Below are 115,343 nucleotides of genomic sequence, written 5' to 3'. Positions count from 1 at the left end.
TACAGAGATGGAGATAAGGCTGATTATCGTACCAACCCGTATCCGGTGATAATAGAAGAACAGGAAGTAACCGGTGAATCGACCCTGCAAATAGCACAGGCACCGGGAGGAGGCACGGGAATTATACTCACTGTTCTCTCCTCATCCGGAGCAACCTCCGATATACAAAAATAAATGCCGGCACCAGGAACAGGACAGCCGCAATCCATGCCGTCGGATCACCGAAGCAGACCGCGAGATAGCCGAAAGCGGGCACTGCATAAAGACTGACCAACACACGTGCTATCATTTCGGAAACTCCGGAAAGCATAGCAAGATTGGTATATCCCGCTCCCTGAATGGTATATCGCAGAATACAAAGCAGTCCCAAGACTGGGAAGAAGGACACGGAAATATGCAGGAACAACTCCGTGTCCTTCAATATTTCCAGTTCAGACGCTTCCACAAAAAGCAAGGCAAACGTACGTGCCCCCAGCATCAATATGCAGAACGTAAATGCCCAATAAATAATCATCATTAATGCACTTGCCTTCACTCCCATCCAGATGCGTTCGGGCTTGCCCGCACCATAATTCTGTCCGGTATAGGTAGCCATAGCAATGCCCAGACTTTCAAGCGGACACATAAAGAACATCTTGATGCGCATGGCAGCGGTAAAAGCGGCTACACAAGCAGTTCCCAATGCATTGTTGGCACTTTGCAACATAATGCTTCCGATAGCGGTAATCGAAAATTGTAATCCCATAGGTACACCGATATACATCAGTGTCCGTGCCAAGGCACCATTGAACTTCCGTTCATCCGGTGTTCCCCGCAATATATCAAAACGGCGCATCATGTATCCATAGCACAACACAGCCGATACACCTTGTGAAAAGACCGTAGCGATGGCGGCTCCCGCCACTCCCCAATCCAATACCAGGATACAGAACAAGTCGAGCAGGATATTAAGTATAGTAGAAAACAACAGAAACCAGAAAGGCGTCTTGCTATCGCCCAAAGCACGAATGATGCTGGACAGCAAATTATAAAAGAAAGTACAGGGAACTCCGATAAACGTTATCAATAAATAATAGTAGGCATCCTGGAATATGATATCCGGTGTACGCATCATCAGCAGAATATCCCCACACAGAATACTCGTAACTACCGCAATCATCACCGACATCACCGCTGCCAGTTGCAAACTGACCGATACATAACGACGCATCGTACTGTAATCCCGCGCTCCGAACTTCTGTGCCACAGGAATGCCGAAACCTCCACAACACCCATTGCAGAAACCAAGAATAAGGAAAACGACCGAAGTACTTGCTCCAACCGAGGCCAGTGCGTTAATACCCAAGAATTTACCCACGATTGCCGCGTCTACCAGAGAGTATGTCTGTTGTAGCAGGTTTCCCATCAACAGAGGCATAGTGAAATTGAATATCAACGGCAATGCGCGTCCTGCCGTCATTTCTCTTGATGTTGCCATAAATTAATCCTCTGAAAATTGCACGCAAAGGTAGGAAAAGATAAGATTACAGGAATTGACAAACGTCAAAAATATGCTTCGCCATGAAAAGAATTAAACTACAGTCCGTCTGTATCTTTTAAGACTGAACTGTGTGCCAGATAATCAGGAGTTTCAGCATAGATATACATCACACTTCCTCCTTTGATGGCATCAATGATAGGACGGGAAAGTTTTTGCGGAACAGCCGGACAGCCAAAGCTTCTTCCCAGACGTCCCCCTCTACTGACTACCGAAGGATCGGCATAAGCCGCCCCATGCATAACAATAGCACGCTCACGGGCCCGGTCGTTGATTCCTTTTTCTAAACCATTCAAAATAAGCGAATATCCATTCTTTCCCTGATAAGTAGATTCTGTAAGATAGAATCCCAGTGAACTTTTGTAGGAACCATATTCATTAGAAAAGGAAGTGGCATAATTATCACCGCTATTTTTTCCATGGGAAACGACCGATGAGAAAAGTACTTTACGTTCCCTCATGTCAAATACAAAAAGACGTTTTGCGGTAGAAGGACGGGAAAAGTCTATCAATGTCAGCACCTCCCGTTTGCGATTGTCTATTTTATAATAACCTGCCACAGCCTGCCGGAAAGCTTTCCAGTTGACAACTCCTTCCAACTGCATGGAACGGTATAAACTCGCATAAGCCTCAACATCAGATACAGCAGCCCTTTCAGCAGAATCAGGAGTGTTATCTGACGACTTGCCGCCCAGAAACAAGGTACAAGGAAGAAATAAGAATAAAATGAATACAATAAATCGCAACATAAAACTTTAGCCAAAGAAATAACGGCGGCTAAATTACAGTTTTTTCTCCAGACACCTATCACACAGATAGTTAAAAATGAGAATCCACTATTCAATCACCACAACCAAAGAGCGTTCGGTAGGCGCCCAATCGAAAACAAACTTGGAATGTGAAGTGGCATTGCGCACACACATATGCGAACGTGGAGTAGTCCCTAACGACCAGCTATACTCAATCATACTTGTACGCGGTGCATTCACCGGCACTCCGTGAATATAAGCTCCGTTCGTAAAACGACTGGCATAGGGGGCATAGCCTCCTGTCTCCGCCGAACCATCTTTCAGGAACACCATACGCTTTTTTTTCTGTTGAAGCAGATACATCCCCAGTGGAGTTTCCTGGGCATAGGGTGGAGCATGCATTCCGGTAGTGGCGGGATTCATACTGCGTATCTTCCACTCACCTTCCGAGACATGTTCCAAGGTAGTAATATTCTGATCCAGGCGATCGACAAAAATCACATGATTAAAGACGGTGCTGTCCGGCAATTGTTTCAGATAACTGCGTGGTGCCAGCCATTCTTCTTCAAAAGTGGCGGGTAATATCCGGTAAAAACTTCCTTCCTCACCTTTCAGATAAGCGATAGTACCGTCTCTACCATAACGTTCGGGCACCAGCGTATCAGTGGGCAGATATAACGGTACCGATTGATAACGCTCCACACCCAGTGTATCAGATACACGGCGATACACATTCCGCACGAACTTACGTACCAGGGGAGCTTCTTTATTCAGATTCTTATAATTCTGTAACACGACCCACCTTGCAGTAGTATCGCGCTGCATATTCTCGATATAAGCCAGACAGTTCCGGATGACATCCCATTTGAAAGAGCGTACCGTATCCTTATATGGATAGGTATCTTCCAGGGTATGCTGGTCATAAAGCAATTCTTTGGTAAGGGAAATATCGGCAGCGTTCAACTGTTTCTCCTTAGGATGAGGAAATTCCAGCACAGCCGTATCTTTAGGTTCAGCCTCCTGCACAACTATCGGCACAGGTGGTTCCTGCCGATTACGACATCCGGCAAAAATCAAACCAATAACCACACAGGCAAAAAGAACGGAATGTTTCATAAAATGAAATTAATCTATAATCTATATAACGACTATCCGACTGTTATTGTTGACTCTTCATACTACTTTCCATAAATAGAATCAAATATCCCCAACAAGAATTCACTGAAAGGAATAGTACTTCCATTGACACTCACAGCTATCGATATATCTTCCTGTTCATTATATACGCCAATGGAACGAACTCCAAAAGTGTCCCCGGTATGTCCATAGTATTTATGATCATGATAAGGCATATACATCATTCCCCTTCCATGTCGGTCATCTCCATAAGGTTTCATGATTTGCAGGTGTTCTTTTGAAATCAGTTTTCCGGTAAATAATGCATGCAAGAAAAGATTGATATTTTCCAGTGGCGAAAGAATATCCCCTACTCCCATGACATTCAGAAAATAAAAGTCCGGTACTTCCACCCATTCTCCGGCAGCATTCTTCTCATAAGGAAGGGCTTCATCGCTATCACTGATTATTCCGGAAGCAGAAACAAGCAATCCTAAAGGACGGATAATTTCCTCATCCAGAATTTTACAATAAGCCTTTTTATGAATCTTTCTGAGAATGTTAGCCAACAGATAGTAACTACTATTGGAATATTTGAAATCCGTTCCCGGTTCATACAAGATACCTTGACGAATAATCTCTTCCATAATGTCAGAGTTCGGAACATATGAAAGCATCCAGCTATATGTACCGTTCTTCATAACATAGTTTCCCAGTCCAGCCGTATGTTCCAGCAACTGGTAAATCGTAATATCCCCGGCACGTGGTATTTCCGGAAAATAATCAGATAATTTATCTTCCAGTTTCAATCGTCCCTTTTCAATCTCCTGATAGATAAGAACTGCCGTAAACATCTTGGTGATCGATCCCACCCGGTAAAGCGGATATTCGGTCTCCTGTTTATTCCGGAGAAGATCTTTCCCCAGCCTACGGGTATAAATATTTTTTCCATCTTTCATTATAGCAAGGGAACCTATACATTGCCCATTCTGCTCTATTTTAGAAAGATAATCGGACAGTCGCAGAGTATCTATATTTGATTGGGCTTTCAGGTAAGCCAAAGTCAGACTAAAGAAAAGTAACAGCAGGTATCGTTTCATCTTATTTAAGTAATACGGATTTCTGCAAAGATAGGAATTTAATGAAAGTTTCCGAAAGATATTGACGGTATAATTTTGATTCTTCACTTATGAATAAAGCCTTCTTTACTAAGAGACCTATGTTAAGAAAGGCTTTATTTATCAATACATTACAAGGTCTCAACTCCTTGCATACAAAAAGTTAACTTCCTGTTGACAAGAAGTTGAGACCTTGTCGACAGGAAGTTAATGCCTTGTAAGCGGAATATTTATCCCCTTATCAAATCATCGAAACCGATAGCTTTCTCAGATTACTCCAACACTTTCTTTTTCAGATTAAATGTTGACAATACTTTTTTGCCGGAATAGAGTGTCACTATCAAATCATATTCCTTTCCTTCCTCAAACACATCTTTAGCAGAAAGCAATATATCTGTTTTTTCATAAGGCTTCAATGCCGGAACCATACCGGAAGCTACTTTTATTGTTTTTCCTTCCCTTTTATACCCTATTTCCAACATCGCTTTCTTCGAGCCGACCTGACCGAAATTCTGTACTTCCACTGTACATTCCAGTCCCTTCCCGGATTTGGTAAAGACTGGGGCACGAGCTGAAAGGATCGGTTCTATATAATCAATGTATGGCAAACGCGCATACCCATAAAGCATTCTTCCATCTTTGTATTTTCCAATTAATTTCGGAGCAAACTCATCTTTAGTGATGCCATTTCCTTTGCCATTGAAAGCTACAATCAAATCCTTGCCCTCATTTTCTGTGGTCAAAACCTGGCAGCCTCTGCCATAATTCACTTCTTCAGAAGCACCGAAACGCAAGGAATTTACATCTATATCCGTCTGGGGATTGAAACCTTCTTCCGCCTGTATCTTCACACGAATTTTTTTTGTACCCGAGGTGATAGGTTTCTCGTCCAGTATGGTAAGCAACAATCCCGGATTCAAGGGAATACTGATATTCTTTGAACTATGGTGATCAAAAGGTTTATCCTCATTTTTAAGCGTATCGATTACCGCGAAATTAGCCTGAACAGCACGTCCGTATTTATCCTGATACACTTTAAGGCGTTCATATTTGAACCAGTCTTCCACCTGTCCGTCTGCATGTACAGCAACTCCCGGCATATAAGCTTCACCCGGATCGACCACCCAGCTCACTCCATCCTTCGAACGAAGATAGAAAGCAATACGTCCCAGCCAATCATTAACAATCAGGTGATACTGAATATGATCGCGCCAGATTACGGGATCTTCAAACCGACCGTCTACATCCGGATAAACCCGTTTGTCGGTCAGTTGATTGTATTCCGATAGTCCATCTCTGCTGACCCAGATACCACCACCACGACAAACCATCACATAAGAGCTGTCTTCACGCTGGGCAAATGAAAGATTAGACAGGCCTTCGATAATACGGCGGTCGCGTGCATTGAAATCAAACTTTCCATATTCCCATTTTCCATTCAGATCATCGGATACATAACGTCCATCAATTACATAGACAACATACCGGCCATCTTTAGCACGGAATATTTCAGGATTATGCCCTTTACCTATGATACGAACAGGCTTGAAAGGCCCTGTCAGATTATCGCTTACGGTATGAAGTACGTATGAGTTAGGCCATTCCATGTGTCCTTTAGGTGAACATTCCAGCCAGCCGCAGGCAAATAGATGATATTTACCGTCCTCGCCTTTTCGGATATTTCCACCCCAATAGGACCAGATACCGTCTTCAATGCCATTATCTACATAACGTGGAAGCACACAGTCAGCACCCCATGTATCGGATGAAAGTACATTTCCCTTCATCGGCAGGAAGCGATCCATAAAGCGGGCGCCTTTCACTAATTGTTTCCATTCCGCAGGACGTTCCCGTTCCGTTATTTGTGAAAAAGAGGAATGACTGATCAAGAGCATGACTCCCAGTAGAGCAAATTTAAAGAGGCTTCTTTCCATAAATATAATATTAGAATTGGTTTTAAACAGATTTACGTGGCCAAAAGTAGGAGAATTGCATGTAAAAGGAAAAGGAAAGAAAGCAAAAAGGAACGTAAACCTTTACGTAAACAGAGATTACAAAGTTTCAATTCTACACCGATTTGAATTAAACACGTATTCATTGTGCAACTCAAGGCTGAAAGCCTTTTATCTTATAACCCAAGGCAATATCCCAGGCAGGTTCATGTCTCTGTCTCTACACCGAAAAACAGAACGTCCCGCCTGCTTTTCATAAAATGAAAATCGGGCGAGACGAAAATGAATAGTATCTTGTGCTATTTATAACTCTTCTATGTCTTTGAGGGGTAAACCCGTCACCTGGTGGATGACCTCGGAAGAGATATTCAAGGATTTCATTGTTCGGGCGTTCTCTATTTTCTCTTCCTGTCTCCCTTCCTGTCTACCCTCTTGTCTACCCTCCTGTCTGCCTTCCTGTCTTCCTTCCTCCGCCGCCGTACTCAGCACATCATTCTGAATCATCACAGCATTGATATGCTCGTCATACGCCAGTTGTTCCGACCTGTCCATATTATAATAAATCAGTTTGCGGCGTGCCTCTTCCAGTCCGGGAGCTTTCGTATCGGGGCGGATGATACCGGTCTTCAGATACTCTATCCACTCCTCAAGCGGGGTGACGGCCACCTTGTTGAACTCATTCACACGAATCAGGAAGTATTCGGGGAAGATTTCGGCAGGTAGCTTACGCACAATAGCGTCCTTCTCTTTGGTGGTAACTTCCAGAAAATCGCCCGTATGCACGCCCACAAAGGAGTTCTGACCGTGATACAGGTAATCATTCCCCTTGCCAATGTCGAAATAGAGAATACTGATGGAGTACACTTTCTTCACTTGAGAGTAAAGTTCTCCCAATTCGATATGCTCCGTGATGGCCTTGGCAACGCCGAAGAGGATGCGCTCCAGATAGTATATCTCGCGCGTGTTCTGCACCTCAACGATGATGATTTCATCCTTGCTATTGCGCGCCTTGATGTCCACCCGGTTGAACTTCTCGCTTTCACGTTGCTGGTTGCCCTCGCTTTCCAGTATCTCGACAATGCGGATAGGCTCACCCAGCAATACAGTGAGGAAGCCTTCGAGCACGCCGAAGTTAGCCTTGTTGCGTAGCAAACGCTTCACCGCCCAATCAAAACGTATATATTTGTCTTTCTGTTCCATGACTTCTGTTTTTTCTGCTTACGCACAAAGGTAAGCATTATTTCTGTTTCCAATGTGTCGGGAAGCGATTATTTGTTTGATTCATTTCTGATCATCTGTAGTGTACTGAATAAGTTGACACTTCAAAAATCGAAAATAAAGATGAAATATTCGAAAAAGAAGTACAACTATTACAGTGATGATGAACGAATGTCTTATATTCGTGAGTATTTATCAAGTCCCGAGAGCAAATCTCAGTTTTGTAAGCGTAACGGCTTTTGTGCCAAGCTTCTTACTTATTGGCTTAACAAGTATCAAATGGAAGACAAAGCTATGGGTATATCACCTAAACCGGTAAATAGCGATGCTATTGATTCTAGTATTTCTGAGCTCCAGAAAGAACTATCGCTATTGCGTGCTGAGAACCGTAAACTTCATCGGGCTCTTGCTGATGAGAGTTTACGTCATGAGGCGTGCGAAGAACTCATCAATCTTGCTGAATCCACGTATCATATCAAGGTACGAAAAAACTCCGATGCCAAGTAATCGACACCTTGTCACAGAGGCACTCAACCCGACGCAAACATGGTTGTATAAAGTTCCTCTGTGATTACTTCGGCATAACCCGACAAGGTTATTACAAGCATGTGAACCGGCATTTGGAGGTTGATATCCTTACCACAAGCATCGTGTTGTACTGCAAGGAACTGTTGGAGCTCATGCCCAAAGCTGGTATGCGCGAGTTATACGCCTGCTGCGTGAGTAAGTTTGGACCAAAGATGGTTATCGGTCGTGATCGTTGTTATGACATTTTTCGCTCCAATGGTTTGTGTCAACGTACAAGTCGCAAGCGTCCTAAAACAACGAATTCGAACCATAATTACTATATCTACCCCGATCTGTTGAATGTTGCACCCAAATTTGTCGCTACGCGATTGGGCGCTATGGTAGTGGCGGATATAACCTACGTAAACACCGGTCAGGGCTGGGCTTACCTCTCGTTGCTTACCGATGCGGCAAGTCGTGCCATCGTTGGATATGCGCTTTACAAAACTCTTGAGACGGAGGGGCCCTTGAAAGCTTTGGAGATGGCAATATCATTCTATGAGAAGTATCACATAGACATGAGCACTCTTATTCATCATTCCGACCGGGGTGTCCAATATTGCTCAAATAAATATGTAGAGAGGCTTAAAGAGCATCAAATCAACATCAGTATGACGCAGTGTGGTGATCCTTTGCATAATGCATTGGCTGAAAGAATGAACAACACCATTAAAAACGGTTGGCTATTCGACTGTGATGATGAGAGCTTCGAGCAAGTAAGCAAGCGCATTGAAGATGCTGTATATGTATATAATCATGTGCGGCCTCATCAAGGGATAAACATGAGGACACCTATGGAAGTGCTCAGAGAAACGGTAGGATTTACAGCATAATACCCGCTCGTCGGGACGGGTGGTCCCGCCCCTTGCCGCTAGGGCGATCCCCGACCGAAGAGTTCTTGTTTGTTGGCAACATTACATTTTCCTGAAGAAGGCTTGCGTAAATAAAGGAAGATGCATAAATTTGCAAGCACCAACAAAAGACAACTAAAATAGGAATAAGAAAAACAAAAGTAAACCTCTTTAGATATTAAAGTATATTGAGTAAACTAATCCAGTTATAACAAACGAAGTTGTCAACTAAAACCAATACACATCAATCCTTACGAGAAAGCTTCCGTTTCACTTCATAGGAACATTTGTTTCCTTATTGTGGGACATTTGTTTCTTAGGTAAGACACTTTTATTTCTTGCTTGAGAAACTTCTGTTCCACAAACAAGGCACTTTTGTTTCAAAAGGAAGAAACTAAATGAAACTAACAGAGGCACGACAAAGCATCAGTATCTCCCTTTCCTCTTGCCAACAGGTTTATTGTATTCGTCAATAAGCCAAAACATTCCAAAGATCACGAATTCTCCGTTCCGGATCCCACTTACCGTCAAACGTCCATTGGGCAGTAATACCATAAAATGTCGGTGCACTCTCCGCCTGTTGCAGATTATTGCCTAACCAACCGCTATGGCCTCCCTGACGACGACAACCATAGTAATAAACACGCTGTCCCCATGGACAAGGATCAAGCACTTTGTCCGAATAAGCATAACCAATATTGCAATCTAGAATCTGTTCCGACATCTGACAATTGATAATAAAGAACTGCGAGTCATGATGCCAACGTCCGAGAATAGTGGGCGATTGAGCATCAAAAGACGAATTAGTGATAACCAGTTTCTTACTCTTATCACCCCGACCGTCATGCCAGATCAGTGCACGGCCATCGCCATAGAACCGGCAACGAGTAGCATAACACCACCCGCGCGGACAAAGAAAATCCACTCCGGGACAACGCAGATAAAGATCGGCATGATAATACATTCCATTGCCTTTCGGCGCCCAAAGTGAAAGTGCATCATTACCATCAGCCCATACATTGCAATTAATAACAATGGTACGTGTAGCACGTCCAAAGATAGACATCTGGTGGGTGGTAGTGTTCTCCACAGTAGTTCCATTGTTATATACTGTCAGACCGCTAATGACACAATCATCAGCCCCCTCTTGCAGCACAATCACACCATTGCCTACAGGTTTTCCATGATATTGAGTGATGGTCCTTGTCTTAGCAGTCTCGGCTAAAACAATCACTGTACTGTCACGGCTCTCACCTACCAATACAATGTTCGGACGGTCTATGATGACCTTTTGATTATAGTTACCTTTTAATATAAGAATCTTGAAAGGACTTGCCGGTGTCTCAGGTGCTTTCTCAATGGCATCCTGAATACTTTGTCCCGGCTTCACCACCACATCGAAAGCTGTGCGATCCATCACCGGACGACGATACATTTCGATAATTCCCTTCTCATTAGCTCCTTGGGAATTCAGACTAACATTTACTTTGTGCTTCGGATCATATTTGGCAGCCCAGGTATCATACAGATTGAAAAGCTCGGCCGGGCGACTGTTATACCAGCTGTAACCATTGCGACGTTCCACTCCGATTTCCTCCAATCGACGTCGTGGCAAACCATCACGGTCGCAAACATAAGGTTCGCAATACTTCAAATCATAATAACGCGCCCATATCGGCCCGGCCTGCGGATCTTCTACAAGACGGGTATCCCGTACACCATGCTCTCCTGCCGACCGTTCACACCGCAAACCGGTGAGTTTATACGTATCAAACCATTTCATAGCTCCGTGGACAGCCCGCTTAATACGTGCATCGGGTTTAGGCAACGTCATAAGCAAACGCACGATGGCAGCACTCTCTGACGAGCAATACGAGGGCAACTCGTAGGCACGTGCCGAAGCCGGTTTCAAGGTTTCCCGGTCGTGTTGCTGACACCATACCGTAAGCTGTCCATCAGTTACGATCTGTGTTGCCAGAATACATTCAATTCCCTTATCAAAAGCTTTCGACAGCCGTTGACGCATTGCCTTGTCGGTGAGGTCACCGTCATAAGGAAATTCAGCAGTCATAATGTCATGCAGTATTTCCAGTGTATTCACTATCGCATCATCATTAAAAGTAATATGTACCTGATATCCGCGCATTTCCGGCCAGAATTGAGGCCATCCGCCATTTTCATACTGACCGCTCAGAAGATACTCCACCGCCAGACGGAAGGCGTCACGGTAGCGCACATCCTTTGTTTGCCTGTATAAACGAGCCAGATAAATCATCTGCATGGTGGTCGCGTCGTTATCAATTGTCGAATCGTTACGGCGTGACTTCTCCCTTAAGACTTGCGCTAATTCCTCATTACTCATCTTTTGAGTCATATCGATATTCTTCGGCCAACCACCGGTACAACGCTGAAACACCAGCACCTGATTGCCTATGCGACGCGCTTCTTCAGTCTTGAAAAATTCATTGTTTGTTTCGCGTAAAACATTGCGTCTCGGCATTTGCTGTGCCATTGCCGAAGAGAATGCCATCAGACAACCTATCAGAATAACGGCGGCATGCGCCTTTCTGAAAATAAAAATCTGTTTCATGATCCCTGTTTTTATTTTGTTAGATAATTCTTTGCAAAAGAAGGCATTTCATAAAACATCAAATTATAATATTCAGCTTTTCCTTTATAAATTCTGAACATAGGTATTCTTTTTATAATTTCAGGTTTAATCATTGCAATAAATCATCAGTTTATTGGTATCTGATATCTTTTCCCGATATTTGTATGGCAGAAAAATACAGATACTATGTTAAAGCCGATCATCACCATACTACTCTATTTATTCACCCCTATGTTGTTCGGACAAAGTCTGATCAATATGAAGCACTATTCAGTGCAAGACGGATTGTCTCAAAAAAGCGTCCATAATTTTATCCAGGATGATAATGGCTATATATGGATGTCTACCTGGAACGGATTGGAACGTTTTGACGGATACTCATTCTATAATTATAAAACCTACCCGGAAAGTCCTATCCGCATAAGCAATCATCGCTTTACCAAAATCAAAAAGAGTTCATTGAATAACATCTGGTGCCTGACTTATGATAAACGCTGTTACTTATTCAATACCCGGACATACGAATACCAGGATCCTTTCCTTTTCAACAAAAGTCTCACCAATTCAGTTAACAAATTGTATGCACTGGGAAAAGGGATTACCTGGGCCGTCGGTATGCAGAATGAACTGTATCGCATAGATGAAAATAAGTTTCCGACGACAGAGTCCGTCGAGTTATATTCCGGAAGAAATGAAAGAGATACCATCTATGGCATTACCCAAGATAAGGATGGAGATGAATGGATTCTGACTAACAAAGGCGCTCTTATTGTAGGTCAGAAAAGCATATCCAATCTAATGCCTTTCGAATTTATGGTGGAAGTTCCCGATGGAATTTACCTGGCCACTTCCAAGGGCTTCTTCACCCGGTATGATACTCAAAACCAGGATGTATTGCCATGTGTTCCCGAACAACCGATATCAGAGATCACAGGATTAAAAAGTTTAGCGGATAATAAAATTGTAATTCTACAGAATAGGAGCATTATACTTTACGATCCGGCAAATGAAAAATTCACAGTCCATGAAATGCCCATAGAAATAGATTCAGACGTATTTGAAGACAAAAAAGGAAATCTATGGATACTGGGTGCCAACGATGGAGTAATCCTATTAGATAAGGAGAATGAAACCACCACTTTATTGAATTATCCCAGATACTCGGAAGTCCCTTTCTATAAACCTTGTACTTTTGTGCATGAAGACGAATATGGTTGTATCTGGCTCAAACCCGCAGGAGGTGAGTTATGCTTTTACAATCCGGTAAACCGTTGCTTAGAGCAGGCATCTACTTATGAAATGGGAATGCGGAAGCCTGTTTCATTCCAGGCCTTCAGTTATATTATCGACCGTCATCAAAATCTGTGGTATACCAAAGGAGATGGTTTTGGATACCTATCATTCCACCGGAAGAAATTCGAATATAGATTCGACAGCCATAAAGAGGCACGTGCTTTGATGGAAGATCATCAGAAGCGCTTGTGGGTGGGATGGAAACGCAATCACAAAAAGCAATCGAGCAACGTATGTCTCTACGATCCGTCGGGACAATGGATTGGAAATCTTTCAAGGGAAGGCAAAATAGTACCTGATTCTACCGTTACCTTCAATATAGATGTATATTGCATCTACGAAGATAAAGAACATAACATCTGGTTGGGAACCAAAGACAACGGGCTTTATCTATTGCGTCACGAAAGAGACAACAGTTACCGGATTACCCATCATCTATCGGATAAAAACAATCCGTATAGTATATCCTCCAATTCCATCTATTCCATTTTACAAGACTCAACAGGACGTATATGGATAGGAACTTTTGGAGGAGGCCTCAACCTGGTAGAACATTTACCGGAAAGTACCGGTCCGCGTTTCATTCATTCCGGAAATGTTCTCAATAACTACCCGATTCATGTATGTGAGAAAGTACGTTGCCTGTACGAGGCGGATAATGGAGTTATCCTGATTGGAACCACAGGAGGGCTACTCTCTTGCTCCTCTGATTTTGCAAGACCGGAAGCCATTCGCTTTTACCATAACGTTTGTGAGGAACGCTATTCCAGTTTGAGCAACAATGACGTACTGAATATTACCCAAACCCATAATGGCAAATTATTGGTCATAACACTGAGCGGAGGAATTAATCTGTTGGATGACAGTAGCAGACTATCCGAAAAGCTGGCTTTCAAACATTATAACGCGACGAATGGGCAAGTACCCGATTTATCCCTTTCAGCAATCGAAGACTCCGAAGGCAATCTATGGATTGCTTCAGAAAATAAATTATCAAAATTGGATGCCGATATGAATCTGTTGGAAGAGTACAACGATCAGATACAAATGGCTGAGACAAAGCCCGTTTTATGTTCTTCCGGGAAGTTAATATTCGGTTCGGAATTCGGAGCATTATGTGTTACTCCCAAAGACTTGTATAAGAGTGATTTTGTACCTCCCATCGTATTCTCGCATTTGGATATTTATCTAAATAACACATCCCGCCGGCAAGAAGTGTTCAATAGTACAGAAATACAATCCTTAAAGGCAGACGAACGGAACTTCACCATTACATTCGCCGCTCTGGATTACGTAAACTCTCCGGCCATAAAATATGCATACCGCATTCAGGGATTGAATGACCAGTGGATTGAATTGGGAAACAGCCATTCAGCCAGTCTGGCAAAGATACCGGCAGGCGATTATCTGTTTCAGGTAAAATCAACTAACGGAGATGGGGTATGGGTAGATAACGTTACTTCTTTACCTATACATATCGAACCGACCTTTTTCGAAACAATCTGGGCGATATTGCTCTATATTGTCATAGGTATTGCTGCATTGCTCATCGTAATATATATCGTAATCCGCATCACTAATTTGCAGCGCAGAGTAGATTTCGAGCAACAGCTTTCCAATCTGAAGCTACGTTTTTTCACTGATATTTCTCATGAGCTTCGCACTCCACTTACACTGATAGCCAGTCCTATAGATGAAGTCATCAGTAATGAGAAACTATCTGACGAAGGCCTGGAGAATATGCAGGTTGCCAAAAGAAATACAGACAGAATGCTACGGCTAATCAATCAGATACTGGATTTTCGTAAGATACAGAATGATAAGATGAAAGTGATGGTAGAACAGTTGGATGTGATTCCTTTGATAATGAAAATCTATGAGAATTTCACTTCCATGGCTCACAAACGACATATAGAATTCCAGTTGCACTGCAACTTCAACTCTTTTGTGATGTACACAGATGTGGATAAACTGGAGAAGATTCTCTTTAATCTGTTATCCAATGCATTCAAATATACATCCAATGAGAAAAGGATAATCTTATCCGTATCCGCTGAAAAGGATCATCTGTACTTACAAGTAAAAGATGAAGGACGTGGTATTAATGCCCAAAAGATCAATCAACTGTTTACTCGTTTTGAAACTTTAGACGAGGCTGATCCGAACCTCTCGACAGGCATCGGTCTGTCTCTGGTAAAAGAATTGCTGAACTTGCTGCATGGCACCATAAAAGTAGATAGTAAATTAGGCGAAGGCAGTACCTTTTCGGTCAGGTTGCCAGGAAGCTATGAGACTTTCAGTGCAGACAACAATGTAGAATTCATCCTGAATGACAGTGAGAATTCTGAATTGCAGAGAGAGAATGAAGGGAAGCTCATAGAAGATGAAAATAAAGAAACCCGGATTCTGATTATTGAAGATAATGAAGAACTACGCCATTTTATATGCAATGTGCTAAGCAAAGATTATGTGGTTTTTGAAGCGGAAAATGGAAAGCAAGGATTAGATAAAGCCCTGGCTGAAATGCCGGATATCGTCATCAGTGATATTATGATGCCCGAAATGGATGGAATAGAGTTCCTGAAAAGAGTAAAAGCAAACAGCGATATCTGTCATATACCCGTTATTCTATTATCAGCCAAGTCTTCATTAAGCGATCAGATTCAGGGATTGGAGTATGGTGCGGACGAATATATTACCAAACCTTTCAGTTCCACCTATCTGAAAGCAAAAGTAGACTCCCTGCTCAAACAGCGGCAAATGTTATATGATTATTACACCTCTAAAATAAAAAGAGAAAAAATAACGAATATAACAGACCAGATAGAATCTGCCACTCCTCAGGTAACTCATTTTGATGATGACTTTATCCGGAATATACTTCAGAGTGTAGAAGAAAACATTCATAATCCGGACTTCAAGATAGACGACCTGGCTGAAGCTATGGGAATGAGCCGTACAGTATTCTATCGGAAAATGAAATCCCTGATGGGAGTTTCACCTGTAGACTTCATGAAAAGTATGCGCATAAAACGGGCTGTTCAGTTATTGGAACAAGATCAATATACAGTTTCCGAAGTGGGATATATGAGTGGATTTGCAACTCCCCAGTATTTCAGCAAAGTGTTTAAAGAGACCATGAATTGTACCCCCAAAGAATATAAGCTGAAAAAACATGCTGATGAACTGAAATTGTAACGAATCGCACAGATATTATAAAACGGAGTTGGGAGGATGGCCTATATTTGCACTCTATATAATTTCCCAAAGAACTACTAAATTAGGAGATAACAATGATGAAACCCTTGTTTGTTATGCTGGCTGTACTGCCTTTTCTGTCGGCCTGCAACCAACCTGAATCGCCAAACGCCGAACTGTTTCCGGCTGCCGGTGCAAAAAATGTAAATCCGGATACCCATCTGGTACTGACTTTCACGGACACCCCCATAGTAGGTGACTCCGGAATGATACGCATTTATGATGCGATGTCACACCAGATAGTGGACAGCCTGGATCTGAGTATTCCTCCCGGACCTACCGAAAGCCGCACGTATGGACCGGAATGTGATTACACCAAGATACCTTACGACTATACACGCACCCACATGCCTACCAACAGGGATACCCGCCCCGGCACCCCTTCAGGTACGGCAGAGCCTACCCCACCCGATTACCAGCTGAACATCATCGGTGGATTTACAGATGCGTTTCATTTCCATCCCATCATCGTGCGCGATTCGACGGCAACCATCTATCTGCACAACAATATGCTCGACTATAACCATAGTTATTATGTCACCATAGACGAAGGTGTTCTGACTTTACCCGACCACAGTTTCCACGGTATCAGTAAAGAGCATAACTGGAGTTTCAAAACAAAAGACTCCGCTCCCGCTTCTACAGACACACTGATTGTAGATGCAACCGGACAAGGTGATTTCAACACCGTACAGGGAGCACTCGACTTTATTCCCGATTTCAGTCAGAAACAAACCGTAATTCTGATACAAACCGGTGACTACGAAGAACTGGTATATGCCCGGAACAAAACAAATGTAAAGATTAAAGGTGCAGGAATGGACCGGACCCGGGTACACTATGCTAACAACGAAGTTTTCAATCCTCATCCCCTGACAGTGAAAACCAACGAATGGCCGGGCACATTCCCGTCCAGAAGAGCCGCTTTCATGCTGGATAATTGCAGTGACATCCAGCTGGAACATCTGACCATAGCTACCGACCTGCATGGACAAGCTGAAGGTTTGCTGCTGAACGGTGAACGTATTGCCCTTTACAGCGTGCACATCATCGGTTCCGGAGATGCATTGCAAGCAAACGGAACAATCTATATGGAGTCATGTGAACTGGACGGAGGTGGTGACACCATCCTGGGACGTGGCAGTCTGTTTGCCTACCGCAGTAACTTCCGCAACGACGGAGGCCCATTCTCCTGGGTAAGAAACACAACGGGAAATCATGGTAATATCTTTGTAGAATGTACTTTTGCCGCCCCCGACGGGAAAAAGGCCGACTACGGACGCACCAAAAGCAATCACGGAACCGCTTACCCGGACGCAGAATTTGTGGTAATCAACTGTAAGGTGAAAAACATTATCCCACAAGGATGGAGTGCTATTGGTGAAAAAAGTTCCCGGATGTATGAGTTCAACACTTGCGATATGGAAACAGGCAAACCGGTGGATGTATCACAACGCCATGCTTATTCACGCCAACTGGATGCGCAAAAAGACGCAGCACTCATTGCGGATTACATGAATCCGGCGTTTGTATTGAAAGGATGGAAACCTTTCAGTTATTTTAAATAATCCTCCATAAAAAAACATCAATCAGAAACTAATATATAAAGTATGAATCAGAAGTTTCTACTACTAATAACAGGTGCCGTACTGAATATCTTCATCGGCTCTTCTCAGGAAAGAGTAAACCTCGACTTGTCCTCCCAACCATGGAACATCACCTTAGACCATGCAGCTGCCTGGCAGAATGATGAGTTATATCTTCCGCCGGTAGATATCAAAGCATTGCCTGTAAACACTCCGACAGGGGGCTGGCAATTACTGAAACATCCCGATAAAACAGGTATCAATCTGCCTGCCACAGTAGAAGAGCACCTGTGGGGATGGAACGGACAGACATTCGGAGTGACAGGAAACTATACGGGAGTTTCCTGGTTTGAAACTGAAGTAGATATTCCTGCCGAATGGAAAGACAGGCGGATTGCAATGAATATCGGCTCCGTGAGGTTCCGTGCTGAAATATTTGTCAACCATCAACTGGCAGGATATGATTTAGTGAACAGTACTCCTTTCTCCATCGACATCACTCCTTTTATAGAACCGGGCAAGAAGAATGTAATCACTTTCCGGATTACAGATCCTAACGGGAACTTCAATTGGAAAGACTCGCAGGTTTATACCTGGGGAGTATATCGCACCAATCCCTCACACGGCTTCGGTGGTATTACGGGAAAAGTGGAACTGGAAGCTACCGGAAAGCTTTATGTGAAAGATGTATTCATCAAAAACCAACCGGAACCGCATACCATTGAAGTAGAAGTCAGAGCAGCCAATGAAACCGGAGCTTCTGTCACAAACAAGGAACTATGTCTGGAAATCAAGGAACATCCCAACGGACAGACCGTATACCGCAAGAATATCCGCCTGGAATCACTGAAAGAAGGTGAGAACCTGCAAACTTATCAAATCAAAGTACCCAATGCGCACTTATGGAGTGTGGACTCGCCCCGTCTCTATGACCTGAAAATTTCTCTGAACGACGATGCCGTAACTGAGCGTTTCGGTTTCCGTTGGTTCGAAATAAAAGATATAAAAGGAGACCGGCAATTCTTCCTGAACGGCAAACGGATCGTATTACGGACAGCTATCTCGTGGGGATTCTGGCCTTATAATGGCATCACTCCTTCCGATGAACTGGCCAAACGACAAATTACGATTGCCAAAGAACTGGGATTGAACATGCTGAACTTTCACCGGAATATCGGGCAAACCAACATTCTGGACTATGCTGATGAATTGGGATTGCTCTATTTTGAAGAACCCGGAGGTAATCAGTACCCCATCAAAAACTTCAATGACAACGACAAGCAGAGTAATTTCTATTTTGCCTACCGCAACGAGAAACTGGCACGCATGGTGAAGCGGGACCGTAACCATCCGTCACTTATCATCTACAATCTGCATAATGAACGTGGCGCTTATCCCCAGACTCAAGATTATGACCAGATGCGCATGGCACATGCTTTGGACCCTACCCGCATCCTGACTTATAATTCAAGCAACGGAGAAAATCCGGCAGAGGAACACAACACGCGTTTCAAACTGCATCTGATGCCTTATGACACTACCTTCTACGACTATGGATGGTATGACCGGCATCACGCAGGCGGTCCCGGATGTTATCATGACAACTTATATCTGGGTAAAGATAACTATCACCGTTTCTCCGATCATAAGAAAGAAATTGTATACTGGGGTGAAGACGGGGCAATCGGTACTCCTCCACGCCTGCAACTCATCCGCGAAGATATCCTGAAAAGCGGCAAGATGAATAGTTGGGAAGCGGACGATTATCTGCAATGGTATGACGCCTACGACCGTTTTCTGAAAGAGAAAGGGTTCGACAAAGCTTTCCCCACGGTGGATGACCTGACGCGTTCTATGGGAAATGTTTCTTTCTATTATCAGGGAAGGATCATAGAGAATATCCGGATCAGTAATACAGTAGATGCGTATGCCGTAAATGGTTGGGAAAGTATGAAACTTGAGAATCATTCGGGCATCGTCGACAATTATCGTTTCCCGAAAGGAGATCCGGAAGTCATGGCCCGCTACAATGCTCCTCTTTATCTGGCTGTCAAAATGAACCGCAAGGTAGTGAGTACAGGAGATACAACGTTGGTAGACACTTACATTGTGAACGAAAAGAATCTGAAAGGTTCTTATATACTGAATCTGGTAGCCAAAGATGAAAGTGGAAACGTAGTGGCCAGTCATAAGGAACGGGTGACAGTGAAAGGTGGAAATGACTACGGTCAATGCCTGCAAAGCGGTTGGGCATTTATACCGAAGAGTAAAGGTTATACCCGCATAGAGGCTTCCTTACTGAAAGGTAAAACAGAATTGGTAAAGGGAGATGATCTGTTGTTTGCGGTTGAACTGAATACGAAAGGCATCACAACACAGGGCAGTGTAGCCGATACGACGGGAGCTCTGGTAAACTTCTTACGCGGTGTCGGCATGGAGGTTCCGGTTTACAAAGGTGGTACCCCTGAAGGAAATTATCTGCTGGTCGGCGCTTATGAACCTACGCAATGGGGCAGTGGCATGAGCGACATCATGGAATGGGTATATAAAGGACATACTCTGATTATTGTAGACAATCCGGAACGTTGGGCAGAATTCCTGGCAGATAAAGAGGTACTGGACTATCGTGGTTCGAAGATTCTGGGTAAATCATGGTATGGAGGTAATTTCTTCAACCGGGAGCATTCTATCTTTATGAACCTGCCGGCAAATAGTGCTTTCAACTGGGAATATCAATGCTTTGCCACGTACAACCGGCGTCGTATCGGTTTGCGGTGTTTCAATGGTGAGACACTTGTAGGCTGTGTTTCCGACCATAAGAAAGAGGTATATTCAGCCTTACAGGTGATACCGGCAGGAAGTGGAAAAGTAATTATCACTACACTAGATATCCCTGCCTGTATCAAAGGAATCAAGGAGTATACCGCACCTGTCGATTTGGATGGTATGAATGAATCTATGAATACATTCAACACGAAAAGTGAAAACCGGGCTAATGTGGTAGGCCAACAGTTGCTGCTGAATCTATTGAAGGAAGTTTATAGATAAGAAAGGAAAGAATAAAACTGCATGATTTTACGGGTAAGCCCGAATGAACCATGTTCAGAAGACAAGAAGCTGAATAAAAAGAAAGAAAGCTCTGAAATAATCAGAACTTTCTTTCTTTTGGTGGAGCTGGAGGGAATCGAACCCTCGTCCAAACGAGGAAATCATAAGCTTTCTACATGCTTATCTTTGCCTAATTTTTCGAGCAACGGCAGAACCAAAGCCATCAACCATTGCCTTATCCTTTAAAGTTTCATTCTTGCCTCAAGGCCGACAAGAACTATCCCCGATGTAACTGCACCACTGGATCGGAATGCTTCGGAGCAACAGCTTCCGAGTGATGTCTCGTCCCAGCACCTAGTACCGGGATTAAGCTAATCTACTGTGATTCGATTAAGCAGCAAGAGCGTATTGTCTTTCGCCAGATAAAATTTTGAGGACTGAGATTAAAGTGCAAATCAACGACGCACTGCATGCTTACTTACTATTTCTACCCGCTGTCAAATCCAGTCAACCCCAGAATAAATACGGTTTTTAGAAATCGTGGGGCAAAGATAAGAATTCTTTTGTTACTGTACAAAAGAATAGTGTGATTGCTTAGTCCGGAATTAATAAACCTTATCTTTTTATAAGACCAAAAACTGTCTTACATCACTACACGTACAATAAAAGCCAGTACTCCGGACGATTTTGCCTTTCTCTTTCCCACATAACCCGTACCTTTGGCAACAGAAGATAATATGCACAAAAATATAAATATCATGAAGAAACTAATTGCAATGACACTACTGCTCGGAGGCAGTACTCTGCTCTGCGCACAAAAGACCGTGAAGATACCCGCTGTGTACAAACCCGTCAAAAGCGAAATGTACAAGAAAGGCTGGATTGATTTCAACAAAAACGGAGTGAAGGATATATACGAAGATCCGAATGCCTCGCTGGATGCACGTATCGAAGATTTGCTCAGCCAGATGACATTGGAAGAAAAGACATGCCAGATGGTAACCCTCTACGGTTACAAACGTGTACTAAAGGACGACCTCCCCACCCCCGAATGGAAACAAATGCTTTGGAAAGACGGCATCGGTGCCATCGACGAACACCTGAACGGTTTCCAACAATGGGGACTTCCCCCATCGGATAATCCCTATGTATGGCCGGCATCCCGCCATGCCTGGGCACTGAATGAAGTACAACGCTTCTTCATAGAAGAAACGCGTCTCGGCATCCCCGTAGATTTTACGAACGAAGGTATCCGAGGAGTAGAAAGTTATCGTGCCACCAATTTCCCCACACAACTGGGATTGGGACATACCTGGAACCGCGAACTGATACGCCAGGTAGGATTAATCACCGGACGGGAAGCCCGTATGCTGGGATATACCAACGTGTATGCTCCCATCCTCGATGTCGGTCGTGACCAGCGTTGGGGACGCTATGAGGAGGTATATGGGGAATCTCCTTACCTCGTTGCCGAACTGGGTATTGAAATGGTACGCGGCATGCAACATAACCATCAGGTAGCAGCAACCGGAAAACATTTCGTTGCTTACAGTAACAACAAGGGCGCCCGCGAAGGTATGGCACGTGTAGACCCGCAAATGTCACCACGCGAAGTGGAAATGATACATGTCTACCCCTTCAAACGGGTGATAAAGGAAGCGGGACTATTGGGAGTGATGAGTTCGTACAATGATTACGATGGTGTCCCCATACAAGGCAGTTATTATTGGCTGACTACACGCCTGCGTGGCGAGATGGGATTCCGGGGGTATGTGGTTTCGGACAGTGATGCCGTTGAATATCTTTATACCAAACACAGCACCGCCAAAGATATGAAAGAAGCCGTGCGTCAAAGTGTAGAAGCCGGTCTGAATGTACGTTGCACCTTCCGGTCACCGGATTCATATGTATTGCCTTTACGCGAATTGGTAAAAGAGGGCGGACTAAGCGAAGAAGTGATTAACGACCGTGTACGTGACATTCTGCGTGTAAAATTCCTTGTAGGGCTGTTCGATGCTCCCTATCAGACTGACCTTGCAGGCGCCGATAAAGAAGTAGAGAAAGCTGAAAATGAATCTCTTGCATTGCAAGCCTCACACGAAAGCCTCGTCTTATTGAAGAATGAAAACAACGTGTTGCCATTGGATATCAATAACGTGAAGAAGATAGCAGTTTGCGGCCCCAATGCGGACGAAGAGGGATACGCACTGACACACTACGGTCCTTTGGCAGTAGAAGTAACCACAGTGCTGGAAGGCATTCGCCAAAAAACTGAAGGCAAAGCAGAAGTGCTCTATACCAAAGGCTGTGACCTCGTAGACACCAACTGGCCGGAAAGCGAACTTATCGACTATCCGATGACAGATAGCGAACAAGCTGAAATCGATAAAGCAGTAGAAAATGCACGTCAGGCAGATGTAGCCGTAGTCGTATTAGGAGGCGGACAGCGTACCTGCGGTGAAAACAAATCGCGCAGCAGTCTCGAACTTCCAGGACGACAACTGAAATTACTCCAAGCCGTACAAGCAACCGGAAAGCCCGTCGTACTGGTGCTGATTAACGGTCGCCCGCTATCCATCAATTGGGCAGACAAGTTCGTTCCCGCTATTTTAGAAACATGGTATCCGGGTTCCAAAGGTGGAACAGCAGTAGCCGATGTGCTCTTTGGAGATTATAACCCGGGCGGAAAACTGACAGTCACTTTCCCGAAAAGTGTCGGACAAATTCCTTTCAACTTCCCCTGCAAACCTTCTTCACAGATTGACGGTGGAAAGAATCCGGGGCTGGATGGAAACATGTCACGTGTCAACGGTGCACTCTATTCATTCGGATACGGTCTGAGTTACACCACCTTTGAGTATTCCGACATCAAAATCAGTCCGAAAGTGATTACGCCGAATCAAAAGGCAACTGTACGCTGCAAAGTAACAAATACCGGAAAACGTGCAGGCGATGAAGTGGTTCAGCTGTATGTTCGCGACATCCTGAGCAGCGTTACCACTTACGAAAAGAATCTGGCAGGCTTTGAGCGTATCCACCTGCAACCGGGAGAAACGAAAGAGATAGTTTTCACCCTCGACCGCAAACAGCTGGAATTACTGGATAAGCACATGGAATGGGTGGTGGAACCGGGAGACTTCAGCATTATGGTAGGTGCTTCTTCCGAAGATATCCGCCTGAGTGGAAAATTGACAGTAGAAGATCCAAACGCCCCCATGCAAGCACAGGCAAAAACGGATGCTCCCGTAACTGCCAGCACCAATCCGGAAAGTGTAATGAACGTGCTCGATAAAAAAATGAATACTGTTTGGGAAGGAAATAAAGGAGATTATATTACCTTTGCCTTGGAGAACGGCTCCAAGGTAGATGGTGTTTCCATTGCATTCAGCAGAGGCAACGGTCTGCCGGCGGAGTTTGAAATCCAGCTTTCCAGTGGCGGCGGACAATTCCTGACTGTTTATTCGGGTATAGTCAGCGAATACGGAAAGTTGATTTCATATACGTTCAAAGGAACTACTGCCAGCGACTTGCGCATTGTACTGAATGACGATCGTGTAGGAGTGGCGGAAGTGGATTTTAATGAAGAATGAGGAATGAAGAATTTTGCTAAGTTATTTGAATATGCCGCAAGGTTATTCTTCATTCTTCATTCCTCATTCTTCATTCTTCATCAAATAAAAATTATAGTATCATGAGAAAACTTCTTTTCTGTATGCTTGGATTAGCAATGACAGCCTGCGCACCCCGCAAAGCGGGAAACGTAAACAACGGAAGTGACGAACTCGCCATGCTGGTAGGTACGTACACCGATGGAAACAGCAAAGGTATTTACACCTTCCGCTTCAACCAGGAAACGGGACTTGCCACCTCACTCAGTTCCATCGAAGTGCTCAACCCATCTTATCTCATTCCTTCGGAAAATGGAAAGTTTGTTTATGCCGTCAGCGAAATGAACGACGCAACAGCAGCTCTCAATGCTTTCTCCTTCGATAAAGAAACAGGGAAACTCAGTTTGTTGAACCGCCAGCCCACTATGGGAGCCGATCCCTGCTACGTTGCCACCAATGGAAAAGAAGTACTCACAGCCAACTATAGCGGAGGTAGCATGTCTATCTTCCCGCTGAAAAAGAACGGTTCATTAGAGCCTGTCGATACGCTTTTTGAAGGCAGTACCGGCGGACCGGACACTGAAAGACAGGCAACACCCCACGTACATTGCACTGTCTTCTCTCCGGATGGAAAATATATCTTTGCCACTGACTTCAGTGCCGACCGCATCCTGCGCTTTGTCATACATCCGAAGAGCATTATCCCCCACCCTTCTGCCGAAGCCATTGACGTAGATCCTAACTCTGGTCCACGTCATCTCACCTTCAGCCCGAACGGCAAGTACGCGTATCTTATCAGCGAATTATCCGGTAATATCACCGCTTTCAGCTACATGGATGGCAAACTGGAAAAGATACAGACCATTGCAGCCGACACACTCCGTGCACGTGGCAGTGCCGATATACATCTCAGTCCCGACGGGAAATACCTGTATGCCAGCAATCGCCTGAAAGGTGACGGTCTTGCTATCTTCGAAGTAAATCCGGAAACCGGTATGTTGGCAAAGGTAGGCTATCAGTTGACGGGGATTCATCCGCGTAACTTTATTATCACCCCGAACGGGAAATATCTGTTGGCCGCCTGCCGCGACAGTCATGTCATTCAGGTATTCCAACGAGATCCCGTAACAGGTCTGTTATCAGATACGCATCAAGACATCAGTATTGATAAACCTGTTTGCATCCAATTCGTAAAATAACCGGGTAAAAGCTTGACTTCCGGTTTTTAATTTCGTATATTTGTCATCGTAATCCTGATTTAGATTCGGGAGCACAGATAGTAACAGGGAAAAGCATTTGCTTCTCCCTGTTTTTTTATATCCGATACCTCTTCGGGCGAAAACTATGCTTCTTTGAGGCAAATTGCATCATCTATTGAAGCAAAACATATCATCTAATGAGATAAAACATATCATCTAATGAGGTAGAACATATCATCTAATAAGATAAAACATACCATCTAATGAAGCAAAAAGCACCGATACCTCCCTCAAGTGGTCGATTCTGTTAATATTTCGTAATTCTACTCTTGACAAAAATAACTTCATTAACTTTGTCCCTTAACCGAAATCGTTTAAATAACGCGACTTATGAAGAAAAAGAATATAGTATTACTCTCAGCCCTGTTGTTCTCCGTTTCTGCCATAGCGCAAACAGAAGTGACGGCAGGTGTCATGCGTGGCAAGGATTACGGCGTAACTTACGTACTTCCAAAAACGGAAATCGAACTTACCGTACAAGCCACCAAACATACCTACACTCCCGGAGAATTCTCCAAGTATGCCGAACGCTATCTGCGGCTGAACAACGTCTCTTCCGAACCGGAAACTTATTGGACACTGGACAAGATGCAGACAGAAGTAATCGGTGTACCCGATAAAGAAAACGTATATTTCGTGAAGATGAAAGACAAAACCGTAGCCCCACTTATCGAGTTGAGTAAGGATGGTATTGTCTACTCCATCAACATGCCGCTGGGCAGCGGACAACGTAAAACAACTCCGAACATTCAACCCAAAGTTACAGGTAACACTCCGAACGTCAATCCGCGGGACTTCCTCACAGAAGAAATCCTGATGTCAAACTCAACGGCTAAAATGGCGGAACTGGTAGCCAAAGAAATCTACAGTATCCGTGAAAGTAAGAATGCTCTGTTGCGTGGTGAAGCAGACAATATGCCCAAAGACGGGGCACAGTTGAAGCTCATGCTGGACAACCTGACTTTACAGGAACGTGCCATGACGGAAATGTTTGCAGGTAAAGTGACCACAGAAGAGAAGATATACACCATTCGCATCGTCCCCAAAGAGATGAAGCATGAAGTTGCCTTCCGCTTCTCTAAGAAACTGGGCATCGTAGCCAACAATGACTTGGCAGGTGAACCGGTCTACATTACAATAGCCGATCTTAAAAGCATTAATATCCCCGAAGCCGATCCCAAGAAACAAGTGGATGGCATTGCCTACAATGTACCGGGCAGAGCACGTGTAACATTAGACTATCACAATGAGGAACTGTATAATGCAGAAATTCCTGTTACGCAATTCGGTGTAGTAGAATACCTCGCCCCTGTCCTGTTCAACAAGAATTCTGTGATAAAAGTATTATTCGATACCAGCACGGGAGCTTTGGTTAAAGTAGACAGAGGAGAGTAATTTTATAAATCCATCTTTCCGTAGTTGCATCACATAGATTGTGACCCGCGAAGCGTAATTCTCATCAGGATGGAAGTGATCGGCAAGCAGTGAGACAATCTCCCGCACCGTACGCCGTCCGTCTATCAGACGCCACACGGCACTGCCGTGTTCTTCAAGGCGGACATGAATATCAGGAGACATACTCTTCGGCAGTAAAAGTCTGCGCATCCATTCATACTTGAACCGGGGATAGGAGATTACAGCGTAATCTCCTTCCCATTCGGTCTGGATGTGGCCGCAACGAACCGGAATAGCATCCAGCAGACTGACTTTTCCTTCAGGTGTTTCCATATCCATGAGTTGTTTTTACTTATCCTTGAATATTAGGTTCCTCCAGTTGATAGCCATACTTCTTATCTGCTCTCTTCAACATAAAGGCTACCACAAGAGATAAACAGGCAATGCCGGTAAAGATGCACATCGGTATCGTATAATCGTACAGATTTGTTCCATCTGCCTTCTTGCCTACGATACAATAGACATCAAGTACTTTACCAATCAGCGTAGGAATCCCCCACAAACCAATATTCTGGATGAAGAAGATCAATGCATAAGCTGTACCCAACTGGCTCACCGGGAATATCTTGGCAACTGCAGGCCACATAGCAGACGGCACCAAAGAGAAAGCAATACCCAGAATAATCATCAAACCAATAGCTACCAACCAATAGTTAATGGCAGGAATAGCATAAATAAAGTGCACACCTATCAGCATGGCAGCTCCCAATATCATAATAGAAGCCGACTTACCACGCTTATCTATAAATCCGCCGAATATAGGAGTCAGGATCAGTGCTCCCAACGCCGGTAGTCCGGCAAAAGTTCCTGCTACGTTTTCATTGATACCATATTTGATAATCATCAGTTCGGAAGCAAACTTCTGGAAAGGGAATACACAAGAGTAGAACAATACGCACAGCAAAGCTATCAACCAAAAGCCCGGATTAACGAGGATATTCTTCACATCCTTAAAGGAGAATTTCTCTTCCTCCCCCTCGGTACCTGCCGCTATGGCTGCCGCTTCCATCTGTTTGTCCAGCTTCTTATCCATCACTGAGAAGATAAAGAAAGCAACCAAACCGCCCAACAGCAAAATCAAACCTACCAATACCGGAGTCGTAATGCCGAAAGCACGCGCCAAAGGAATGGCCACTGCATAACCTGCTTGCGAACCTATACGTGCCAATGCTACCTGCACGCCCATAGCCGTAGCCAACTCTTTACCTCTAAACCATTTGGCTATAATTTTAGAGACTGTGATACCTGCAACTTCCGCACCTACACCGAAAATAGAATAACCGGCAAACGCGACAAATACCCCGGCTTTATAACCGAAAATCTCATTAAGACCGAAGATCTGCGCATCCGGACCGGCAAGTCCTGTCATGGCATAATACTCAAGTGCCGTACCTCCCACCATCAGGATGGTTGACAATTTACCGGTAAAACGGATTCCAAAACGGTCGAGAATTAATCCTCCCCAGATCAACATCAGGAAGAATACATTCAGAAAACTGTATCCACCCGTGAAGAATCCAAAATCACTACTTGTCCAGGCAAGCTCCGACTCCAACATCGTTTTCAGCGGTGCTACCACGTCGTTTACATAGTAAGCTGCCATCATCGTAAAGGCAACAATCACCAATGCTCCCCAGCGGGTAGCCTTAGAGTCATTCATTTTAAGTTTTAATTGTTCTGTCATTGTACTATATTAGATTAATTATTAATCAGATTGCATAATCCCGACAAAGGTAATTAAATCTGGCATAAAAAGAAAAGAGGCTGACACCTTTTCGGCGTCAACCTCTCTCTTATTTCTTTTGCGGTTCATCCGCGCATAGCTTTAGTTAGCTGAATCTTCAGCGGCCGGAGCAGTAGTTGCGGGAGCTGCGGGAGCTTCTGTCTGCGGAGCAGCTGTACCAGTAGGCATGTTGTACGGATTGGTTTTCTCTTCTTTCTGTGCCTGTTCCAGAATCACATCACCGCCTTTACCGGAAGAAGAGGGAACAACATAGGCAGTAGCAATACTCATTACGACCATAAATCCTGCCAGGAACCATGTTCCTTTTTCCAAAAAGTCAGTAGTCTTACGTACGCCCATAATCTGATTGGAAGAAGAAAAGCCGGATGCTAAACCGCCTCCTTTGGAATTTTGAATCAATACAATGAAGCACATCAACAAGGATGCAACCACCATTAAGATAACTAAGAATAAGTACATTTTGTTATTTTGATTTAGCGTTAATAATCAATTTCTCCAAAAATCTGATTTGGTCTGCAAAGTAAGCATTTTTTTTTGGATAATTCAAACTTAATTTTTTAATAATTTCAAGAGCCTTGTCATATCGGCGCTGTTTGATATAGATTTTAGCCAAAGTTTCGGTAAAACAGCTATCATCCTGCTCTGTTCCCTCTACTGCCGACCGGAGAGTTTCATCGGCAACAACCGCCGTTTCCTCTTCTACCTCATCCGTTTCTTCTTCAATCAACGGTAATAAAAGCGGGTTGTCTTCTTTGGGTAACTTCAGGCTGATACCTTCCTCCGTTTCACTTTGACGAATGAAACCATCTATCAGATCCTGCCCACGCAATTTCGGTACTTCTGTCGGGATAGTTGACGAGGTATCTGTTTCGTTCGTTTCTTCATCATCCCGTATCAGGTAAGCGGTATAATCCATTGCATAATCCAATTCCGTTATCTGTGAATGTTCTTCCGGAACAGTGGCAAGGAAAGCGTCTATTAACGAAAGGGTACGGTCAATACTCGGCTCTTTTTCCAACTCCTTTCCCACAGCATGTGCGGAAGTATGAGGATGGAGTGCATAGCGGTCACCTTCAATCAGATAAAACAATACACGACGGTCTGATACATACAATACCGCTTTACGCAATTCTGCACCGAAGTTGATATCGTGCAGCACATAGAGATTCTTGAGATAGAGCAATCGCAGGGACTGAAAATAAGGATAACGGGCTACTAGCGTACGAAGTTCGTACAAGGTATCCCGGTTCAACGCCTCGGGATGCTGTATCCATTGTTGCAAATGTACAGGCGTCATTCCTTTTATTACCAGTTAGCTACGGTTGCGTTAAAGATTTGTTCTGTTATGTCTTTCACCATCAGGCTTATCAATTCATCTTGCACTTCAGTCAGCAGCTTAGAAGAATCATAAGTTTGGAAAGCCGAGAATTGCTGATCTGTGAAATCATCCTTATGATCCGTATTATTCACAAAAGTAACTTTCACAGTCAAAGTAACTTTTACCTTTGAAGAATATCCACTGGCATCCACCGCTTCGTTATATTGATTATAACCGGTAATCTCACCATCAATTTCAAGATCGGCGTTACTATTGACCAGTGACAAACGTGTCTGACGCATGAACAAGTCTTTCAGGCTCTGGTTAAATTCAGTAGCCAACGGGGCATATACATACTCTGCACGATTTTGAAAATCCGCTATCGAAATAGTTTTTACTTTAGAGTAGTCAATCGAACTGATCGGGGCAAGTCCTATCTTAATGCTACACGAATTTACTACCAGTAAGATACTCAACAACAAAGCTGTCGAGGCTATTTTTTTAATCCAATCCATATTCTTTAATCTTTCTGTATAAGGTACGCTCGGAAATATTCAGATCCTTTGCCGCACTCTTGCGTTTACCATGATGTTTTTCCAAGGCTTTCCGTATCATTTCTTTCTCCACCTCATCCAGCGAGAGAGACTCTTCTACATACTCCTCCGTGTCCTGTATATCTTCATCAATGTTGTGGGACGGCTTTATGGAAGGATGAATAATGGTAGGCACGCTCGGAGAAACAGGAGTCACTACGGCAGGCGGTTGGGCATAATAAGTAGCAGGCACAGCCGGAGCGGCAGTTTTTCCACGTTCGGTCATAATCTCATGTACCAGTTTTTTCAGCTCCGTCACATCCTGACGCATATCGAAAAGAACCTGATATAAGATTTCCCGTTCACTCTCAAAGCTCTTGGTTTCTTTGACGCCGAACAAAGCGGGCAGCCGCTGCATCGTATTCTGTTCCGGCAAATATCCTTTCAATATAGAAGCATTGATTTCACGATTGGTTTCAATGATGGAAATCTGTTCCGTTATATTCTTCAATTGCCGCACATTGCCGGGCCACGAGTAGGAAATCAATAGCTGCTTGGCATCTTCCGTCAACTGGATGGCAGGCATACGATATTTCTCGGCGAAATCCGAAGCAAACTTACGGAATAATAGAAATGCATCCTCTCCACGCTCACGCAAAGGGGGGATCTGGATAGGCACAGTGTTCAGACGGTAATACAAGTCTTCACGGAAACGTCCTTCGGAAATAGCCTGCGTCAAGTTTACATTGGTAGCTGCCACAATGCGTACATTGGTCTTCTGCACTTTGGATGAACCGACTTTTATGAACTCTCCGCTTTCCAGCACACGGAGCAGGCGTGCTTGCGTAGGTAAAGGCAACTCTCCCACTTCATCCAGGAAAATCGTTCCACCATCCGCCTCACCAAAATATCCTTTCCGCTCACCGATGGCACCGGTGAAAGCCCCTTTCTCATGACCGAACAATTCCGAGTCAATAGTTCCTTCGGGAATGGCACCACAGTTCACCGCAATATACTGACCATGCTTACGCCGACTGTACTGGTGAATGATCTGGGGAAAACTTTCCTTACCCACACCACTTTCTCCGGTTATCAGTACAGACAGATCGGTAGGCGCCACCTGTATAGCAACGTCTATCGCACGCATCAATGCTTCATTGTTGCCAATGATGCCGAATCGTAACTTTACTTGTTGTATTTCCGCTTTCGTCATTCTACAAATCTTCTTCCACACTATCGAGTTTCAGCTTATCGCTGTCATCACGCTTTTCGTAATATTGTTTTCGTAAGGGGTTGGCATGTGCTGCTTTATCACGCAGGCGATTACGGAACACGTCGATAGCCACATAAATAGCCTGACGGAAAGAGTCTTCACTCGCCAAACCTTTTCCTGCAATATCGTATGCAGTGCCATGAGCCGGTGAAGTACGTATCACAGGCAATCCGGCAGTATAATTCACACCTTCGTCCATCGCCAGTGCTTTGAACGGTGCCAGCCCCTGATCGTGGTACATGGCAAGCACACCGTCAAAATGAGTGAAATTGCCTGAGCCCATAAATCCGTCAGCCGGATACGGTCCATAGCACAAGATGCCTTTGGCAGACATCTCTTTCAATGCCGGAATGATAATTTCTTCTTCTTCTTTTCCCAGCAGACCTTCATCTCCCGCATGCGGATTCAGAGAAAGTACGGCAATGCGCGGTGCATCGATAGCGAAGTCCTGCTTCAACGACTGGTTGAAGATAGCCAGTTTCTCCTCTATCAGTTCCTTCGTTACAGTCGAAGCAATCTGGCTGACAGGAATATGGCCGGTAACCAATGCCACCCGGAAATCATCTTTCATCAGAATCATCAATGACTTAGCACCATTGCCCAGTCTCTCTTCTATATATTCCGTATGACCGGGAAATGCAAAAGTTTCCGACTGAATGGTATGCTTGTTGATGGGAGCTGTGACAATCACGTCAATCAATCCCTCTTTATATTCCTTGATAGCTCTTTCCAATGCACCGAGTGCAGCCTTTCCGGCTTCAGGATCTGCCTTTGAGAATTCTACTTTCACTTCATCATCCGTACAGTTCACTACACTCAAACGGTTGTAAGCCGCTTCCGCAGCAGAGTTCACGATACTGAAGTTTGTCGGCAAATCAAGTGACTTGCGATGATAAGCTGCCACCTTAGGGGAGCCATAAATAACAGGTGTACACAGTTCCAGCATAACGGGGTCAGAGAATGCTTTCAGAATAACTTCATAACCCACACCGTTTATGTCTCCTTGTGTAATGCCGACTTTTATTTTATTATCTTCCATTTTTCAATATATATATCATTTTAGATAAGAATGTGCCAGAAGTTCCAACAATAAATCTTCATCCGCAGATTGCGCGGATAACGCAGATTGGGATTAAAACAAATCTGTACAATCCGCGTAATCTGCGGATGAAAGTTATCTCTTTAATTCGTATACATTCTCAATATTATTTTCCTTGATCAGTAGCCTTACTCTGCTCTTTCGTCACGCCCAAAGGAATCTCAGCTCCTGTCTGTTTATCACCCGGCACTCTCAAAGTGTAAAGAGAGGCTTCCATCTGGCGTATCAGATTACGTTTCAACTTATCAGGTGAATAGATAAAGGCTTCCACAACAATAATACGTTGGTTCACCGAATCCAAGCGCATGTGCGAAACAAATGGACCACCCATAAAATCCCCTTTCATACGCCACAGGCCACGAGCTTCCAGCGCATACTCTCCTTGTACATTAAGAGGACGAACATCGGTCATTAAGGAGTCAGTTGCCATATACATGCCTTCCTTCGCTCCCGGGATGTTAGCCTTCATGACAGAGTCACGCATCTGCACAAAATATTCCTTGGTAAATGTATTCTTATCTTTGTACGGGAAAGAGTAAATGACAAAGTTCTGGTCGCCGGTAGCCGCATTCGTACCAGCCCAGAAGAAATTCTCTCCCTGCTTGGTAGAAGAAAGTTCAGCAGGCACCCAAATATCACAATCAAACATACTCTTTACTTTTGTCGTCACATAATCATTATGCTTCTTTTCCAAGAACGTAATCTGTCGGTTCATTTCCGCACGGGTAAAGAAATCAATAATAGTCTGTTTGTTTTCCGTCACAAACTGCTCGAAAGAAGCTTCATCAGGAGCCTGTATAGTCAGGATAGTTTGCGGAGCCGCATACACATCCTTCGCATATTTAAACTTAGGCTGGGTATAAATATCCTGTACATCAGCGATAATAATGTTACGAATCAACTTTAACGTAGCATCATAGTTGGCAGGAGAAGTGTACATCATACGGAAAGAACGTTCGGACTGGGGAAGCCCCGGTACATCCGTATCAAGTACATCATAAAGCGCCCTACCAGCAGGACGTTCCCACATAGCGGGATCAACCACTACCAGGATTTCATACGCACGACCACTTGAAGTCGCACCAAACACGCCTTTCTTACCGCCACTACATGCGGAAAGGGCAATTGCTACAATAGTCAGACTTAAATAAAACAGCTGCTTTCTCATATACTTACCAGTTAATGTTTTTACAAAACTACGAAGAATACGTATATCATCCGAGCCAAAGTTAATAATTTATATTAATTCTTGTTTATTCTCTTCCTGTTTGGCAGTGGAAAGCATGCCGCAAGCGGCAAATATATCTTCACCGCGGGAAGCACGTATCGTAGTAAACAAACCGTGGGAAGTCAGGTAATCACGGAGTTTAGTCATTGTTTCCATATCCGCTCCCTCCAGGTTTACACCGGGAATGGCATGAAAGCGAATGAGGTTGATACGGCAGTCCAGTCCACGCAAGAGTTTCAACAATTCCTTAGCATAGAGCAACGAATCATTCACACCCTTAAAAACAATATATTCAAAAGATAGTCTACGCTGTTTACTAAAATCATAGTTTTTTAACAAGTCTACCATTTCAGTGATAGAGAAAGATTTCTCAGCAGGCATCAGTTCGCGACGTTGCAAGGCAACCGGAGAATGTAAACTGACAGCCAGATGACATTCCGACTCTTCTATAAAGCGCTGAAATCCTTTGCGTAAACCAACGGTAGAGAGTGTGATCCGCTTGGGGCTCCATCCATATCCATAAGAAGCAGTCATAATTTCCAAAGCTTTCAGCACCTCGTCCAGATTATCCAGAGGCTCGCCCATGCCCATCATCACCACGTTGGTCAATTTTTCCCGCTCGGGAAGAGAATTTATCTGATTGATTATCTGATTGGCAGTCAGGTTGGCACTGAAGCCTTGCTTACCCGTCATACAGAATTTACAGTTCATCTTACATCCCACCTGAGAAGATACACAAAGTGTGGCACGATCTTCATCGGGAATATAAACCGCCTCTACAAAGTTCTTATCACCTGCCCGATACAAGTATTTCACCGTACCGTCTGCGGAACGCATAGCTTCCACAGGTGCCTCCGCTCCTACTTCGTAGACATCTTTCAGGAGATCCCGATGTTTCAGCGACAAGTTGGTCATATCGTCTATAGAGTTCACTTTCTTGTCATACATCCATGAAGCAATCTGTTTGGCGGAAAACCCGGGCATTCCCAGTCTTTTCACCGCCTCCTGCAATTCAGTGAGTGTCAGTCCTAAAAGAGTTTGTTTCGGCATAATTATCTATCAATCTTTCCAGTTTATCTTTGCAAAGGTAGGAATAAAGTTGCACAAAGGCAATTGCAGGCGCAGAAAAGAGACACAGGGATAAAGAAAAAGCCGCCTGATATTCTATCAGACGGCTTTTCATATCTCAATGATCGTTATTTCTTAGAAGAACAGATAACGGCTATCTTTCACATCAGCTTTCAGATACAAGTCGTTGAGGAACTGACTTGCCATACGGGCATGCATATTCTGCAACGCAGTTTCTTCTGTTTCCTGATTGAAAGTTTCGTTCAGTTTTTCTTTTGCATACGGTTGAAGAACAAATACACCGCCATTACCCTTTATCGGAGCACTCAGTTGGTTCAGTTCAGCAATCGATGCATAAGCGCCTACCAACGGTTCGCTGGCACGCAATACCGGAACATAAGCAGGAGCTGCAAAAGTTACATGTTTTACTGAATCGCTTACTGCTTCAGGCATAGCTTTAAATTGATCGAATGAAGTAGCGCCGGCAGCCTTCATGTCAGCCATAATCTTCTCAGCCTTCTTGTCACGAAGCAGTTCAAGTCTCAGTTGGTCTTTCACCAAAGCCAGCGGACGGTAACCAGCCGGAACAATAGCAGAAACACCCACTACTAACATACGGTCACTTTCGCCACACTCATACAAACCAGATACTTCACCGGTTTTTGCAGAGAATGCCCATCTCAAAGCTTCTTTAGTACCTCTGATACCACCGATACCATGTTCAGAACTATACAAATCGTTTCTATCCAAAAGCTTATAACCAGCATCTTCAGCATTAGCTACCATTTTCTCCAGTGTCGGGTTAGAAGCGATAAACTGGCTGAATTCATTGTATGCCTTGCTGTAAGTTTCTTTGCTAAACTCTACCGGACGTTTAATAACAGCTACTTTATATTTATCTTTAACAGCCTTCTTATCCATCACCTGTACAATGATATTTGCCTGTGCCAGGTTCAGGTTGGCCATTTCGTTCTTGCCAAGAGTAGTGATTGTATTCACATACTTCAGGTTGTCACCATCCAACTGTGCACCTTCGTAGTTAGCAGAAGAAATCCAGGTAGCCTCACCGGTCTGACCATACTTCTTAGCAATTTCAGCAAAGTCTGCACCACCTTTGATGGCAGTATAGATGCTATCAGCCAAAGTTTTTGTCTTCGCAGCATCTTCAGCAGCCACCTGTATCTGACGATACTGAATAGAGTCTGCCATTGAAGCAGTAGCCAATTTCTTGAACGAGTTGATCGTATTGTCAGTCGCATTGTAGTAAGGACCATATACACCACCTACTGAAACAGAGTCCAAACGAGCAGCTACATCAGTGGGCAACGCCTTAGAAGTATAATACAAATCAATGTAAGGAACTTCAGAACCGGCAGCACGAACAAGCGTAGAATAATCGCCCGGAGTACCAGCAAGTTGTTCAGTATATTCTATCACTTCCTGTTGGATGGCATCTCTATCCTCAGGGCTTGCAGTTACCTGTACATCAATAAACTTGATGTTACGAGTTTCCACATATTGCTTGAACTGTTCTTTCTTCTTGTCATAAACAGCTTTCAGATCTGCATCTGTGATAGTCACTGTAGAATCTACGATTGAAGAATAAGGAATGGCAGCCAACAACAGATCAGACTGATCCACTCTCGCATCGAAAGCCACCTGTGCTTCTACCGGATTGGAGAAAAGAGACTTGGAAACCAAAGCCTGATATTTCTCAGCCAGACGAGTCTGAACCAATTGTTTTTCAAGGAAAGACCAGAACTTATACATAGACTGATAATATTCTGCATACTGTGCCGGCATCTGCGCTGTGTTCATCTTAGAGTAATCTACGAGGAACTTCTTCAACATATCTTTGTCGAAAGCACCAGTTTGCGGATTACGGAACGGGGTCTGCTGCAACATCGGGTGTACACCTGCATCAATGATTGACTGGAGTTCTGCTTTAGAAACTGACAAACCAAGTTTTTTTGCTTCGTTTTCAATCAACTTATTGTTAACGTAGTTTCTCCAAACTTCATCTTTAATCTGATTGTTTTCTTCATCTGTGAGTGCACTTGTTCCTCTGGAAAATTTCACAACTTCAGTATATTCTTCTACCAAGCTCTGATAATCCTGAGCGGAAAGTGACTCTCCGTTAACCTCTCCTACATCATGTGACTGGTGTGGCTGCAATACCTTCCACGCGTCTCCCGCAATGAAAGCGAACAGCGCCAAACCAATAACAATCACCAATAAGGGTCCTTTAGACCGAATGTTTTGTAATGTTGCCATTTTAGTTAATATGATTTATTTGTTTATTATATTTTCTCCAAACTTCATTTTAGCGCACGAAGATACAAAAAATGCTAATACGCATCTATTTATTCTTTAAAAAATTACGCCATTCTGTTATTATTCCACCACTTTAAGACGTACCAACTCTATTTTAGTGGCTGTAACCTTAATAATTTTGAACTGGAATTTATCAATCGCCACTACTTCATGCAATTTCGGGAAACTCTGATAACGGTTCAGGATCAATCCACCCACCGTCATATAATCATCTTCTTCCGGCAGATCCAGATCAAATGTCTCATTAACTTTTTCTATTTCCAAACGACCGGAAAGCACATATTCGTCTTCGCTAATCTGTTTGCATACATACGAAGTATTATCATGTTCATCCTCAATATCACCGAATATTTCTTCTACCAAGTCCTCCAGTGAAACGATGCCGGACGTACCGCCAAACTCATCCACCACTACAGCAATCGTTTTCTTTTGCTGCATGAAGAGTTTCATCAGTTTATGCGCTGCCATGGTTTCGGGCACAATGGGTACTTCTTTTACATTATTCCGCCAGTCGGCAGGGTTGCGGAACATTTCGGACGAATGGATATACCCTACCACATTATCTATATTGCCGTCATACACTATAATCTTGGAGATGCCAGACTCAACAAAAAGACTTTTCAAATCTTCCAGAGTGGCAGTCAGGTCAACGGCTACAATTTCCGTACGGGGTACGATGCAATCGCGTATTTTAATACTGGAGAAGTCGAGCGCATTCTGAAATATCTTCACCTCGGCATCCAGTTCTTCTTCATCTTCGGCATTATCGATACTGGACTGAACAAAATAATCCAGATCTACTTTTCCAAAAGCCTTGTCCGAAGCTTCTTTATTGATCTTCATCCCGAACAGACGCAAAAAAAGATAAGATAATCCGGAAGCCAGCTGAGACACCGGATACAAAACGATATAACAAATCAGTAGCGGAAAAGCGCATACTTTTAATACAAGATTGGGGTTAATCTTGAATAAGGTTTTAGGAAGGAATTCACCTGTTACCAGGATAATAAGCGTAGAAATGACTGTCTGCAACAACACTTCCACAAAATCATTGGAGATCAAATCGCCCAGGAGATGGACCTTGATAACTTGCGCCATGAGGATACCATAAATAACCAGCGCAATATTATTACCTACCAGCATGGTAGATATGAAGTTATTGGAATTACGGAAGAAATAAGAAAGAATGCGTGACGTCAATCCCTCCTTACGTTCCATTTCAAAACGTAGTTTGTCTACGGAAACAAAAGCAATCTCCATACCCGAAAAGAAAGCGGAGAAAGCCATAGTAATCAATAAATAAATATAGGTATCCATAATTTACGGTTTGATACTATCTTTCGGCATACTGTCTGTTTGCACGCTGTCTGCAGGAGCTGTGGCATCATCATCTACATAAAAGATGCCCTCCGGTTTTCTTATTGTATAAACGGTCATTTGTTCGTTAGAGTCGAAACCACGACCAGTAATGATCCTGTCCGGTTGTTCAATACGGATAAACTGGTCAGAATAGATCGTATGTTTATTCTGATCCCAATACAATAGGTCTGTATCAAACTTCTCACCTTTAAGATTTTGAATATGCACATTACTCATCAGTTTCCACAACTTTTGCTTTTCATAATAATATGCCGTATCCGACTTTATACTTGCATCTACATTGAATACAGAATCAAACTTTTCCAGATAGACACCTTTTTCAAAAGCCCAGTAAGGCGGATTCTTCCGGTCAAAGACCAGCCACTCCTCCGTATTGATTCGATAGCGGGTGACGCCGGAATCAGAGATTAAAGTCATCACTCCTTTCGTATCCATCACAGGCAATGAATCACGCTCGGTTATGGCAGCTCCCATATCCTTATGCCGTCCGGAACAGGCGGAAAATAAAAGAAGCATAACCACTGCCCCAAAGGCAATGGTTATGCTCAAACTTCTACAAAATAGAACGTTACTTCGTTGTGGTAACATATTTATATTTATTATCGAACCGTTGTGCTTTCACCGATCCAACCACCTACTGTAACACGGTCACCGGCTTTGATACCCAACATAAAGAGATCTTCAGCCTTCGGTGTATAACGTGCATACGTTGAAATCAATTCGTTTGCTTTATCCGCTACAGTGGGATCCACAGCTTTAGCACGTTGCAATTTATCAATAACAACAAAATATGTACACTTGTTCATGGCGGGCTCATCATTCCAATTCGGGCTGGAGGCATAAAGTTGTGCAAGCAAGATATAAGCATCACCATAGTTTTCTTTGAAACTGATAGCTTTTTGCAAATAACCTCTGGCTTGTGAAAGTTTCTTCACATTGAATAATGTGGCAGCAACAGCATAAGCAATCTGAGCTTTCTTTTCATTATCACTCTCCAAATTCAGTGCTTCATCAAAGTATTTGATTGCCGTGTCAAAGTCACCTTTCTTATATGCCATATATCCACATCCGGTAGCGGCATCAGCAGTCGGGTCAATCTTATACATATAATAAGAAGCTTGGAAGTATGCTTCGCTTTCCGTACACTTCATCATTTTCAAGATAGAGATAGCTTTCTTCAGGTAAGTAGAGTCAGATTGGTTTGCTTCAACTTTAGGACCATAAATTTCCTGCAAAGATTCACAATCAGCGGTACCACTATTAATGAACATTGCTACAAGATTATCCTTTACTTGTTGCAAAGCGGCTTTCTTTTTCGCGTCATCTTCTGCGGCGATAGCAGCATCGGCGTATTCGGAATCAGTCAGATAATCCTGAATAAATTGCTCTTTATGACTAGGATCACCTTTCAATTTATTCAAAGACATATCCAGGAAATAATGGAGGATAGGACCTTTAGAGCCACCCTTTTCAGCTTCCAGAGATTCTTTCAACCAAGCATAAGCTTGATTTACATCTATATTGGGAGCATAAGCAATGTAATTGATGGCTTTATTACCCAAAACCTCAGCCACAGAAGGAGTACCTTTCAGATGCATAAAATCCGGAGTATATTTCATTCTCAAGTCAAAAACCTCCATCAACTCATCAAAATACTTTTTGTAATCAGCAGAATTACGGTCCTTTATATCATTCAAGAAGGATGATAATATTTTAATACCATCCGTGTATGTATAATACCGCAACGTAGGGCAATCCTTCAGAACTTCTTTCCACGGCAAATAAGCATCTTTAAAATTATTAGCTCTTACCGCTTCATGAGAAATACTACTGTTCTTGTTACAATCTTCCTGTGCCAGGACACTGGTTACTCCACCCGAAAGGAGCAAGACAGCTACAAGCGTTTTAATCTTCATTGTATTTAAATTTTAGTTGTTATATTGTCTATTCTTCACTATTCAACTTTACGCTTCCAGAACCAACGTTCATTGAATGTCACGCCAATGCAAAGACGCAATGTATTCTCGTTCAAGAATTTGCTTTCCGTGCCTTGCGTTCTCACATACTGTGCCGAGACACTCAATACGGAACGGCTACGTGGAAGAGGCAAACCGAAACCGGCAGTTACTCCATACTCATTTGCGGCACGTACGCCATCTATTTTATAATAAGGTTTAGAATAATAAGCTCCCAAACGATATTTGATGTGTGAAAGATAACTTCTACCCATCATGTTAGGAATATATTCCGCACCTAAAGCAACTTTCACTTTATTACAGAACGCATCCGGGTCATTCATGAATGTCACGCTGTTCCATTTCTGGAACATCACATCCGCACCCACTGTCAGACGGTCATCGTACACATACGTCACACCTGCGCCCAGCGTCATAGGAATACCCATTGTCAGTATAGTGTCCTTCTGCGTTGTAGTATATCCAGTTGTGCTATTTCCCAGCTGAGTTTGTACATACGCATCATTTCCCAAGTTATGTCCCGGTGAGAAAACGACTCCTAAAGTAGCCGCATGTTTCTTACCGAATTGCTGTGTATACTGCGCTCCAAAGTCTAGTTTATAACTCGTAACCTCCATCCCGGTAAGCGTCGTCAACGGCATGATGTTTGAGTTAGATGTAAATGACTGTTGCCGCGTATGTGTTATATCTCCCCAAAGATACGAAATATTCGCACCAACGGAAAGATTTTTAATAATTTTAAAACCTGCGCCTATATAAAGTTGATGCAACCCTCCTTCACCGGAATAAGTTGTACTGGCTGAGGAAGTCGGAATTTCAGTATTTTCCTGATAGTTACCCATTTTATATCCCACATTGGAATAAGGTAACAATCCTATACTCATAGCGCCTTTTTTTGACAGACGGAACTGCATCGTAATGTAGTCAAAACTTGAGTTCTTGGCATTCATCTTCACTACTCCATCACTGAAGTTGGTGTTTTGCATAGAAATACCTCCGTCGAACATGAAAGTTAACGAATCGACCGCCGTATAAGATGCCGGATTCGCGAAATTGGTCTGATATTTGTCACGTAAACCATAAGCAATGCCACCCATTGCCTTACTGTTACCTGACCCATGGTCTGCCAGTTGTCCGTATCCGTATCGTGTATAGGGAGAATTTGTATTATTTTGAGCGACCGTCGCTCCAGATAATATCGTGAGCAAAAGCACCAAAAGTGTTTGTCTAAATCTTGTCATTATTATAGTTTAAAATTCGATTTAATCCTTTCAACACTAAAAATCTGTCTGCAAAGATGATACTTTTTAAGTTTGTATCAAAAGAAAAATCATCCCCGCCCGTTAAAAAAACCAAAAGTTCAGGATATTTATGTTTCATAGCCACTATGTAACCAGAAATCTCATATTCCATACCTTTCAAAACTCCCGCACGGATGGCAGTTTCAGTATCTTTTCCCATCGGGAGTTCACGCCCTTCGCGTTGCACCAGCGGCAAGCGTCCGGTAAACTGGTGAAGCGCCCGAAAACGCATCTGCATACCCGGGGAAATATTTCCACCATGATAGCGTCCTTCGGCATCCACAAATTCGTACGTAATGCACGTGCCGGCATCTATCACCAGTATGTCTTTTCCGGGAAATTGCTCATTGGCAGCCACCACGGCAGCCATACGATCATACCCCAGCGTCCGGGGCGTTTCATATAGATTCACTACCGGGAGTGGAGTCGTTTCATTCAGCCAAAGCACAGGTATGGGAAGTAATGCCAATTGTGCCAGCACCTGCTCGCTCAAATCGATGACAGTAGCGACAATTGCTTTTTCGAAGTGATATTTACTATAGATGTCCGACAGATGCTCCAAATTCCGATTAGAGTCATACGCCACTTCCAATAGTGAAACACCATCAAAGACAGCTACTTTTGCCACCGTATTTCCTATATCAATAACCAGGTTCACTGAATGAAGATTAATTTTCCGGGCACAAAGATACTACTTTAATTGAATTTGAAAGCTGTAGTCGACATTTTCCTTACTACATCAGCGTAGTTTATCGCAAACTTATTTTTCTTTTTCCTCACTAATACTCGTCATTAGCATACAAGAAGTCGAATGTAGCCTGCTTATAGTCAAATATTTCTTCCGGTTTAAAAAATCTTTTCAATTCCACTTCAGCCGCTTCGGGTGAGTCGGATGCATGAACGATATTTTCCTGGAAGCTCATACTGTAATCTCCGCGGATGGTTCCGGGAGCCGCCTTCCTGCCATTGGTAGGGCCAGTCAAAACTCTCACCGCTTCAATGGCATCTACCCCTTCAAAACAACACACGATAACCGGACAGGCCATCATCGAATCCTTCACGCGCTGAAAGAAGGGCTTCGCACTTAAATGGCCGTAATGCTCACTGAGCACTTCATCCGTCAGCTGAACCATTTTCATTCCGGCCAGACGCAAGCCTTTACGTTCGAATCTGTTCGTAATCTCACCTACCAAGCCTCTTTGGAGGGTACATGGTTTCAAAATAACCAGTGTTTTTTCCATCATAATAGTCGGTTCTTTTTAAAGTTATATATAAAGGTATCCTTTTCAATAATTCTTCCAAAAATACTATTTTTCTTGGGAATAGCATTCTATTGAAGTCTTTTTTATGTAAAATTATTGGATGATGAACACAAATGTGAGCATATAAACGAACAGGGACAAACAATCAAAAGAATATATTTTAAGCTCCGTCAATAAATAATCCCTGCCTCTACTGATATTTTACAGTAAGAGACAGGGATTATAAATTTAGTAAGGGTTAGGAAAGCCTAATATTCAGTGACAGCCGGATGACATATCCGACTGGACGAACGGTGGAAGACTTTTACTCGAAACGCTTCGGCACATTCATAAGCTGCTTCTTTGCATCCCAGAAATTGGGCTTACTCTCTTTGTCAAACCAATTAGCACCATTTTCTAACCATTCTGTCCTGTACTCTTTGATAGAAGAAAGATCAAAATCTTCATTTCCAAATTCAACCCCACAACATGGACATATCTCATATGTAGGAGATTGTCCATCATTCCCCCAAGGCTTATATATATAGCCCACATATTCTACAATAATGTTCCTCTTTCATTATTATCTATTTTATTGATTAAACCAATATTCCAGACCTCTTGTAGGTTTGAATAGTGTTTTAGGGATACCATCCGCATTCATCACACCAAAAGTATTAGTGAAGGGATTATATCTTAAAATACCCCCATTAGCCCTTACTTTAGTAAATGTTCCTTTAGGTGGGTTATGTAAGAAATCTTTCGCTCCTTCAACATATTGTTTTGCATTTTTAAATTGCGAAAAATCTTTTGAATGTTTTATCCAATGATTATAGGCGTTCTTTACTCCACTTAAACTTTTTGTTGTACTCCAAATTTTCTTAGAATTCTTCCACAACGAAGCCCACTTGAACGCGCTAAATCCAGGTAAAGGAGGCTCTCCGGTAATCAAGTACTCATTGTCTTCAACAGGACGATAGGAAGATTGGCTCAGCTTTATCTGTTTCCCATAAATCACCACTTCCCCATTCTCAACCCTGCCATAAGAAGTGTAGAGCGTAGAAGTCTGATCGTTGCAGGTCAAAGCTTTTTCACCATACTTGTCATAAGCCGCAAGGAAGTCCTTGTCCGACATCTGATACCAGCCCTGAAAGTTATAGCCGCCTATCCCTTTATTATCGTTGTAGTACTTCCAAAGATCATAGATGACATTCGGATCACTCGTACTCCAATAATCTTCTCCCGTAAGGTCGACACCATTCATCGGATCACCACCACAGTAAGTATAAGGATACGTACTAAGATAACTCCCCGCCTGAGGATCAATGCTGACAAACAGACCTGTCCGAGAATCATAAAGACGGGCATTCATGTGGATAAGCCCCATTTCATCTATATGCTCGTGACCCGTATATCCGCGGGTAGTGATACTGCTGGCTGAAGCAAGCTCCGCATTATTCAGAACAACTCCCGTCAACGGGTCACGACGATTGCCCCAGGCATCATACGAAAACTTCTGAACAATACCTTCACCTGTATAAAGACACATCAAAGAACCCAGACGATCAGTCGTCACCCCATAGCAAGTCTTCTTGCCGCCCACTGTACGAACCAGAGCAACCAAACGTCCATCGGCAAAGATATAATCTAAATCCATAACCGCACCATTTCCGGTGTTAATATTTCGCTCAAAATCATCAAAATAATAACGTCTACCTGCCGCAAACGGAAGGGTGGAAGAAGAAACTGTTAGCACACTGTAATCTCGCTGATTATTGGCATCATACTCGTAAGTACGGGTATAACCACCTTGAACAATGGTACAAGGAGGATTATTCTTATAATAACTCAACTATTGGTCAACGGGAGCATATTCTACCATCAGGTCTATTTTCGCTAAAGGAGAGCCAGGTGCATTATGTGGAAGTCAAGCATCCACCTGCATCATAATCAAAAGTCTCGGTCAGTCTGTTACCACCAAACCTTTCAATGCGCTGTGTTAGCAAGCCACCCTGATTATACTGATAACCAAAATCTATCAGAGAATTAGATATGGATTTATACCTTCCCATTTGGTCATAAGTATAAGTAATTTGTCCACCTCCACAATTCATATCATCGGAAAGCAAGCCCTGATCGTTGTAACTCATCGCTTCCCACAACCGGGTGTTAGTGGCGTTATCGGTGATGGATATCAAATTATAAGAAGCATCGTAAGCAAGCTTCTGCACAAGCCCCGACGGGCTGGTATAGGTGAACAAACGTCCCTTGTCGTCATAGGCATAACCTTTAGTGAGAGTCCGATCCTTGATGGTCTTCACCTCTTTCTGCAATAAGCCGGCAGCAGTGTAAGTATAAACAGATCCATGTCCGGTGGTGCCGCTACTTGCCAGTTGTCCCTTTCATTTCTTTGGCAAGCTCCGGTCCCTTCATATATCTCCATAGAACAGCCGGGTACCATCTTTTTGACGCACTTCAAAGTATTGGCATAAATCTCCCAATGCACTGTAATGATTTTCTATACGGGAGAAATCATCCACTTCTTTCAGATACAGAGAAGTTTTGGGATCCTTAATCAGACGCAGGCCATCCAATTCAAAAAAATACTCATTGGGAATTAAAGGCAACACGGCACTGTTTGAACCATCATAAAAGTTCCGTTTCCCACACCTTGTGATCGAAGAGATACATGACAATTTCATGCCATACCCCAGGATGCCCTCACCTGTCAGACTGTTATAAACTATATTCAGCTCAGGAGTCATCCCCGCCTGTCCTTGAAGCAACGACAGAGGGATAGTAAAAGCAGAAGAGCCGTTGGAATTCACATTGAAAGTATAGGGTATGTTTCCCACCGGCCGACTTTCATCAAGCGCATAATTACCGGGAGTGGCATACACGAGATTTCCGATACTGCCGGAATTCACAGCAGAGCGTTCTGCGCCCCAAGCAGGGGTAAACGGACCGCTTTGCGTTTGTGTGCGTGATACACGATTTCCCGCACCATCATACGTATAATTTATATTTTGTGATGCCGCAGCAGCAGACATCAAAAATAAAGCGATAAAGAAAGATATCAATTTGTTTTTCATCATTTCTTGGTTTTAATGAATATTCTAAGAAAAAAAAGAGGCTCACCCTGTCCGAAATATCCAATAAGACAAACAGAGGAGCCTCGGGCTATAAGATGCATTTTACGGTGTCATCGCATTAACTCCCAGCACTCCGGCTATTGTTGTCAGTACTGCCATAGCCACCTTCAAGACCATACTCCAAACGGATTTCTTGATTGCCATTATAAAAACACCTCCTTTCCGGTAATTTGAAAAATGATAGTTGAAAATTGAAAAATCAGAGTTCACGGCTCACTTCAAAGCACGGACACTCCTTCATCCACTCCGCAGGTTCCACCACGCCGTCGCCATTCCTATCCGGGCTAAGGTCACGATGCCCGCAGACGCGCACATCGCCCTGGAAGCGGCGCAGCAACTGATGTACCAGCAGGCGCAGGACACTACGCTGTTCCGGCGTACGGGTATCCTTCGGCCTGCCTTCAGCGTCCAGTCCGCCTTCATAGCAGATGCCGACGCTGTGAGCATTCATCCCCTTGACATGCGCCCCCACAAGGGCGAGGGGACGGGTATTCACCACCGTACCGTCACAGCGGATGTAGTAGTGGTAACCGATATCCCGGAAACCACGACGGAGGTGCTCTGCACGAAGGGCTTCCACCGAAAAAGGACGATCTTCACGGGTGGCGCTACAATGCACCACGATATAGTTTATCTTTCTCACGATAAATTGCTGTTTAAATAATAAATGATAAATAGCCGCGCAGCCTTTAATTTTTAATTCTTAATTTTTAATTTCCGAAACCTCAGGCTTCAGCTTCTATCCCAACGGATTCTCATCCAGACCGCCGCCACCGGGCTTGTCGCCGCCTCCGGCATTGCCGCCCGAGCCGCTGCCCTCGTAAGCGTCATCTTTCAGGCAAATGCTGTTGGTGACACGGCTACCGTCTTCACTACGAAAAGCAAGATAAACGGCCAGCGCCTTGTCCTCCCAGTCATCGGGCAACGTCAACTGCACAGTGCCGTCGGCACGGGTGGCAGCTTCCAGATCGTAGTAGGCCTCGCCGCGTTCCTTGTTGTAAACCAGCGGCATCGCCTGGTCAGTAGAGAGAGCATCTCCCATTTTGCTGTTATCCTTCCACGTCAGGGTCAGCTTGCCATCGGCCAAGGCAGCCGAAGCATTGAAGACGGGCATCAAGGTGCCACGGGCCACCAGTACACGCTCATAATCGACAGCGAGCTGAGGAGCCAAACCGGTGATGGCATGGCGCAGGATGTAGGACATCGCCGCGTTGAAAGCCGTGCGCCCCTTGGCATAAGTATGATAACCTACGCGAACATAAGGAATAATGGCACGCAAGAAAGTCATGCTCATGGCAAACTTGCCGCGTTGCGTCTGTTGTTTCGGAGTGCGGGGGTTACTGACACTGATGGCCAGCGCACGCATATAACTCACATCTTTCCAGGTACTACCCACTACGGTACCCACTTTTCCACTGAATCCACCGAGGATTCCTCTTTTAATTTCTCCCATTATCGTATATTTTAGGGATCAGGACCGGTCAATGCGACCAAGTCTCAGGGGCTGAAGAAGACAGGCAGCAGCAAACAGGCACGATGCCTCTGCAGCAGCACGGCGATGCAGGAGCCTTTACCGTTCAGCCACAAGCAAAGGTAAGCTGTAAAGAAAGGAGATTTTAAAAGCGTGTGATTTTTGCGTCGTTTTGCACAGTTTTGCACAGTTGGTTGCCAAATTGCCACGTTGCCACATTGCCGCGAACTTTAGTCCATGGCAATGCGGTCCGCCATTTCAAGCCGCCACTCCTGGCAACGATGGCGCAACAAGCGGTCGGTGTGCGACAGTACGAGGGGCAAAGGACTGCCGTCCACACACGCCGGATTGGCCCGGACCAGCTGGAAGGCTTGCACCAGCACCCCATCCGCCTCGGAGGGTAACAATGGCTGAAAGCTGCCATCGGCACAAAGTCGGTTAAGCCTGACCTCCAATGGATAAGGATAAAAAGCGCGAGAGGAATCGGATGCCGGACGGAAATCGCGGCAGAAAAGAAGAAAAGTGTCATCAGTGCAGCCCAGAACGGTTCCTGCAGGAGGCATACAGCCGGGAGCATCGGGAGCATAGTGACGGAGCATAGCCCTCGACGTGCGCCGCACTTGCGCCAGCACCACCGGCACAGCATCCGAATACGGAACCATCCAGCGTACCAGAGACAGCAGAGGCTCCGTCGGAAGATCCCGGTGGCAATAAACTACCAAACGCTGGGGAGGGCTATCACGGTGGTCGGTCAGAAACTGTTCGTAAGCCCTCCTGAAGCGCGAAGAAAAGAACAGTGAGAACTTCTCCTCAGCCTTGCAAAGGTCGAAGCAACAACCCCGTGAAGGATCGTTGTAGAAAGTAACCGCACTGAAAGGCTCGAAACCTTGCGAGGGACGTGAACAAGAGAATCCGGCAATGAGGTCGGTGTCCTGCGAAGCAAAACAGCGGGGCATCCACGGCATGCCACCCATCTGCACCAGCAAGCGGGAAGCCACAGAAGGCAGGTATCTGCCGAAGTCCCCCGAACTGACGGCATGCAACGGAATGGCTCCCACATAAAGAGAGCCCAGGGAAAGCACCAGCCTGCGCAGGCGAACCGACAGTTGCCGCCCCATCAGTGCAGTGGCCGCCTCTCCCGAGGGAACCACCAGGCAATAGAGCCTGAAAGCGGCAGGAACATCCGTGACAGGCTGCGTGTAGAGTGCCTGTGTCAGTTGGTCTGCGGCACGCTCATCCGCATCATAAGCTATCCAGCGGTCCATGTTGCCCACAGGCATCACGGCTATAAGAGAAGCCAGTGGGAAAAAAAAGCTGAAGAGGCGACGGGCAGCATCCAGTTGCCCCCTTGGATAAAGCATGGTGAGGGCAAGAGAACGGCACCGCCCGGGCAGACAGGCACCGTAACGGCAAAAGCTGGCGCGAGGATCGGTTTCTACAGTCGACCTGCCAAACTGCAACTGGCTATGTTCCGCCCCGATACACCGCAAACGGTGGGCAGGCACATCGGCCGGATGGAGTGACAAGTGAAGGGGACAGCCGGAAACCGTCCCACCCGAAGGGAAACAACGTGCCAGCAGCCCTTCCACCTCCCGCCACAAAACTTCATAAGGACCGGACGGGGCAGACGTGTGCCGTTCCACACAGCCGGCACCATCCAGGCGGGCAGACAAAGCAGGGGTAAGCACCGCATAAGCAGAGTCCAGGCGGGCTATCTGCACCGGGCTGAGCGCCTCATAGGGCATCACCCATCCGCCTGTAGCTACTAAAGCGGGAGAAGCGCCCACAAGTCCCATTTCGGACATAGGAAAACCGATATATATTTGTTTCGCAGGCAGCACTTCCACCGCAATCCTACAATCGGAAGAGGCAGAAGGAGAAGGGGCGGACACCGGGGGAAGCGGACGGAAAGAGAGACGCCTGTAACGAACCACGCTTCTTTCCGTTTGCTCCGGAGCATCTCTCAGCCACACTTCAAGTACTCCGGGACAGGGCGTACGATAGAGCATCGGGACTAAACTCTCCGATTCTGTGGCAAGCTCTCCCGTAAGGGATGCCAGCCATCGGCAAAGGTCGGACGGCGTAGCGTCGGAATGACCGGAATCAAGCGTAGCTTGTAATAGTAGTTCCTTCATAGTATTATTTGCCTGAAAAGCCCCAATATTAACAGACAAAGGTAAGAACAATATTTTTATAAACGCCCGCCTTCACTCATCGAAGAGCGAAGGCGGACGAAACAAAAATATCAGCCTAAGTTACTGTAGCCCTTTATTCATTAAGCAAGTGATTTACGCTTTCGGGTGATAAAGAGAACTTTCGGGCTATTTCATCAACCGAAAGTCCGGCTTGACTGAGCATACGGACAGCTTCGCGAATAATTTCATCCTTCTTTACAAGTTCCTCATTCTTCTTCCCAAGCTCCTCGTTCTTCTTCCCAAGCTCCTCGTTCTTCTTCCCAAGCTCCTCGTTCTTCTTCCCAAGCTCCTCGTTCTTCTTCCCAAGCTCCTCATCCTTCTTTACGATCTCCTCTTCCTTCCTCATGATAATCGTATCTCTCTTTTCAATCTCCGAAAGTATCTCATCTTCCACATCCATGGCTCGTCTGATTTCCGGCGCCACGCCCGCTTTCAGCAACCTGTTCATAAGTAGTTGTTCATCCTTTCCGGTGAATTTATTCTCGTCGATTTCCAGTAAATGGTCATCAGCATGGTAGATGTAATCCTGGTCGAAGAGATTGAGCAGACGCTCCAGGTGATTTCTGGTACGACCTTTCAGATACGGAATCTGAACGATGATGCTGTCGTGCGTCAGGCTTTCGATGAACTTGTCCCTATGCTCTATCACGCAGTCGTCATAGTTCAGGTACCGGCGGCGGACGTAGACCACAGGTTCGTGCAGTTCGCCCAGTTTATGCCCCAGAATGTAGATTGAAATGATAGGCAGACCGTAGGTACCGTTGTCTTCTTCGCGCATGTTCTCCTTGTTGAGGTATTGCGTGCCCAGGTACTGGCGGAAGCGCAGGGTTTCGGTGGCGAGCCACGTCTTCTGGAGTTCAATCATTACAAGATGCTCTTCTCCATTTGCCTCACGGATACGGGCGGTGAAGTCCATCCGGAACATGGAGATGCGCGTCTGCTGCATGGCGGAGTATTCCTGGCGCCGCATTTGCAGTTCCACGATTTCTTTTTTCAGCAGGGCGGAGAGAAGGATTTTCGCCACACGGTCGTCCTCCATCAGGTATTTGAAGACGGAGTCGTAAATGGGATTCGCTATCAGTGTCATAATAATCTTTTTTTATTGTTTCTTGCTCTAAATCATTGCAAAGATAACATATCGGCTTTATAATCAGTAATATTTCGGGGGAATTATTCATTGTATCTTCATAGTATCTCCGCAACGCCTCCACAGTATCTCCGTACCAACTCCGTAGCAAGTCCGTAGCTGCTCCGTGCCTATAGACTACGGAGATACTACGGACCTGGTACGGAGCGGACACGGACCGGACGCGATTCAGCCCGAATCACTTTCCCGTTTTTCCATACGCATCATGGTCCAACTTCTGCAAACGCCCCTGATTGCACAGTTCAATGACGTAGCGGTCGGCCGTACGGACAGGGATTCCCTCGGCACGCGCCACATCCTGATAACCCGCCCGATTGAAAACCTCCGGCAATCCCTCAAATAACTGAAGCAACCGATGTTCGCGTTGATCGCCTCCGGCCACGGTGGCCCGACTGGGCGTAGACTTGATGTCGGCCTGCAATCCTTTATATGCCAGTCCCGTATGATGCAGCAACACCTCCATCATCAGAAGCGTGGTGCGAAAATCATCATCACGGCAACAAAGGGTGGCCGGCAGCGGAACGTCTCCCTCATAGTCCATCAGTCGCAGTGAAGAGAACACCATGCAGATGCGGTAGGCCGTCAGCCCCAGGCGACGTACAGAAGCCAGCATGTCGGAACCAAAGCACTGGAGTCCCTGTTGTTGCATAGAGTTGAAAAAACGGTTGAACTCCCCCTGTTGGGCGGCGGTGAGCGTGAAGCGCAGGGGTACCGTTTTCTTCAGACGTGAATAGAATTGAAAGAAACGGCCTCCCAACCGAAGAAAACAACCGTCCAGCGTATCCTCCCCGTTGCAGGCAAACACATCATTCCATACCGGACGCAAGGGCAGATTGTAGAAGAGGAAACGAGAAAAAAGCCCGTTCTCGGCATCAGGAATGAGCGCCCCTATCTGGCGGGGCGTTCCGCTGAGTAGCACCGAAAGGCGGGGCATGGAGATTTCTACATATTCACGGTCTTTCCGACGATTGTAAGCAATAGTCTCGTGATGGAAGGCTTTACGCAGACCGTCACTGTAGTTACCGTGTTCGCTGCGGAAAGTGGTGGTCAGCGTGTCGCCTTCAGTTTCGAACATCAAGGCCTGTCCTTCGTTGTCGTTCAATGTCTGGAAGAGGGCTGTAGCACTACTGTTGGCAGGAATAAAAAGCATCCTGACGGGCGGTTGGCGCGGTTCGTCACCTCCTTCCTTCCGTTTGTTCTTTTCGTAGAGGGACTTTTCACGGTGATATTCCTCCCACTCGCGAACGTTCTGCCGGCGCAGGTCGGCATGCACCACGTCCACCAGATGACGGCACAGCGTCAGCCGCCCCTTACCCGCCGAAGCCTGCGCCCCGACAAACAAGTAAAGGTTCGGATAGACTTGTCGCTGCCCATAGATGCCCGACACTTGCGTCAGGCAAGAGGAAAGCACCGTAAGGGCACCCAGCAACAGCATGTCCGTGTCTTCGGCCGAGATGCCGTAAGAGCAGACATCAGAGAGCAGGCGGGGCATGGAGGCGTAGATTTCGTCGGGGAAAGTGGGGAAATCATCGCCCGGAGGCGTCTGATCCGCTCCGACAGCGGGGGATATTGCCACGTCCTTCACATTTGGCGGTTTGGCAATATGGCAATCTGGCAACGGACGAGTATTGATATCCACTCCCGCCAGCTTTGCCCGGTGGAAGAGGGTGTTCAGCGTGATGCCATGTCCACGCGAGTGCAGGCAAGCCGTGTACTGCTTGTCGGTTTCAGCGGACCGGTATCCACTATAGAAACGGCTCAGACGATGATAGAAAGCACGCCCCTCCTCGCCCAGCCCTTGAGCCAGCGCAAACCCCAGGTCGCGCCAGTCACCATAGGCCGAAGTTATATCAAGATTTGCAGTTTCAATGCGTGAAATGACGATTTCCACCTCGTCACGGGAAGTAAGAGTGGTATCACGACGCCACTCACCCAGGTTAAATTTCTGTTTTGACATGAGAAGATTTATGATTTATAATTTATGATTCATGATTTAGCGGGGAGAAGAGGAGTTAAAATATCAGCACATCCGGATCCCAAGGCAGATAGCAGGCACGTGCAATGTCGCGCCCTGAAGGGTCGGGTCCCACCCCATAATTGCGCGACACGTAGTAGGACAAGACCTCGAACCAGTCGGCATGTGTGCCCTGCTCCAGGTCGATGGGAACCACCCACTTCAGACCGTCACCACCCGGACTCCGGAAAAGCAAGGCCGTATCTACCGAAACATCATGCGCCAAAGCATAGCGCAACCCATAGACACCTTGCAAATGCCCGCCGCCCTGCCACTGACTGATATGGTCGAAGTCAAGGCAGAGCAGCCCGCTATGCGCCAACAGGGCGTCTTCGCGCCGACGGCTGAACTCTCCGCTGAAGGTGGCATAATCGAAGCTTCTCGACTTGAAGCGTTGCACATCGCGCTGCGTGACCCGTTCTTCCTGTATCAGGCGGCGCAGCTCTTCGGTAGCGGCACGATAATAGTCGCCCCGGATGACATTGTAGATTTGCTCCATCTCCACCGTCTTATGGGGTACGACATTACTGACGGGAGCCAGAAAAAAGCTGAAGCGTTTCATCTGTCACCCCCTTCCCTGTCATCGGTGGCAGGACGCTCGTCCTCCTTGCCCCATGCACTGAGCTTGTACATCACATAGTTGTTTCGCAACAGGTCATCAATCTCCTGAATGCGATAGAAGTATTTCTTACCCAAAACGGTGTATCCCAGGGTCCCGTTGTCACGCAAGTTTTGCAGGGTACGCTGACTGATGTGCAACGCGTCCATCACCTCTTGTCCGTCCACCCAGCCCCGGGCAATCTCGGGACGGGCTTTCACTCCGGCACGCTCCAGCAAACGCGCCAAGCTGAGCAGATGATCGCGCACCTGCTCCAGTTGCTCTGAAAATAATAGATTCTGTATCATATCTTTTTTTCCTTTGGTTCGGAGGCAAAGGAAAAAGAGTTTGAAATGACGTGAGCTTGACGAAAAATATCGTCAGAGTTGAATCAGTTACGAGGTACAGGTTACAAGCTACAAGTGCCTTTCGGAATATAGCGCAGCTACTTGCAACTCGTAGCCTGTAGCTCGTAACTAATGCGTTTTGAATGAACTCCTCCCCCGTGTTACTTTACGGTAAAAAAAATCGTTGACGAACTGATTTCGTCAACGACTCGTCAGGAAATGAGGCGAAGATTCTCTTTACTGACAAATGCTTCATAGGCTTCTATATACCTCTTATAGTTACTCACCAGATTTTCGGGCTGTGCATCCACATCCAGCATCGAGGCAAGGAAAATCGCATAGTCCTTCTTATCGCCACCCCTGTGCTTCTGATAATGAAAGAAAAGACCGTAAAGCACCTCTACATACCCTTTCAGGATTTTCACCCTGTTCTTGTGAGCCAGTGGAATCTGGCCGCTCTGCAAAAAAAACAGAAAATCATCTTCCAGCCACTGAACATGTTCGGAACTCATCAGATAGCCCCCTCTGGTGCCGGGTACTTTGGGCAGAAATGCCAGGAGTGTATGTACTTCGCCCATATCGGGCAGCTGGACTGCCAACGGACGCGAAAGCGGAATTGAAAGTTTCTCACCGGACGAAATAGATATGAACGAACGCGAATAGTTCTGTTCGTAAAGCTCCTGCCTGCTCTGCAGGTAGCTGCGCAGCATGCGGGGAAGACTTGCCTCGCACGCAACAAGTGGACTCAGGAATCCCAGACAAGGCTCATTCAGCTTTCTGATAGCCCACTCCGAAGCACCCCGGCCTTCGTTGTAATGCAAATGACCGGCATACTGATCGTTGCACAGGTCGTTCAGGCGAGTCCTCATCCACTGCTCGTCAACAAGCTGACTGTAAGGAATCCTATCATCGGACCGGCGACTGCTGCAAAGAAGGAAAAGGAAATTCTCAAGCGCCACAACACCCTGCCACAGACAGGCTTCGGTATGCGAATACAACTTGATCCCGGCAAGCAGTGCCACCAAATCACCATAAAGTCGCATGGCATCTGCCTCACACCTTTCTGTGAGATCCATACTGACCAAACGCTTCACCCGATTTCCGGCTTGCAGAATATCATACTTCAGCACCTCACACTCATGGACAGGATGAAAGTAACGGGCATCGTTGAACAGATACCGATAACCCATATAATCAGCACTCTGCAACAAATGCCCGAAATTTATAGTCAGTTCCAGATATAGTGAAGCCAATGCCCCCTTCAACTGTCCGCACAACTCAGCCGAAAGCCCTCTGCGAGAGGCTTCGTCCACCAACACCCCGGTGTCGTACACCTCTTCAAGCACTTCGCACAGCAACAGGCGTGCATCAATGTCGGAACGCAACCGGATGATTTTCTCTTTCAGCAACAATTTCAACCACCGGGCCTCGGCACGAAGAAGGGCACTGTAAAAAAGATAGCGGACAGTAGGTTGCTCCTCGCAATAAAGTACATTCAGGGTATATTCCATCTCTTCCACCCTCAAGCGGCAAAGGGCGGCAGTAGCATTAAAGTCTGGAAAATGGGATACCGACGGAAGAAAATCAAAAGAAGGACAAGGCAGGTCAACCTGCCAATCGGATAATATTTCCCTCAATCGCCCCGTCAACTCGCCCGACTCCCCCGGCAAATCTTCCAACTTCCACGTTGCTTGCTGAAGCCGTGCAGAAATGTAATGCTGCCCCTCCAAACAGGAAGGGGACAATGCACCACTGAAGATGGCGATGGTCAAAGGAGTAAACATAAGATACGATTTTGAGGCTCTTCATTTTAGTTTAACAGGTTAATAATCAATAGTTCTGCCTTTCTCCAAATACTCATCAATATAGGAATGACCCCAATCATTCTTATAGGTTGCATGAGAAAAGAGTGTTACAAATGTAGTAAACTGTTAATAAATATGTAATTTCCTTACATTAATCATTTTTAAATGCCCCTATTTTGTAGGATTTTCAGTGTGGACGGTTGATTTTTACTATTATTACCTCACCCCCTTGCACTGAAATCCGGTATTTTACGTAACTTTGCAGCATGAAAAGAAACTTACTCATTCTCATATATTTCCTCCTCTGCTTCCTCTGCCCGTCCACGGCCTCTGCCCAGCCGCAAACGTCGCAAGAAGCTACCCCCGACTCCATCCGCATCAGCCTGCTGACCTGCGCCTCGGGTGGGGAAATCTATTCCCTGTTCGGCCACACCGCCATCCGTTACGAAAACTTTACCCGGGGCATTGATGTCGTCTTCAACTACGGTATGTTCAATTTCAACGCCCCCAACTTCATCTTCCGCTTCGCCCTGGGAGAGACGGACTATCAACTGGGCATAACCAATTACGAGCACTTCGCTTCCGAGTATAACTACCTGGGACGGGACGTCTGGCAACAGACCCTGAACCTCACCCAAGCAGAAAAAGAATACCTCTTCAACCTGCTGCAGGAAAACTACCGGCCCGAAAACCGCGTATATCGCTATAACTTCTTCTACGACAACTGCGCCACCCGTCCGCGCGACCAGATAGAGGCCGCCATCGAAGGCACCTTGAAGTATGCTGACAATATGACCGATACCGACACGGGAGTCACTTTCCGCGATTTGCTGCATAAATATAGTGAAGGTCATCCGTGGTCACGCTTCGGCATGGATTTGTGCATGGGCAGCAAAGCCGACCAACCCATCAACCGAAGACTGATGATGTTCGTCCCCTTCTATGTGCGGGATTTCTTCCGCACAGCCCGGATTGTAGACAACGAAGGCCAGGCACGTCCGCTGGTGTCCTCCGAAGAGAAAATAGTGGTAACCGGACTGACTGATGCCGACCACCGCTCCGGAGGAATCACCCCGATGCAATCGGCCCTGCTGCTGTTTGTGCTGGTGGCAGCCGCTACCATCTACGGTATCCGCCGCGGAAAAACGCTCTGGGGACTCGACCTAATCCTGTTCTTCTGTGCCGGAATAGCCGGGTGCATCCTCGCCTTCCTCGCCCTGTTTTCACAACACCCCGCAGTAAGCCCCAATTACCTGCTGTTCGTATTCCATCCCCTGCACTTTTTTTGCCTCCCGTGGATGATAAATAAGGTGAGAAAACGGCAGAAAAGCTGGTACATGAAGACGAATTGCGTTGTTTTAACACTTTTTATACTGCTTTGGGCGATAATACCGCAAAGAATTGACTTAGCTGTATTACCTTTGGCACTCTGTTTGCTAGTACGTTCAGCAAGCAATCTTATTTTGACATTGAAAAAGAGATAAATGAAAAAGGGACTGATTACTTCCATACTCGCACTTACTTTCACCGGTCTGCAAGCACAACCGCTGCCTGCCACACCTAAATTAGTGGTTACGCTGACGATTGACCAACTACGCACCGACTATATGGAAGCATTCTCAACCCTCTACGGAGAGAAAGGTTTCAAAAGACTGATGCGCGAAGGGAAAGTGTTCTACCAGACCGAATTCCCTTTCAACGGAACAGACCGCGCTTCTGCCATCGCTGCCATCTACAGCGGCACGACGCCTTCGATGAACGGCATCATATCCCAATACTGGATGGATGCAAGCACCCTGCGCCCCATGAATTGCGTGGACGATGGCGCATTTATGGGCAACTTCACCGATGAAAATTCTTCTCCCTCCCAATTACTAACCTCTACCATTGCCGACGAACTGAAAGTAGCTACCCGCAACAAAGGCCTGGTGTATGCCATCGCCCCCTCGCGCGATGCGGCCATACTGGCTGCCGGACATACCGGAAACGGCGCTTTCTGGCTGAACGAGAACACAGGTAAATGGTGCAGCACTACATATTACAGCGAGTTCCCGTGGTGGGTAAGCCAGTACAACGAACGGAAATCACCCGACTTCCGCATCCGCGACATGGTATGGGAACCGGCATACCCCATTAACAAATATACATTCCTTCCCGAATGGCGGGACCAGCCCTTCAAATATAAGTTCGACAGCGAACGACGCAATAAATTCCGCCGACTGCTCACCAGCCCGTTCATCAACGACGAAGTGAACTTGCTGACAGAAGAACTTCTGGAAAAGAGCACCATCGCCAAAGATGAGATACCCGACCTGCTGGCACTGACCTATTACGCAGGAAACTACAACCATAAGAGTACGCAGGAATGTGCCATGGAAATGCAGGATACGTATGTACGCCTCGACCGCAGCATTGCCGCACTGCTCGACCTTATCGACCGCAAAGTAGGTCTGCACAACGTTGTCTTCTGCATCACCTCTACGGGCTATGCCGATCCGGAAGCTCCCGATCTCGGCCTGTACCGCATCCCCGGCGGGGAATTCTACCTGAATCGCTGCGCCACCCTGCTGAACATGTATCTCATGGCCACGTATGGTGAAGGACAGTACGTAGAGACTTATCACAACCAGCAAATTTACCTCAACCATAAATTAATAGAGAACAAGCAGCTGAATCTGGCGGAAATTCAAGACAAGTCCGCTGACTTCCTGATACAATTCAGCGGAGTGAACGAAGCGTATTCAGCCCACCGCCTGCTGCTGGGTCCCTGGTCGCCCCAGATAGAACTTGCCCGGAACAGCTTTCATCGCAAACGTTCGGGCGACTTACTGATAGACGTATTGCCCGGCTGGACTATCGTGGAAGAAAATGCCACCGATAACCGCGTGGTACGTCATGCCAATATTCCTGCCCCGCTCATCTTCCTGGGCGGTGGAGTGAAGCCCGAAACAATCCGGGTTCCCGTCAATATTACCCGCGTTGCCCCCACCCTGTCAAGTGTGATGCGCATCCGCGCTCCGAATGCTTGCACAGAGACTCCACTGAATTTCTGAGGTTTATTCACCACAGAGCACACAGAGTTTCACAGAGTTTTTATACCTCTAATGACCAATAGACTTCCTTCATTAATTGAAGAAAGAAAACTCAGTGAAACTCTATGCCCTCTGTGGTGAAAGTCCGCATCAAATAAACAGCGCAAAAATGTGTAATCTGTATAAAAATCAGTAACTTTGCGCACTCAATCAACTTAGTAAATAATAATAAAAATAGATATAAAATGGGATTTAATGAATTTTTAAGCTCGATTTTCGGCAACAAATCCACACGCGACATGAAAGAAATTCAGCCGTGGGTGGACAAAATCAAAGCCGCTTACCCGGAAGTTGCCAAACTTGATAACGACGCCTTACGCGCCAAGACAGAAGAACTGAAAGAATATATCCGCAATTCTGCCGCCGACCAACGCGCCAAGGTGGAAGAACTCAAAGCTGGTATCGAAGAAATCGAACTGGAAAACCGTGAAGAAGTTTTCGCGCAGATAGATAAGATAGAAAAGGACATACTGGAAACTTACGAAAAAGCTCTTGAAGAAGTACTGCCGGTAGCTTTCTCTATTGTGAAAGAAACTGCCAGACGCTTATCCGAAAATGAAGAAATCGTAGTTACGGCTACCGAATTCGACCGTCACCTGGCTGCCACGAAAGACTTTGTGCGCATTGAAGGCGACAAAGCCATCTGGCAAAACCACTGGCAAGCAGGCGGCACGGAAATTGTCTGGAACATGGTACACTACGATGTACAGTTGTTCGGTGGCGTCGTATTGCATAAAGGTAAGATTGCCGAAATGGCAACGGGTGAAGGTAAGACATTAGTGGCTACCCTCCCCGTATTCCTCAACGCACTGACCGGAAACGGCGTACATGTGGTGACCGTAAATGACTATCTGGCCAAACGTGACTCCGAATGGATGGGCCCGCTCTATATGTTCCACGGTTTAAGTGTGGACTGCATCGACAAACATCAGCCCAACTCCGACGCACGCCGTCAGGCTTATCTGGCAGACATCACCTTCGGTACGAACAACGAATTCGGTTTCGACTACTTGCGTGATAATATGGCCATCAGCCCCAAAGACCTCGTACAGCGCCAGCACAACTACGCCATCGTCGATGAGGTGGACTCTGTATTGATTGACGATGCCCGTACTCCGTTGATTATTTCCGGTCCCGTCCCCAAAGGTGAGGACCAGTTGTTCGAGCAATTGCGTCCGCTCGTAGAACGTCTGGTGGAAGCACAGAAGAAACTGGCTACCCAGTATCTTGCCGATGCCAAGCGCCTGATTGCTTCCGGCGACAAGAAAGATCAGGAAGAAGGTTTCCTTGCTTTGTTCCGCAGCCACAAGGCACTGCCCAAAAACAAGGCATTGATTAAATATCTGAGTGAGCAAGGTATCAAGGCAGGTATGCTGAAGACCGAAGAGATCTACATGGAGCAGAACAACAAACGTATGCACGAAGCTACCGACCCGTTGTACTTCGTCATCGAAGAAAAGCTGAACAGTGTAGACCTGACAGATAAAGGTGTGGACCTGATCACCGGTAACTCGGAAGACCCTACCCTCTTCGTATTGCCCGACATCGCCGCACAGCTTTCCGAACTGGAAAACGAAACCAGCCTGACAGACGAACAACGTCTGGCGAAGAAAGATGAACTGATGACCAACTATGCCATCAAGTCCGAACGTGTACACACCATCAACCAGTTGCTGAAGGCTTATACCATGTTCGAGAAGGACGATGAATACGTTGTGATTGACGGTCAGGTGAAGATTGTAGACGAGCAGACAGGCCGTATCATGGAAGGCCGCCGCTACTCCGACGGTCTGCATCAGGCCATCGAAGCCAAGGAAAACGTAAAAGTGGAAGCCGCCACGCAGACATTCGCCACCATTACGTTGCAGAATTACTTCCGTATGTACCACAAACTCTCGGGTATGACCGGTACCGCCGAAACGGAAGCAGGCGAACTTTGGGACATCTACAAACTGGATGTAGTGGTGATACCCACCAACCGCCCCATTGCCCGTAAAGACATGAACGACCGCGTTTACAAGACGAAGCGCGAGAAGTATAAAGCAGTCATCGAAGAAATCGAACAACTGGTACAAGCCGGACGTCCTGTCCTGGTGGGTACCACGTCCGTAGAAATCTCCGAAATGCTGAGCAAGATGTTGACCATGCGCAAGATCGAGCACAGCGTATTGAATGCCAAGTTGCACCAGAAGGAAGCGGACATCGTAGCCAAAGCCGGTTTGAGCGGAACAGTAACCATCGCTACCAATATGGCCGGTCGTGGTACGGACATCAAGCTGAGCCCGGAAGTAAAAGCTGCGGGCGGTTTGGCCATCATCGGTACCGAACGCCATGAATCCCGCCGTGTAGACCGCCAGTTGCGCGGACGTGCCGGACGTCAGGGCGACCCGGGTTCTTCCGTATTCTTCGTGTCACTGGAAGACGACCTGATGCGTCTGTTCTCTTCCGACCGCATCGCCGGTGTAATGGACCGCCTCGGCTTCAAGGAAGGTGAAATGATTGAGCACAAGATGATCTCCAACTCCATTGAGCGTGCACAGAAGAAGGTGGAAGAAAACAACTTCGGTATCCGTAAGCGTTTGCTGGAATACGATGACGTGATGAATAAGCAACGTACAGTTGTCTATACCAAGCGTCGCCACGCCCTGATGGGTGAACGTATCGGAATGGATATCGTAAATATGATCTGGGACCGTGTTGCCGCAGCTGTTGAAGCCCCCGATTACGAAAACTGCAAAATGGACTTCTTGCAGACTCTTGCCATGGAAGTGCCTTTCAACGAAGAACAGTTCCGTAACGAAAAGAAGGAAAAGCTTGCTGAAGAAGCCTTCAATGTGGCAATGGAACAGTTCAAGCGCAAGACGGACCGCATGGCACAGGTTGCTTATCCGGTAATCAAGCAGGTATACGAAACCCAAGGACACATGTACGAGAATATCCTGATCCCCATCACGGACGGTAAGCGCATGTACAACATCTCTTGCAGCCTGAAAGCCGCTTACGACAGCGAGTGTAAGGAAGTGGTAAAAGCGTTTGAAAAGTCTATCTTGCTGCATGTTATCGACGAGGCATGGAAAGAGAACCTCCGTGAACTGGATGAATTGAAGCACTCTGTACAGAACGCAAGCTACGAACAGAAAGACCCGTTATTGATTTATAAGCTAGAGTCTGTAAACCTGTTCGATACAATGGTGGATAAGATCAATAACCAGACCGTTTCTATCCTGATGCGCGGACAAATCCCGGTACAGGAACCGCAGGAAATTCAGCAGGCCGCTCCCGAACAGAAGCAGGATATGAGCAAATACCGCGAACAGAAACAAGATCTGAACGATCCGAACCAACAGGCCGCCGCCCAACAGGACACACGCGAACAAGTGAAGCGTGAACCGATTCGTGCGGAAAAGACGGTAGGACGTAATGATCCTTGTCCTTGCGGAAGTGGTAAGAAATACAAGAATTGCCACGGGAAGAATATGTAATAAGTAAAGAGTGGCAAGGTCTATCCCACTCTCCCAATCACTAATAAAAGCCTTCAACGGTTAAAAACTGTTGGAGGCTTTTCTATATCCATACAAAAGTGTATTTTTGTTATTCCTAGATAAAGAATAAGCTTATGACTAAATATTCGTACTCACTATTGGTGTGCTGTGTTCTGCTGTTTAGCGGTTGCCAAAGCATAGAGCAACTCTCCATCGACTACATGTTGCCGGCGGAAGTCAGCTTTCCGTCCGCCCTCAGACGCGTAGCTGTGGTAAATAATATGCCACCTATCCCGGATAACAAGCTAATTCTGGAAGAAAAAGATGAGAAGAAAAAAGATGAGACAGAAATAGCACGCAAGACAAAGTATTTCAATGGGGATGCCAAAATTGCCACGGAATCATTGGCCGAGGCAATTGCCAACGAGAATTATTTCGATGAAGTGATTATTTGCGACTCTGCCTTGCGTGCCCATGATATGATTCCCCGCGAAAGCACCCTTAGCAAAGACGAAGTGGAAAAGCTCACCCAAAGTCTAGGTGCGGACTTCCTGATTGCCTTGGAGAACGTACAGATGCGCTCCACCCGTAAAATCGAATATTTACCGGAATGGGGAGTATATGCAGGTACGCTTGACTTGAAAGTATATCCTACCGTAAAAGTGTATCTGCCCCAACGCAACGGTCCGATGGTGACAGTCAACGCCAGCGACAGCATCTTCTGGGATCATGCAGCTCCCAGTATGGCACAGGCAGGCGCAGGACTCATCAGTGAAAAAGAGATGCTGAGAGAGGCTTCCGAATTTGCCGGCACTATCCCCGTGAACCATATGCTGCCACATTGGAAAACAGCTTCCCGCTATCTCTTTACAGGCGGTTCCGTAAATATGCGTGATGCCGCAGTCTTTGTCCGCGAAGAGAACTGGGACAAAGCTATTGAACTTTGGAAGCAAACCTATGAGAAAAAGAAAAAAGGAAAGCAGAAAATGTATGCCGCCTATAACATTGCCTTAGGATACGAAATGCAGGACAGTATTCATACAGCAGAAGAATGGGCCTTGAAAGCACAGAAAGTAGCATACGATGTAGACAAAATAGACGAGAAGAAAACTCAGGAAGGCGTGGACCTCATGGATATCCCCAATTACTTCGCAATAACCCGTTACCTGAACGAATTACAAGAGCGAAAGGAGGGAATGACCCGGCTGAACGCCCAAATGGAAAGATTTAAAAATGATTTTTAGAGAAATGATGCAGAGGTAATTATTTTTTTTATACCTTTGAACGTCCATTAAGAAAGAATATCTATTATGAAACTGAGCCAAGCATCATTATCACTCCTTGAAAAGGGCATTAAACAGGCAGTCGCCAAATACACTTGCGGCTGTGAGCAAACCATTGTAACCGACATCCATCTGCAAGCCAACCAGAATTCCGGCGAATTGTCCATCTTTGATGACGAAGACGAATATCTGGCTTGTGTCTCTATCGAGGAATGGATGACTTATGACGGAGATGATTTCTACGAAAATGCAGAACGTATTCTTTCTACCTTACTCCACAACATGAAGAACGGAGGTGACTTTGAAAAACTGGCTATTCTGAAACCTTACTCTTTTGTATTAGTGGATGATGAAAAGGAGACAATTGTAGAGTTACTGCTGATGGATGATGATACGTTGCTTGTGAACGAAGAATTGCTGAAAGGTCTGGATGAAGAGTTGGATTCTTTTCTGAAAGAACTGCTGGAAAAGTAATAGCATTTGATTTATAAAAAATAAATTAGCCCTTGCAGTAATCGGATATTGCAAGGGCTAATTCGTTTAGTGATAAACGATTAAGTAATAATTAACTAGCGATTAGTGATTAGTACCATGCGGAATAATAGCGCAGCCACTTATCACTAAACCTTAATCACTAATAAATCATTTCTTCAGCGCAGCAATACTCTCTTTCAGAGAGTTGATAATACTTTCCGCATCCGCCTGTTTCTTACGTTCCAGTTCAAGGACAGCGGCAGGAGCATTATTCACAAACTTCTCATTGCTCAGCTTCTTCATGACGCCTTGCAAGAAACCTTCTTTGTGCTTCAATTCTGCTTCCATACGGGCTATTTCAGCTTCTACATCAATCATATTCAGAGGTACGGCATATTCCGTAGTTCCTACCATGAATGAAGCAGCACCTTCGGTTTTAGTATCTACCACATCAATTGCCGAGAGATTACACATCTTCATGATAACCAAGTTGAATGCATCAACCGGATTCTCACCAAGCACCTGCAATTCCAGTGCTTCCTTCTGAACTATGTTTTTCTGCAAACGGATAGAACGAACGTTACTGATAACTTCCTTCACCACTTCGAATTGCTGAATCATCTCGCTGTCTACATGGGCATCCATACTCAAAGGACATACCATGATGCTCTCACCCTCCTCACGCTCATACATCTGTTGCCAGAGCTCTTCGGTAATGAACGGCATGAACGGATGAAGCAGACGAAGCAAATTGTCAAAATAGCAAATCGCAGCATTACGAACCATACTGTGAATGCCTTGTCCATAAGCCGGCTTAATGATCTCAAGGAACCAGGAAGAGAATTCATCCCAGAACAATTTATAGACAGCCATAAGAGCTTCACTCAGGCGATATTTACTGAATAAATCCGCTACCTCGGCTGTAACTTCATTCTGCTTGGATTCAAACCAGGATATCGCCAGTTTAGCCGCTTCAGGAATAGGCTGGTTATCATCAATTGTCCAGCCACTTACCAAGCGGTAAGCATTCCATATCTTATTACAGAAGTTACGTCCCTGTTCGCAAAGAGCGTCATCGAACAAGATGTCATTTCCGGCAGGAGCTGCAAGCATCATACCCATACGCACACCATCGGCACCAAACTTCTCAATCAGTTCCAACGGGTCGGGAGAATTACCGAGAGACTTGGACATCTTACGTCCCAACTTATCACGAACTATACCCGTAAAGTACACATTCTTGAACGGCATTTTTCCTTCATACTCATAACCTGCCATAATCATGCGGGCTACCCAGAAGAAAATGATATCCGGACCAGTTACCAGGTCACTTGTCGGATAGTAATAATCGATTTCCTCATTACCCGGATTGTTGATACCATCAAACAAAGAGATGGGCCACAGCCAGGAAGAGAACCAAGTATCCAGACAATCTTCATCCTGACGAAGATCTTCCATAGTCAGGGCCGGATTGCCGGTCTTCTCTTTTGCCAGTTTCAAAGCTTCTTCTTCAGTAGCAGCCACCACATATCCACCTTCCGGAAGGAAGTATGCCGGAATGCGATGTCCCCACCACAACTGACGACTGATACACCAGTCCTTGATGTTCTCCATCCAGTAGCGATAGGTATTCTTATACTTGGCAGGGTAGAATTTCAGATCGTCATTCATTACAGGAGGCAATGCCATATCTGCAAAATGCTGCATCTTAAGGAACCACTGCATAGAAAGCTTCGGTTCTATAACTACGTTGGTACGCTCGGAATAACCTACCTTATTGGTATAGGCTTCCACTTTATCCAACAGGCCGGCAGCATCCAGGTCTTTCTCAATCTGTTTACGAACATCAAAACGATCCATACCGATATAAAGACCGGCAGCCTCGCTCAATGTACCATTATCATTGAAGATATCGATGCTTGGCAAGTTATACTTTTCACCCAGCATATAGTCGTTCACATCATGCGCAGGAGTTACTTTCAGGCAACCTGTACCGAACTCAATATCTACATAATCATCTTCGATTACCGGAATAACACGATTTACTAAAGGAACGATCACTTTCTTACCTTTCAGCCATTCGTTCTTCGGGTCGTTCGGATTGATACACATAGCGGTATCACCCATGATCGTTTCAGGACGGGTGGTAGCTACCACGGCATAGCGTCCTTCCACATCACCTTCCACTTTATAGCGCAGATAATACAGTTTGCCATGCTCTTCCTTATAGATAACTTCTTCATCAGAAAGGGCAGTCAAAGCCTTTGGATCCCAGTTTACCATACGCACACCACGGTAAATCAGCCCCTTATTGTAGAGGTCTACAAATACTTTCAATACACTTTCGCTACGCTTTTCGTCCATAGTGAAAGCGGTGCGGTCCCAATCACAGGAAGCACCGAGTTTACGCAGCTGCTTCAGGATGATGCCACCATGTTCATCTGTCCACTCCCAGGCATGCTTCAGGAATTCGTCACGGGTAAGATCAGTCTTCTTGATACCTTGTGCAGCCAGCTTATTTACTACTTTCGCTTCCGTAGCGATAGAAGCGTGGTCAGTACCCGGTACCCAGCAGGCATTTTTACCTTCCATACGGGCACGACGTACCAGAATATCTTGAATGGTATTATTAAGCATGTGTCCCATGTGGAGCACGCCGGTGACGTTAGGGGGCGGAATGACGATGGTGTAAGGCTCACGACCATCGGGTTTTGAACTGAATAATTTGTGGTCCAACCAATACTGGTACCACTTTCCCTCTACGTCAGCAGGGTTGTACTTACTTGCTAATTCCATATCTTTTAAATCTGTATATAATTTATTTTATCACGAATAATGGGCGCAAAATTACTAAATTTAATTCAAATCTTGCCACCCTCCAGCGCTTTCTGTGCAGAGAACGACAAATATAAAGCAAATTTCTTACGTGACATTTAATAAATGTATATTTTTGCCTTTCAAATAAATTTGCGATGAAATATAAGCTGAAGATTCGTTATATCGTGCTATGCACGCTCTTGTTAGTAGTCTGGGCCACACAGTTCATACCGGCTATGGGAAAAATATATGCACACAGCGTATATCCTGTCATAGCCTATATTCTTTCGTCTTTTTCACGCCTCATCCCCTTTGCCATAGGCGACTTATTCATAGCCCTCAGCATTGCGGGCGTACTCCTCTACCCTGTCTATGCCAGCCGCTTTCAGAAGAAAAAATGGAAACGTATCTTGCTGAATGATATTGAATATCTGTTATGGATATACGTCTGGTTCTACCTGGCTTGGGGGCTTAATTATTCACAGCACAATTTCTACCAGCGAACAGAGATTCCTTACACTGCATATACTCCCGAAAACTTCCGGAACTTCGTTGATGATTACGTTGACAAACTGAATGGTTCGTATGTAGATGTAACTACTATCAATAAGGACCTTATCCGCCGGGAAACAGTTCGCGGATACAATCAGATCAGTGATACGCTGGGTGTACATCATCCTTTCCATAAGTCACCACGGGTGAAGACAATGCTTTTCACTCCACTGATTTCCATGGTGGGTGTCACCGGTAGCATGGGACCTTTCTTCTGCGAATTTACCTTGAATGGAGATCTGCTTCCTTCACAGTATCCTGCCACGTATGCTCACGAACTGGCACATTTATTGGGCATCTCCAGCGAGGCGGAAGCCAACTTCTACGCTTATCAGGTCTGTACCCGTTCGCAAGCGCGAGGTATCCGCTTCTGCGGATACTTTTCAGTGCTGGGACACGTACTTGTCAATGCCCGCCGACTGATGGATGAAGAAGAATACAAAGAGCTCTTCAACCGGATACGTCCCGAAATAATTGAACTGGCTAAAAGTAATCAGGAATACTGGACGGAAAAATACAGTCCACTCATCGGAGATATACAAGACTGGATATACGATCTGTACCTGAAAGGAAATAAGATACAAAGTGGCCGTAAGAACTACTCCGAAGTAGTCGGGTTACTTATATCCTATTATACACACTGCAATAAATAACCCTATAAAGATATGTTACATACAAGAAAAGAACAGATGGAAGCCTTCGGACGCTTCCTGGACATACTCGACGAACTCCGCGAGAAATGTCCCTGGGACCGTAAGCAGACTAACGAAAGTCTGCGTCCCAACACCATTGAAGAAACTTATGAACTTTGTGACGCCTTGATACGTGACGATAAAAATGATATCTGCAAAGAGCTGGGAGACGTCTTGCTACACGTAGCTTTCTATGCAAAGATAGGTTCCGAGAAAGGCAATTTTGATATGAAAGATGTATGCGACCACCTTTGCGAGAAATTAATCTTCCGCCATCCCCATGTGTTCGGTGACGTAAAAGCCGATACTGCCGGACAAGTTTCTGAAAACTGGGAACAACTGAAGTTAAGAGAGAAAGGTGGAAACAAGAGTGTGTTGAGTGGTGTTCCTGCCGCCCTTCCTTCACTCATCAAAGCTTATCGCATTCAGGACAAAGCGCGCAACGTCGGCTTCGACTGGGAAGAACGGGAACAAGTGTGGGATAAGGTAAAAGAAGAAATCCAGGAGTTTCAGGCAGAAGTGGCCAATATGGATAAGGACAAGGCAGAAGCCGAATTCGGGGATGTACTATTCAGTCTCATCAATGCCGCACGCCTCTACAAAATCAATCCGGATAATGCATTAGAACGCACCAACCAGAAGTTTATCAACCGCTTTAATTATCTGGAAGCGCACACCATCAAGGAAGGCAAAAACTTGCATGATATGACTCTGGAAGAGATGGACGCCATCTGGAACGAAGCTAAAAAGCTGGAAAAGTAAAAACTCAAATGCATAGGACTGCGAAGATTCACACTTGCGGCTGCGAAGGCCATCACTTATACAAGTGAAGGCTTACACTCCCGCAAGTGTAAGCCTTCGCAACCGCATGTATCGGCTATAGACGAAAAAAGGAGCCGAAGCTCCTAATATTCTGTTATTTTTTCTTTCCTTGCGGTTTTTGAGGTTCTCCACCTTTATGATGCATCCCCTTCAGCAACTCACGGTTAAAACGCATTTCAGCACGCTGTACTAAATATATCTTTTTGTTCGAAAGTATCTTCTTGAACTTCTCATAGTAAGTTTTCTCCAGACGGTTGGTAGCAATACGGGCATCGTATACGCCTTCTAAAATCTCATTATATTGCGCTTCGGTCGTCTTTTCATCCCTTCCTTTTCGAAGTAAGTTCCATGCCTCATCATTCAGTTGCTTTTTGCGATCCTGTAATTCAAAATAAACAGGAAAGAATTTAGCGGCTTCTTCCTTAGTCAATCCGGCTTTTTCAGTGATATACGCTTTCTGCTTGGCACGGAATTCATCAGGAGACAAATGTTGATTACATCCGTCCATAGCCCATGACAAGGGGATGAAACTGCACATCACAATAAACAAAACAATCAGCTTTTTCATTTTCTTCTCATACAGTTAAGTTGTTACTCACATCACTCTGCACCGGCATCTGTGAGATAGACATACAGTGAATAATCATCCAGCATGGAATCATCCAGCACTGCACTGATATATTCATCAGAAACAACTTCGGTTTCAGGTTCGTCCATCGCCATCCGGTTGTTAACAGGTGTACGGTCAATAGAAGCAACGCGGATAATCAATGCTGCGCCGGCAAACATGGCAGTCATATATACCCATGGCTTAATTCTCTCCCACTTCGTAGGTTCTCTCTTAATAATTGCAGGTGTTTCCTTTTCGGGAAGCCGGCTCATCACCTCTGAAGTAAGATTCTCAAAGTATCCGTCAGGAACACGGAAAACATTTTCCTTCCCTACCTTCTTCAATATGTTATCTTCTTCTTTCATAAGCTTTTTTCCTCTCTGTTAGGTTAGACTCCGTTTTGGGGTAAAGGTTTAAACCTCTCCCTCCAAAAACTTCTCGATTTTTTTCACGGCATGATGATAAGAGGCTTTCAGAGCACCGACAGATGTGCCGAAGATGTCGGACATCTCCTCGTATTTCATTTCCTGATAATACTTTAAGTTGAATACCATACGTTGCTTTTCCGGCAGTGTAAGCAATGCTTTCTGTAGAGACTTCTGTGCCCGGTCGCCGGAGAAATAAGGATCGCTTTCCAGTTTCTGAAGTACAGAAGCATCTTCATCATCGATAGAAACAGTAGTTACAGCACGTTGCTTATTTAGGAAAGTCAAACATTCATTCAAAGCAATGCGATATAGCCAGGTAGAAAGCTTCGCATCTCCACGGAAATAATCGATATTAGACCACGCCTTAATAAACGTGTTCTGAAGTAAGTCATTGGCATCTTCATGCAAAAGCACCATACGACGGATCTGCCAGTATAATTGTTCGCTATATTGCGCAACAATCAACTCAAACCCTCGCTTTTGTGTACTTTCATCTTGTAGAAGCTCCAGCACTTCGCGTTCATTATAGGAAGGATTCATAAGTATCTATTCCGTTTCGTTTATTTGATTACCACTTTCCGCACGACATTCCCAATCTTAAAGATGTAATAACCTTTAGGCAAATTCACCTGAACGGTGACATCCGTAGAGTCAATGCGTATCGTGGTAAGTTTCACGCCTACAATATTGTAGACTTCCATCTGGGAGCCGGGTTCTGCATTCTGCACACGTACCCGGTTTTCTGCCGAAACAGTCAGCACAATAGTAGAAGACGGCTGCTCTTTCTGAGCCGTTTCCTGCTTCCGACCGTCCTGCGCCCATGCCACGGACTGCGACGAAAAAGTCAACAAAAAGAAAAAACAGTAGAGCAACTTTCTCATCTATAAGCCTATGTTTTCAGATTATTCCGTACAAATATACGGCATTCGGTTCGATAAAACAAAAAACAAGGAGAACTAAAATAGTTTTAACCATAAATATCATACCGAAAGGCACTTCTAACTTGTAGCCTGTAGCCCGTCACTAATTTAGTGCTGCGCACTAAATTATACCTCCAAACACAGCGTTTCCTTAGCCAGCACCGTCTCGGGGAAAACAGCCGAAGCTTCTTTAAGTAAAATGTTCTCATCCTCATAGCGGGCAGAAAAATGCCCGATCACCAATTTCTTCACTCCTGCCGCCTTGGCTATCTCTCCCGCCTGAGCAGCAGTAGTATGAAAAGTTTCTTTGGCACGAGGCAAGTCTGCATTTGCAAAAGTGGCCTCATGGAATAGCAAATCTACTCCTTTTATCTGTTCTGCAATCTCAGGCATATAGATGGTATCCGAACAGTAGGCATAACTACGCGGTGGATCAGACGGACGTGTCAGTAAGGAATTGGAAATGATTTTACCTTCCGGAGTCACATAGTCTTCCCCATTCTTTATCCTATTCAACTCATATACCGGCACTTCATAAAAGTCGACCATCTCCCGAATGATATGATTGGGCCGCTGCTTCTCTGCAAACAGAAAGCCGCAACAAGGCATACGATGCCGCAATGGAATGGTAGTCACTGTCAGAGAACGGTCCTCATAGATCATTCCGGATTCTTTCGTCTCAAACTCATGGAAAAGAACCTGATACGTCATTTGCCGACAAAAGAAACTTAGCATCGGAGCAAACAGGGCTTCCAATCCTTTCGGCGAATGAATATGCAACTCAGCCGTGCGCCCCAGCAGATTGAGCGTGGATATCAATCCCAGCAAACCAAAACAATGATCTCCATGCAGATGAGAAATAAAAATATGATTTAAGCGGGAAAACTTCAGTCGGGACTTGCGGAATTGTAATTGCGATCCTTCTCCGCAGTCTATCATATAAAGTTTGTCACGCACATTTACCACTTGCGAAGTGGCAAAGTGACGGGTGGTAGGCAGCGCGGAACCGCAACCCAATATATGTAGTTCAAATTTCTCCATAACACTGCAAAGATACGGAAATTCGCCGCAGAGGGCATAGAGAACACAGAGTTTTTTCTGTTTGATAAGAAGTACTCCGTAACCTCCGTGTCCTCTGCGTGAAAAAAGTAAAGGGTACCTGTGACAACAAGCACCCTTTACTTCATTTATATATAGAAGTGATTACTTCTTTCCAGCTTCCATTTGCTCTTTCAAAGCAGCCAGAGCGTCGATGTCGCCCAGAGTAGTAGAAGCAGCCTGGTTTTGAATAGCCGGAGCGTCTTCTCTCTTATTGCCAGCCGGCTTCTTACCAGCAGCCTTCTTTTCAGCTCTTTCTTCTGCCTTTGCAGCATCTTCGAAGATACGGCTGTGAGAAAGAATGATACGCTTAGCATCTTTGTTGAACTCAATAACCTTGAATGACAGTTTCTCATCCATCTGAGCCTGAGAGCCATCTTCCTTAACGAGGTGTTTCGGAGTAGCGAAACCTTCTACGCCATAAGGCAGAGCAACAACAGCACCCTTATCCAGCATTTCGATGATAGTACCTTCGTGTACAGAACCTACAGTGAATACTGTTTCGAATACATCCCAGGGGTTTTCTTCGAGTTGCTTGTGACCAAGGCTCAAGCGACGGTTTTCCTTGTCAATTTCCAGTACCTGAACTTCGATGTCCGCACCGATCTGAGTGAATTCAGAAGGATGTTTAACCTTCTTAGTCCAAGACAGGTCAGAGATGTGTATCAAGCCGTCAACACCTTCTTCGATTTCAACGAATACACCGAAGTTAGTGAAGTTCCGAACTTTAGCAGTGTGCTTAGAACCTACAGGATACTTCTCTTCGATAGTTTCCCACGGATCTTGTTTCAGTTGTTTGATACCCAAAGACATCTTACGTTCTTCGCGGTCCAAAGTCAGAACTACTGCTTCAACTTCGTCACCTACCTTCATGAAGTCTTGTGCAGAACGCAAGTGTTGTGACCAAGACATTTCAGATACGTGAATCAAGCCTTCAACACCCGGAGCGATTTCGATGAATGCACCGTAGTCAGCCATAACCACTACTTTACCTTTCACCTTGTCACCCACTTTCAATTCAGCGCTAAGAGCATCCCAAGGATGCGGAGTGAGTTGCTTCAGACCGAGAGCGATACGCTTCTTCTCATCATCGAAATCAAGGATAACAACGTTAAGTTTCTGGTCGAGTTCAACCACTTCCTTCGGATCGCTAACGCGGCCCCAAGACAGGTCAGTGATGTGAATCAAACCGTCTACGCCACCCAGATCGATGAATACACCATAAGATGTGATATTTTTAACGGTACCCTCAAGAACTTGTCCTTTTTCGAGCTTACCGATAATTTCTTTCTTCTGTTGTTCCAGTTCAGCTTCGATAAGAGCCTTGTGAGAAACAACCACGTTCTTGAATTCCTGGTTGATCTTAACAACCTTGAATTCCATAGTTTTGCCAACGAATACATCGTAGTCGCGGATAGGTTTCACATCGATCTGAGAACCCGGCAAGAAAGCTTCGATACCGAATACGTCTACGATCATACCACCCTTTGTGCGGCACTTGATGTAACCCTTGATAATTTCTTCGTTTTCCAAAGCAGCGTTCACACGATCCCAAGAGCGAGTAGCGCGAGCTTTACGGTGAGACAGAACCAACTGTCCTTTTTTGTCTTCCTGATTTTCGATGTATACTTCTACTGTATCACCGATCTTCAAGTCAGGATTGTAGCGGAATTCATTCAAAGGAATGATACCGTCTGATTTGTAACCGATGTTCACAACAACTTCACGTTTGTTCATTGCGATTACAGTTCCGTCAACTACCTCACGGTCGTTAACTTTGTTAAGCGTACTGTCGTAAGCCTTTTCCAACTCTTCGTGGCTGGCACCACCGAAGGTTTCGCCATTTTCATAAGCATCCCAGTTGAAGTCTTCAACAGGCGCTACATTTTTTAAGTTTTCCATTAAATAAAATAAGTTGTTTAATAATTAATTGAGTGAGACATTATATTAGCTCATAAATTCGGGCGCAAAGATAGTAGTATTTTCTTGAAGAGCAAAAAGTTCCATCTGTTATTTCTCGGTATTTTTACATCCGGCTCGTATAAAAGTAGCGGGGACTTCGACTGAGTTGTTTTGTACAGAGAACGAAAACAAGGTAAAAACGTTCTGTATACAAAACTAAAGTACTCTATCTAAAGCAATAATTGAGAAGTAAGAACTTTGTGAATAAAAAACAGATTCTTGTCAAGAGCATATTTATATATTATTAACTCCCTCCGGTGGTTTGCGATAGTCGATCGTATCACTGGTATGCTTCTGAAGCAAATGATCTGTTTACTTTAAACAGATGGTGCGTTTCACCCAATCAGATGATGCATTTGCCACAAACAAACGGTCTAAATCCCACATGTTAATGAAGTAAATGCCACACGTCAATCCCCCAAATGCCACATGTTTCACCTGCTGAACTATGGCATTTTATTTATTGAGCTGTGGCATTCGGAAAGCTATGGTGTGGCATTTCAAATGATATGAAAAGGGAGGATACAAATAGAGGAGAAGCAACGCCCCTCCTCTTATGCTAATTTAAAGTTGAATCTGAGTTAAGATTACGAATACAAATATACGACATTGAAAAGCAGAAGTCAAGTATTCAGGCATCTTTATTCAAACGATTGGACAAAAAATAGCCTATATTATCCAACGAATTGGATAAGAGCAAACTTTCCAGGAAAAGAGTCAAAGTTTTTCTTTTAATTCATTCAAAATGTCCAGTTTGAACTGAGAAACGACCTGTCTTTTGTCTTCTTCCGTCGGATATTTACCATAGGGAAAGTTCTTATTCAAGATTCCATCAACAAAATAGTGATCATCAAAAAACGTGATATAGAACTTTTTATCTATCGTTAAGTTGAAGAGTTTAGGATTCATGGGATTCTTCATCTCGCAACGAAACCACATTGATTGTGCAGCTCTGATAAACTCGATTAGCTGCGAATTGCCGCTCCCACGCATAATCCCGTTAACATGCAACCCACCTTTCATTTCCTTGGTTTTCGACAAAAGATTGTACCATTGCATTTGGCTGAATCTGAACACATCATTTGCTGCATGTATAGCTTTCTCAAATCCTTCCACAACAGGAAAGAATACAAACTCCAAAACATTCCACACCTCGTCGGCACAAAATCGGAGTTTTGACTCTTCGGCTGCAATATTTTATTTTTTCTGCCGTTCCAGAATCTTCAATTCCTTCATGAAGTCTTCATCTTCTTCAATGCTTTTACCTCTCGCAGCTTTGATGCAAGTAGCAAGTGCACGCTCCATGAAGCATACTCAAAACGCTCTCCTGTACATGTAATCACACTGTTGGGGCGAGTCTTATACTGACCTGCATGCACTACATACGATGTGGTTTGTCCACCTGGAAGCCGCCGATAAACAGTATAGTCCTCACGCAACAGCGTGTTGTGCAGCTGTCGAATGAAAGTTTCAGTCAACGGGTATTCGGATGCAGCCTGATTCTGCATCATATTCAGCCCCACATTGCTTGCTTTCATGTCTTCCAGATCCTTCATATTGGCAGCGTCAACCACCTTGTCGAACAATAGCAACAACTCCGTCTGACCATACGTAAGGGTATTGCCTTCTATATGATTACTATTGTAATTGAATTCCAACATGAATTTTCTATTCAAGCGAAGTTGATCCTCTGCCTTTAGCGGTTGAAGATTCTTCCATTCATTATATAATTGTTCCAGCTTGGTCATAATTTCATCTATTACAGTTTACTTTAAACCACTAATTGACAGAATACAAAATTAAGAAGTCAGTAAACTAATACCCCTGAAGTCTTACACATCACTTATTTTCAATGCATTAAAAGTAAACCGGCTTTTAGTATACAATATTCGCAAATTTTATCGATATCTACAAACAAATGAGAAGAAAATTAGCAAATAAGCTTAAGAAGATATTTTCTGAAAGAATTAATATTAGACAAAAAAGAAAAGAGTCCGAAGCAACTCCGAACTCTTAGCGCAAAATAATTAATGTTTAATACACAATACTTTTGGAACTATTTTATAGCAATCTTCTTTCCTTCCAAAAAATAAAATCCACTTGACAAGCCGGTGACTGTATTACTTCCTTCGCACACCTCCACCACTCTAACGATACGCCCGGTTATATCATAAATAAAGATGTTCCGGTCGCGGTCACTGTCTATGTAAAGCACATTACCGACAGTGTAGACTTTCAAGGATTCTTCTTCTTTCTTCATGATTTCTTCCAAACCGGTTATTTCACCTCCTTCGCCGCCGATGCTATAAAATAGAGGTGCACACTTGGAGTCTTCTTTGGTTATAACGTATGACTCGAAAGGATTAACAGGAAATGTTCCACGAACAAACAAACTACCCGGCAAACAATTAGCGTATGTATATGTGTTTAGAGCATAGACATTATCGCTAACTTGCATGTTTCCAAAAGAAGGAAACAACCGATAAGTAGCAGTCTCTCCACAAGGAAGAGACTTGGGAGTTGCCCGAACCACTATTCCCTCCGCAGATTCTGCCATGAAGACCACTGTTCCGGTAAGATTATATTGCGGATCATATTCTGTACTATTTGGCATGGCAATAATATAAGGTTTATAGGCTTCCAAAGTAGTGACATCCTTAAAACCATCTTGGCCTAATTCTCTTAACCAAAAGGGGTGACTGCCTTCAATTCCACTATTGAAAGGAGCTATAATTCCCTTTTCCTCATGAATAAACTTTTGTACTGTGAATGGCAACGCAATAGTGCACCATCCGGCAGCGGTACCTTTCTCTGTAGAGAACCCATAAGCATGTTTATACGAAATCTTATTTGCTATAAAATCTTTCGCTGCCATAAATGGATAAGTATCCAATAACTCTACATTTTGGGCCACACCATTTCTTATTATATTCAGACCACTCCATTCGGAAGGAATAACCGTCTGTTCAGAAACATAAATCAAGCAATTATTTCTATGCTCGGTAGTCAGCATATTTTCTTTCATCCCCAATTCCGTATCCCATATCAAACTTCCCAAATTATAACACTCCTGAAACACTCCACTTCCTATACTTGTAACAGAAGAAGGAACATTCACACTCATCAGATTAGTACATGCCCGAAATGCTTCGTCACCTATTTCACCGACATTAGCAGGTATCACCACTGTTTTTAGACTGTTGCATCCCCAAAAAGCCTCTTTTTCTATTGAAATTAATTGAGTGGGAAGGCTAATATCAGCAAGCTGAGAACAACCAAAGAATGTTCGAAAAGGAATATACTTTACTTGATCCGGAATGTTTATCGTTTGCAAATTCGTGCAATTATTGAAGGAAGAATATCCTATACTATCAACACTTTCCGGTATTTCCAAGACCTGCAAAGAACTACAACCTTCAAAGGTAGGAAGATACTCATAGGATCCCCCTATGAATTCCTTCCCATGTCCATGAGAAATTCTTTTCAATTGCTTTGGCAACGTCACCCTTTCCAAAGAGTTACAGTTATAAAATGCTCCATCAATAGTTGTTACACCATCAGGAACGACAATCTCCTGTAAAGAAGAACATTTTGTAAATGAACAATGCAAACTTTCCAAAGTCTTGGGAAGAGTCACGTCTTTTAAACTTGTACATTGCAAGAAGACCCCTTGCAGACTTTTCACATTCTCGGGAATTATTATGGACGTTAAGTTTTCACAGCCTGCGAATGTGTATGGCCCTATAGAATCCAATGATGCAGGTAATTCTATCTCACGCAAGCTCTCACACTTCTGAAAAGCTCCCATAGTACCAGTAAAAAAACTACTGGATTCAGAAAGGAATTCCTTGAGCATAGCAGATAATTTTACAGTCGATAAAGAGGTACAATTAGCAAATGCTCCACGACCAATCATAGTAACTTTATCTCCCATAATAAGTGAAACTAACGATGTACAACCCTGAAAAGCTTCGTTCTCAATCATTGTCACATTATCAGGGATATGAACTTCTCCCAATTTTATGCAATTACTAAAACAACTCCCCTGAATAGAAGTTAATTTATCCGGCAGTGTCAGTTCTTCAAGATTTGCACAATTCATAAAACATGCAGAACCTATATTCTCTACTGAACTGGGAAGCGTAATAGAAGTTATGCCTACACAATCCATAAAACAGTCACCACCTATATCCTTAACAGAACCGGGAAGCACAACAGAAGTTATACCTGTCCCCCTAAATGCTCCACTACCGATCTTTTCCAGTTTTTCAGGCCAATTAATAGTAACCAAACTGACACACTTAGAGAAAGCATTTGCCTCTATTGTTGTCAAAGATTGAGGCAGCACAACATTTGCCAAACTGGTACAGCCATTAAAAGTACCATCCACATATCCAAAATGATATTGATATCCCTCTATTACTGTCACTCCTTCCGGCACCCTTATTGATTTAAGTTTACGGCAATTATTAAATGTGTTAATTCCTAAGTCAATCATATAATCGGGCATATCTATTGTTTCCAGATTAGAGCACTCACCAAATGCCGCATATCCGAACTCCGTGACTCCTTTAGGAATATCAACAGAAGTAAGATTCTTACAATTATAAAAGGCTTTGCTATCAATACTTCCAACCAGGCCGGGTGGCAACACTACAGCTTCCAAATTTGTAAGATCAGAAAAAGCCGAAGCCCCAGCTCCATTCACCGCGCTTTCCGGCAAAACTATTTTTTCTAATCCAAGATTGTAAAACATATACTCTGTAATCGTATTATCTTTCGTAAAACAGGACTTTGTTATTGTCCCAGGGCTTACAGTTACATAACTGTCTCCTCCTTCAACTATACCGACATCTCTCATATCAAGAATTCTTAATGCCGTCATCTCCCGAATACATTTAATATCCGTCCCATTCAGCCTTCCCGTCAATGTAAGGTTCTCCACAGTTTCTTTCTTATCTCCAATCAAAGCCGGCAAAGTACCTTCCGTTTCAACATGAATTGTCTCCTGTGCCCATACGCTCGTAGATACCCAAAGGCAAACGAGCATTACTATACATGATATTTTTATCTGTTTCATAATTCCTTCTAATTTTTATCGGGTGATTCTATATCGTCCACATTCGGTTCTTTTATTTCCGCTTCTGTTGTGAACTCCTTTACATCTCCATAACCTATTCCTATTCCATTATCCGCATAAGCACGGACGTAATACTTTGTTCCGGCAGACAAACCTGTCAAATCCGCCGCAATATCCATGTCTTCTGCAGATGAAGTCACTTTATGATCTGATACGGTAGGCATCACGCTAGTAGCACTATAGCAAAACCCTTTCTCCGTAACAACTGTCCCTCCATCAGAAAAGATAGTGGCAAAAACAGATACAGAGTGTTCACCAACATTACTGATTGTTGTTTCACCTACAGTAGGAGCAAACATAACTTGTTCAGGCGGGTTTGTAGAGAACTTCTGTACCGCACCATAACTTATCCCTTTTTCATTTATAGCATAAGCGCGTATATAATAGTCTGCCGCAGAATTAAGTTCAACCAAATCGGCAGTAATACCCGTACCTTCCGAATAAGAGGTTACCTTACTATCCGCTATAGTAGGCATCATATTAGTCATACTATAACAAAAGCCCTTCTCCGTAATTGCCAGATTGCCATCCGATGTAATCTCGGCAGATGCGGAAGCGGTATTTTCACCAATATCGCTAACAGTCGTCATACCCACCGCCGGAGCCGTTGTAGCAACCAAAGTTCTAAAAGTATCCTGTTTACCAAAAATTTTACCATTAGAATAATCCACATAAGGCACTATATAATAAGTAGTATTCGGCGTCAGCCCGCTAATAGCAGCCACGATATCGTTTCCTTCCGAAGAAGACGTTAGCTCCGTACCATCAATCGCTGGTGTAGAAGTTATTCCATAAAAGAAGCCTCTCCGCGAAACAGTAGTTCCGTTCTTATGAGGAATAAATTTGGAGGAAGCAATAGCGGAAGTTTCTTTTATGTCAGTCACTGTAACTCCAAGCACCTCCGGAATCCCTTCTTTTGTTTTAAACTCTATGATATTTCCAAGTCCAAGCACATTATCCTCACGCGAAAAAGCAAAAGCACGTACATAATAAGTCGTATTGGGCTCCAACTCGTTAATGTCACCATTAAAGGTTCCATCAGCCTCATCGTAGGTTGCGTTCAAATGTACATCTACATTTGAAGTCTTATCTCCCAATTTGTCCGGCAGGAAATTCTCTTTATCAACAGTCCACTCAAAACCATGATGACTAATTAAAACTCCATTTGTCACTTGTGCAAAAGCAGTGACAAAAACATCTGACGTGCTCACGCGTAGAGTTGTCAATATTGGAACATCGACTTTCTTTGCAGTAAACTTAAACACGTCTCCGTACCCCACACCTTGTCCGTTCACCGCATACGCACGTATATAATAAGTTGTTTCGGGCTTCAGATCACTGATAATAGCGCTGAATGTCTCCTCATCCCCCTCAACAATCTTTTTCAAGTTTGCAGTGGTAGGCACCTCACTTTCCGAACTCCAACAGAAGCCCTTTTCTGTCAACGCTGTCTCTCCCCGACTCAATATACGCACCTCTACCTGTACACTGGTATCTGTAGAATCAGTCGGTATGATGCTGGATACCACCGGCACAGTAGAAGTGTTAGTTGTAACAGTTACGCTTTTTCCGTAACCTACTCCCTTGGCGTTGATAGCATAAGCACATACAACATATTCTTTACCCGGCGTCAGGTCATTGATTTTAGAAATAAAGGCTGCGGCTTCCAGAGCCACATTGCTCACATTATCCTCCACTGTGGGACTGTTGCCATCCGCCGGTTTCCAGCAGAATCCACGAAGAATCAAGTCACTGCCACCCTCGTCAATAATCGTGGCCGACACTGTGAAACTCTTTTCATTCTTAGCGCCAACCTGTAAATCACCGAATACCGGCGCATTACTCTCAGTAGTAGCGAAACTCTTCACCTCACCTTTCGCTATGCTGTAACCACTACTGGCATACGCGCAGTAGTAATACGTCTTTCCCGGGCTCAACCCTTGCAAAGGAACACTAAAAGAAGACGCTTCTCCGATATCAACCTTTACCTCTGTATACTCTGCCATACTTTGTAATTCAGAATAAAGAATGCCGCAATCTTTTATCAACGTTCCTTCGGACTTCTGCACGCCACCTGAAAGTGTAGCACCTACCCGATAAATATCCGACACCGCACCCGTACTCAAGCCGGGGGCGAAATTTGAAGGTTCCGTATCTTTCTCGCACGCTGTCATCAACAGCAACAGAGTGCATAATAATAAATATTGTAGTTTTTTCATACCTTTAACAATGAATGGTAAATAATCAATTTAGAAGAAGAAACCAATACCGGCACTTAATTCCATATATTTAAAGTTCACAGTCTGACAACCCACTGAAACGGCAAATTTGCCGAAACGCCCGATAGCACCGATTTCTGCGGCTACACCGGTGGCTGAATGATCGGTATTCTTTACCAATTCATCCTCAACTGTTTCCCAAGCCAGAGTACGGCTTCCATAACCTGCACCGATATAAGCATAAAGCGGTTTGGCTATCCTGCGCATGTATCCTGCGGTAACAGACATACGCGCTTTCTGTGTCACGCCTTCTTTATAATAAGGGGTACCATTTCCTCCACCGGTCAGGGCTCCCGTATCGTCGCACTCCAAATCGGCGGAAACCGAACCAAAGTCACTGCGGAAGCGAACGTAGGCACCATTTTTAGCCACAAAACCCACCATAGCCCCGAAAGAGGTCTGCGAAGGATGCCAACCGGCTTCAAGCATAACTAATGTACGGCGAGGTTCTTTGGGTTTAATGGTGGATTTCATCTTAAAGGTAAGGCTACTTGTTTCTCCGGCAGTGATAACGATGGTGCTATCCATAGAGAAAAAGAACTCTTTCTCCACACGAACCTGATAATCTTTCAATGGCATACGGTCACTCTTATAAGGCGTTTCTCCGGCAAGTTCGTTGTCAATATAGACTTTCGCATCCTGCTCCGGCAAAGAAAAAACTTCCAGATAGCCAAAACGAGGTTTCAGAGCAACACTCATAATCTTTTGTTCACTACCCAAATCTATAATTCCAGCTTCAGGAGCATACATGGGGGCTTCCACCCGATAAGTATGCGTCCCTTTCTTCATCGTAGCAGTAAACAATCCTTTCTCCGTCGGCATCTTTTCGTCATCAATATAAATATCCGCAATGGCAGGTTCGGGACGCATAACGACAAGTTGCATATTTGTATCAACAGCCATCTCCTTAGCCTCATCCCCCGCACTAAGTTCCATTTCATAGACTGTCGCCTTTTCAATCAGGTCAGGATAGAAATAATTACGGAGTACGCCATACTTCTCGTGCATGATAGAAATGCGTCGTGCCCCACGGGGAACATAGAGCCAGATTTCTCCCGGCTTATTCTCTCGCGCCACAATACCAAGGGCATCCGGTTCAAACATAAAGTCTTTTTCAGTAGTAACAATACGGATAAGAGCGCAGATTTCACTGTTCTGATCCCTCTGCGGAGCAGTGATACGTGCTGTAATGTCTGTCTCCATACGCTGAAAAGAAGTCACTTGAATTTTGTTTTGTGCCGTAGCGGAGTGCGGAACAACAAGCAGGAATAGCAATAGTAATCCCACCGGCAACAAACGTGCAATAGTACTGTTTGTCATACGTGTTTTTCTTTATTTTTCCGTCTGTCCTCTGTCAACGGGGTTATTATATAAAGAAAGCGTGAGGACTGTTATTGTCTATTCTTCTCTCAGGCTCTGGAAAATGCCTAATGCCGTAATAGACAACAGCCCTCACGCCTATATATATAACATAGACGTGAAGAAACTGTTGCTATCATCCCACGGCATTTGAATTTTCCAGATTCGAGAGAAGGGGATAATAACTTTTCGCTTCTTGCGTTTTTTCTTAAAACATAAAGTCATATTTGCCGTTTATCGCTATAACAGACCTGACTTCATCTGCAAATGTAGAATAAATTTCTTTATCAGAAAGAAATTTCCAAAAATAAAAAGCACTTCAAGTTTTATTTCTTTCCGAGTGAAGAATATTTATCACGGAAATCAGTGACAAGATTATTATTTACGTAATCAGATGCGATGTTTCAAAACTATACCGGAACCGTATCTGCTCCGTATCAACTCCGTGTCCTATAGAAGAGGGCTGATACGGAGCCGACACGGAGTTGGTACGGAGCAGATACGGACGAATTACGGAGATAGCACGGAAATGACATAAAGGTCCTACGGAGACGCACGAACCCGGATAATCAAGCGTTCTTCCTGATATACGCCAGTGCCGCCCCTATCGCCGTCCTATATTCCGCATATTGTGGAATATGGAAGCGTACTCCATATATCTTTTCCATATTCGGAAAAACCTCATGGCACTGCGGAAATTTAGTAAGATTACCAATCAAGACAAAATCTTTGATAGGACCATTCAGCGCAGACAACACTGCTGCACCACCTATCGTTTGCAGCACCATATAAATAATCCCTTTTGCAATATCTTCCTGCGAAGCGTTGCTATCCGCTTTTCCGAACAGCGAAGCAGTGGCATGCACCGGAAGATCCGGCAAAGGACGATTGCAAATATCTCCGATCTGTAAGTTTACACGGGTAACGTCGCCTTTCTCGGCAATTGCTGCAATCTGCCTGAAATCATTCGTCTTCAGCAACAAGCGGGAAAGTCCCTGCAAAGTACCTCCGCCAATTGCCATACCACCAATATGCTCTATCTTTTCTCCGTTGATTCTTACGAAAGAAGTACCCGTTCCCATGCTTACCACAATCAGCTGATCAATATCCGTAGCATGACGTGCTCCCAATCCATTGGCTATAAATTCATCGACTTTGTCCGTGGGTAAACCATACAATGGACTATCTACAAATGCACTACCCACACCTGTCAGCATCACTTGCTCTATATCCGAAAGCTGAATACCGTTATCATAGATATACTTCCCGAAAGCCCCGAACAAAGAAGTAACCGGATCAGTCGCAGTAATAAACATCGGTGACTGTATCTGTTCTCCGTTGATTCCTACAATTTTTGTAGTACTTCCGCCAACGTCTATTCCTATTACAATTCCCATAGTTTCAATATTGCATTCGGCTACAAAGGTACGAATTGTTTTATTGTAGATGTGTATTCAAACGTTTTTAATGGCTGCAAACCTTCGTTATATCCACCGTAAATCCATCGTCAGCAGGCATAAACTTACCTTTCGCTTTCAGAAACTCTATCAATTTATCCGCATCCATATCTTCTGCCGAGCAAGTATAGAAATGTTGATGTTCACCGAATTTCCGGATGATTGCCTCTTTCAATGATGATTCCGAGTAACTGTTGCCTTCCATCATGTGAAGGACTTCATGAGCATGTAATTGTTCCATAATCTATTTTTTCTGCAAAGATAGAATGAAGCCCGGATTGGAGTTGTAACATTTGTGACACTAACCTATAAAAAATAAAGAAGCAAAGTTAAAAGCTCTTTTTTACCTCCTGATATACGTTTCGGGAAGTTTCTCCGTTATAGAAAAGGTATGAGACATTTTTGGTTACTGACATCTCTTATAATACTATTCTCCACTCACGCCCTTGCCCAGAAAACAGTCAAGATAGGCGGAACGATTACGGATGAAAATGGTAATCCGATTGAATTGGCAACAATACGATTGGAAGGGACAGCTATAGGCACAGTCAGCAACCTGAAAGGACGGTATTCACTGAAATTCGAAAGCCGGGACAGTGTAACGGTCATCTTTTCCATGCTGGGATACCAAACCCGTAAACGAAAATTAGCACGTCCGCAGGGAAATATCAGTCTGAACATAACCTTACTCCCGATGAATTTTGAATTGGGCGAAGTAAGCGTAACAGAGCGTCGCCGGCAAACCGGAACCATCCAACAGATAGAAACCAAACAAAACCGCCTCGCCCCCGATGCTTCGGGCGGAAGCATAGAAGCCGTGATAGCCACACAGGCCGGAGTGAGTAGCAACAACGAACTCAGTTCGCAATACAACGTGCGCGGCGGTAGTTTCGACGAGAACATGGTGTACGTCAACGGCATTGAAATATACCGCCCCTTGCTGATTCGTTCCGGACAACAGGAAGGATTGAGTTTCATTAATCCCGATATGGTACAATCCGTCGGCTTCTCCACGGGAGGCTATGAGGCCAAGTACGGGGATAAGATGTCATCCGTGCTGGACATCACTTACAAGAAACCCGAACGGCTGGAAGGAAGCACCTCCGTCAGCCTGTTGGGAGTCTCAGCATACGTAGGAATTGCCACCAAAAAGCTAACTTGGACAAACGGCATCCGTTATAAAACCAACCAATATCTGCTCGGCACGCTGGATACAAAAGGAGAATACGACCCGCGTTATATCGACTATCAGACTTATCTGAACTGGACACCTTCGAAGCGTTGGGAAATAGGTGTCATCGGCAATATTTCAGAAAACCGCTATAACTTCCAGCCGGAAGACCGCTACACCCGCTTCGGCACTCTCAGCAATGTACGCGAGTTTAAAGTCTATTTTGAAGGACAGGAGAAAGATTTATTCCGCACCCTGTTTGGAACCGCTTATGCCACCTACCGGCTGAACGAACAGAACAGCCTGACCCTGCAAGCCTCCGCCTTCCACACGAAAGAACAGGAGACATACGACATCACCGGACAATACTGGCTGAACTCCCTGGACAGCGGAACGCAAGTAGACGGCACTACCAACGAAGAGGAAACTTCCGAAACCATCGGCGTGGGAACTTACATGGAACATGCCCGCAATTACCTTACCGCAGAAGTGCAAAGTTATTCCATCACAGGCCGCCACCGGCTGAAAAGCCACTCCCTGCAATGGGGTGCGGAGTTCAAACGGGAACGCATCAAAGACCGGATGCGCGAATGGGAAATGCGCGACTCTGCCGGATACTCCATGCCGCAAACTTCCGAAGGGCCGGAACTATTCTACACCCTCCGCTCACGCAACGAAACGGACAGCAAACGATACGGATTTTACCTGCAAGATACATACCGCTTCCGCTCTACCGCCGGACTATTCACCTTGACCGCCGGCATACGAGGCAGTTACTGGGACTGGAACAAAGAATTTATTTTCAGTCCGCGTGCCTCCCTGGCTCTGATTCCGGCATTCAATGAGAAATTCACCCTGAGAGTAGCCGCCGGAGTCTATTACCAGGCACCGTTCTATAAAGAATTCCGGGATACCACCCGGGTGGACGGGATAGCTACCGTATCCCTGAACCGTGACATACGTTCGCAACGCTCCCTGCACTTCGTGGCAGGCGGCGACTATAATTTCCGTGCCATGGACCGCCCGTTCCGCTTCTCTATGGAGGTGTATTACAAAGCGTTGAGCAATCTCATCCCTTACAATATAGATAATGTACGGATCAGTTATTACGGACGCAACCTTTCCAAAGGTTACGCCACCGGTATCGATATGAAACTGTTCGGTGAATTTGTTCCCGGAACAGACTCCTGGCTGAGCTTCTCCCTGATGAAAACCGAAGAGAAAATAAACGGACAATGGCTCCCCCGCCCCACCGATCAGCGCTACCGTCTTTCGCTCTATTTTACGGACTATTTTCCCGGTAGCCGCAAGTGGAAAATGAACCTGAAAGGCACACTTGCCGGAGGTCTTCCCTTCGGTCCCCCGCATAGCGGACGCGAGGCTGCCGTATTCCATACATCCCCTTACCGACGTGTAGATATAGGTATGTCCCGCTGTATTATCGACCGCAATGAACGCGAAAATCAGTGCGGCATCCGCAGCCTTTGGTTGGGGGTTGATATTTTCAATTTGCTAAATATCAGTAACGTCAACTCCTATTATTGGGTGACAGACACCCGAAATAACCAGTTTGCAGTACCCAATTACCTGACATCCCGTCAGATTAATGTCCGCCTGTTGCTCGACTTCTGAACAGAAGTCTAAAAAAAACTTTCTAAACTTCAAATATCCAATAATTAATTGACGAAAAATTTCTTTATTAAGGAAGAAATCTCTTTCTTTGTGCTGTTTTATGCCTTTAATTAAGACATTATACCAACATTAATAAATATAGTTATGAAGATTTCACACATTGAGCATCTGGGCATTGCCGTAAAGAGCATTGAAGAAGCCCTGCCGTATTACGAGAACGTATTGGGTCTGAAATGCTACAACATCGAAACTGTAGAAGACCAGAAAGTTAAAACCGCTTTTCTGAAAGTTGGTGACACTAAAATCGAACTTCTCGAACCGACCTCTCCCGAAAGTACTATTGCTAAGTTCATCGAAAACAAAGGTGCAGGCGTTCATCACGTGGCATTTGCTATTGAAGACGGTGTAGCTAACGCATTGGCTGAAGTAGAAGCGGCAGGTGTTCGCCTGATCGACAAGGCTCCACGCAAAGGTGCTGAAGGTCTGAACATTGCTTTCTTACACCCGAAATCAACACTGGGTGTATTGACAGAACTTTGCGAAAAGCCGGAATAATATGCACTAATTACGAAATTAGGAATGACGAATTACTTATTTTACAGGCAGTTCGTCATTTGTAATTCATAATTCACAATAAAAAAATAGTATTAACCCATTATATTTAATAAAATGAGTAATCAACTTGAAAAGATTAAAGAGCTTATAGATCGCCGCGCAGCAGCACGTCTGGGTGGTGGTGAAAAAGCGATTGCCAAACAGCATGAGAAAGGTAAATATACAGCTCGTGAGCGTATAGCCATGCTTCTCGACGAAGGTAGTTTCGAAGAAATGGATATGTTTGTAGAGCACAGATGTACCAACTTCGGTATGGAAAAGAAACACTATCCCGGTGATGGTGTTGTTACCGGTTGCGGTACTATCGACGGTCGTTTGGTCTATCTGTTCGCACAGGACTTTACGGTTTCTGCCGGTTCTTTGTCTGAAACGATGTCTCTGAAGATCTGTAAGATTATGGATCAGGCTATGAAAATGGGTGCTCCTTGTATCGGTATCAACGACTCGGGTGGTGCACGTATCCAGGAAGGTATCAATGCTTTGGCAGGTTATGCTGAAATCTTCCAGCGCAACATCCTGGCATCAGGTGTTATCCCGCAGATTTCAGGTATCTTCGGTCCTTGTGCCGGTGGTGCTGTTTACTCTCCTGCACTGACAGACTTCACGTTGATGATGGAAGGTACTTCTTATATGTTCCTTACCGGTCCGAAGGTGGTGAAGACTGTAACGGGTGAAGACGTAACTCAGGAAAATCTGGGTGGCGCAAGTGTTCACTCGACTAAATCAGGTGTAACTCACTTCACTGCCAAGACTGAAGAAGAAGGTTTGGCTTTGCTGCGTAAACTGTTGAGCTACATTCCTCAGAACAACCTGGAAGAAGCTCCTTACGTAGATTGCACCGATCCTATCGACCGTCTGGAAGATTCTCTGAATGAAATCATCCCCGATAGCCCGAACAAGCCGTATGACATGTACGAAGTAATTGCTGCTATCGTTGACAACGGTGAGTTCCTCGAAGTTCAGAAAGATTACTCAAAGAATATCATTATCGGTTTCGCACGTTTCAACGGACAGTCCGTAGGTATCGTTGCCAACCAGCCGAAGTATCTGGCAGGTGTGCTCGACAGCAACGCATCCCGTAAGGGTGGTCGTTTCGTTCGTTTCTGCGATGCTTTCAATATTCCTATCGTTTCATTGGTAGACGTTCCGGGATTCCTTCCGGGAACAGGCCAGGAATACAATGGGGTAATTCTGCACGGTGCTAAGTTGTTGTACGCTTACGGTGAGGCCACTGTACCTAAGGTAACAGTTACATTGCGTAAGTCTTACGGTGGTTCACACATCGTAATGAGTTGTAAGCAACTCCGCGGTGACATGAACTACGCATGGCCTACTGCTGAAATTGCCGTTATGGGTGGTGCCGGTGCCGTTGAGGTATTGTATGCCCGCGAAGCTAAGGAACAGGAAAATCCTGCTCAATTCCTGGCAGAAAAAGAAGCTGAATACACCAAGCTGTTTGCTAATCCTTATAATGCAGCCAAGTATGGTTACATCGATGATGTGATTGAACCGCGTAACACACGTTTCCGCATTATCCGCGCCTTGCAACAGTTGCAGACTAAGAAACTGACTAACCCGGCTAAGAAGCATGGTAATATTCCTTTGTAAAACCCAGTAGACAAGGTCACAAGAAACAAGATACAAGGCTGCCTTGTCAACTCGTAACCTTGTTCCCTTGTCAACTCAAAAAAATCAAGTTATATGAATAAGACAAAAATCGGAATATTCTTTACCTTGCTGCTGGTGTTAGGTGTCTGCTCTTCCTGCGGAGAGAAAAGATCGAACAATAAGCTGCTGCTAAATGAAGTACTGATTACCAACGAAGGTAATTATCAGGACGATTACGGCTTGCACAGCGCATGGATTGAAATATTCAATAGATCATATGGTAGTGCCGACCTCGCAGCATGCTTATTAAGGGCAAGCAGCCAACCCGGTGACACTACTACTTACTTCATCCCCAAAGGTGATGTATTGACTTTGGTAAAACCACGTCAGCACTCATTATTCTGGGCAGACGGAGAACCAAGACGTGGTACATTCCATACAAACTTCACATTGGACCCAGAAAAAGAGAATTGGATCGGCTTATTTGATTCTGGCCGTAACTTGATTGATCAAGTTACTATCCCTGCCGGAGTATTGAAGACCAATCAATCTTACGGACGTGTAAGTGATGCTGCTTCTCAATGGGAAGTTAAAGACGGTAGTGCAGAGAAATACGTAACTCCGAGTACTAACAACAAAACCATCGACAGCAATGCCAAGATGGAGAAATTCGAAGAGCATGACAGCAATGGTATCGGTATGTCTATTTCTGCCATGAGTGTAGTATTTTGCGGTTTGATTCTGCTTTTCATTGCTTTCAAGATTGTTGGCAAAGCATCTGTAAGCCTCAGCAAACGTAATGCAATGAAGGCTAAAGGTATTACTGACAAACAAGAAGCCAAAGAAAAGAAACTGGGCGAAGCTCCGGGAGAGATATTTGCTGCTATTGCCATGGCCATGCACGAGATGCAAAGCGATGTACACGATGTGGAAGACACCGTTCTTACTATCACCCGTGTAAAACGCAGCTATTCACCATGGAGTTCGAAGATTTACACATTGCGTGAAACTCCTCTGAAAAAGTAACCACCTATAAATTGATAAAACAATGAAAGAATATAAATATAAAATCAACGGTAATACATATAAAGTTACCATTGGAGATATCGACGAAAATATCGCTCATGTAGAAGTGAACGGTACTCCCTACAAGGTAGAAATGGAAAAGGCACCGAAAGTGGTTGTTAAACCGGTAACACGTCCTACCACTCCGGCTCCTGCTCCGACTCCGGTAGTGAAGCCGGCTGCTCCCTCTACAGGCAAATCAGGTGTGAAGTCACCACTTCCGGGTGTTATCCTAGACATCAAAGTCAAAGTAGGTGATGCAGTGAAGAGAGGACAGACCATCATTATCCTTGAAGCCATGAAGATGGAAAACAATATCAATGCCGACAAAGACGGTACAATCACTGCAATCAACGTAAATAAAGGAGATTCCGTTCTCGAAGGTAATGACCTTGTAATTATTGAATAATATGGGAGAATTTATCACATTTATAGGAAACAATCTTGCCGACTTCTGGACGTACACGGGTTTTGCCAATGCAACGGTAGGCCACGTCGTTATGATCCTGGTAGGTTTGTTCTTCATATACTTGGCGGTAGCCAAGGAATTTGAACCGATGCTGCTGATTCCTATAGGATTCGGTATGCTGATCGGTAATATCCCCTTTAACATGGAAGCCGGATTGAAAGTCGGCATCTATGAAGAAGGTTCTGTGCTTAACATCCTGTATCAGGGAGTAACCTCTGGATGGTATCCGCCGCTCATCTTCCTGGGCATTGGTGCCATGACGGACTTCTCATCTCTGATATCCAATCCTAAATTGTTACTGATCGGTGCTGCTGCTCAGTTTGGTATCTTCGGTGCTTACATGATTGCTTTGGAAATAGGTTTCGATCCTATGCAAGCCGGTGCAATCGGTATCATTGGTGGTGCTGACGGTCCGACGGCTATCTTCCTTTCATCCAAGCTGGCCCCTAACCTGATGGGTGCAATTGCGGTATCAGCCTATTCGTACATGGCGTTGGTACCGGTAATCCAGCCGCCTATCATGCGCCTATTGACCAACAAGCACGAACGTCTGATCCGTATGAAACCGCCACGCGTAGTTTCTCACACGGAGAAAGTAATCTTCCCGATTATCGGTTTGTTGCTGACTTGTTTCCTTGTTCCGTCCGGTCTGCCTTTGTTGGGTATGCTGTTCTTCGGTAACCTGTTGAAAGAAAGTGGTGTAACCCGTCGTTTGGCTGAAACGGCACGCGGTCCGCTGATTGATACAATTACTATCTTATTAGGTTTGACAGTAGGTGCTTCTACTCAGGCTTCTGAATTCCTGACGCTTGACTCTATCAAGATCTTCGGTCTGGGTGCATTATCATTCGTGATTGCTACCGCTTCAGGTGTCATCTTCGTGAAGATATTCAACCTCTTCCTGAAGAAGGATAATAAGATTAATCCGTTGATCGGTAATGCAGGTGTATCTGCCGTACCTGATTCAGCACGTATCTCTCAGGTAGTAGGTCTGGAATATGATCCTACAAACTACCTGCTGATGCACGCCATGGGTCCGAACGTTGCAGGTGTAATCGGTTCAGCAGTAGCTGCCGGTATCTTGCTGGGATTCTTGATGTAAAAGACATGTGCGTTGAGTGGTATCTTTACCATTCAAAACATCCGGTATATTTTAGCGCTCCTTCGGTTGAAGGGGCGCTATTTTTATTCGTTAATCTATCTAAAAGATGCTACGAATATTTCGTAAAGAAAATCTTTTTAGTAACTTGCAGCCAATTAAGCAATACTTAAAAGATAAAAAGACTATGCGAAAACTCTTTATTCTACTCTTTTTCAGTGCCTCTTCATTGCTGATGGCACAAAATACCAACCCTATTCAGGAAGCAATGGCAAACTATGATTATGAAACGGTATTGACGCTTATAGATAAGGAGACGCTGACTATCCCCTTACTCTATCAAAAAGGGAAAGCTCTGAAAAGTCTTGGTAATAACAGGGAAGCGCTGCAAGTATACGAGGAAGTCATATTGCAAGATTCTCTGAATCCACGAGCTTATATTGAAGCAGCAGAGTGCTGCAAGTCATTATTAAAAAACAAACAGGCATTGAAATATTACCAAAAGGCAGTAGACCTGAATCCGGATAATAAATATGCCCGTATTCAATACATTACTCTATTACTGAATCAGCGAAAATTCGATGAAGCATTGGGAGAGAGCAGTCTACTTACAGAAACAGATAGCTCGGCTGTTGCATTACACCTACAAGCTCAAAGTTTTGAAGGGGTAGATGACATTTTAGCAGCATTAGGATGCTATGAAAACATACAGGAAAAATATCCCAACGATTTTCTGGCTGCTGCGAAAGCAGCAAGACTACACATCGAAGGAGCATTTTATAATTATGCTATAGAAGCTACTGAAAAATACCGCCAAATAGACAGTACAAACGTTGTTGTAAACCAACAAAATGCATTGGCATACTGCCTGATGAAAGATTATCAGACCGCAATACAGAGATACGAACAGTTACTAAGCCTAGGGGACAGTACATTTACCACCTGTTACTATTTAGGAGTCAGTTATTATGCAGTAGAAAAGTTTTATGAAGCACATGATATACTGGAAGTAGCTCGGCAATATGATAAGCGTAATGTGAATCTGCTATATTATTTAGGACGCTCCTGTTCCAAAACGTCATGGAAGGATCAAGGAGTTGCATATCTGGAAGAAGCTGTGGCATATGCTACCCCACCCGATAGCGCTATGGTACGCCTCTATGTTGGCCTCACAGACTGCTATAAAATGGCACTAATGCCTAAAGAGCAAATCAAAACGATGCAAGACAGATATGATAAATATGATATAGAAAATCATAAGCTCTTGTATGACATGGCATATGTTTACCAATATCAGTTGAAAGATAAAAAGAATACAGAACGTTGTCTGGAGGCTTTCCTTAAAACGCGTCCCAAAAACAGCAGTGAGCAACCCGAAACAGATGATAAAGGAAATGTAATATTAGGCTTAAGTACTTATTATGGTGCAGCCGAAACTTGGCTGAAAGATCTTCGCGAGAAAAAGAAAGTGGATGACTTCTTTCAAGGGAAAGCGAATAAGTGACAAGCTACAAGTTACAAGCTACAGGCTACGAGTAGCTGCGCTATTACACAGCAAACCACTTGTAGCTCGTAACTTGTAGCTCGTAGCTAATTCATTGAAAACGTTTGCATAACATTATAAAGTATATAATAGCGGAGTAGCGGCAGCTTTCTCCGCTATTTGCTTATATTAGCACCAAAATACGGATATAATAACGAAAAGCTAATATCATGAAAAAATTATTCCTTATCCTGGGAACGTTTTTACTTTCCCTTAGTACGTATGCAGCTATGAACGTAAACAAAATCGACCCTCCGTTTTGGTACGCCGGAATGCAAAATCCCGAACTCCAACTTATGGTCTACGGTGAAGACATCGGTAACTCTTCCGTTACTGTCAACTATCCCGGTGTTTCTTTGAGCAGCACAGTCAAGCTGGAAAGCCCGAACTACCTGATTGTCTACCTGAGACTGGAGAAAGATGTGAAACCCGGTAAAGTAGCTCTCACTTTTGTACAAGGCAAAAAGAAAATCGTCAAAGAGTATGAACTGAAAGCACGCAGCAAAAAAAGCTGTGAACACAAAGGTTTTGATGCTTCCGACGCCCTCTACCTGTTGATGCCCGACCGTTTCGCAAACGGTAATCCGGACAATGACCAAATCCCCGGCATGGCTGAATACAAAGTAGACCGCAACGATCCGAACGCCCGTCATGGTGGCGACCTTGCAGGTATCGAGCAAAATTTGGATTACTTCTCCGACTTGGGTGTAACTGCCCTTTGGTTCACTCCGGTACTGGAAAACAACATGACCGGCGGTTCGTACCACGGCTATGCTACTACCGATTACTATAAAGTTGATCCACGTTTCGGTACCAACGAAGAGTATCAGCAACTGATATCCAAATGCCACGACCGCGGCATCAAGATTGTAATGGATATGATCTTCAACCATTGCGGTGTAGAGCATCCATGGATTAAAGATATGCCGTCTAAAGACTGGTTCAACAATCCCGATCATGAAAAGAATTTCGTGCAGACTTCTTTCAAATTGACTCCGCACGTTGACCCTTATACTTCACAATACGATTTCGACCAGATGAACGATGGTTGGTTTGTCACCGCTATGCCAGACCTTAACCAAAAGAACCCACACGTATATCGCTACTTGGTACAGAACAGCTTTTGGTGGATTGAATACGCCAATATTGACGGTATCCGTATGGACACTTATCCGTATGCCGACTATGACGCCATGAGTAACTGGATGAAAGAGCTGAACGAAGAATACCCCAACTACAACACCGTAGGCGAAACCTGGGTTACCGAACCGGCTTATACAGCCTGGTGGCAAATGGATTCCAAACTCTCTGCCCCGAAGAACAGTAACCTGAAAACCGTTATGGACTTCAGCTTCTTCGATAAAATCAACACTGCCAAAAACGAGCAGACCGAAACATGGTTCAAAGGTCTGGATCGCGTATACAATAACTTCGTATACGACTTCCTCTACCCCAACCCGGCTTCCGTACTGGCATTTATCGAAAACCATGATACCGACCGCTTCCTGGGTGAAGGCGACAATCTGCCAATGCTGAAACAAGCTTCTACCTTGCTACTTACCACCCGCCGCATTCCGCAACTTTATTATGGTACGGAAATCATGATGAACGGTGTGAAAAGCAAGAGTGACGGATACGTTCGTAAAGACTTCCCCGGCGGATGGACTGACGATACAGCAACTGCACTGACAGCCGCAGGACGCAGTAAGATACAGAACGAATGTTATAACTTCTACAAGACCTTATTAAACTGGCGTAAAGGAAATGATGTTATCGCCAAAGGTAGCATGGTGCAATTCATGGTACAGAATGGTGTTTATGCGTATGCCCGCCAGCACAAAGGTAAAACCGTATTCGTAATGCTGAATGGTACAGATGCCGAAACTACTGTTCCTTTGAAATTCTACAAAGAAATATTGAAAGATTCCAAACAAGGAAAAGATATTCTCAGCGGAAAGACAGTTGCATTCGGTGAATCGCTGACAATGGGACCAAGAGAATCATTGGTGATCGAATTATAAATCGTATTTCAATTATAACAGAAGGGTATAGAAATTAGCTTTCTATGCCCTTTCTTTATTCATAAAAGTATATTCTCTAATCTTTCTTCCAAATCTCCCCTCACAAATATTAGTCAAACATTTGACTAATTTCGATAAAAAGCTCTACATTTGTGCCCGAAAAATAAAAAGCAACGTAGCAATGGAGAATTACAATTCATCCCGAGGGCTAATCTTACTAATACTGAAGACCCGCATGGCATTCCGCCAAGCTCTGCAACGCGTTTTGAAACGCAATAACATAGATATCACCTTTGAAATGTTACAAGTATTGAGTTCCCTGTGGCAGGAACAAGGAATCAGCCAGCAGGCATTAGCCGAAAAAACAGCCAAAGACAAAGCCTGCATGACTAATCTGATGGCAAACCTCGAAAAGAAAGGCTGGATCATGCGCCAAGAAGACCCTAACGACCGCCGTAACCGACTTGTGTACCTCACTCCCGCAGGAGAAGAGATATCCGACCGTGTACGCCCGCTCATCAAGGATTTTTATACCCAGACGGGCCAACTGATGGGAATAGAGAACCTATACGCATGTTCCAATCAACTAGAGACACTCTATGAGATATTCAACCAATTCTAATTATCTTCGCCTCTTACTCATTCACATATTTGCTGTAGCTCCGTTGTGGCTAACCGCTCAGGAGAATGCTCATCTATTATCCGTAAACGAGTTTTTCCGTCTGGGCACAGAAAACAGTCTTCAACTTAAAAAGAGCAAACTACAAGAGGTTATTTATAACGACCAAAAGAAGTCTGCATACACAAACCGATTGCCAGATATCCAAGTAGGTGCCAGCACCGGAATCATAGGCCAACCCGTCATCTTTCAGCGGGGACTTTCACATCCCACGCGCCCCGAAACGCCGGACTAGTCACAAAACTATAACATCAACCTGACGCAACCTCTCTACCAGGGAGGAAGGATACAAGCCCAAATACATCAGGCCGAACTTAAAAAACAAATAGCCGCCCTGACCAGTGCCGACAATGAAGCCGAAATCAAGCTGGTACTGCTGCAACAGTACATGACGCTTTTCAGTTACTACAAGCAGCGGGAAGTGCTGGCACGCAACATCGAAGAGTCCGAACACCGACTGAAAGATATCCGCCGGATGAAAAAAGAAGGCATAGTCACCCACAATGATGAAATCCGCAGTGAACTGCAACTGACCAACGACCGCCTGACCTATCAGGAAGCCGACAACAGCATCTCCATAGCTTCGCAGCAACTCGATATTCTGCTGGGACTGGACGAATCACAGCTGATAGCACCGGACACTACTTTACTGTATACCGCCGTCAGTGTGTCTGATTATGATACGTATGTACAATTAGCCTACAACAACTATCCGGGTATGCAGATTGTCCGCCAACAAACCCTGCTGGCAGAAAACGATATCCGGCTGACTAAAGCAAACTACCTTCCCAGTCTGTCACTGCATGCGGGCAACACCCTTGCACGCCCACTCAGCACTACGCTGGCTGACATGTACAACAACAACTGGAACATCGGTCTCAGCCTCTCATACAACCTGTCGTCTCTTTATCAGAATAAGCACAAGATGCACGAAGCCCGGCAGGCGGTACAACTTCAAAAGTATGCCGAAGAACTCCTGATGCAGAACATCCGTATTCAGATCCGAACTGCCTGCACCCGTCATAAAGAGGCTCTGAACCGCATAGAAGCCCTGAAGCTCTCTGTCAGCCAGGCAGAAGAAAACTACCGGATTGTGCAAAACCGCTACCTGAACCAGCTTTCCATCTTCACCGACCTGCTGGATGCAAGCAGCGTGCGGCTGGATGCTGAACTGCAACTGAAGAGATTAAGAATAAGGAATATCACCCTCAATACGGTATGTATCCTCCTTGCACTAGCGGGAATTTCATGGACGATCAATTACTTCTGGAAATACGTTCATTACGAAATCACCAATGATGCCGTAGTAGACCAGTATATAGCTCCGCTCAATATCCGCGCTTCGGGTTATATCAAGGAAGTCCGCTTCACAGAGCACCAGCCTGTGCATGCCGGAGACACCCTTCTCATTCTTGACAACCGGGAATATCTCATCAAAGTAAAGGATGCGGAAGCTGCCCTGATGGATGCGAAAGGTGCAAAAGACGTATTAAGCTCCGGCATTCAGACCTCGCAAGTAAATGTAGCCATTCAGGAAGCCAACATTGCAGAAACCAAGGCCAAGCTCTGGCAGCAGGAACAAGATTATCGCCGCTATGCCAACCTGCTTGCCGAAGAATCCGTCAGCCAGCAACAATATGAACAGATAAAAACCGCCTACGAAGCAACCCAAGCACGCTATCAGGCCCTGCTGCAACAAAAGGAAGCGGCAAAATCCCAATACTCCGAAACAAGCAAGAAATCCACCGGTATCGAAGCGAATATCCTTCGCAAAGAAGCGGATCTGGATATGGCAAAATTGAATCTCTCTTATACGATAGTCACCGCTCCTTACAACGGATATATAGGGCGCCGCACCCTCGAACCGGGACAATTCGTACAAGCCGGGCAAACCATCTCCCATCTTGTACGGGGCAACGACAAATGGATCACCGCCAACTACAAAGAAACGCAGATTTCCCACATCTACATCGGGCAGAAAGTACGCATCAAGGTCGATGCTTTCCGCGGGCATATCTTTCACGGCACAGTTACCGCTATATCCGAAGCAACCGATTCCAAGTACGCCCTGGTTCCGACTGATAACTCCGCCGGCAACTTCGTCAAAGTGCAGCAACGCATTCCCGTTCGCATCGAGCTGGACGACGCCACTCCCGAAGAGATGAAAAGCCTCCGCGCAGGCATGATGGTAGAAACCGAAGCACTGAAACGGGGATGATGACTCTTTTCATAGCCTTCGGTGTATATGTAGTAGAAGATTTGGATCCTAAGCTCATGCTGTCTAACGCTTTCTTTCTGATATCCCTCCGCTCTGTGCTGGCTCCGGCAATATCCGCTTCTTTTTTCAGTAACCTGCTCTATTACTTACAAATTAAAGGGATGAATACCCTTTCCGAACACATGACGCTCACTAATCCACTGGCTTCCTCCCGCTATGCGCAAGCCATGAACAGTGCCTTGGTACAGGGGCACGGATACGATGAAGCCAGCCAGTTAGCCGCCAATAACTTTTATTCCACGCTTCAGCAACAAAGTCTGCTACTGGGCATCAAGACTGTAATCGGCTATCTGCTGATTGCCGCATTGGTTATCGCAGTGGTTTCCGCTTTCATCCCTTTCCATAAGACTCTGAAAGTGGCTGTGGTGAAGACGGGAGACGATATGGTATAAAGATTATAGTGGCCTCATAAGCATAAATTAAGATTTATATCAAGCCTTTGGCTAAGTTCAATCGAATCAGGGTAAAGGTTTTAAGAGATAATTGGAGACCTTTCTCAAAGATTTAGTATTTTTGGCAGCTGTAATAAACCGTTAAACTATCGAAGCCTGCATATTACTATCGTGGAGAATAGTAATTGCGTTACATACAAAAATTGCTGAGGCAAAAAGTAAATTAACAAAATGCTTCATTATCACGAAAGTAAAGCTATAAAATAATCAATTTGAATACCTGTTATGACTACAGAAAATAAAATAAAGTATTTTGAAAATCGAGAAGATTGGAGAAAGTGGTTAATGGACAACTTTGAAACCTCCTGTGAAATATGGTTTGTATTTCCCTATAAGCCATCAGGTAAAAAAGGTATTTTATACAATGATGCTGTTGAAGAAGCCCTTTGCTTCGATTGGATTGACAGCACAACAAAACCACTTGACAAAGATCATAAAATTCAGCGTTTCACACCCAGAAATCCTAAAAGTACTTACTCACAAGCCAACAAAGAAAGACTTAAATGGCTATTGGAAAATAAAATGATACACCCAAAATTTGAAGATAAAACGCGAAGCATTTTATCTGAGCCTTTCATTTTTCCCAATGATATAATTGATAAATTGAAAGAAGATGAAACGGTATGGAAAAACTATCAGCCATTTTCCGAAGCATATAAACGAATCCGAATAGCGTACATCGAAGCCGCAAGAAAACGTCCTGAAGAATTTGAGAAGCGGTTAAATAACTTCATTAGCAAAACAAAAGAAAACAAAACGATTATAGGATTTGGCGGAATTGAAAAATACTATTAATCAAAAGATTAGCATCATAAATAGAAAAACGATTTAAAATGAGGGCTGAAACACTTGACTTCACCTTTCTGATGTAGTGTCTTTATAGAAGTTTAAGAACAGAGCTTTAACATAAACCTAAAACTTTAGCAAATGGAAAAACTTACCTTTTTTCTTCCCTGAACTTACCGGGATGCATTTTCCGGCACGTTTTATTCTGAAGTATGGCTACACGTTTACTGTTGATCCGAATGCCCCACATTATATCAATCGTCACAGCATGATGATAAACGGAAAGACGCAAGCAATAACCCGCTAAGATTTGCTTGGACTTGCGAAAAGATATAATATCAAGTCAGCGGAATCATCTATAGAAAAGGCTGTCGGCACCGTTAGGAATTACCAATTTTATAGAGAAAAGGCAAGTGTCAGCGATTACTGGATTCATACTATAAAAGAAGAAATCACATCGCGAATAGAGAATCTTTCGCATGAACGGACTTAAAGCCATACTTCAACCTCATAGCACTCTATAAAATTGTTCTGAGGAAATGAAAAACCGACTTGACTACTGACCACGAAAAAAGGCTGCCCTTTTTCAAGAGCAACCTTCTATTCAGTCTAAAATCCCGTGGATTATTCAGCCAATTTACCGTCTGAACCAAGCACGTTGATGATCTTATGCATGTACATCTTTTCCATGTTGTCACGAGCCGGGCCAAGATACTTACGCGGGTCAAACTCAGCCGGTTTTTCTGCGAATACCTTACGGATAGCAGCAGTCATAGCCAGACGAGAGTCTGAGTCGATGTTGATCTTGCAAACTGCAGACTTAGCAGCCTTACGCAGTTCTTCTTCAGGAATACCGATAGCAGCTTCCAGCTTGCCACCAAACTTGTTGATAGTTTCAACTTCTTCCTGAGGAACTGAAGAAGATCCGTGCAATACGATGGGGAATCCCGGAAGTTTCTCCATTACAGCGTCCAATACTTCGAATGCCAAAGGAGGAGGTACCAAACGACCAGTCTTCGGATCTACGTGGCATTGTTCGGGTTTGAACTTGTATGCACCGTGAGAAGTACCGATAGAAATAGCCAAAGAGTCACAACCTGTGCGAGTAGCAAAGTCGATTACTTCTTCAGGGTCAGTATAAGTATGATGTTCAGCAGAAACTTCGTCTTCTACACCAGCCAATACACCAAGTTCGCCTTCTACAGTTACATCAAATTGATGAGCGTAGTCAACTACCTTCTTCGTCAAAGCAACGTTTTCTTCGTAAGGCAGGTGAGAACCGTCGATCATAACTGAAGAGAAACCCATATCGATACAAGACTTGCAAGTTTCGAATGTATCTCCGTGGTCGAGGTGAAGAACGATTTCAGGGTGTTTGCAACCCAGTTCCTTTGCATATTCTACAGCACCTTCTGCCATGTAACGCAACAATGTCTGGTTAGCATATTGACGGGCACCTTTAGATACTTGGAGGATTACCGGAGATTTGGTTTCAACAGCAGCCTTTACAATAGCCTGCAACTGTTCCATATTATTAAAGTTGAAAGCCGGGATAGCATATCCACCTTTAATAGCTTTCGCAAACATTTCTCTTGTGTTTACGAGCCCTAAATCTTTGTAATTAATCATTTTGTTTAAAGTTTATTGTTAGTGAATAAAAATTCTACGCAAAAGTAAGCATTATCCTTCAAATGGAAGAACAGGTTGGGAATAAATTATCGTATTATCCCCATTGAAACAATTCTATTTTAAAGCTATTGGATGATTTTAACAGAATATTGTAATCTCTATGTTACAAACTCTTTTCATCTGTAGCCTTCATCAGCCTCTTCTGCATACCTTTATATAGATAACAAAAAAACCGGAAAGCAAGTTTAGCTTCCCGGTCTTCGTTTACACATTATTATATATTACTTTTTCAAATAAATGATAGTGGGTAAATGGTCGCTGTAGCCATTCAACCAAACACGTCCGCCGTGCGTGCGCAAGGGAGAGCCTTTGTACTTGCCATCCTGCTGAAAGAGATATTCACGGATAAAGACTTCATTATGATCGTACTTCAAACCTTTCTTGGCTTTCAGCAAAGGACGGGAGACTACAATCTGGTCGAACAAGTTCCACTTGCCACGATAGAGTAATGTTCCCACACCTTTATCTTCAAGGGTTTCCCACCAGGGATTATAGAATTCGCCCTTCTTCACCTGCTTTGCATACTTGCGTGCGCCCAGTGTAGCCATGCTTTCGTCCATGGGATCGTCGTTCATATCTCCCATGACTATCAGTTTCAGTTTCTTGTCCGTACGCATCAGAGAGTCTGTCAATGCCCGTACCTGTTTGGCTGCATGTACACGTACCGGAGACTTAGCTCCACGGGAAGGCCAGTGATTGACGATGAAACAAACGCGTTCGCCTGCCATCTGTCCGTCTACAATAAGGAAACCACGCGTCAAGTGTACAGTGTCCCCCTCAAAAGGAGTGGAAAGCACCAGTTTGGAATTGGTAACGGTGAATTGTTCCGGATCATAAAGCAATGCACAATCAATGCCTCGTTTATCCGGACCTTCGTAATGCACGAATTTATAGTTGGATATAGCCGGTTGGCTTACCAAATCTGTCAGTACCCGGTTGTTTTCAGCTTCGGCTATACCGATAACGGCAGGTCCTTCAGGCACGCGGTCGCGCGATACTTCACTCAGAACTTTGGCAAGGTTCTTCAACTTGGCCTCATACTTCTCAGCCGTCCATGCATAACTGCCGGAAGGCAAAAATTCAAGGTCGTTCTTACCTGCATCATGAATCGTATCAAACAGGTTCTCAAGATTATAAAACGCAACACCATACAGTTCCCGCTCGTTCTGTTGGGCACCTGCCGTAGTGACGCAGAGCCATAGGGAAATTAAGAAAAGTAGCTTCTTCATGCTGAATATAAATTAAAATACCATGCAAAAATCTGAAATAAAAAGCGATAAACCTATTTTTTGAGGGAACTTTTTTCTAATTCGGAGAAATACACTGCCTTTAAACAAAGGTAGACTGCACCTTAAGCAAAAATAAATCTGAATTTATTTTGTATTATCTGCGACTTGCACTATCTTTGCACTCTGAAAAATAAGACCATTACACTATTTATTACCAAAATAGTAACCGAATATAATAATTAAAAAAAAAATATTGAAATGAAAAAAGGTATTCATCCTGAAAATTACCGTCCGGTAGTATTCAAAGATATGTCTAATGGTGACATGTTCTTGTCTCGTTCAACCGTAAATACGAAAGAAACCATCGAGTTTGAAGGTGAAACTTATCCGTTGGTAAAGATGGAAATCTCTAACACTTCTCACCCGTTCTATACTGGTAAATCTACATTGGTGGATACAGCTGGTCGCGTTGATAAGTTTATGAGCCGCTACGGTGACCGTAAGAAGAAATAAAATTGACTTCTTTTGAAGTTAAAAAAGGGAAGACTTTCACGAAGTCCTCCCTTTTTTATTATAGGAAATTCCCTATCACTTTGTAGGGAAAAGAGCGGGAAAGAGAGAAAACTCTTTCCTATTTTTGTATCAGCAATTTTGATAATAAGCCAATAGTACGAACCATAAACGAATCCATATGAAACGTCTTATCACTTTCGTTGTCCTCGCCGTCCTCCTCTCCACAGCAGGATTTGCTGCTAAGCCGAAAGACTTGAGCGGCCCGATTGCACTAAAGGGTGAATTACAACAGCAGTATGAAAATTATCCGGTCGGCACTCCCGTGGTGATCCGCAAGGTAGTGAAAATGAAATCGGCAGAACAACTAGGCTCCGATGTTTTCTATGCAACCGAAATTAACGGTATGCAATTCGCAGTACCTTCTTCTGCCCTGAAGGCCATTAAACTCTCACCTCCCGAAACCAATCAGGAGTTTTGGCAGCAAACTTATCTGAAACAACATCTGTATGAGTATTTCGGTGAACGCGGATATAACTCTAAGTTGCGCAAGGAAGTAGACGAAGAATGTCGGGATTACCTGTACAAGCTGGAAGAGATCGGCTATGAGGATGATTTCATCACTTCGTACGTACAGAATATCTTTACGAAACTGACTGCCACCGGCATAGATCCCAATCGCAGCGAACGGTTGAATGTACGCGTCATCCAGTCACCCGAACCGGATGCTTACATGCTGCCCAACGGCACAATGCTGATTAGTACCGGTCTGCTCTGCACACTTGATTCGGAGGATGAACTTGCCGCCATTATTGCCAATGAGATGTCTCATTTCGTACTGGACCATCAGATTAATAACATCTACCGTGCTGAACGCCGTGCCAAGCGGGCAGCTTTTTGGGGAACGGTTCTTGCCGTCACTGCCGAAGCAGCCCTGGAAGTGGCATACTGGGATGACGACGATACAGCTTTAGGTGTAGGTGCTGTTGCCAGTATCGGAAGCGTTGCCGCCCTACTGAATGTAAATGTAGTGAATCGCCTAGGAATGAATTACAAGAATAACCAGGAATACGCAGCCGACCGGGTTGCACGTGAGTTATTGGAATTCAAGGGGATGAATCCCGATGGATTGGCGTCTGCACTTTCCAAAGTCATCGGGTACTATAATATACAGCAACGCGGTCATAAGCTACTTCGCTACGGCAGCATCGACAACCTGAAAAAGCGAATAGACAAAGCCGACCAGGCGGAAAACCAAATCAGTCATCCTTATCTCAAAGCGACATCGGATGTAGTGACTTTCAACGCAGCCATGAACATGGCAGACCAACGGTATGAAGAAGCCGGAAGATTAATACAGAAGAATATCAATAATAATCTGGCTACCGACCATGATTACGTCATCTTTGCGAAATCACGGATGGCGCTTTACAACACAGAAGAGGTAAATGAAGAATGTGCCACCCTGCTTTGGAAAGCCAAAGAATTAGCAGGAAACAGTCCGAATCTTGACATATACAAACAGGAGATTCTATTGCTAATGCGCATGAATAAACAGGCTAAAGCCGCCGGCACATTGAAGGAATATCTGGAATTACTTTCCCGATATCAGGAACAAGGAATGCAAGGAGAAGAGGAAGAATGGACAAGCAAAGAAATAACCTGGGCCAATCAATTATTAGATAAGATCAATAGATTATAAAGGAAAGAATGTTATAAAGTCTTTTTCACCACAGATTACACGGATTTACACAGGTATTTATATTGAGAATTATATTTGCTTTTAATCTGTGCTAATCCGTGTAATCAGTGGTGATTTCCGACTCATCTTATTTACGGAATGGAGGACGAACCACTACTGCTTTCAGTTTACGTCCACGCATATCAATGCAAATTTCCGTACCTACCTTGCTATATTCCGGTTTTACATAGCCCATACCGATACCAATCTTGCGAGTAGGCGACATAGTACCTGAAGTTACTACTCCGATAGCTTCGCCTTCTGTATTGAACAGTTCATATCCATGACGGGGAATTCCACGATCCACCATTTCAAAACCGACCAACTTACGTACAGTACCTTCCGCTTTCTGCTTTTCAAGCATCGGGCGATTGATAAAGTTCTTACCCTCAGCAAACTTGGTAATCCATCCCAAACCTGCTTCAATAGGTGATGTCGTATCATCCAGATCATTGCCATACAGGCAGAAGCCCATTTCCAGACGAAGCGTATCGCGTGCACCCAAGCCAATCGGCTTGATGCCAAATTCTTCACCTGCCTCAAACACGGCATTCCAAATCTTCATGGCAGCTTCGGGATAGAAGTAAAGCTCAAAACCTCCTGCACCAGTATAGCCAGTATTGGAAATAATCACATCTTTCTCACCGGCAAACTCACCATGCGTAAAGGTGTAATACGGCAGTTCCGACAAGTTTATGCTCGTCAGTTTCTGCAAAGCAAGAATGGCTTTCGGTCCCTGCACGGCAAGTTGAGCCATATGGTCGGAAGCATTTTCTAATTCGGCACCTTCGATATTGTGCGAAACGCACCAGTTCCAGTCTTTTTCTATATTCGAAGCATTCACTACCAACAGGTATTTCTCCGGTTCATAATGATAAACCAACAAGTCATCTACGATACCGCCTTCTTCGTTGGGAAAACAGGTATATTGCACCTTGCCCGGAGTCAGGGCAGCCACATTATTGGAAGTCACTTTCTGAAGAAAAGCCAACGCATTGGGGCCTTTCACCCAGAATTCTCCCATGTGGGAAACGTCAAATACACCCACAGCGTTACAAACTGTGAGGTGTTCATCAATGATACCGGAATATTCTATCGGCATATTATATCCCGCAAACTCATGCATCTTAGCACCCAGCGAGATATGTTTTTCTGTAAACGGAGTGGTTTTCATGTCTTAAGGTATTAAATTATTTTATAGCAACAAGTTCAGCAATCTTCACGATGACCTTCATCGCTTTCTCCATATTCTGGATAGGAGCGAATTCATATCGTCCATGGAAGTTCAGACCACCTGCAAAGATATTGGGGCAAGGCAAACCTTTGAAAGAAAGCTGCGCGCCATCCGTACCACCACGGATAGGTTTCACATTCGGTTTCACACCTACAGCCTCCATTGCGGCAAAAGCCGTATCAATGATATGCATTACCGGTTCAATCTTCTCGCGCATATTATAATATTGGTCACGGAGTTCAAGCGTTGCTGTACCTTCACCATATTCAGCATTGATTTCACTGACAAAGCGTTCTATTTTCTTCTTGCGGCTCTCGAAACGTGCACGGTCATGATCACGGATAATATAGGCCACTGTAGTCTGCTCCACATCGCCGTTGAAACTGATGAGATGGTAGAAGCCTTCGTAACCTTCGGTATGTTCGGGCGTTTCATGAGCAGGTAACATCGCACAGAAACGGTTGGCTACGCGAATTGAATTAATCATCTTATTCTTGGCGTAACCCGGATGTACATTGCGACCTTTGAAGGTGATTCTGGCAGATGCCGCATTGAAGTTTTCAAACTCCAACTCTCCTACTTCACCGCCATCCATTGTATAAGCCCAGTCGCAACCGAACTTCTCCACATCGAATTTATGTGCGCCCAATCCTATTTCCTCATCCGGATTGAAACCAATACGAATCTTGCCATGCTTGATTTCAGGATGCTCTTTCAGGTATACTATCGCAGAAACGATTTCGGCAATACCTGCTTTATCATCTGCTCCCAACAATGTCTTGCCATTGGTAACGATCAGGTCTTCCCCTTTATGATTCAGCAGTTCGGGGAACTGAGACGGAGAAAGGACTACATTCTCTTCTGCACAAAGCACAATATCAGAACCGTCATAGTTTTGAACAATGCGGGAAGATACATCTTTGCCACTCATATCGGGACTGGTGTCCATGTGGGCGATAAAACCAATAGTAGGTACCGGTTTATCGATATTTGCCGGAAGTGTGGCAAACAAATAGCCATGCTCATCCAGCGTTATGTCTTCCAAACCTAAAGACTCTAATTCTTCTTTCAAATATTTGGCAAATACCATTTGCCCCGGAGTACTTGGAGTCACCTCTGTCTCTTCACTGGACTGGGTGTTGAAGCTTACATACTTCAAAAAACGTTCTACTAAAGCCATATTATTTATTATTTATGATTTATGATCGAGAACATGAACTACCAATTATCTATCAACAGTAGTCAATAGTTCTGCCGTAAAGGTAGAAAAAGGGGCGTGAACTGCCAAGCAATTCACGCCCCTTTTTACAAAATGTTAGTATTTAGAGTTACTTAAAAGCAACTACTTCCATCAAAACAATGTGTACAAACCTTACATTTCGGCAATCCGATGGACTCGATGAGAGTTTCCAGGGTATTAAACTTCAAAGTTGTAAGGCCAAAACGTTCGGCAATAATGCTGACCATCTTCTCATATTCCGGTGAACCGGTAATGGCATATTTCTCCAGATTCTTGTCGGCATCTCCCTCCAGTTCTGCAATAATACGACGTGTAATCAATTCCAGCGGGCTCTTGGATGCCGTGAAACCTACAAACGGACAAGCATAAATCAACGGTGGACAAGCAATACGGATATGTACTTCCTTGGCACCATATTCATACAGTACTTTCACATTATCCCGAAGTTGCGTCCCCCGTACTATGGAGTCGTCACAGAACAATAAGCGCTTGCCTTCCAGCATAGCACGGTTTGGTATCAGTTTCATCTTCGCTACCAATGAGCGCATCTCCTGCTTACTGGGAGTGAAGCTGCGCGGCCATGTCGGTGTATATTTAGAAATAGCACGATGATAAGGAACTCCTTTTCCTTCGGCATACCCCAAAGCCATACCTACACCGGAATCAGGAATACCGCAAGCACAATCTACGTCAGAATCATCGCTCTGCCCCATCTTTAAGCCACTGGTAAAACGTACTTCCTCTACATTACGACCTTCATAGCAGGAAGTGGGAAAACCGTAATATACCCACAGGAAAGAACAAATCTGCATCTTTTCCTCCGGCTTCCGCAGTTGTTCCACTCCATCGGCAGTCATACGAACGATCTCTCCCGGACCGAGATAGCGGTCTATTTCATAATCCAGATTCGGGAAACTGCTTGACTCACTGGTTGCAGCGTATGCCCCTTCTTTCCGGCCAATTACAATCGGAGTGCGTCCCCACTTGTCACGAGCCGCAATGATACTGCCATCTTCTGATAACAGCAACATAGAGCAAGAGCCTTTGACACGGCGGTAAACATTTTCTATACCTTCTACAAAAGTTTTTCCTTGTATGATGAGTAGTGAGATAAGCTCAGTTTGATTGGTATTGCCTGAACTCAGTTCGGCGAAGTGCATATTTTGGGAAAGTAGCTCTGCTTCTATTTCTTCCAGATTCACAATTTTGGCTACTGTTACAATAGCAAAGCGTCCGAGGTGGGAGTTAATGATGATGGGTTGCGGGTCTGTATCGCTGATGATTCCTATTCCGACATTTCCTTTAAACTTATCCAGTTCGTCTTCAAACTTGGTTCGGAAATAAGTGCTCTCCAGGTTATGAATGGATCGGGCAAACATGCCCTCTTCTGCATCATACGTGGCAAGCCCGCCCCGCTTAGTTCCTAAATGTGAATTATAATCTGTACCGTAAAATAAATCCGTCACACAGCTCGCTTTGGAGACTGTCCCGAAAAATCCTCCCATAAATCCTATTATTTATTATTGATTTTAGTATTGACGGGCACAAAGGTACAAAGAAGTTTCTTCTCCACATTACTTTCCTACGAGACAATTTCTAAAAAAACTTATTTTTATACAGGTTTCCGAACAGCAGATTGAACGTTTTGTTTAATTCGCAGATAAAAGAAATTATATGGTTCAAGATGGAAAATCCCAGAAAATAGACGAAACAGACGGGCTGCCATTTCCGCAACGAATATGGGCGGTAGTGGCTATTGGATTCGCTCTCTGTATGTCAGTGCTCGATATCAACATCAGTACTGTAATCCTCCCTACCCTCGCACATGATTTTGGAACTTCGGACTCTGTGATTACCTGGATTGTCAATGGTTATCAATTGGCTATTGTAGTGTCATTACTTTCTTTTTCTGCATTGGGCGAAATCTTCGGATATCGTAAGATATTCCTCTCCGGCATTGCTTTATTTTGTGTGACATCACTTATATGCGCCTTATCCGATTCCTTCTGGACTCTGACAACCGCCCGTATTTTCCAGGGATTCAGTGCATCAGCTATCACCAGTGTAAATACAGCCCAGCTTCGTCTTATCTATCCGAAAACACAGATAGGACGTGGAATGGGGATTAATGCAATGGTAATTGCCATATCGGCGGCGGCAGGTCCTTCTGTTGCCAGTGGTATTTTGTCAATAGCTTCCTGGCACTGGTTATTTGCGATAAATTTGCCATTGGGGATCATTGCCCTGATATTGGGAATCAAGTATCTTCCTGAGCAAAAGGAACTATCGAAACGTAAGTTTGACGTTATCAGTGCGGTGGCCAATGCTATTACCTTCGGATTATTGATTTATACATTGGATGGTTTTGCGCATCATGAACGCTATGATTATCTGATAATCCAGTCAGTGATATTGATTGTCGTAGGAACATATTATGTACGTCGGCAGTTGGGGCAAGAGTCCCCCCTGTTGCCGTTAGACTTACTGAGAATCCCCATTTTCAGGCTCTCGATTCTGACTTCCATCTGTTCATTCACCGCGCAGATGCTGGCTATGATTTCGCTGCCCTTCTTTCTGCAAAACACATTGGGACATAGCGAAGTCATGACGGGACTCCTACTGACTCCTTGGCCTCTCGCCACACTGTTTGCTGCACCGGCCGCCGGCTACCTGGTAGAACGTATTCACCCGGGAATATTGGGAAGTATCGGGATGGGAATATTCTGTATAGGTCTTTACTCGCTTTCGATGTTGGACGCAGAATCATCGATTGTCAGTATCTGTTTACGGTTAGCTCTTTGTGGAGTCGGATTCGGACTCTTTCAGACACCGAATAACAGTACAATGATTGCTTCCGCACCCAAACAGCGTTCCGGTGGAGCCAGTGGAATGATGGGAATGGCACGGCTCATGGGGCAGACATTCGGAACGACGCTTGTGGCATTATTATTCAGTTGGGTAGCAGGAAGTGAGAACACGGAGGTGTGTTTGATAACGGGGAGTATGTTTGCACTGATTGCTGCGGTAGTGAGCAGTTTGAGGTTATCGCAGCCGTCGGCTGCTTAAAGAATAAAAGAATAAAAGAATATCAGAAACAGAGGTGTAATCTTGTATGTTTCCATAAAATCTCCTATTTTTGTAACCACGGTTAATTTAACCGCCGTGAAATTAACCATCGTTACAATAGGAAACTCATTATGAAATTCTACAACCGCGAGAAAGAATTGGACGAACTGCAAAAAGTGCGTGAGTTAGCTTTTTCAGAACATTCAAAGCTAACAGTTTTGACAGGGCGTCGACGTATAGGCAAAACAAGCCTGATATTTAAGAGTTGCGAAAACACTCTTACTCTTTATTGGTTCGTCAAACGAAGTAATGAGGCAGATTTGTGCTCTAAGTTTGCAGAAACCGTTGCCCAGGTTTTAAATATAACTATTCCCGGAAAGATATACAACTTCACTGAACTCTTTGAGTTTGTTATGGAGCAGGGTATCCGGAATAAATTCAATTTAGTTATCGATGAGTTTCAGGAATTCTATAATATCAATCCCTCCATTTACAGTGGCATGCAGGACATTTGGGACCGTTTCCGTACCCGAACAAATGTCAACCTCATCGTCAGTGGCTCTGTATACACATTAATGGAGCAGATATTCAAGAATGCCAAAGAACCATTATATGGAAGGAGTGACAGAGTTTTGAAATTGTATCCCTTTACCACTGATGTTATCAAACAAATACTACATGATTACAAACCTGACTACACGCCTGATGACTTACTGGCACTCTACACATTTACCGGAGGCGTCCCTAAATATATAGAATTATTAATGGATGCCGGAACAACTGAAATGGAAAGCATGGTTGACTTCATGGTACAGCCCGACTCTCCCTTTATAGATGAAGGAAACACTTTATTAATACAAGAATTCGGAAAGAAATACGGCAATTATTTCTCTATTATAGGAGCTATTGCCGAGGGAAGAAATACGATTACTGAAATGGAAGCGAAGTTAGGGATCAGCCTAGGCGGATATCTGAAACGCCTGGAAGAAGATTATAGCATAGTTTCCAAAAAGCGCCCTATATTCTCGAAAGAAGGGACGCAAACCGTAAGGTATGAAATATCCGATCCATTTTTACGTTTCTGGTTCCGGTATTTCGATAAATATCAATCATTGCTGGAGATACGGAATTTCAGTGGATTAAGTAGTATTATTAAAAGAGACTATCCTACTTATTCAGGTTTCATGTTAGAGGACTATTTTCGCCAGAAAATGATAGAGAGCGGGGAATTTCTGAATATCGGCTCTTGGTGGGAAACTAAAGGTAATGCTAATGAGATAGATATAGTGGGGATTTATTTATTTGAGAAAAAAGCACTTATTGCAGAAGTTAAACGATTGCGAAAGAATTTCAAACCTGAGTTGTTCCAAAGCAAGATAGAAGCGATTCATAAAAAAGTACTTTTCAAATATGAGATTGAGGGAAAATGCTTGACGTTGGAGGATATGTAATAAAAAAGGTCGAAACCGATAAAGATTTCGACCTTTTTTATTACACCATTCAATTCAATACTACTTCTTCCAAACATAATGTGGAACAAATAGCCATTTCATTATCTCAATGGTACGTCTCATCAGCGGACAATGCTCCATATTGTCAGAAATATAATCTTGAAATATTCCATTACAGACTGATGCCCAATATATTTCATATTGTAGCGTATCTTATCCGGAAGTATCAGCTCTACATACGCTTTGTCCGCATCCTCAGCCTGTCCCAAAATCGTATTTTCATCTACATATTCTATAGATGCATAATCCGTAATTCCCGGGCGAACAGACAACACTCTCCGCTGTTCCTCAGTGTAGAGTTCCACATATTTACGAACCTCCGGACGCGGCCCTACCAGACTCATATCACCCTTCAATACATTGAATAACTGAGGTAGTTCATCTAATTTATATTTGCGGATAAAATACCCGATACGGGTAATCCGGGGATCTCGTCCGCCTACAGTTATCAAACCTTGCTTATCAGCTCCTATACGCATTGAACGGAACTTATAGACATAAAAATCCGTCCCTCCACGTCCCACACGTAGCTGTTTATAGAAACCACCACCTTTACTTTCTAGACGGATAGCAATATACAGGAAAAGGAAAACAGGAGATAAGAATAGAATACCCAGAAAGGAAAATAAAATATCAAAAAAACGAATCATCACCTATCAACAGTCACTTTAAGGTATGCATCTTTTACAGCTTTGATTATAAAGTCCAGCTTTTCTTCATCCAACTGTGGATAAATGGGCAAGGAGATTTCACCTTTAAAATTCTCATAAGCTTGTGGATAGTTCCTTATATCATATCCCAACGAGCTGAAGAAGGAAAGCATCGGCATCGGGATAAAATGAACGTTCACGGCAACCTCACTTTTCGCGATTTCATCAATCATACGATCACGCTGTTCCTCTGTGAAATCTTTGATACGCAATGCATAGATATGATATGAGCTTTCTTTTTCTCTATCTTCAGAAGGTGGCAAAATAGCCCAGTCACAATCAGCAAATGCTTTAGAATAGGTATTGAATACTCTTTTACGTTCTTTCAGTAGTTCAGGATATTCCCGTATCTGAGCCAAACCGATAGCTGCATTTACATCAGCCATATTTATTTTCATTCCCAGACCGACTATGTCATAACGCCAACCACCGGCTTTGGATTTGGAAAAAGCATCTTTAGTTTGACAATTCAAACTCATCATACGCAATTCTTTGTAGAGTTCCGCATTATCAAACGGTTCGGGCAAATTCAGGCAGATGGCTCCTCCTTCGGCCGTCGTCACATTCTTTACGGCGTGAAGAGAGAAGATAGCAATATCCGTTTCGCATCCTGTACGCTGATTCTTGCTGTAATAAGCTCCCAAAGAATGGGCCGCATCATTCATTACAAGAATACGTCCTAATTTTTCCTGTACCAATGACGTCGCCTGAAACAGATTGCGTATTTCCGGTTCATTAACGAGTCTCATGATACGGTCGTAATCACAAGGGAAGCCCGCAATATCTACCGGAATAATAGCCTTGGTCCTTGGCGTAATTGCTTTTCGAATAGCATCCACAGAGATATTGAAATCCTCTCCGGAATCTACCATAACAGGCTTTGCACCCGCATGAAGGACTGCTAATGCCGTAGCACTATATGTATACGCCGGAACAATTACTTCATCTTCAGTAGTTACTCCCAACCAACGAAGCATCATAATAGCTCCCGAAGTCCATGAGTTTACACAAAGCACTTCTTGAGCATTAGAGAATACTTTTATTTCTTCTTCCAATGCTTTTACTTTAGGACCGGAAGTTATCCAGCCCGAACGTAACGAATCAACGACTTCGTTGATGACCGCCTCGTCAATATAAGGGGGCGAAAATGGAATTTTCATGATCTACTATATCGAATTATTTTAAATGAATCAAATATGTAAGTCCGCAGGAGAAATATTTCCGCTTTATTGCATTGTTTGAGCCAAAAGGCATTTACTGATTCATATCTTACTTTTATGATAATAATCTACAAAATACTTTTCCACTTATCCACATCATGTCCTGCATAAACAATTCTGCTTTCAGCCAAACAAAGAATATGCTCAATAGAAGTCTCTGCTTTTATTTTATCACCATACGGTAATTTAGTTACAACTTTAACATTAGGAATATAACTATCTCCTGTGAAAATATAGTTATCCGTATAATAAGTCAAACAACTTGGACAATGACCAGGTGTCTCAATTACGTATAACATTACATTATTAAATAATTGAACTTCATCACCACTTGAAAGGAGTATCACATTCTGACCTTCATATATGGTAGAATGTTCATAATAAAACGAAAAATTTTTCCTATCGTCATACAATGCTTCTTCTCCATATTTTGATGTATAAATACTACAACTAGGAAATCGTGAAACAAGCTCATTTATGCCTGCAATGTGGTCGAAGTGTGTATGTGTAAGAAAAATCCCTCGAATATTCAAATCTTTCGGCAATTCATTAAACAACACTTTTACATCACTCACATCTATAAGAAAAGCATTATTCTGCCCCTCCTCAAATAGTACATACATATTTGAAGAAGGGGCATCGTTAATGATTTTTTTAACCTTGAGCATTATTCCCAAAATGTAAGAATATCACCTATGGTTTTGAACTCACGAAGCTGTTCACCTGTTAATTTCTTTCCGAATTCTTCATCAGAAATAACAATAAGCGAAAGTTTCGCCATAGAATCAAATTCATCTACCGTAGAAAGTTTCGTCTCCACAGTCAATGTACCATTCTCTAGTTCCAGCATATCTTCTA

Annotated in this window: 89 protein-coding genes, 1 other RNA gene and 3 pseudogenes (2 of these 93 cut by a window edge); 33 read left to right on the top strand and 60 right to left on the bottom strand. The window is 44.3% G+C overall.

Annotated elements, in window-relative coordinates; genetic code table 11:
* Positions 1-174, top strand: the 3' end of a protein-coding gene (locus tag VYM24_RS12850; RefSeq protein ID WP_330940199.1) for a glycoside hydrolase family 97 protein. 1,854 nt of this gene lie to the left of the window's left edge; 174 of the gene's 2,028 nt are visible here — the last part of the coding sequence; the start codon falls outside the window, past its left edge; its stop codon occupies positions 172-174.
* Here VYM24_RS12850 and VYM24_RS12845 read toward each other — a convergent pair.
* The 6 genes from VYM24_RS12845 to VYM24_RS12820 all read right to left on the bottom strand — a co-directional run bounded on the left by VYM24_RS12845 (position 128) and on the right by VYM24_RS12820 (position 7,672).
* Positions 128-1,477 (bottom strand): MATE family efflux transporter, encoded by a 1,350-nt coding sequence (locus tag VYM24_RS12845; protein WP_291554739.1) that lies wholly within the window; start codon positions 1,475-1,477, stop codon positions 128-130. The two genes, VYM24_RS12850 and VYM24_RS12845, sit on opposite strands and share 47 nt — an antisense overlap.
* 98 nt (positions 1,478-1,575) lie before the next feature.
* Complete coding sequence (locus tag VYM24_RS12840; RefSeq protein ID WP_291554737.1) at positions 1,576-2,286, bottom strand: murein L,D-transpeptidase catalytic domain family protein; 711 nt, start codon at positions 2,284-2,286, stop codon at positions 1,576-1,578.
* A gap of 87 nt (positions 2,287-2,373) precedes the next feature.
* Positions 2,374-3,402 carry a L,D-transpeptidase gene (locus VYM24_RS12835; RefSeq protein ID WP_330940198.1) on the bottom strand — a complete coding sequence of 343 codons (1,029 nt, stop codon included), beginning with the start codon at positions 3,400-3,402 and terminating at the stop codon, positions 2,374-2,376.
* 62 nt (positions 3,403-3,464) lie between these two features.
* On the bottom strand, positions 3,465-4,502 hold the full coding sequence (locus VYM24_RS12830) for a serine hydrolase domain-containing protein (protein ID WP_330940197.1): 1,038 nt from the start codon (positions 4,500-4,502) through the stop codon (positions 3,465-3,467).
* A gap of 290 nt (positions 4,503-4,792) precedes the next feature.
* A complete protein-coding gene (locus tag VYM24_RS12825) occupies positions 4,793-6,454 on the bottom strand; it encodes a glycoside hydrolase family protein (RefSeq protein ID WP_299089910.1) in 1,662 nt (553 codons plus the stop codon).
* 321 nt (positions 6,455-6,775) lie between these two features.
* The gene (locus VYM24_RS12820; RefSeq protein WP_330940196.1) at positions 6,776-7,672 is read right to left on the bottom strand and encodes an Rpn family recombination-promoting nuclease/putative transposase; all 897 of its coding nucleotides are present in this window, start codon (positions 7,670-7,672) and stop codon (positions 6,776-6,778) included.
* Positions 7,673-7,813: 141 nt separating this feature from the next.
* On the opposite strand from VYM24_RS12820, the gene VYM24_RS12815 reads away from it, so the two are divergent.
* Together VYM24_RS12815 and VYM24_RS12810 are read left to right on the top strand one after the other, a co-directional pair.
* A complete protein-coding gene (locus VYM24_RS12815; RefSeq protein ID WP_224320807.1) occupies positions 7,814-8,197 on the top strand; it encodes a transposase in 384 nt (127 codons plus the stop codon).
* 8 nt (positions 8,198-8,205) lie between these two features.
* The gene (locus tag VYM24_RS12810) at positions 8,206-9,090 is read left to right on the top strand and encodes an IS3 family transposase (RefSeq protein WP_244436642.1); all 885 of its coding nucleotides are present in this window, start codon (positions 8,206-8,208) and stop codon (positions 9,088-9,090) included.
* 487 nt (positions 9,091-9,577) lie between these two features.
* Here VYM24_RS12810 and pelA read toward each other — a convergent pair whose 3' ends face one another.
* Complete coding sequence (gene pelA / locus VYM24_RS12805; RefSeq protein ID WP_330942251.1) at positions 9,578-11,620, bottom strand: pectate lyase; 2,043 nt, start codon at positions 11,618-11,620, stop codon at positions 9,578-9,580.
* Positions 11,621-11,905: 285 nt separating this feature from the next.
* Between pelA and VYM24_RS12800 the strand changes: the two genes are divergently transcribed.
* The 3 genes from VYM24_RS12800 to VYM24_RS12790 all read left to right on the top strand — a co-directional run bounded on the left by VYM24_RS12800 (position 11,906) and on the right by VYM24_RS12790 (position 20,904).
* Positions 11,906-16,210 carry a hybrid sensor histidine kinase/response regulator transcription factor gene (locus VYM24_RS12800; protein WP_330940195.1) on the top strand — a complete coding sequence of 1,435 codons (4,305 nt, stop codon included), beginning with the start codon at positions 11,906-11,908 and terminating at the stop codon, positions 16,208-16,210.
* Positions 16,211-16,326: 116 nt separating this feature from the next.
* Entirely contained in the window at positions 16,327-17,838 is a 1,512-nt protein-coding gene (locus tag VYM24_RS12795) for a pectinesterase family protein (RefSeq protein ID WP_330942250.1), read from the top strand.
* A gap of 42 nt (positions 17,839-17,880) precedes the next feature.
* Positions 17,881-20,904 (top strand): glycoside hydrolase family 2 protein, encoded by a 3,024-nt coding sequence (locus tag VYM24_RS12790; protein WP_330940194.1) that lies wholly within the window; start codon positions 17,881-17,883, stop codon positions 20,902-20,904.
* Positions 20,905-21,022: 118 nt separating this feature from the next.
* Here VYM24_RS12790 and ssrA read toward each other — a convergent pair.
* Positions 21,023-21,419, bottom strand: a transfer-messenger RNA (tmRNA) gene (ssrA, locus tag VYM24_RS12785).
* 243 nt (positions 21,420-21,662) lie between these two features.
* Between ssrA and VYM24_RS12780 the strand changes: the two genes are divergently transcribed.
* From VYM24_RS12780 to VYM24_RS12770, 3 genes are all read left to right on the top strand, one after another.
* The gene (locus tag VYM24_RS12780) at positions 21,663-24,494 is read left to right on the top strand and encodes a glycoside hydrolase family 3 N-terminal domain-containing protein (protein ID WP_330940193.1); all 2,832 of its coding nucleotides are present in this window, start codon (positions 21,663-21,665) and stop codon (positions 24,492-24,494) included.
* Between the two features lie 101 nt (positions 24,495-24,595).
* Complete coding sequence (locus tag VYM24_RS12775) at positions 24,596-25,711, top strand: lactonase family protein (RefSeq protein WP_330940192.1); 1,116 nt, start codon at positions 24,596-24,598, stop codon at positions 25,709-25,711.
* A 390-nt stretch (positions 25,712-26,101) separates the two neighbouring features.
* Positions 26,102-27,166, top strand: coding sequence for a DUF4831 family protein (locus tag VYM24_RS12770; RefSeq protein ID WP_330940191.1), 1,065 nt, complete (start codon positions 26,102-26,104; stop codon positions 27,164-27,166).
* On the opposite strand, the gene VYM24_RS12765 is transcribed toward VYM24_RS12770, so the two are convergent.
* The 29 genes and pseudogenes from VYM24_RS12765 to VYM24_RS12630 form a co-directional block, all read right to left on the bottom strand.
* A complete protein-coding gene (locus VYM24_RS12765) occupies positions 27,116-27,499 on the bottom strand; it encodes a PqqD family protein (RefSeq protein ID WP_291550482.1) in 384 nt (127 codons plus the stop codon). The genes VYM24_RS12770 and VYM24_RS12765 overlap by 51 nt on opposite strands.
* Before the next feature lie 19 nt (positions 27,500-27,518).
* Positions 27,519-28,910 carry an MFS transporter gene (locus tag VYM24_RS12760; RefSeq protein ID WP_291550483.1) on the bottom strand — a complete coding sequence of 464 codons (1,392 nt, stop codon included), beginning with the start codon at positions 28,908-28,910 and terminating at the stop codon, positions 27,519-27,521.
* Positions 28,911-29,051: 141 nt separating this feature from the next.
* The gene (secG, locus tag VYM24_RS12755; protein WP_044264763.1) at positions 29,052-29,429 is read right to left on the bottom strand and encodes a preprotein translocase subunit SecG; all 378 of its coding nucleotides are present in this window, start codon (positions 29,427-29,429) and stop codon (positions 29,052-29,054) included.
* Positions 29,430-29,433: 4 nt separating this feature from the next.
* Complete coding sequence (locus VYM24_RS12750) at positions 29,434-30,267, bottom strand: tetratricopeptide repeat protein (protein WP_291550485.1); 834 nt, start codon at positions 30,265-30,267, stop codon at positions 29,434-29,436.
* An 8-nt stretch (positions 30,268-30,275) separates the two neighbouring features.
* The gene (locus tag VYM24_RS12745; RefSeq protein WP_007212964.1) at positions 30,276-30,803 is read right to left on the bottom strand and encodes an LptE family protein; all 528 of its coding nucleotides are present in this window, start codon (positions 30,801-30,803) and stop codon (positions 30,276-30,278) included.
* Positions 30,790-32,034 carry a sigma-54 interaction domain-containing protein gene (locus VYM24_RS12740; protein WP_291550487.1) on the bottom strand — a complete coding sequence of 415 codons (1,245 nt, stop codon included), beginning with the start codon at positions 32,032-32,034 and terminating at the stop codon, positions 30,790-30,792. The genes VYM24_RS12745 and VYM24_RS12740 overlap by 14 nt, the downstream gene beginning before the upstream one ends.
* A gap of 1 nt (position 32,035) precedes the next feature.
* Entirely contained in the window at positions 32,036-33,133 is a 1,098-nt protein-coding gene (gene pdxA / locus VYM24_RS12735; protein ID WP_299096788.1) for a 4-hydroxythreonine-4-phosphate dehydrogenase PdxA, read from the bottom strand.
* Positions 33,134-33,299: 166 nt separating this feature from the next.
* Positions 33,300-34,361 carry a DUF4837 family protein gene (locus VYM24_RS12730; RefSeq protein WP_330940190.1) on the bottom strand — a complete coding sequence of 354 codons (1,062 nt, stop codon included), beginning with the start codon at positions 34,359-34,361 and terminating at the stop codon, positions 33,300-33,302.
* A gap of 69 nt (positions 34,362-34,430) precedes the next feature.
* A complete protein-coding gene (gene rlmN, locus VYM24_RS12725) occupies positions 34,431-35,471 on the bottom strand; it encodes a dual-specificity RNA methyltransferase RlmN (protein ID WP_291550492.1) in 1,041 nt (346 codons plus the stop codon).
* Between the two features lie 153 nt (positions 35,472-35,624).
* Positions 35,625-37,763 carry a SurA N-terminal domain-containing protein gene (locus tag VYM24_RS12720; protein WP_330940189.1) on the bottom strand — a complete coding sequence of 713 codons (2,139 nt, stop codon included), beginning with the start codon at positions 37,761-37,763 and terminating at the stop codon, positions 35,625-35,627.
* A 120-nt stretch (positions 37,764-37,883) separates the two neighbouring features.
* Entirely contained in the window at positions 37,884-39,140 is a 1,257-nt protein-coding gene (locus tag VYM24_RS12715) for a hemolysin family protein (RefSeq protein WP_299096783.1), read from the bottom strand.
* 3 nt (positions 39,141-39,143) lie between these two features.
* Entirely contained in the window at positions 39,144-39,791 is a 648-nt protein-coding gene (gene lptC, locus VYM24_RS12710; protein WP_299096781.1) for an LPS export ABC transporter periplasmic protein LptC, read from the bottom strand.
* Between the two features lie 11 nt (positions 39,792-39,802).
* On the bottom strand, positions 39,803-41,119 hold the full coding sequence (locus VYM24_RS12705; protein WP_291550496.1) for a tetratricopeptide repeat protein: 1,317 nt from the start codon (positions 41,117-41,119) through the stop codon (positions 39,803-39,805).
* A gap of 38 nt (positions 41,120-41,157) precedes the next feature.
* Positions 41,158-42,420, bottom strand: a complete 1,263-nt coding sequence (gene bamG, locus VYM24_RS12700; protein ID WP_291550497.1) for a BamG family beta-barrel-assembly machinery protein — start codon at positions 42,418-42,420, stop codon at positions 41,158-41,160.
* Complete coding sequence (locus tag VYM24_RS12695) at positions 42,407-43,138, bottom strand: type III pantothenate kinase (RefSeq protein ID WP_007212952.1); 732 nt, start codon at positions 43,136-43,138, stop codon at positions 42,407-42,409. Before VYM24_RS12695 ends, bamG begins: the two co-directional genes overlap by 14 nt.
* Before the next feature lie 121 nt (positions 43,139-43,259).
* Complete coding sequence (gene ndk / locus VYM24_RS12690) at positions 43,260-43,724, bottom strand: nucleoside-diphosphate kinase (RefSeq protein WP_330940188.1); 465 nt, start codon at positions 43,722-43,724, stop codon at positions 43,260-43,262.
* Positions 43,725-44,313: 589 nt separating this feature from the next.
* On the bottom strand, positions 44,314-45,573 hold the full coding sequence (locus VYM24_RS12685; RefSeq protein ID WP_330940187.1) for an RHS repeat-associated core domain-containing protein: 1,260 nt from the start codon (positions 45,571-45,573) through the stop codon (positions 44,314-44,316).
* Between the two features lie 64 nt (positions 45,574-45,637).
* Positions 45,638-46,042 carry an RHS repeat domain-containing protein gene (locus VYM24_RS12680; RefSeq protein WP_330940186.1) on the bottom strand — a complete coding sequence of 135 codons (405 nt, stop codon included), beginning with the start codon at positions 46,040-46,042 and terminating at the stop codon, positions 45,638-45,640.
* A gap of 108 nt (positions 46,043-46,150) precedes the next feature.
* Entirely contained in the window at positions 46,151-46,816 is a 666-nt protein-coding gene (locus VYM24_RS12675; protein ID WP_330940185.1) for a SpvB/TcaC N-terminal domain-containing protein, read from the bottom strand.
* 99 nt (positions 46,817-46,915) lie between these two features.
* Positions 46,916-47,017, bottom strand: coding sequence for a smalltalk protein (locus VYM24_RS12670; RefSeq protein ID WP_425286603.1), 102 nt, complete (start codon positions 47,015-47,017; stop codon positions 46,916-46,918).
* A gap of 55 nt (positions 47,018-47,072) precedes the next feature.
* Entirely contained in the window at positions 47,073-47,516 is a 444-nt protein-coding gene (locus tag VYM24_RS12665) for an N-acetylmuramoyl-L-alanine amidase (RefSeq protein WP_291550505.1), read from the bottom strand.
* Positions 47,517-47,612: 96 nt separating this feature from the next.
* The gene (locus VYM24_RS12660) at positions 47,613-48,326 is read right to left on the bottom strand and encodes a DUF6266 family protein (RefSeq protein WP_299096774.1); all 714 of its coding nucleotides are present in this window, start codon (positions 48,324-48,326) and stop codon (positions 47,613-47,615) included.
* Between the two features lie 248 nt (positions 48,327-48,574).
* Positions 48,575-50,479, bottom strand: coding sequence for an argonaute/piwi family protein (locus VYM24_RS12655; RefSeq protein WP_330940184.1), 1,905 nt, complete (start codon positions 50,477-50,479; stop codon positions 48,575-48,577).
* 133 nt (positions 50,480-50,612) lie between these two features.
* Positions 50,613-51,626 carry a hypothetical protein gene (locus tag VYM24_RS12650; RefSeq protein ID WP_330940183.1) on the bottom strand — a complete coding sequence of 338 codons (1,014 nt, stop codon included), beginning with the start codon at positions 51,624-51,626 and terminating at the stop codon, positions 50,613-50,615.
* Positions 51,627-51,864: 238 nt separating this feature from the next.
* Entirely contained in the window at positions 51,865-53,262 is a 1,398-nt protein-coding gene (locus tag VYM24_RS12645) for a DUF3987 domain-containing protein (RefSeq protein ID WP_330940182.1), read from the bottom strand.
* 87 nt (positions 53,263-53,349) lie between these two features.
* Positions 53,350-53,643 (bottom strand): annotated as a pseudogene (locus tag VYM24_RS25405) (PriCT-2 domain-containing protein); the annotation flags it as partial.
* A 55-nt stretch (positions 53,644-53,698) separates the two neighbouring features.
* Positions 53,699-54,199, bottom strand: coding sequence for a BT4734/BF3469 family protein (locus VYM24_RS12640; protein ID WP_330942249.1), 501 nt, complete (start codon positions 54,197-54,199; stop codon positions 53,699-53,701).
* A 59-nt stretch (positions 54,200-54,258) separates the two neighbouring features.
* Complete coding sequence (locus VYM24_RS12635; protein ID WP_291550515.1) at positions 54,259-54,606, bottom strand: helix-turn-helix domain-containing protein; 348 nt, start codon at positions 54,604-54,606, stop codon at positions 54,259-54,261.
* Positions 54,607-54,857: 251 nt separating this feature from the next.
* Entirely contained in the window at positions 54,858-56,429 is a 1,572-nt protein-coding gene (locus tag VYM24_RS12630) for a hypothetical protein (protein WP_299096764.1), read from the bottom strand.
* 287 nt (positions 56,430-56,716) lie between these two features.
* On the opposite strand from VYM24_RS12630, the gene lnb reads away from it, so the two are divergent.
* The 5 genes from lnb to VYM24_RS12600 all read left to right on the top strand — a co-directional run bounded on the left by lnb (position 56,717) and on the right by VYM24_RS12600 (position 64,781).
* The gene (gene lnb, locus VYM24_RS12620; protein WP_483073344.1) at positions 56,717-57,934 is read left to right on the top strand and encodes a lipoprotein N-acyltransferase Lnb; all 1,218 of its coding nucleotides are present in this window, start codon (positions 56,717-56,719) and stop codon (positions 57,932-57,934) included.
* Positions 57,935-59,503, top strand: coding sequence for an alkaline phosphatase family protein (locus VYM24_RS12615; protein WP_330940181.1), 1,569 nt, complete (start codon positions 57,935-57,937; stop codon positions 59,501-59,503).
* Positions 59,504-59,727: 224 nt separating this feature from the next.
* Entirely contained in the window at positions 59,728-63,024 is a 3,297-nt protein-coding gene (gene secA, locus VYM24_RS12610) for a preprotein translocase subunit SecA (RefSeq protein ID WP_330940180.1), read from the top strand.
* A gap of 134 nt (positions 63,025-63,158) precedes the next feature.
* Positions 63,159-64,268, top strand: coding sequence for a DUF6340 family protein (locus tag VYM24_RS12605; protein WP_330940179.1), 1,110 nt, complete (start codon positions 63,159-63,161; stop codon positions 64,266-64,268).
* A gap of 66 nt (positions 64,269-64,334) precedes the next feature.
* Positions 64,335-64,781, top strand: a complete 447-nt coding sequence (locus VYM24_RS12600) for a hypothetical protein (RefSeq protein WP_291550524.1) — start codon at positions 64,335-64,337, stop codon at positions 64,779-64,781.
* Between the two features lie 168 nt (positions 64,782-64,949).
* Here VYM24_RS12600 and VYM24_RS12595 read toward each other — a convergent pair whose 3' ends face one another.
* On the bottom strand, positions 64,950-67,577 hold the full coding sequence (locus VYM24_RS12595) for a valine--tRNA ligase (RefSeq protein ID WP_330940178.1): 2,628 nt from the start codon (positions 67,575-67,577) through the stop codon (positions 64,950-64,952).
* A 176-nt stretch (positions 67,578-67,753) separates the two neighbouring features.
* Between VYM24_RS12595 and VYM24_RS12590 the strand changes: the two genes are divergently transcribed.
* Positions 67,754-68,803: a DUF3810 domain-containing protein gene (locus tag VYM24_RS12590; protein ID WP_330940177.1), complete on the top strand. Its 1,050-nt coding sequence runs from the start codon at positions 67,754-67,756 to the stop codon at positions 68,801-68,803.
* Between the two features lie 12 nt (positions 68,804-68,815).
* Positions 68,816-69,604 (top strand): nucleoside triphosphate pyrophosphohydrolase, encoded by a 789-nt coding sequence (gene mazG / locus VYM24_RS12585; protein ID WP_330940176.1) that lies wholly within the window; start codon positions 68,816-68,818, stop codon positions 69,602-69,604.
* 154 nt (positions 69,605-69,758) lie between these two features.
* On the opposite strand, the gene VYM24_RS12580 is transcribed toward mazG, so the two are convergent.
* From VYM24_RS12580 to VYM24_RS12520, 13 genes and pseudogenes are all read right to left on the bottom strand, one after another.
* Positions 69,759-70,232, bottom strand: coding sequence for a hypothetical protein (locus VYM24_RS12580; protein ID WP_007212921.1), 474 nt, complete (start codon positions 70,230-70,232; stop codon positions 69,759-69,761).
* A 32-nt stretch (positions 70,233-70,264) separates the two neighbouring features.
* On the bottom strand, positions 70,265-70,639 hold the full coding sequence (locus tag VYM24_RS12575) for a hypothetical protein (protein ID WP_330940175.1): 375 nt from the start codon (positions 70,637-70,639) through the stop codon (positions 70,265-70,267).
* Between the two features lie 48 nt (positions 70,640-70,687).
* Positions 70,688-71,242, bottom strand: coding sequence for an RNA polymerase sigma factor (locus VYM24_RS12570; protein WP_291550530.1), 555 nt, complete (start codon positions 71,240-71,242; stop codon positions 70,688-70,690).
* 20 nt (positions 71,243-71,262) lie between these two features.
* Positions 71,263-71,583: a T9SS type A sorting domain-containing protein gene (locus VYM24_RS12565; protein WP_007212918.1), complete on the bottom strand. Its 321-nt coding sequence runs from the start codon at positions 71,581-71,583 to the stop codon at positions 71,263-71,265.
* 165 nt (positions 71,584-71,748) lie between these two features.
* Positions 71,749-72,663, bottom strand: coding sequence for a ribonuclease Z (locus VYM24_RS12560; RefSeq protein ID WP_291550533.1), 915 nt, complete (start codon positions 72,661-72,663; stop codon positions 71,749-71,751).
* Positions 72,664-72,825: 162 nt separating this feature from the next.
* Positions 72,826-74,622 (bottom strand): 30S ribosomal protein S1, encoded by a 1,797-nt coding sequence (gene rpsA / locus VYM24_RS12555; protein WP_007212914.1) that lies wholly within the window; start codon positions 74,620-74,622, stop codon positions 72,826-72,828.
* Positions 74,623-75,399: 777 nt separating this feature from the next.
* Positions 75,400-75,798: a hypothetical protein gene (locus VYM24_RS12550; protein WP_330940174.1), complete on the bottom strand. Its 399-nt coding sequence runs from the start codon at positions 75,796-75,798 to the stop codon at positions 75,400-75,402.
* 188 nt (positions 75,799-75,986) lie between these two features.
* Positions 75,987-76,430, bottom strand: a pseudogene (locus tag VYM24_RS12545) (Fic family protein); the annotation flags it as partial.
* A gap of 308 nt (positions 76,431-76,738) precedes the next feature.
* Positions 76,739-79,762: a leucine-rich repeat domain-containing protein gene (locus VYM24_RS12540; protein WP_330940172.1), complete on the bottom strand. Its 3,024-nt coding sequence runs from the start codon at positions 79,760-79,762 to the stop codon at positions 76,739-76,741.
* Between the two features lie 8 nt (positions 79,763-79,770).
* A complete protein-coding gene (locus tag VYM24_RS12535; protein WP_330940171.1) occupies positions 79,771-82,041 on the bottom strand; it encodes a fibronectin type III domain-containing protein in 2,271 nt (756 codons plus the stop codon).
* Between the two features lie 30 nt (positions 82,042-82,071).
* Positions 82,072-83,421, bottom strand: coding sequence for a PEGA domain-containing protein (locus VYM24_RS12530; protein ID WP_330940170.1), 1,350 nt, complete (start codon positions 83,419-83,421; stop codon positions 82,072-82,074).
* A 608-nt stretch (positions 83,422-84,029) separates the two neighbouring features.
* Positions 84,030-84,857 carry a type II pantothenate kinase gene (gene coaW / locus VYM24_RS12525; protein WP_330940169.1) on the bottom strand — a complete coding sequence of 276 codons (828 nt, stop codon included), beginning with the start codon at positions 84,855-84,857 and terminating at the stop codon, positions 84,030-84,032.
* 67 nt (positions 84,858-84,924) lie between these two features.
* A complete protein-coding gene (locus tag VYM24_RS12520) occupies positions 84,925-85,158 on the bottom strand; it encodes a YecH family metal-binding protein (protein WP_330940168.1) in 234 nt (77 codons plus the stop codon).
* Between the two features lie 150 nt (positions 85,159-85,308).
* Between VYM24_RS12520 and VYM24_RS12515 the strand changes: the two genes are divergently transcribed.
* The 13 genes and pseudogenes from VYM24_RS12515 (at position 85,309) to VYM24_RS12450 (ending at position 100,344) form a co-directional block, all read left to right on the top strand.
* Positions 85,309-87,720 carry a TonB-dependent receptor gene (locus VYM24_RS12515; protein WP_330940167.1) on the top strand — a complete coding sequence of 804 codons (2,412 nt, stop codon included), beginning with the start codon at positions 85,309-85,311 and terminating at the stop codon, positions 87,718-87,720.
* 144 nt (positions 87,721-87,864) lie between these two features.
* On the top strand, positions 87,865-88,275 hold the full coding sequence (gene mce / locus VYM24_RS12510; protein ID WP_007212904.1) for a methylmalonyl-CoA epimerase: 411 nt from the start codon (positions 87,865-87,867) through the stop codon (positions 88,273-88,275).
* A gap of 114 nt (positions 88,276-88,389) precedes the next feature.
* A complete protein-coding gene (locus VYM24_RS12505; RefSeq protein ID WP_007666264.1) occupies positions 88,390-89,943 on the top strand; it encodes an acyl-CoA carboxylase subunit beta in 1,554 nt (517 codons plus the stop codon).
* Between the two features lie 93 nt (positions 89,944-90,036).
* The gene (locus VYM24_RS12500) at positions 90,037-90,969 is read left to right on the top strand and encodes an OadG family transporter subunit (protein WP_007666265.1); all 933 of its coding nucleotides are present in this window, start codon (positions 90,037-90,039) and stop codon (positions 90,967-90,969) included.
* A gap of 22 nt (positions 90,970-90,991) precedes the next feature.
* Positions 90,992-91,417 carry a biotin/lipoyl-containing protein gene (locus VYM24_RS12495; RefSeq protein ID WP_291550549.1) on the top strand — a complete coding sequence of 142 codons (426 nt, stop codon included), beginning with the start codon at positions 90,992-90,994 and terminating at the stop codon, positions 91,415-91,417.
* A gap of 1 nt (position 91,418) precedes the next feature.
* A complete protein-coding gene (locus VYM24_RS12490) occupies positions 91,419-92,579 on the top strand; it encodes a sodium ion-translocating decarboxylase subunit beta (protein ID WP_007215594.1) in 1,161 nt (386 codons plus the stop codon).
* A 184-nt stretch (positions 92,580-92,763) separates the two neighbouring features.
* Positions 92,764-94,080: a tetratricopeptide repeat protein gene (locus VYM24_RS12485; RefSeq protein WP_330940166.1), complete on the top strand. Its 1,317-nt coding sequence runs from the start codon at positions 92,764-92,766 to the stop codon at positions 94,078-94,080.
* Positions 94,081-94,289: 209 nt separating this feature from the next.
* Positions 94,290-96,140, top strand: coding sequence for a glycoside hydrolase family 13 protein (locus tag VYM24_RS12480; RefSeq protein ID WP_330940165.1), 1,851 nt, complete (start codon positions 94,290-94,292; stop codon positions 96,138-96,140).
* 181 nt (positions 96,141-96,321) lie between these two features.
* Complete coding sequence (locus tag VYM24_RS12475) at positions 96,322-96,762, top strand: MarR family winged helix-turn-helix transcriptional regulator (protein WP_330940164.1); 441 nt, start codon at positions 96,322-96,324, stop codon at positions 96,760-96,762.
* Positions 96,740-97,054: a hypothetical protein gene (locus VYM24_RS25475; protein WP_330940163.1), complete on the top strand. Its 315-nt coding sequence runs from the start codon at positions 96,740-96,742 to the stop codon at positions 97,052-97,054. Before VYM24_RS12475 ends, VYM24_RS25475 begins: the two co-directional genes overlap by 23 nt.
* Positions 97,055-97,207: 153 nt before the next feature.
* On the top strand, positions 97,208-99,037 hold the full coding sequence (locus tag VYM24_RS25470; RefSeq protein ID WP_483073343.1) for a TolC family protein: 1,830 nt from the start codon (positions 97,208-97,210) through the stop codon (positions 99,035-99,037).
* Positions 99,031-99,489, top strand: a pseudogene (locus VYM24_RS12455) (MFS transporter); the annotation flags it as partial. The gene VYM24_RS25470 and the pseudogene VYM24_RS12455, both read left to right, overlap by 7 nt.
* A gap of 285 nt (positions 99,490-99,774) precedes the next feature.
* Positions 99,775-100,344 (top strand): YdeI/OmpD-associated family protein, encoded by a 570-nt coding sequence (locus VYM24_RS12450; RefSeq protein ID WP_299089141.1) that lies wholly within the window; start codon positions 99,775-99,777, stop codon positions 100,342-100,344.
* A gap of 615 nt (positions 100,345-100,959) precedes the next feature.
* Here VYM24_RS12450 and VYM24_RS12445 read toward each other — a convergent pair.
* The gene (locus VYM24_RS12445) at positions 100,960-101,964 is read right to left on the bottom strand and encodes a class II fructose-bisphosphate aldolase (RefSeq protein WP_007212863.1); all 1,005 of its coding nucleotides are present in this window, start codon (positions 101,962-101,964) and stop codon (positions 100,960-100,962) included.
* 281 nt (positions 101,965-102,245) lie between these two features.
* Positions 102,246-103,253 (bottom strand): endonuclease/exonuclease/phosphatase family protein, encoded by a 1,008-nt coding sequence (locus VYM24_RS12440; RefSeq protein WP_330940162.1) that lies wholly within the window; start codon positions 103,251-103,253, stop codon positions 102,246-102,248.
* A gap of 258 nt (positions 103,254-103,511) precedes the next feature.
* Between VYM24_RS12440 and VYM24_RS12435 the strand changes: the two genes are divergently transcribed.
* Both VYM24_RS12435 and VYM24_RS12430 read left to right on the top strand, forming a co-directional pair.
* On the top strand, positions 103,512-103,766 hold the full coding sequence (locus VYM24_RS12435) for a type B 50S ribosomal protein L31 (protein WP_007212861.1): 255 nt from the start codon (positions 103,512-103,514) through the stop codon (positions 103,764-103,766).
* A 178-nt stretch (positions 103,767-103,944) separates the two neighbouring features.
* On the top strand, positions 103,945-105,465 hold the full coding sequence (locus tag VYM24_RS12430; RefSeq protein ID WP_330940161.1) for a M48 family metallopeptidase: 1,521 nt from the start codon (positions 103,945-103,947) through the stop codon (positions 105,463-105,465).
* 127 nt (positions 105,466-105,592) lie between these two features.
* Here the strand turns inward: VYM24_RS12430 and gcvT are convergent, their stop codons facing one another.
* The 3 genes from gcvT to VYM24_RS12415 form a co-directional block, all read right to left on the bottom strand.
* Complete coding sequence (gene gcvT / locus VYM24_RS12425) at positions 105,593-106,678, bottom strand: glycine cleavage system aminomethyltransferase GcvT (protein WP_291550557.1); 1,086 nt, start codon at positions 106,676-106,678, stop codon at positions 105,593-105,595.
* A 16-nt stretch (positions 106,679-106,694) separates the two neighbouring features.
* Entirely contained in the window at positions 106,695-107,918 is a 1,224-nt protein-coding gene (gene pepT / locus VYM24_RS12420; protein WP_330940160.1) for a peptidase T, read from the bottom strand.
* Positions 107,919-108,070: 152 nt separating this feature from the next.
* The gene (locus VYM24_RS12415) at positions 108,071-109,483 is read right to left on the bottom strand and encodes an amidophosphoribosyltransferase (protein WP_291550559.1); all 1,413 of its coding nucleotides are present in this window, start codon (positions 109,481-109,483) and stop codon (positions 108,071-108,073) included.
* Between the two features lie 169 nt (positions 109,484-109,652).
* Here VYM24_RS12415 and VYM24_RS12410 point away from each other — a divergent pair, with 169 nt between their 5' ends.
* Positions 109,653-111,044 (top strand): MFS transporter, encoded by a 1,392-nt coding sequence (locus VYM24_RS12410; protein ID WP_299087712.1) that lies wholly within the window; start codon positions 109,653-109,655, stop codon positions 111,042-111,044.
* Between the two features lie 131 nt (positions 111,045-111,175).
* Positions 111,176-112,495: an ATP-binding protein gene (locus VYM24_RS12405; protein WP_330940159.1), complete on the top strand. Its 1,320-nt coding sequence runs from the start codon at positions 111,176-111,178 to the stop codon at positions 112,493-112,495.
* A gap of 122 nt (positions 112,496-112,617) precedes the next feature.
* Here VYM24_RS12405 and VYM24_RS12400 read toward each other — a convergent pair whose 3' ends face one another.
* From VYM24_RS12400 to VYM24_RS12385, 4 genes are all read right to left on the bottom strand, one after another.
* Complete coding sequence (locus VYM24_RS12400; RefSeq protein ID WP_224318866.1) at positions 112,618-113,205, bottom strand: sugar transferase; 588 nt, start codon at positions 113,203-113,205, stop codon at positions 112,618-112,620.
* Positions 113,205-114,425, bottom strand: a complete 1,221-nt coding sequence (locus tag VYM24_RS12395; RefSeq protein WP_330940158.1) for a DegT/DnrJ/EryC1/StrS family aminotransferase — start codon at positions 114,423-114,425, stop codon at positions 113,205-113,207. Before VYM24_RS12395 ends, VYM24_RS12400 begins: the two co-directional genes overlap by 1 nt.
* Before the next feature lie 128 nt (positions 114,426-114,553).
* Complete coding sequence (locus VYM24_RS12390; protein ID WP_224322040.1) at positions 114,554-115,153, bottom strand: MBL fold metallo-hydrolase; 600 nt, start codon at positions 115,151-115,153, stop codon at positions 114,554-114,556.
* Positions 115,153-115,343, bottom strand: the 3' portion of a protein-coding gene (locus VYM24_RS12385; protein WP_022208038.1) for an acyl carrier protein. The gene runs 28 nt beyond the window's last position; the window shows 191 of its 219 coding nt (coding positions 29-219); the start codon falls outside the window, past its right edge; it ends in the stop codon at positions 115,153-115,155. The genes VYM24_RS12390 and VYM24_RS12385 overlap by 1 nt, the downstream gene beginning before the upstream one ends.

Source organism: Bacteroides sp. MSB163 (assembly GCF_036416795.1).
GTDB lineage: Bacteria > Bacteroidota > Bacteroidia > Bacteroidales > Bacteroidaceae > Bacteroides > Bacteroides maternus.
The sequence above is the reverse complement of the archived record's forward strand: the minus strand, read 5'-3'. Positions and strand labels throughout refer to the sequence as shown.

Coding starts and splice junctions, on each gene's coding strand:
- VYM24_RS12845 (WP_291554739.1), bottom strand. CDS start 1,477: ATGGCAACATCAAGAGAAATGACGGCAGGACGCGCATTGCCGTTGATA.
- VYM24_RS12840 (WP_291554737.1), bottom strand. CDS start 2,286: ATGTTGCGATTTATTGTATTCATTTTATTCTTATTTCTTCCTTGTACC.
- VYM24_RS12835 (WP_330940198.1), bottom strand. CDS start 3,402: ATGAAACATTCCGTTCTTTTTGCCTGTGTGGTTATTGGTTTGATTTTT.
- VYM24_RS12830 (WP_330940197.1), bottom strand. CDS start 4,502: ATGAAACGATACCTGCTGTTACTTTTCTTTAGTCTGACTTTGGCTTAC.
- VYM24_RS12825 (WP_299089910.1), bottom strand. CDS start 6,454: ATGGAAAGAAGCCTCTTTAAATTTGCTCTACTGGGAGTCATGCTCTTG.
- VYM24_RS12820 (WP_330940196.1), bottom strand. CDS start 7,672: ATGGAACAGAAAGACAAATATATACGTTTTGATTGGGCGGTGAAGCGT.
- VYM24_RS12815 (WP_224320807.1), top strand. CDS start 7,814: ATGAAATATTCGAAAAAGAAGTACAACTATTACAGTGATGATGAACGA.
- pelA (WP_330942251.1), bottom strand. CDS start 11,620: ATGGCACAGCAAATGCCGAGACGCAATGTTTTACGCGAAACAAACAAT.
- VYM24_RS12800 (WP_330940195.1), top strand. CDS start 11,906: ATGTTAAAGCCGATCATCACCATACTACTCTATTTATTCACCCCTATG.
- VYM24_RS12795 (WP_330942250.1), top strand. CDS start 16,327: ATGCTGGCTGTACTGCCTTTTCTGTCGGCCTGCAACCAACCTGAATCG.
- VYM24_RS12790 (WP_330940194.1), top strand. CDS start 17,881: ATGAATCAGAAGTTTCTACTACTAATAACAGGTGCCGTACTGAATATC.
- VYM24_RS12780 (WP_330940193.1), top strand. CDS start 21,663: ATGAAGAAACTAATTGCAATGACACTACTGCTCGGAGGCAGTACTCTG.
- VYM24_RS12775 (WP_330940192.1), top strand. CDS start 24,596: ATGAGAAAACTTCTTTTCTGTATGCTTGGATTAGCAATGACAGCCTGC.
- VYM24_RS12770 (WP_330940191.1), top strand. CDS start 26,102: ATGAAGAAAAAGAATATAGTATTACTCTCAGCCCTGTTGTTCTCCGTT.
- VYM24_RS12765 (WP_291550482.1), bottom strand. CDS start 27,499: ATGGAAACACCTGAAGGAAAAGTCAGTCTGCTGGATGCTATTCCGGTT.
- VYM24_RS12760 (WP_291550483.1), bottom strand. CDS start 28,910: ATGACAGAACAATTAAAACTTAAAATGAATGACTCTAAGGCTACCCGC.
- secG (WP_044264763.1), bottom strand. CDS start 29,429: ATGTACTTATTCTTAGTTATCTTAATGGTGGTTGCATCCTTGTTGATG.
- VYM24_RS12750 (WP_291550485.1), bottom strand. CDS start 30,267: ATGACGCCTGTACATTTGCAACAATGGATACAGCATCCCGAGGCGTTG.
- VYM24_RS12745 (WP_007212964.1), bottom strand. CDS start 30,803: ATGGATTGGATTAAAAAAATAGCCTCGACAGCTTTGTTGTTGAGTATC.
- VYM24_RS12740 (WP_291550487.1), bottom strand. CDS start 32,034: ATGACGAAAGCGGAAATACAACAAGTAAAGTTACGATTCGGCATCATT.
- pdxA (WP_299096788.1), bottom strand. CDS start 33,133: ATGGAAGATAATAAAATAAAAGTCGGCATTACACAAGGAGACATAAAC.
- VYM24_RS12730 (WP_330940190.1), bottom strand. CDS start 34,361: ATGAGAAAGCAGCTGTTTTATTTAAGTCTGACTATTGTAGCAATTGCC.
- rlmN (WP_291550492.1), bottom strand. CDS start 35,471: ATGCCGAAACAAACTCTTTTAGGACTGACACTCACTGAATTGCAGGAG.
- VYM24_RS12720 (WP_330940189.1), bottom strand. CDS start 37,763: ATGGCAACATTACAAAACATTCGGTCTAAAGGACCCTTATTGGTGATT.
- VYM24_RS12715 (WP_299096783.1), bottom strand. CDS start 39,140: ATGGATACCTATATTTATTTATTGATTACTATGGCTTTCTCCGCTTTC.
- lptC (WP_299096781.1), bottom strand. CDS start 39,791: ATGTTACCACAACGAAGTAACGTTCTATTTTGTAGAAGTTTGAGCATA.
- VYM24_RS12705 (WP_291550496.1), bottom strand. CDS start 41,119: ATGAAGATTAAAACGCTTGTAGCTGTCTTGCTCCTTTCGGGTGGAGTA.
- bamG (WP_291550497.1), bottom strand. CDS start 42,420: ATGACAAGATTTAGACAAACACTTTTGGTGCTTTTGCTCACGATATTA.
- ndk (WP_330940188.1), bottom strand. CDS start 43,724: ATGATGGAAAAAACACTGGTTATTTTGAAACCATGTACCCTCCAAAGA.
- VYM24_RS12675 (WP_330940185.1), bottom strand. CDS start 46,816: ATGATGAAAAACAAATTGATATCTTTCTTTATCGCTTTATTTTTGATG.
- VYM24_RS12670 (WP_425286603.1), bottom strand. CDS start 47,017: ATGGCAATCAAGAAATCCGTTTGGAGTATGGTCTTGAAGGTGGCTATG.
- VYM24_RS12660 (WP_299096774.1), bottom strand. CDS start 48,326: ATGGGAGAAATTAAAAGAGGAATCCTCGGTGGATTCAGTGGAAAAGTG.
- VYM24_RS12655 (WP_330940184.1), bottom strand. CDS start 50,479: ATGAAGGAACTACTATTACAAGCTACGCTTGATTCCGGTCATTCCGAC.
- VYM24_RS12650 (WP_330940183.1), bottom strand. CDS start 51,626: ATGACACTGATAGCGAATCCCATTTACGACTCCGTCTTCAAATACCTG.
- VYM24_RS12640 (WP_330942249.1), bottom strand. CDS start 54,199: ATGGAGCAAATCTACAATGTCATCCGGGGCGACTATTATCGTGCCGCT.
- VYM24_RS12635 (WP_291550515.1), bottom strand. CDS start 54,606: ATGATACAGAATCTATTATTTTCAGAGCAACTGGAGCAGGTGCGCGAT.
- VYM24_RS12630 (WP_299096764.1), bottom strand. CDS start 56,429: ATGTTTACTCCTTTGACCATCGCCATCTTCAGTGGTGCATTGTCCCCT.
- lnb (WP_483073344.1), top strand. CDS start 56,717: ATGAAAAGAAACTTACTCATTCTCATATATTTCCTCCTCTGCTTCCTC.
- VYM24_RS12615 (WP_330940181.1), top strand. CDS start 57,935: ATGAAAAAGGGACTGATTACTTCCATACTCGCACTTACTTTCACCGGT.
- secA (WP_330940180.1), top strand. CDS start 59,728: ATGGGATTTAATGAATTTTTAAGCTCGATTTTCGGCAACAAATCCACA.
- VYM24_RS12605 (WP_330940179.1), top strand. CDS start 63,159: ATGACTAAATATTCGTACTCACTATTGGTGTGCTGTGTTCTGCTGTTT.
- VYM24_RS12600 (WP_291550524.1), top strand. CDS start 64,335: ATGAAACTGAGCCAAGCATCATTATCACTCCTTGAAAAGGGCATTAAA.
- VYM24_RS12595 (WP_330940178.1), bottom strand. CDS start 67,577: ATGGAATTAGCAAGTAAGTACAACCCTGCTGACGTAGAGGGAAAGTGG.
- VYM24_RS12590 (WP_330940177.1), top strand. CDS start 67,754: ATGAAATATAAGCTGAAGATTCGTTATATCGTGCTATGCACGCTCTTG.
- mazG (WP_330940176.1), top strand. CDS start 68,816: ATGTTACATACAAGAAAAGAACAGATGGAAGCCTTCGGACGCTTCCTG.
- VYM24_RS12580 (WP_007212921.1), bottom strand. CDS start 70,232: ATGAAAAAGCTGATTGTTTTGTTTATTGTGATGTGCAGTTTCATCCCC.
- VYM24_RS12575 (WP_330940175.1), bottom strand. CDS start 70,639: ATGAAAGAAGAAGATAACATATTGAAGAAGGTAGGGAAGGAAAATGTT.
- VYM24_RS12570 (WP_291550530.1), bottom strand. CDS start 71,242: ATGAATCCTTCCTATAATGAACGCGAAGTGCTGGAGCTTCTACAAGAT.
- VYM24_RS12565 (WP_007212918.1), bottom strand. CDS start 71,583: ATGAGAAAGTTGCTCTACTGTTTTTTCTTTTTGTTGACTTTTTCGTCG.
- VYM24_RS12560 (WP_291550533.1), bottom strand. CDS start 72,663: ATGGAGAAATTTGAACTACATATATTGGGTTGCGGTTCCGCGCTGCCT.
- rpsA (WP_007212914.1), bottom strand. CDS start 74,622: ATGGAAAACTTAAAAAATGTAGCGCCTGTTGAAGACTTCAACTGGGAT.
- VYM24_RS12540 (WP_330940172.1), bottom strand. CDS start 79,762: ATGAAACAGATAAAAATATCATGTATAGTAATGCTCGTTTGCCTTTGG.
- VYM24_RS12535 (WP_330940171.1), bottom strand. CDS start 82,041: ATGAAAAAACTACAATATTTATTATTATGCACTCTGTTGCTGTTGATG.
- VYM24_RS12530 (WP_330940170.1), bottom strand. CDS start 83,421: ATGACAAACAGTACTATTGCACGTTTGTTGCCGGTGGGATTACTATTG.
- coaW (WP_330940169.1), bottom strand. CDS start 84,857: ATGGGAATTGTAATAGGAATAGACGTTGGCGGAAGTACTACAAAAATT.
- VYM24_RS12520 (WP_330940168.1), bottom strand. CDS start 85,158: ATGGAACAATTACATGCTCATGAAGTCCTTCACATGATGGAAGGCAAC.
- VYM24_RS12515 (WP_330940167.1), top strand. CDS start 85,309: ATGAGACATTTTTGGTTACTGACATCTCTTATAATACTATTCTCCACT.
- mce (WP_007212904.1), top strand. CDS start 87,865: ATGAAGATTTCACACATTGAGCATCTGGGCATTGCCGTAAAGAGCATT.
- VYM24_RS12505 (WP_007666264.1), top strand. CDS start 88,390: ATGAGTAATCAACTTGAAAAGATTAAAGAGCTTATAGATCGCCGCGCA.
- VYM24_RS12500 (WP_007666265.1), top strand. CDS start 90,037: ATGAATAAGACAAAAATCGGAATATTCTTTACCTTGCTGCTGGTGTTA.
- VYM24_RS12495 (WP_291550549.1), top strand. CDS start 90,992: ATGAAAGAATATAAATATAAAATCAACGGTAATACATATAAAGTTACC.
- VYM24_RS12490 (WP_007215594.1), top strand. CDS start 91,419: ATGGGAGAATTTATCACATTTATAGGAAACAATCTTGCCGACTTCTGG.
- VYM24_RS12485 (WP_330940166.1), top strand. CDS start 92,764: ATGCGAAAACTCTTTATTCTACTCTTTTTCAGTGCCTCTTCATTGCTG.
- VYM24_RS12480 (WP_330940165.1), top strand. CDS start 94,290: ATGAAAAAATTATTCCTTATCCTGGGAACGTTTTTACTTTCCCTTAGT.
- VYM24_RS12475 (WP_330940164.1), top strand. CDS start 96,322: ATGGAGAATTACAATTCATCCCGAGGGCTAATCTTACTAATACTGAAG.
- VYM24_RS25475 (WP_330940163.1), top strand. CDS start 96,740: ATGAGATATTCAACCAATTCTAATTATCTTCGCCTCTTACTCATTCAC.
- VYM24_RS25470 (WP_483073343.1), top strand. CDS start 97,208: ATGACGCTTTTCAGTTACTACAAGCAGCGGGAAGTGCTGGCACGCAAC.
- VYM24_RS12450 (WP_299089141.1), top strand. CDS start 99,775: ATGACTACAGAAAATAAAATAAAGTATTTTGAAAATCGAGAAGATTGG.
- VYM24_RS12445 (WP_007212863.1), bottom strand. CDS start 101,964: ATGATTAATTACAAAGATTTAGGGCTCGTAAACACAAGAGAAATGTTT.
- VYM24_RS12440 (WP_330940162.1), bottom strand. CDS start 103,253: ATGAAGAAGCTACTTTTCTTAATTTCCCTATGGCTCTGCGTCACTACG.
- VYM24_RS12435 (WP_007212861.1), top strand. CDS start 103,512: ATGAAAAAAGGTATTCATCCTGAAAATTACCGTCCGGTAGTATTCAAA.
- VYM24_RS12430 (WP_330940161.1), top strand. CDS start 103,945: ATGAAACGTCTTATCACTTTCGTTGTCCTCGCCGTCCTCCTCTCCACA.
- gcvT (WP_291550557.1), bottom strand. CDS start 106,678: ATGAAAACCACTCCGTTTACAGAAAAACATATCTCGCTGGGTGCTAAG.
- pepT (WP_330940160.1), bottom strand. CDS start 107,918: ATGGCTTTAGTAGAACGTTTTTTGAAGTATGTAAGCTTCAACACCCAG.
- VYM24_RS12415 (WP_291550559.1), bottom strand. CDS start 109,483: ATGGGAGGATTTTTCGGGACAGTCTCCAAAGCGAGCTGTGTGACGGAT.
- VYM24_RS12410 (WP_299087712.1), top strand. CDS start 109,653: ATGGTTCAAGATGGAAAATCCCAGAAAATAGACGAAACAGACGGGCTG.
- VYM24_RS12405 (WP_330940159.1), top strand. CDS start 111,176: ATGAAATTCTACAACCGCGAGAAAGAATTGGACGAACTGCAAAAAGTG.
- VYM24_RS12400 (WP_224318866.1), bottom strand. CDS start 113,205: ATGATTCGTTTTTTTGATATTTTATTTTCCTTTCTGGGTATTCTATTC.
- VYM24_RS12395 (WP_330940158.1), bottom strand. CDS start 114,425: ATGAAAATTCCATTTTCGCCCCCTTATATTGACGAGGCGGTCATCAAC.
- VYM24_RS12390 (WP_224322040.1), bottom strand. CDS start 115,153: ATGCTCAAGGTTAAAAAAATCATTAACGATGCCCCTTCTTCAAATATG.